Below are 115,343 nucleotides of genomic sequence, written 5' to 3' on the forward strand. Positions count from 1 at the left end.
CCCTCCACGTCGCGGTTGTACGTCAGAATCGCGTGGCTGACTGCCGGAGTCGGCGTGTAGCGATCCTGAGCGTCAACCATCACGGTGATGCCGTTGGCCGTGAGCACCTCGAGGGCGGAAATCATTGCCGGCTCGGACAGGCCGTGGGTATCGCGACCGACGTAGAGCGGACCTTCAATGCCCTGGCCCTTGCGGTAATCCACGATTGCCTGAGTAGTGGCGTGAATGTGGTCTTCGTTGAAAGCGCCGTCGAGGGAGGAACCGCGGTGACCGGAAGTACCGAAGACGACCTTCTGGTCGGGGTTATTCGGGTCCGGGTGCTTTGTGTAGTAAGCAGTGACCAGTTCCGCGACATCGATAAGGTCGGATGGCTGGGCCAATTGCCCGGCGCGCTCATGAGCCATTGTGGGTATCCTCCTGCTGAATCGGCGAACTGCGCAACCACCGATTTCACCGCCGACGAGCCGGCCGGAATGGGGAAACCGGACTTAAATGCGCTTCCTCTTCCCCAGTGTCCCCGTTTTAGGGTCAGCGCGCATGGCAAGAACCACTCGGTAAGGCAAACTCGCCCCTGCAATAGGGTGCAGTAGGTAGATTGTCGCGTGCCGACGGGAACACCTCCTGGTGAAAGATTCCGAATTGTCGGCGCCTACCTCCCCTTTCGCCACTGTGCTAGCGTTTTCACCGTGAATGAGGAATCTGTCGTTGCGAAACTGCCATCAGCAGGACGGGCGCAGGTTCTCATGGCCCTGGTTGTCGCCGGCGGTGCCGCTATTGGCGCGGTAAGTCGCTTTCTGCTCGGCGCGGCAATCGATGCGATTGTGAGCTCGGGAACTAGCGCAGTTTCGACCACTGCCATCAACTTGTTGGGCTGCTTTCTCTTCGGCCTGGTCAGCAGTATCGCGTTTGCTAATCCTCGGCTTTCCGCTTTCTGCGGTACTGGCTTTTGTGGCGGTTTCACCACTTTCTCCGCATTTGTCATTCTCTTGTTGGTGCAAGCGGACACGTCAGTCGTACTGATTGTGAGCGTCGGACTTATTCATCTGCTGTGCTGCCCTCTCGCCTACTGGTTGGGCACCAAGTGCGCACGGGAGGTCGCGGAATGACCGGCGATCTCCTCGGCTCTTTTTCCTCGGCACTCTCTGCCATCCTCGCTATCGCAGTTGGCGCGGCAGTAGGTGGAGCGCTGCGCTATGCGCTGGCCGAACTTGCGGTGAAGTGGGCTGATTCCAAACTACCCGGAACGTGGACCGCGAATATGATTGCCTGCTTCGTCGCCGGTGTCGCTGCTGTGGTGTGGTCGCGGGGAACGTCGATAAGCAATGGCATGACGCCTGCTCTGGCCTATGCGACGGTAATGATTGGCTTCGCCGGCGGCCTGTCGACGTGGTCCACACTCGCCGGAGAGATCGTACGCCTTAAGAACCAACACTTTTGGAGGGCATGTGGGTACCTTGCTCTCACACTGATTGGCGGAATAGTTTTTGCTTTCGTCGGAATGTGTTTACCCCCACTTGTGGCGAATTAGTAGCACAATAATCATTTTCTGAGAAATTAATGATCGAATTTAGGCTTTCTACCAGTAAAGTTCCACAGCATGGAAAGCTTCAGCGATTTTGCCTCAGCGGCGGATAGTTTTATTTGGAGTCCGTATCTCCTGATCCCCGCGCTGATCGGCACCGGAATCATTTTGACCATTCGCCTGGGTGCAATTCACCTGGTCAAACTCGGCCCGGCACTGCGCCTCGGACTCATCGACCGTAACGACGAAGACGCCGAGGGAGATATCACCAACTACCAGGCGCTTGCGACGGCTCTCGCGGCAACAGTCGGTGTCGGCAACATTGTCGGTGTCGCTACCGCGATCGGCCTGGGTGGACCCGGTGCGCTGTTCTGGATGTGGGTGACCGGCCTGCTTGGTATGGCATCGAAGTACTCCGAGGCATTCCTGGGTGTGAAGTACCGTCAGGTCGATGCAGCTGGCGAACAGTCCGGTGGCCCGCAGTACTACCTGCGCAAGGCCATCCCGAATGGTTTTGGTAAGACGCTCGGTATTCTCTTCGCCGTCTTTGCTGCGCTGGCAGCGTTTGGTATCGGCAACCTGACCCAGGGCAATGCCGTGGCCTCGAACCTGGAAAACAGCTTCGACATCGATCCGACGCTCTCCGGCATGATCATGTTCATCCTGGTAGGTGCGGCGCTGATGGGTGGCATTAAGTCGATTGGCCGCATCACCGCCGGCTTTGTGCCGATGATGATTGTGCTCTACATCGGTGCGGCCGTGTGGGTGCTCGTCGCCAATGTCTCGGCGCTGCCCGAGACCTTCAAGCTCATCTTCACCGATGCTTTCACCGGCACCGCGGCCGTTGGTGGGTTCGCAGGCTCCACGCTCATTCTCGCCCTGCAGATGGGTGTTGCCCGCGGCCTGTTCTCCAACGAGTCGGGCCTGGGTTCCGGTGCTATCGCCGCTGCCGCCGCATCGACCACTCACCCGGTTCGTCAGGGTCTGGTCTCCATGACTCAGACCTTCATTGACACCATCATCGTCGTGTCCTTCACCGGCCTGGTTATCATCAGCACCGGTGTTTGGCAGGATGGCAACGTCGACACTGGCGCTCTGACTGCTGAGGCATTCTCCCGCGGTCTACCTGGCCACTGGGGTGGCACAATCGTCACGCTGTCGGTTGTCTTCTTCGCATTCTCCACCATGCTGGGCTGGTCCTACTACGGTGAGCGCGCATTCGAGTCCCTGGTCGGTCGCCGCGGCACCGGTCTCTACCGTGCGGTCTTCACCTGCGTAGTCTTCGTCGGCGCTGTTACTCATCTGGAAACCGTCTGGTCCGTCGCCTCGGCTCTCAACGGCCTGATGGCGCTACCGAACCTCATCGGTCTGATTGTCCTGTCCGGGCTCATTGCGCGCGAGACAAAGGCCTACCTCAAATTTGACCCGCAGTTGCGCGCAACGGCGGCAGAGATTGATAAATGGCAGTCTCAGCAAAACTTCGAGGCCTTCAGCAAGAACTAGCTGAAACTAGCAGCTGCTCGTAGGGACTACGACAAAAACTACGAGCAGGTCTGCGCGGTCTCCGGCTTTTCGATTGCCGCAAGCGCGTCGTCAAGCACAGAGACCTTTACCAACTTCATATCGCCTCGGTCGGCAGTCACAGCCTCTGCGCAATTGCCTTCCGGCACGAAGAACATCTCGGCGCCCTCATCTCGGGCGGCCGAGATTTTGTGTGTAATGCCACCGATTTCGCCCACGTTGCCGGCAGCGTCAATAGTGCCGGTGCCAGCGAGGTGCTGCCCCTCGGTCAAATCGCCTGGACTCAGCTTGTCAATCACTCCGAGCGTCATCATGAGACCCGCAGACGGACCTCCAATGCCGCTGAGCTGGTACTCAACCTTGGTGTCGTCCGCGGATTGCGCCCCCATCCCAACGCCGAGCAGCGCGGCATTCTTCTGATGCGGATTTTCCGCCAGTGTCACAGAAATATCGACGGCTTTCTCGGGGTCAGAGTCCTCGCCCTTAGCAGTCTTCTGCTTGTCGACGGTCGCAGACTTGACCCTCAACGTGACAGTATCGCCCGGGTTGCGTCCGGCAATAATCGCCTTGACTTGCTCAGGCTTGCTTACGGCCACCCCATCCACGGCGAGAATCACATCGTCTTCATGCAGTCGCCCATCGACGGGACTATCCGGCACTGTGTAGGCGACGGTGACTTCCATCGGCAACCCGAGATGTGCCAGCGCAGCGGAGGTGGCGTTGGCCTCTGACTCGGTGAATGCAGCCTTGTTCTCCTCTTCCACCTCGTCCTGACTCTGGCCCGGAGGGAAGACCGCCTCAATAGGGACGATATCGTTGTCACGATCGAACCATAGGCCAATGACCTGCGGCAATGTCAGGTTATGTCTGACTGCGACGGTTGTCATATCCAGCGTGCCCTTAGAGAGTTCGGAGTCCGCAGCACTGCCACTGACCGAGATAATGCTCTTGCCCTCGACATCGCTGAGGACATCGAAGACCGGGCCAGGCCCCTGCGCGGCATAGGGCACTGTCAGCGTTGGCAGCGAAAGCACAGTTGCCAACGCGGCGATGGGCACAGCGCCCGCAACAAGAGTTTGGGTACGACGATTCACAAATAACACCCTACATTCTCGCTATCTGCCTACTGGACACCTGATGAATCTTGTCCGTGTCTGTTCGCTGGGCGCGAAGTTGCCAATAAAGTGGTGCTTTTAAGTACTCACGCGGGTCATTGCCCGGTACGGTGGGAGCATGAGTTCTAACGGATTTGGCTTTGGTCCGAACGACAATGATGACGATCGCGACGACGCTGGCAACAATGACTCCGGTCAGGGCGGTCAGGGCGGCCAGGGCGGTCCTTTCGGTTTCTTCGGGTTTCCCTTCGGTGGCATGGGCGGCGCCGGTGGCTTCGGTTTCGGCGGCCCCGGGCAGCCCGGCAGCGGCGCCTCCGGCAAGGGGGACCAGCCGAACTTGGGCGATATTCTCAACCAGTTCGGCGAGATGTTCTCCGGCATGGGGCAGCGATTCCAGGAGTCTAACTCTGGCCCTGTCAACTACGACGCGGCCGAGCGCGTTGCGCGGACCCGTCTTGGTAACCCGGCTCCGGTGAAGGACTCGGCCCGCGAGGCGCTGACTGATTCCTTGCGCCTGGCAGAACTGTGGCTAGATGATGTCACCTCCCTGCCGGCTGGTGTCAACCGCGTAGAAGCGTGGAATAGCCTGCAGTGGTTGGAGAACACCAAGTCGACATGGACTCGCCTTGTCGATCCCGTCGCCAGCCGCATGAGTGATGCCTCCCTCGAGGGTGTTCCAGAGGAAGCTCGCGAGATGATGGGGCCGATGCTGGGCATCATGCGCCAGATGAACTCGATGAGTTTCGGTACTCAGCTAGGAAATGCGCTGGCGGAGTTGGCACAGACGAGCCTGACTGGTTCTGACCTCGGGCTGCCGCTACACACCACTGGTGCGGCGGTACTGCTGCCAACGCATCTCGTCGCTCTCGCGGAGGAACTCGAGGTTCCAGCGCGCGATCTGTTTATCTACGCCACTGCCCGCGAAGCTGCCCACCAACGTCTCTTCGACCGCGTGCCATGGCTGGCTGAACGCATGATTTCCTCTGTCGAGGAATACGCTGCCGGCATCGTCATCGATTACTCGGCGATTGAAGAGGCCGCCCGCGGTCTGGATATTGAGAACATGCAGGATCCGCAGCGTATGCAGGAGGCTATGAGCGAGCTGCAGAATATGGATCTGAGCCCGAAGATTCGTTCTCGTAACGAGAATGCTCGTACTCGATTCCAGACGCTGCTAGCACTGGTCGAGGGATGGGTGGACATGGTTGTCACCGATGCCCTCGGTGAGCGTCTATCGGGTGCCGCACAGCTGGATGAAGCCTGGCGTCGTCGCCGCGCCACCGAAGGTGCTGAACAGGCGCTGGAGAAGGCCACCGGCATTGACCTCGGATCCCCCAAGGTGCGTGAGGCAACCAACTTGTGGCACCGCCTGACCACCGCTGTGGGCATCGAGCGACGCGACAAGGTCTGGGATCACCCGGACTTCCTGCCCGTGGCAGAGGATTTGGATGAACCCGCGGCCTTTATTGACTCGGTTCTTGGCGGCTCGGAAAACGATGACTTCGACCCGATCGCAGAGCTTGAAGAGCAGCTACGCAAAGAAGCCGAAAAGCGCGCGGCTGACGGCAACGACAGTGACGCCGACGAGGACAATTCTGGCGACGCCGACGACGATAAGTAGCGAGTTAGCTCTGGGTTCCCCAGCGCTGATACGCCTCTAAATAGCCCCGTGCCCGTTCGTGGTACGGGGCTTTTGCCGCCCAATACCAAAACTCTTCGGTATGACCACCGTCGACGAAAGTGTGCACCAGTTCGTGCACAATGACGTCGTCGAGGACGTACCCCGGGACGTCGGCAAGCCTGTGCGAAATGCGAATGCGCCCAGGACTATCGACACCGCCGGTGACGGATGCCCACCTGCGCGACATGTTCTTGACCCATTTGATTGACTCGAACCGCGGGCGATCTTCCAGCACCGTACGAGAGAGCAGCCGTGCGCGGCGCTCCAGCTCGGAATTATCCAGGTTGCTGCCAACTTTCTTCCGCACTCGCGCAACAATTTCATTGACCTGCTGTTTTTCCGCAGCGGCGCTGAGATCGTCCGGAACCATGACAATGATCCGGTTTCCCTCCGCGCGGGCGGACACAGTACGGCGGCGGCGCTTCGAGCGCCGAACCTCAACATCCGGGCCGTACTCAGGTCGCTTGGTGCTCATGCTTTTTAAGCGTATATGCTCTGCGCTGCGATTGCGTAAAAGCTGGCCCCGGGGTAAAAGATATTTTTATGGGGGAATACAGGGATACGTCTCGGGGGCGGGATGGTACGGCTGGCGTAATAGGTTCGCACACACCCGCGGCACAAACACTTGCCGCGCCTGCCACGGACTACGCGCTGCGGCCGGAGGTACCGATTGTCATGCGCCCAGGCGCGCGGATTCAGTTCGGCGTGGAACCGGAGCGCAGCATGATTCTGCCGCTTTCCGACGGCACCCCGCCGGGGCCTGTCTTCTCGGCGCTTCTTGCAGCTCATAGAGGTAGCACCTTAAGCGAGGCCTTTACTGACAGTCACGACAAACTGTCACCGCAGTTCATTACCGCACTTATCTCCGATCTTCACCGAGCCGCACTGGTCCAAAAACCACCGACACGGCGGAGGATTACGCTGATCGGTCGGGACAGCTTGCGCACCGGACTTTTAAAGGAGCTTCGTCGCACGGGTTGTGGTAGTTGGACGACGGCAATGTCGCCCACTCGCAATGCGACGCTGAAAATATCTCAATCCACACCGGAAGAGATCGGGCTCGCGGTGGTCACGGGCATGGAAGTACCGAGCATGCCCTTGGTTCGCGCTCTGTTTCATCGTGGAATTGAGCATCTGCACACGCATTTCCGCGATGGGGCACTGATTCTTGGGCCGCTTGTTCAACCAGGTCAAGGGCCCTGCTCGATGTGTTTCGAAGCTTATCGACGAGACCGCGACCCCGTCCGGGCACTGATTGCGCTACAGCTTCGCACTTTTACGCCCGTGGCCGCACCGGAATGGCTGAACACAGCGGTGCCACTGTTGGTTGGGCAGCTGCGGCGGCCGGATCTCTCAGATCTATGTGCAACGGAGGTGCGCATAGATCTGGAAAGCCTCGATATCACCCGCACTACTGTTGCTCCCCACCCGCAGTGCCCAGTGTGTGGTCATGGAAACTCGCAGATGCAGTTCATGTAATTCGAAGTGCCTTGAGCAGAATCTGACTAGGAATTCACGAAAGAATTGACGATTCCCAAGATGCCTTCGCCGAAATGATTGAGCTTCGCTTCTCCAATTCCGGGAATCTGCAGAAGTTCCTCCGGCGTAGTCGGCTGCTGCTCACCGATGGCCAGAAGGGTCGCATCGGAGAAGATTACGAATGCGGGGACCGTCATTTCCCTCGACATTTCCAAGCGCCATGCACGCAATGCTTCCAGTAGTGCAGGATCCGCACTGACTGGGCACTCTTCACAACGCCCTGAAATCCGCTCGGCATCGGTGTGCAATGGCTTAGTACAGCCCTTGCACTGTTTGGACTGCTGACGCTTACTGCGGGAACTAGAGCTCCTTGAGCTTCGCTGTGCCTCAGCCGAGTAGTCAGAGACATCAATGTCGAGTTCATCGAGGAATCGTGTGCGGCGACGTGACCTGCGGCCGCCTTCTGTCCGCGACAATGACCAAGATAGCTCCAGATGTTCGCGGGCTCGAGTAATGCCGACATAGAACAGACGGCGCTCTTCTTCGATGGCTTCCGCCCCCTGCGCAGGAGAACGGTCGAATTTATTCAGCGCATGTTGGATAGGCAGCGAACCGTCGGTAAGCCCAACGAGGAACACCGCATCCCACTCCAGCCCCTTGGCTGCATGCAGGCTAGCCAGCGTCACGCCATCCAGCGTCGGTGGATGTTTGGCCTGCTGCCGAGTGTGCAATTGGCCGAGGAGCGCCTGGATATTGACCTCGGTGTTGGCATGAACGATGTCCTTACACAGGTCGAATAGGGCGCGCAGTGACTGCCAACGTTCCCTGGCACCAGTGCCTTCCGGCTCTTGGTCAGTCATGCCAAGACCCGCGAAAACCTGCTTGACCAAATCCAACAGATTCGTGCCCTGCAATGTCGGAACAGTCCGTGAGGAACGGGAAACTCGCACAAGTGCTGCGATGGCATCGCGGATCTCGGGACGCTGGTAGAAACCGTCCCCGCCACGAACCTGGTAGGCGACTCCTACCTCGGACAAAGCCTGCTCAAAAACTGCGGACTGTGCGTTAATCCGGTACAAAACGGCAATCTCCGATGCCGGCGTACCCGCGTCGATAAGTCGCTTGATGCTGCGCGCGGTCGCGCGAGCTTCCATTGGCTCATCGTCGTACTGATTGAAAGTCGGCTCCGGGCCGTCTTCACGCTGCCCAATCAGCTTCAGCCGCGAGCCGGCGATACGTCCCTGCGCACGGCCGATGACATTGTTAGCCAGACCGACGACCTGTGGGGTCGATCGGTAGTCCCGCTGCAGGCGGACCACTGTGGCTTCCGGGTAGTCCCGAGAGAAGTTCATCAGGTATTGCGGAGTCGCGCCTGTGAAAGAGTAAATCGTCTGGTTGGCGTCCCCGACAACTGTCAGGTTGTCACGGTCTCCCAGCCAGGCGTTGAGAACTCGCTGCTGTAACGGGGTGACATCCTGGTACTCATCGACGACGAAGCACCGATACTGGTTGCGGAATTCCTCCGCCACTGCACGGGAATTCTCCATCGCACCGGCGGTGTGAATGAGTAGGTCGTCGAAGTCGAGCAATAGCCCGTCCGGGGTGGTTTTTATGTCCTCGTAAGCGCGATAGCAATCGACAATTTTCTCCGCAGACAGAGGCGCCGTGCGCCCATGCTCCCGCAGCGCGGCTTGGTACTGATCCGCACCGGCCAGAGTGGCCTTCGCCCACTCAATCTCGCCCATGACATCTCGGATTGTTTCCTTAGAGGTGTCCAGGCCCACTCGACGTACTGCTTGGGCGACAACACGGAATTTCTTGTCATCCAACAGCTGCCAGGGCATATCACCGGCGACTTGGGGCCAGAAGTAGCGCAGCTGGCGAAGTGATGCCGAGTGGAAAGTGCGCGCCTGGACTCCAGGCGTTCCCATCTTTGCCAGGCGGTCGCGCATCTCCCCTGCGGCACGCGAGGTAAATGTCACCGCTAATACCTTTTGCGGCTGCACAAACCCCTGGTCAATGAGGTACTTGATGCGATGAGTAATTGTTCGGGTCTTACCTGTACCGGCTCCGGCAAGAATGCACACCGGCCCCATCGGAGCCGTGGCTGCCTCACGCTGATCTGGATCCAGCCCAGCTAGATATTCCGGCTCGTTCACATCCGCCTCTGAGTAAGTCAAAAGTTGTTAGACCCCATTTTTAAACTTGTCGAGTGCTATTCGTCATTGCTGTAGACACGGCGGACGTACAGCAGCCGGTCGCCTGGCTCCACCGATTCACACTCCGGTGAATCAATTCGGTACAGCTCACCCGAGCGCACCACACCGAGTGCAATATCCGCGAGGTGCCGTGGGCTGGCACCGATTTCCTCTTCGGTGACGAGCCTCTCTGCAACAGAGAATCCTTCATCCGGGCTCAGGAGGTCTTCCATCATCTCCACCACCGAAGGAGTCACCGTGGCCAGCCCCAGCATTCGGCCGGCGGTTTCAGAAGAAATGACCACTTGGTCTGCACCTGACTGCGTCAACAAGTGGCGGTTTTCTGATTCACGCACTGAAGCCACAATTGAGGCACCCGGTGCCAACTCGCGGACAGACAACGTGACCAGCACCGCTGTGTCATCTTTGTTCGGTGCAACGACTATAGAGCGGGCACGCTGAATACCAGCTAACTTCAGCACATCAGATTTAGTAGCCGACCCATGCACCGTCGCCAAGCCTTGATTCGAAGCGTGGTCGAGTGCTTCCTTGTCCGTATCAATAACAACGATTTCTGCCGGATCTACGCCGTCCGCGAGAAGAGCTGCAATGGCAGAACGACCCTTGGTGCCGTATCCGATAACGACGGTGTGGTTGCGCAACTGTCTCCTCCAGCGCTGAATTTGCAGGGTTTTCCGAGACTCTTGGGTCAAAACGGTCAGAGTAGTACCGACCAAGAGAGCAAGGAAGGCCACACGCAGTGGCGTAATGATCAAAATATTGAGTAATCGAGCCCTCTGTGTGACCGGCGTGATGTCACCGTAGCCCGTCGTCGACAGGCTGACAGCCGAGTAATACACCGCATCGATGAAGGTGAGAGGCTCCGTGTATCCGTTGCGGTCGTAGTAGACCACGACGGATGCAATCAGCAGCAAAAACACGGCGTAGTTCAAACGACGTATGATTAGCCGCCAAGGATTCTTCGGCGCGGACTCAGGCAGACCAATGACTCCCAGCAGTGCATGCCCGGGAAGATCATTGAGCCCGGTTTCGTATCCCGAAGATTTCCGAATTGGATTACGCAACCGCTCCTCGCCTGCCTTTCATGAAAACTCCTCCCGGTGAAAAATAGCGCATACAAACTGCTGCTTTCACCTGGATAACTGGCCACGGCCACGCGGCAGTTACATACGTAGATGATTATCCAATCAGCTCGCGCATTTTCCTGTCTAACTCTATCCTGCTTGGCAGTAGCGCTTCATCTGGTATTAGCGTCCGTCCTGCCGAAACGTAGAAGAACCCGGCTTCAATGTCTTCGGGGGCAGTTTCCATTCCCATCTCGCGCAGCCTATCCGACCACGCCAGGCGGTAAATCGCCAGCTGTAGCGCCGCTACTTCCCTTTCCTTTCCGCGCGGCATCTGGCCTGTCTTCCAGTCAATGACGCTCCACTTCCCGTTGTCGTTAAACACCGCGTCGATTCGGCCGACGACCCGCCTCTGCCCGATGGCAATTTCAAACGGCACCTCTACATGCGTTGGCGTGCGGTCAGCCCACTCAGATGCCTCGAAATTCGCCTTCAATTTCTCCAGTTCGCGTTCGGACGCGACTTGCTCTGTGCCGAGGAAGTCATCCAGTTGATCCCCGAAGAGATCCTCATCGTCCAGCAGACTGTGTGCACCGAAGCGATTCTCCAACCAAGCGTGGAATGCCGTACCTCGGCGCGCGAATCGGTTTGGCTTAAACGGCACCGGGCGTGCTTTCCGACGAGCAAACGCGACCGGATCCGCAATCATGGCTTGGTATTCGCTAGTGGACATGCTTGTCGGCATTGGTAGATGAATCTCCGCGGCCTTAGCTCGAAGGATTTCATCCACGAGAATGGTCGTTTCCGTTTCCCATACCTCAGACAGGTCACCTGAAATGGGGCGCTCATCCTGGTCTTCGCCCATGTAGCGCATGACGCTTTCGGCTGCTCGCTGCACACTATCTCGGCGGTTGCCCAAGGTATCGACGGGCCAGACCACCCCATCAACCGCAGTGTCGCAGTCCAAATCGACTTCAGTGTCCTCTACCTCAGGGTCCTCCCCATCTGTCCACGACACCACATAGTCACTGAATTGCGTGGCGATGGCTGCGAAGTCTGCCGACACGTCAGTGGGATTCTTCAAGCTCGGATTAGGCCGCCTGCTTGCAGTAACAATGAGCTTTTTTGCAGAGCGAGTCATGGCAACGTAGAAAAGGCGCTGCTTCTCTTCCCTTTCCACTTCTCGCAGCTCTTCCTTGTAGGCTTTAATCACCTTGTTGAGGTCGGTCTGGTTATCTGCGCCTGATATGTCCAGTTCAGGGGCATTGCTATCGACAGAATCAGCGACAGGAGCCCAATCGCCTGCTGCAAGCTGTGTTGCATCCTCTGTTGTTTCTGCACTAGCCGTTAGCGGATCCACTTGGGTAATTGCACCAGGAGGAAGTTGAACTGAATTGGTGAGCCACGATGACAAATCAACTTTGTCGAACTTGCTGGTGGTGATGCCCGGAACAGCAACCGTTTCCCACTCCAAGCCCTTTGACTTGTGCATAGTCATGATTTGGACACAGTTTTCCGGCATGTTCATAGGTGCCCGTTCCAAACCATCATCGTGTTCGACAGCGAATTCCAGATAGTTCAAAAACCCTGTCACATCGTCCGAGATATTTTGAGAATACGTCGCAGCGATATCGACAAACCTATCCAGATGTGCGGTCGTCGGCCTGGTTATCGCGGTAGCGGAACCGTACTGTCCAGCCGCTGCTTCTACGCGAATTCCAAACTCAGTAGCGATGTCCTCGACCAGTTCCGGCAGAGGCTTATTCAGCGAGAACCGACGTAGTTTTCGTAGGCTTGCACCCAACTGTGCGATGCGCACCATTGCTTCATCTGTGTAGTTCAGTGACTCGCTGCAGACCAACCGCCCATTTTTTTCCACACTGCCGCGCGCCAGCGGGGTGCCGTCGTAAAAACGAATATCTGGGTCGGCGATGGCGTGCCCCAGCCCCACCGCGGACGATGCTGCTTCGGCATCTTCCACGAGCTTGTCATACTGGCGAGCGAGCTGCGAAAGCGGTGAGGAGTCTGAAGTCTCTTCGACGTTGCCCTTCTTCCGGGCCAACTCGTCCTTTCCTGCCATTGCCAGCTGATCTACACGAGTGCGAAGTGCCTCCACGTCTGCGGCACCCAAATTGAACTGTGGGCTGAGCAGCAGACGCAGAGCATCCTGGTCTGAACTGGGCTCGACCAATATCTTCATCACCGAGGTGATATCCATGACCTCGGGCAAGTGCAGCAATCCAGCGAGTCCCACAATGATTGCAGGCACACCCCGCTCAGACAGTGCATCTAAATAGACAGCCGATTCAGCATTTGTCCGAACCAGGATGGCGGCATCGAGCTTGTTGCCAGCTGCTTCACATTCGCGTAATTGCGCCTCCATGCAATCTGCGATGTATGCAACTTCTTCCTCACCGGTTGCAGTGAAAGCAAGCTGCACCTCGCCCTGGCCTGCTTTTGGCCCCGCATCCAGTGCCTCTACCGTACGAGCCTGCCCCGCAAAAGCACGGTCGGAGACTGCGTTAGCAAGCTGCAGCACTGACTGCGGGTTTCGCCAAGAAATGGTCAGTTGCTTTTTCTCCGCTGGCTGCCCATCCGACCGCGGAAAATCATTGACAAACTGCACAAGGTTTTCGGCCGTTGCTCCTCGCCAGCCATAAATTGCCTGCATCGGATCGCCGACAGCGGTGACACAACCACCGGAGAACAGCGCACGCAGGAACAGCCGCTGTGTGTGCGACGTGTCCTGGTACTCGTCGAGCATGATGATCTTAAAGCGACGCCGCTCCTCCTCCCCGACTTCCGCGAAGTCGGTGGCTAGCCGGGCCGCACGAGCCATCTGCATACCAAAGGTGGCGACATTTTCTTCATTGCACCGAGCTCGAACCTGCTCTACCAGCGGCAAAATCTCTAATCTCTCCCGCTGCTTATCGACGATGCCCTGTAGATCGCCAATTAGCCCCTCGCGTTTACCCTTCTGCGGGGTCTGCTCAATATTGCTGATGAACGCTTCGGTTTCCTCGCGAATCGCCTGCGGGGTAGACAAGTTTGAGTCGATGTTCGACCCCAGCTCAATAATGCGACTGGCCAGCGTTGATGGCGCAATATCGACATCAATTTCGGTCACATTGCGAGCTGTTTCCCAGGCCAACTGCCACTGCGTCGCGCCATCCATAATGGTGACCCCCGGCTCCGTCGGCAGCAAAAGACCATAATTGCTCACGACTTCAGAGGCATAGGCATCGTAAGTAAGCGTGGTTGGGGCAATGACCTCGAGGCTTGCTAGCACCTCTGGTGAAGCTTGTGCACGAAATGCAGCGGAAGAAGCAAGCGCATTCAGCTGTTGGCGGATACGGACGCCGAGCTCGCGCGCTGCCTTCCTGGTGAAGGTCAAACCTAGAACTTCTTCTGGGCGGATAAAGCCGTTGGCGACCAACCACACAACACGGGCAGCCATTGTCGCTGTTTTACCAGCACCGGCACCGGCGACAACAAGCATTGGTTCCATCGGTGCACCGATTACCGCCGCTTGTTGCGGGGTGGGCGGAAAGTCCTGCCCCATCATCTCCGACAGGGTGACGGGATCAATGATGGTTCGTTCCTCCGACATGACTACCGATTCCCTTCTGCTGCCGGGCACGCCTTCGAAAGCGTGCAGAACTTGCAATGATCACCAGCGAGCGCCAAGGCACGCGGGCCAGACGTCGCACGTGCTACCTGCTCTACGCGACGCTCCCAGTCAGCCAACTTGTCTTCCGTGAGCTTTGACTGTTCGCGGCTAGTGATAATGGTCTTATTGTGTGACTTTCGCGGAAATACCAGGTATGCCCCAGATTGTTCAATGCCTTCGCCGTTGTCCACAGCGAGCCCATCTCCGCTTTCAACGAGCTTCCCCTTCGACAGCGCCAGTTGATATGTAGCTAGCTGTGCGTGTCCTTCTACTTCTTTACCGGAGGGCGCTGTCTTACCGGTTTTAATATCGACGATTTGAACTGCACCATCAGCGTCTTCAATCAACCGGTCGATTCGTCCGACAATCACGATGTCATCGTTGATGTTGACATTTACTGGGACCTCGGTTCCGATATCTTTCTTAGTCTCAATCCACCGCTGCCAATCCTCCAGCCCGGTCAACCAGGTCTCTTCCTCAGTACGCTTACGCCACTCCGGATCATCGGACAGGTCCCCAAAAACACGCCGGATCTCAGACTGAGCCTCAGGCACAGTCACTCCCTTGGCGACTGCTTCTACCGCCTGATGCAGTAGAGAGCCCAGATACATGGCCGATGTCGGTGCTGATTTATCCAACATGGCCTTCAACGGACAACTCAGGGTTGCTTCCACCTTGGAGGGATTGATCCTCATCGGCTTCTTGTCATTTACCGGCTTCGAAGTCGACGGTGCACGGAGCCCCCACCAGGTGTCTGGATGTGCGCCAGCAACCTCAACCTGCGCCAATCGCGCGAGTTGACGTGCAGCTTGTCGACGCCGCGTCTCAGTCTCCGCATCGTCCACAACGGCTGCACGCAGTTCTGCCAGCAGTGACTCCACAGAGAGCACCCGTGGCAGGCCTTCACCGGCCCATGCGACATCTTCTGCCTCTGCAACATCCGGATTGCCGGCGTTTGCTTCATTAGCCGTAGCCCCGACTCCGTTCGCAGACGACGATGCTTCCGACTGTTTCACCAGCTCCGTCACCGAATTACCGAGCTTTTCAACGAGCTCGATAATAAACGGACTGGGAACTCCAACATCGTCAGGAGAATCGACTGCGGTCAGCAGTACCCTGTCGCTCGCCCGTGATACCGCGACGTGCAGCAAACGACGTTCCTCCGCCAGCGCATCCGCCATGGAATTGATGTACTCCCGCGGCTCAATTCCGTGATCAACGAGACCGATGAACTCGTTCTGCTTCATCACCGAGCCAGTCACACCGAGGCTGGGCCACTGGCCTTCCTGGACTCCGACAACTGCTACTGCTTTCCACTGCCTGCCCAGAGCCGCATGGGCTGAGAGAATGCGCACGGCATCGCGCTCTACCCCGCTACGGTCACGTGCGCCGATGGGCAGCTCCTGCTCTTCCACAGAAGCGATAAAACCGTCAACCGTCAGTTTTGGATTCAGCTCCACACGGTCACCAGCAAAGTCGAACAGTGCCATCACAGCATCCAAATCGCGGTCAGCCGATGCGCCAGCTGTACCGCCGCGCAACGATGCCGCCACCAGATGGTCTGCCAAACCAGTGGACTGCCAAATTGCCCACAAAGTTGCTTCCACACCATCGCGCAACGCTTCACGAGCTGCGCTCAACAGATCCAGCGGCACCTGCAGCGCCTGACGTTCACGCTGCGACAGAGACTCAATAAGCTCCAGATGTTCAGCTGTGAGTCCCTCTGCCTTCAAGATTCCGATGAGCTGAGTCATCGCGGCCCCGCCGAACAGGTCGGCCTTTCGGATTCCGCGCAGCAGACGCTCTTTGACAATCGGATCCATGTTGACCAATGGGCCGGAGAGGAACTCGTCCCACTCCACGTCATCGAGCTGGTTCATAGTTGCCCGCAACGCCACCATCAGCGCTCGCACCAATCGCTGATGACTTAGCACGATGTCCGTTGGGTCAATCTGCACAGGCACACCCGCACGCGACAACGCACGGAACAGAGAGGACTCCCCTGCACCGGACCGGACGATGACCGCCATATCCTTCCATGCCACTCCCTCGTCAATATGAAGGCGCCGGAAGTAGTCCGCGACTGTGGCTCGCTGTGCACGTTCAGAAGGATGAATAGCTATTTTTACTGCACTTTTAGCTGCGTACGAGTTTTCCGCTGCGACGGTATCGCTGTTGTTTCCAACTTCGGATTCACTAGCTTCTTGTGGCCCAGCTGAACCGACAATGCCACGGTATGCAGGAGTCTTAGGCAAGCGCTGAGAAACTGCGTTGACTAAATCCGCGATATCAGCGTTACAGCGGTAAGACTGCTGCAAGTGTATTGCCTTGCACTCGGCCTCACCAGTCCCCCGAAGATAGTCATTATTAGCACCGCGGAAGTGGAATACCGATTGATCTTCATCACCAGTAATGACGGCTACCGCCGCCTGCGACACAAACCGATCCACAAGACGCGCAGCTTCCGGGGATAAGTGTTCAGCATCATCGACCAGCACCACCGACTTTCCCCACCGAGCCAGTGCTTGCGCGTCTGCATCCAGCTCCATCAATGCCGCAGAGACAATCTCTGCAGCGTTCAGGCTGGGCTCCCACGCCAACCGCATAGTCTGCTGATACTCCGCCATAAACTTGCCAGCCGCACACCACGACTCAATGCCATAGTCCACGCCGAGCTGCTGAAGCCTCGGGGCATCAATCCCCCGCTCAGCTGCACGCAGCAGAAAGTCACGAACTGCACGGGAAAAACCGACTAATGGGAGAGCCGGGCGCAACCGCTCTGGCCAATACGCACCACCATCTTCCGCATGTCCGGCCAAAAGTTGCCGCACGACAGCATCTTGGCGTGCACCAGTGGTCAACGATGGTTCAGGCTCTCCCCGACTGACGGCGGCATCACGTACTACTGCATAGGCAAGTGAATGCACGGCACGCACCATGCCACCTTGGCCTGCCCCGACCGAACCGCCTTCCCCCAGTTCAGAGGCAAAACGCCTGTCAATATCCCGCCTCAATTCCGCAGCGGCCTCTTTTGACTGTGACACCACCAAAATGCTGTCCGCCGGAATGCCCGCCTGCATGTAGTCCACCGCGAGATCTGCCAGCAGCGAACTCTTACCAGTCCCCGGGCCGCCTAAAACGCGCACAACAGGCTGGTTTACAAGCTTGTTCTCTACCACGAGCGCCTGATTATGGGAAGGGAAAAGCGCCTCTACCGCAGTACCCAACCACTGCCGACGACGAGGAGGTTCCTCCTGGACGAACCGAACCTTCGGCATTCCATCTACGTTCATGTGCACCATTGTGGCACAACCTCCGGACCGATACTCGAACACCCATTCGAAATAAGGAGAAAAATACCCCCGCCCCAAAAACTCCCGTAAATACTGCCCGGCGTTACTTAGACACAAACGCGCGAACTAGCGAAGCCGCGCGGAACAGACCGCGATACGCACCCGGCTGCGATTCTGGACTAACAGCGTGGACAAAAAGTCGATAACACATCGCACGAACGAGCAACTGACCGAAATCCGGCAGGTGATCGAAGCGCCGCAGTAGCTCCTCATCAGCCCCCATCATGGACAGACAATCCACTGCCGCCAAGGCAGCTGTCCAACCACGGACATGCCACGCTGGCACGATATCGGTGAGAACCGGGGCGGCCGTGCCGTCGTAAAGCAGCGTGCCGACGAGGTCTGCGTGACAGACCTGCAGAAGCTCCGTTGGCACAACCATCTCTGCCCGCAGCTGGAGAAGATCACCGGAGATCGTGAGAGCCTCGGCACAATCGGCGCGGGGGACGCTATCCGCGTCGAGAAGCTGCTCGAGGATGCCGATTGGGTCAGAGTCCCAAGCTGCGCGATTACACATGACGAAGTAATCGGGCTCCTTATCAAGGAGGAACTGTGGCCGTTCAATAGTGGCAAGCGACTCTTCCACGCGACCAGCGGCCACAATGGTTTCATCGGCACGTGGCGCGAATCCCCCCGGGATGAAATGACGAGCCTGCCACCCAGCAATAACCAAGCGGCCGTCACTGGTACGCACAGATTTCGCCACTCGGACGCCATCGACATCTAGCGCACTGCGAACCTTTGCAGACCACAGCGCCTGCGCCGAATTATGTACCGGCGAAAGGACAATGGAATCGTCGTAGACCCAGCCATTGTCCCAAGCTCGCCCGGCACGATGCGGCTCGCCCTCGGCACCAAAGGCCTCTAAAACACGGTCGGGAGGAGTGGCGATCATAATCTGCTACTACCTTGCTTTCTGAGTCGGTGCGGCCGTATCGTCGTCCGCCCCAAATGGGTACGGCCAGCCGTTGACAGAACACGTCTTACCATCGACCTGATAGACCTCGCTGCTGTCGATTTTGTGCAGTTCATCGTTCGACACGCTCAGGGTCTGCTGCATCATGATTGGCGCGATACCGCCGTCCCTCGGACAGGGCTCGTGAACCGCGTACCCAAGTCCGTGACCAACCTCGTGATTAATAAGGTATTGGCGATACAATCCCAGGTCCCCCTCAAAAGGCAGGGCACCTCGAACCCACCGGGCGATACTGACGACCACGCGCCCAGGCTCACCTTCCCGCTGCCCAGACAGGTAACAGGAGGTCTCCATTCCCAAGGTGTTGCCGCACAGCTGATGTGCGGTTCCAGTCGCGGAAAGCTGCACGACAATCGTCGGATCCTGGTCGCGAGGCACTGCCTCGAAAGAAAAATCTGGATTAGCTGTCCAGCCACGTGGATCGGCCAGAATCGAGTTCACCGTCTCTGCAAAGGCGCGCTCGCCACCAATCGAAGGAACATCAATGTTGTCTTCAATTTCCACGGAATACCTGACCGCATTGTCGCGCCCCTCCCCGACACGGGGATGCGCCACAGTGACATCTTTAAAATTTCCCGAGGGTTCCGTGGCAAAGGCCGGACCGGGTGGCAACTGCCCTCCCTCGTAACCATCACCGTATCCCTCACCAGGCACCGGACCAGGGCGACCATTGCCACTCTGCGAGGCGACAGTGCCAGTGCCGGAACCTGAAGAATCATCTTCAGCAGTGAAGATGTCGAAGAGAATGATGACTGTGAGCACCACAAGTACGGGGATGGCATAGGCTCGCCATCCCCAGCTCCTTGCAATGCGTACGAGAAAGGGTTCTTGCGTCATTAGGCGAAGAAGCCAACCTTACGGTCTGCGTTGTTACCGGTACGGACGTAGGCGACTTTGTCAGCATTAATCAGGTACTCCTGACCAGCGCCGTCGCTGAGCTCAATCACACCTTCGCCAGCAGCCAGCTTCTGGGAGATCGCAGCCTTGACCTCCTCGCCACCAGCGACGTTTTCAATGTTCAGCTCACGCGTATTGTCTGCAAATCCAATAGTGATGTCCATAGGTGACATCATAACCATTCCCAAAGCGGCTAGGATTAGAGAGACCGATTAAGCCGTCGTGTCACGTGAGGTTACAAACAGCAAAGGAGTCGCCGTGGCAGAGTCCCAGTCCCCGACATTCGTCGAATTGGGGGTCGCCGCGGAAATCTGCGACGCACTCGCCGACGAAGGAATCACCCGCACATTTGCCATCCAGGAACTGACGCTGCCCTTGGCGCTCGACGGCACGGACATCATCGGCCAAGCCCGTACTGGAATGGGAAAAACTCTTGGTTTTGGTGTCCCCCTTATTGACCGCGTCTTTGATGACGCCCGCATTCCAGAACCGGATGGCACTGCCCGCGCAATCATCATCGTCCCCACCCGTGAGCTATGTGTGCAGGTCGGCGAGGATTTGGCCCGCGCTGCACACTCAACCAATCTGCGTGTGTGCACTATTTACGGTGGCCGCCCCTATGAGGAACAGATTGAACAGCTAGACCGCGGCGTGGACATCATCGTCGGTACTCCCGGCCGTCTCATCGATCTTTACCAGCGCAATAATCTAGAGCTGTCAGGCGTAAAGATTTTGGTTCTCGACGAGGCCGACGAGATGCTCGACTTGGGCTTCCTGCCGGACATCGAGAAGATTCTGGCTGCGGTGCCAGATGAACGTCAGACCATGCTCTTCTCGGCAACAATGCCGGGCCCAATTCTGACTCTCGCACGTACCTTTATGAATCGCCCGGTGCACATCCGCGCCGAATCAGGCGAGGAAGAGGCCACAGTCCACGAGACCACTAAACAGATCGTTTTCCAATCGCACCAGATGGATAAGGTCTCGGTCATTGCCCGCATCCTGCAAGCCAACGGTCGTGGTCGCACCATCATTTTTGCTCGCACGAAGCGCGGCGCCGCCTCGGTTGCTGAGCAGCTCGGCGAGCGCGGCTTCCTGGTCACCGCCGTCCACGGCGATATGGGCCAGCCTGCACGTGAGCGCTCGCTGACGGCGTTCCGCAATGGCGACGTCGACGTCCTGGTCGCAACCGATGTCGCGGCTCGCGGTATCGATATCGACGATGTCACCCACGTCATCAACCACCAGGTGCCCGATGACGAAATGACCTATGTCCACCGCATCGGCCGCACCGGCCGCGCGGGACACAGCGGTGTCGCCGTTACGCTCGTCGGCTGGGATGAAACCACAAAGTGGAAGGCTATTTCAGATGCTCTCGACCTGGACATGGCCGAGATTCCGACGTGGTTTTCCACCTCCCCCGAGCTCGCTGAAGCTCTAGACATCCCCGAGGGGATCGATGAGAAGGTCGGGCCAGCCCGCCCGGTGTTGGGTTCCAGACCACCTCGCGGGCGCGGCGGAAGAGGCCCCCGCAACAACCGCTCACAGGCTCATCATCGCAATCGCGGCCAAGGACGAAGCTCAAAGCGGGCCGGCCACTCCAATTCTCATCGTCGCAGCTAGGCCGCTGCGCGTGCCAACTCCCCGCCTCACCTCTCGCCACGACCACTCGTCGACAGGACATTCCAACCGTGCTGCAGTCACCACAAGCCAACGCTGAGCCCACCACTGCAGAGACCCGACTGCGCCGCAATCGAATCGCATCAGTAGTTCTCATCATCGCCGTAGTGCTAGTCGTCGGTTGGATATGGGTCGCTTCTCCGGCTCGTAAGGTCGATCGCACTGAATCCACGGCACCGACGAGCAGCACAGCGCAAGCCCCGGCCGCGAACGATCCGGAGGCAATGCCACATACTCTCCGGCCGGTGTGGTCCACTGAATCGTCGGCAAGCACAAGCACGCACACCATCTCCCCGGCGCCACTGGTGATGGACAACTCCCTCATCGTTGCTGAGAACAAGGGCGTGCGTGCTATCTCGCTTAACGACGGCACGGAGCGCTGGCACTATCGACGAGATATTCCGCTTTGTGCGCTCTCGGGCAGTGATGGCCAAGTTTTCGCGACTTTTCGTGGGGCAGCTGGCTGCGGTGAGACCGTTGCACTCAAGCCCGACTCGGGGCAGTATGTCGCGACCCGTAAATCGATTGCGGCTGACAGCCCTGCCGCCGTGCGCTCGAACTCATACGCGGGTGTCTACGACTCTGGATTCCTGGAGCTGTGGCGCTCTGACCTGGTCCGAGTAGTCGAGTACGGCAAGATTCCAGCGTCTCCGGAACCGAAGATGCAGCCGCATCCGGAGTGTTCGATTATCAGTGCGCTCACGCGCGTGGAGCTGCTGGCCGTCGTAAACAACTGCGATGGTCACGGGCGCCTGGTCATGCAGGCGGCAAATCCGGAGGAGTCTCGGAAACCGGAGGTCAAGAGCGATATTGACCTTGGTCCGGTAACTGCAGATATGTCACTGGTATCGATTGGCCAGGACACGGCGGCGGTACTGTCAGACAATCGCATCCGAGTTTTTCGTATGGACGGCACGATGCTGACTGAATTGGCGCTGGATGAGACTACCCTGCGCCCAGCACCGGCGGAAGCTAACTCCAACGGCGATGCCCCGCGTGCGCCTTTTACAACGGATCTTCCCCATCACATGACGTGGTGGTCGCCGCGTGGTTTACTGGGCTTCCGCCCGAGCACCCTGGCGCCGGATTTCGAGTTTCCTGAGGCCACAGGAACCCCAGCTCCATGGGGTGAGCATGTTTTCATGCCAGTCGCTGACGGAGTCGCGGTATTGAATGCCAAGACTCTCGAGATTATCGGCACACTCCCGTTGCCTGCAGCTGCGAAGTCCACTCATGCAAATAATGCGGACAAGCCGGAAGTGCCCGTGCGCCTTGCGGTTGTCGGTGACACGCTACTAGTTCAGCGCGGTGAGTCAGTCGACGCGTTCGCCATCGAAGCTTAGAAAGAGCGGGCAGCCCAATCAATCGCCTTCGGACTAAACATACAGGCCAGCGCAGCAATTGAAGCTGCCGCCGTCGGTAGAGCAAGCAGAAAAGCGCTCGAGCGGAACATGTAATAGGCCACGCCCAGCAAGCAGAGGTTGAGCATAATAATCGGCCCGCGCCCCCATCGGGCGCCACGCAGCAACATAATCGCACCAGCGAGAACAGCGCCGAAAATGAGAAGGAACCACAGCGCGGTACCCCAACCGGAAATGACCGCGGCCTCGTCGCGGTACCCCATCAAATCACGAATGAGAAGGAAGATCCCGTAGCCCAGACCGAGGGCACATTCGGCGGCACCAATCCACGCACCGACCATAACAACCTGAGGTGCGGCGATCGGCCCGTCGGCTGCCGCAAGCTGGTCGGTAGTACGCGATTTGGGCGCATTGCTGCTGTTTTTCTGGTTACTCACGCCCTACATGTTAGCCCGGTGCGAACCGATGAATACACCCTGGAGGCATACCGGCTAATGCGCCCATCACAAGTCTGCTCATGCACTATTCTTGGTGCCTGTGCGTGCGTTGCTAATCTCCAATCCGAATTCGACCAGTAACACTGCTCGACGTATGCCCCGCGTTGTGCGGGCGCTTCGCTCGGTCGAGGGGATTCGCTTAACATCCATGTTTACCGCCTACCCTGGCCATGCTGCAGAAATGGTGGCGGGTAAAACGGTTCGCGATTACGACGTCATTATTTCTCTCGGCGGCGACGGAACCATTAACGAGATTGTCAATGGGCTCATGAACTCCAACCCATTCTCCGCACTGCCTGCCACTGACCTGCCTGCCATCGCGACAATTCCCACCGGCAGCGCCAACGTTTTGGCAGGTGCGTTGGGTATTCCCCGCGACCCCGTAGATGCCGCGTGGTACATCGCAAGTCTGCTGCGCTCCCGAACCCGCAGCACTATCAGCGTTGGACATGCAGCGGAGCGATGCTTCGTGGTCAATGCCGGTATCGGCATCGATGCGGAAGTCATTTCCACCATGGAACAGCTCCGACAAAACGGTACCCGCGCCAAAGCCGTGCGCTATTTGCCGGCAATTTTCACCGCATGGAATCAGTTGCGCAAAAGCCCGCCACAAATCACCGCAACTACCGACGGCACGGAGTTTGGCCGTGATCTCGCAATGGCCGTGGTGTCCAACTCCAATCCCTGGACATTCCTCGGCGACCTCCCCATCGTCACCAACCCCACTGTGTCCCTACGCAGGGGCCTGGGCTTTTATGGCTTCACTTCCCTGAGGGGAGTGACGGGACTTGTCGCCGCAGCCAATTTAGCCGGTTTCTTCACCCGACTGCGTTCCCCCTTCCACGTCGAAGCCCGCGAACGACGCGTCGACAACGTCCAGCACATCGAGCTCACCGCTACTGCCCCACTTCGTCTCCAGTTGGACGGCGAGTACATCAATCAGTGTGAGTCCCTCAACATCCGTGTTAAGCAAGGCGCTATCAATTTTGTGGCGCGTGCCGACGATTACACCGAGGACCAGTTCACCAAGAAAGTCGCTACCCGCCCCGTGGACGAGCGCTTGCTCGTTGTGGTGACCAAAAAGGTCATGGATCGCACACGCCGACTGTTCAGTACTAGCCAAAAGACCGAGACAAACCCGACTTAAGCTGCAACTGTTTACTGACAAGCCAACAAAAATGCGCCATACACCCTCACTACTGCAATTACCAAAACTAAAATCACCCCCACAAGGGGCTAGTTTTGACCTGGCGTTTTAACCAAAACTTCACTTTTCTGTGAGGTTTTGCACTTTTATTCATTTTGCTCTTTACGAACCGCCCCAGTCGTGAAAACATGTAAATCGTCAGCGAGACAGGCACGCAGTTCACTGGTTGTGTAACCATGCAAGTCTCGCCTTTTTAGGCGCAAACTCTTTGGTGAGTCCCCACTACCTTTCACGTCGTATATGCGATGGAACAGGTGGCCCCTCCCAAGATGCCTAATACCCCTGGGCAACCGGGAATGAACCCCAACCTTCGTTGAGATACGGCGATTTGTCGTGTCTGACGAAATCCATTTCCGGAGCTGCCTTCCCGCAAGGAAATTTAACCCTGCCCTCACCCGGGGCTCGTAATGTTTTAGGAGTTTGTCATGGATTGGCGTCACAAGGCCGTTTGTCGTGAAGAGGATCCGGAGCTGTTCTTCCCGGTCGGTAACTCCGGCCCGGCTCTCGCCCAGATTGCTAAGGCCAAGGTCGTTTGCAACCGTTGCCCCGTTACTGCTCAGTGCCTGGCCTGGGCACTTGAGACCGGCCAGGATGCAGGTGTCTGGGGCGGCATGAGCGAGGATGAGCGTCGCGCACTGAAGCGCCGTCGCAACCGCGGCCGCACCCGTCGCACTCGCACCAGCACCACGGTCTAATTAAAGGACTTACCCTCGTACCGTGTAATCTATACCGGTTGATACCTGTTTAACCCGATAGAAAGAGAGCCCAGCTATGAGCAAGCGTGGCCGTAAGCGCAAGGACCGCCGTAAGAACAAGGCTAACCACGGCAAGCGTCCGAACAGCTAAGTTGCCCTTAGTTGCAGCAGTCTTAGCCATCACCGGCTAAGACATCTCACTCCACTCCAGCACAACTCGGTATTGCACCGAGGGACGGGGTGGAGTTTTTTATGCCTCCAGCGGATACCTCAACGGGTAGCAGGTCTGAAAGTGACTAGGTTTATGACACATGAATTGAATTCACCCGCGATTTTTTGTCATAAACCTAGTCACTTTCAACACCTTTTCGATGCCTCGTCGATACCGCATCCTCGCTTTCCGGATTAACCATCCGCCAGAACCTTACCAGCGAGTTTGGAGCCCAAACCCCACCGGAGTAACGTCTGAAAACAGAGCTTTTACAGCAGCTCCAGCTAGGTTGCTCGAAAGCAATGGGGCTATAGCTCAGTTGGTAGAGCGTCGCGTTCGCAATGCGAAGGTCAGGGGTTCGATTCCCCTTAGCTCCACAAATAGCTCCACAAAAATATCCCAGGCCACATCACCGTGACCTGGGATTTTCCCATTACGCATTACCGCATTACCGTATTACGCAACATCGCATTAAGCATCAAAGGAATACGCGCCAAAAGATGACGCACCAAAACCTAGCCGCCAGCAGCTACCTGCGGTACTCCACCCGCGTATAGGACACGCGAATCCGAGTGGTAATGCGCTGACGGAGGTCCTCAGGGGCAGGTTGCTGGCAGCACCGGCGTAGCAGCCGTCGTATAGCTTGCTCGGAACCGAACTCTTCTAAGCACTGAGGGCATTTGTGAATGTGTTCCTCGAGAAAGCGGCGTTCCTCCGAATCACACTCTCCATCCAAAAATGCGTGTAGGCGCGAGTGGACATCCTGACAGAAAGCATCTTCACAGGCGTGCCCGCGCTCTGGCGTCTGCTCCATATCTTGGCTCGACTCTCGGCTCATCGCGGAGAATCTCCCTTCTCTTCTTTCAAGAATCCACGTTCCGCGGCCACGTTGTGCAACGCGTCTCGGAGCTGTTTTCTTCCACGGTGGAGCCGACTCATCACAGTTCCGATGGGCGTGCCCATGATTTCGGCGATTTCCTTGTAGGGCAATCCCTCGACATCGGCGTAGTAGACCACCATCCGGTAATCCTCTTTGAGACTCATCAAAGCGTCACGAATTTCCTCATCAGGAAGCTTTTCCAGCGCTTCAACCTCAGCAGAGCGCAGCCCTATCGAAGTGTGCGACGCGGTTTCCGCGATCTGTGAATCCGTGATGTCATCGGTGGCGTACTCGGCAGGACGACGCTGCGCCTTGCGGTAGTTGTTGATGTACGCATTCGTCAGAATGCGGTAGAGCCACGCTTTCAGATTCGTGCCCGGCTTGTAGGAGCGGAAGCCCTGAAAAGCCTTTATATAGGTCTCCTGCACCAGGTCTTCGGCATCGGCGGGGTTGCGTGTCATCCGCAGCGCCGCTCCATAGAGCTGATCCAAAAGCGGCATGGCATCACGCTCAAAGCGCTGCGCAAGCTCCTCATCCGACTCATCAGTCCGGATGGCCGATGTTCCTGTCTGATCACCTGACATGCTACCTATCCTAAAACATCCTCACCCACGAGTCGGCCAGACCCCGTCACCAGGCATTTCGTAGCGTAGCTGCACTGGTGTGCAACGATGGGAAATTATGTCGAAGAAGTCCGCCAAAAAATCCGCTGCCGCCACCCCGGCCATCGCCTTCTGTCAGAACGCCGGAATCGACTTCCACGTTCACCAATTCCCCCACGGCAGCGACAACTTCGGCGAAGAGGCCGCCTCTTGGCTGCTCGAACACCTCGGAGTCGAGCCGGGACGCATCTTCAAAACTCTCATTATCGAACTATCCGGCAAACGCACTGGACTGGCCATCGCGGTCGTCCCCGCCACCGGAATGCTCAACCTCAAGGCCGCCGCCGCGGCCCTCAGTGCTTCCAAGGCCACCATGGCCTACCCCCATGACGCGTCACTTGCCACCGGCTACATTCCCGGCGGCATCTCCCCGCTTGGCGGTCGCCGCAAGCTTCCCACCGTCATTGATGAGACAGCTACGCTCTCCGACACTGTGTTTGTCTCCGGTGGTCGCCGCGGGTGGGACATCGAACTGTCACCCGCTGATCTGGTTTCGCTTTGCGACGCCACGGTCGCCGACATCGCCCGCTAACCCTGCGGCTACTCCTGCAACCTCCCCGCTGATACGGCCTTAAAACAGCTCCTCGTTGTGGCCGGGTGCTGCTCCATCGGGCCCATTCAGCAGGTGCGGCCCTTCATTCGCAACATTGCCGACGGCACGGTTGACCGGTCGGATGGTCAGCTTGTCCACCACCTTTGCGCTGGTCATACCGACATCTCCGTCTGCTGCCCAGGCCGAAAAATCCAACCAATCACTGACTTCGTCGTCGGCAAGCACGCGCGGCATACGATGATGCAGATTCGTGAGCTTCCCCACGGCGTCGGTGGTGAGAATTGTGGCGGAAACGATATCGCCCCAGCGCGCCCACAGCCCCGCGACGGTGAAAAGCGGTGCCTCATCGCCGAAGCTGACGAAGTAGGGCTGGCAACCCTTCCACTCATACCAACCATTCATCGGGATTGTGCAGGGCAGACCGTCGCGGAAAGTCGGTTTGGACTGCCAGGTTTCCGCGCGGGCATTGAAGAAAGGTGTCGTTGGCACTTCGCGGGCCCACTGCGGAATTAAACCCCAGCGCACGGTGGCGGCAATGGTTCCTGTGCGGCCGGGGTGCTCGCGGGCAAGCGCAACTATTGGCATGGTCGGTCCGATGTTGTAGCGGGAGGTGGGCAACGGGCCGTCGGCACGCACGGGCGCCAAACCGGGAATCTCAGCCGTGGTGCTGAGCAGTTCTTCGGCGACTGTGAAATTGACGAAACGACCACACATACCAACTGATTGTGCCGTTGACTCCCCCTCTAGTCGAGGTATGGAGTGAAAGTGTTCCATAATTGGTTGTGTGTGTTCCCAAAATCAGAATTGGTCCGCCCCTACTGTAAGTGTCGACGGTGCCGAGGCCGGTCGACAGCCTTTTAGCGCCACGGTGCAGATTGCCGGCTCGAAGTCGATTACGAACCGTGCCCTTGTCATCGCGGCGATATCTTCGACACCATCGGTTATCCATGGTGCTCTGCGCTCTCGCGATACCGATCTTATGATTCGCGCACTGCAGGCCCTGGGAACTGACATCAGTGCCGACTCGACATATTCGGGTGCCCCGAACCACACGCTCCGCGTCACTCCACGCATGCTTCGCGGTGGTGTCGTGGAATGTGGTCTCGCAGGTACGGTTATGCGCTTCGTGCCACCTATCGCAGCTCTTGCGCAGGGGTCGGTGTTCTTCGAAGGCGACGTAGAAGCCAAGGCTCGCCCGATGTCGGCCGTGCTGGATGCCCTGCGCAGCCTCGGTGTGAACATCGCGGGCAATGGGCTTCCCTTCACGGTCAATCCGCAGGGTCCGAATCAGGGCAACCGCCTCGGTGACTCGGTCCAGGAGCAGGATCTGCCGGACATCGGCGGCGAAGTGGAAATTGACGCTTCGGCTTCGAGCCAGTTCGTCTCTGGCCTGTTGCTGTCAGCACCGCGCTACGGCCGTGGCCTGGTACTTCGCCCGACCGGTGAGATTCCTTCCCGCCCACACATTGACATGACCCTGGACATGCTTCGCGAGGCCGGTGTGCAGGTCGAGGAGACCACGGCCGACACACCTGAGGGACCACGCACAACGTTCACCATTCACCCGACCGAAATGATGGGTCGTACTTGGCAGGTCGAGCCTGATCTGTCCAACGCCGCCGCCTTCCTGGCCGCTGCGGCTGTCACTGGTGGCAGCGTCACCGTGCCCGACTGGCCAGAGCACACCACGCAGCCGGGCGACCGCATCCGCGAGATCCTCACCGCTATGGGCGCTACCGTGACGTTCAACCGTCACGAGAGTGGCCGCACCAGCCTCACCGTCGTGGGCCCAAAGCCGTCCGAGCTGCGCGGAATCACGCTGGACATGTCCGAGATTGGCGAGCTGACCCCCACCGTCGCGGCCATCGCCGCCTTGGCCACTACCCGCACCGAGCTGACGGGTATCGCACACCTGCGCGGTCACGAGACCAACCGTCTCGCCGCGCTCACCACGGAAATCAACCGTCTCGGCGGTCGCGCCACCGAGCTTGACGACGGCATTGCGATCGACCCCGTTCCGCTCCACGGTGGCCTCTGGCACAGCTACGCCGACCATCGAATGGCCACCGCTGGTGCCATTGTTGGCCTGCGCACGGAGGGCGTGGAAGTCGAAAATATCGGTACCACTGCTAAGACCATGCCTGGATTCGACCTGCGCTGGCTGGAGATGCTCGGACTGGCCTCCCCCAGCCCTAGTTCGTTGGAAAAGTCAGTCGAAGCTCGACTTGATGGTGTGGACAACGGAACCGAGGCAGGGAAATAACAGTGGCGGCACGCAGGCGTGGACGGCAATGGGACGAGTCCGATGTACGCATCCGCCCCGGTAAAGGGTCGCGACCACGGACGAAGGATCGCCCCCGCCACGCCGATGCCCACTGGGGCATGGTGGTGACCAAGGATCGTGGTCGTTGGGGTGTAGTCCTCGATAACAACCCTGATGTTGCAGTGACATGCATGCGTGCCCGCGAGCTCGGCCGCACCAATATCGTTGTCGGTGACCGTGTCGGTGTCGTAGGCGATGTCAGCGGCCGTGCGGGCACACTGGCCCGCATCGTCAAGCTGGCAGAGCGCAGCACGGTTTTGCGTCGCACCGCCGATGACAATGACCCGTATGAGCGCATCGTCGTGGCCAATGCCAGCCTGCTGCTCATTGTGTGCGCAGTCGCCGATCCTGAACCTCGCACCGGTTTTGTCGAACGCGCGCTGGTCGCGGCCTACGCCGGCGGTGTCCGCCCCGTGCTCTGTCTGACTAAATCCGATCTGGCCGACCCAGAGGAATTTGCCGGGGAGTTCTCGGCACTCGGAGTGGATGTCGTTGTCTGCGGTATTAATGATGACTTGGCTCCTCTGTCAGAACTCATCGATGCCCCAGGACGAGTGACAGCTTTGGTTGGGCATTCCGGCGTGGGGAAATCGACCCTCGTCAACCGGATTGTTCCCGAAGCCAACCGTGAGACCGGCGAAGTCAGTGGTGTGGGTAAGGGCCGCCATACCTCCACGCAGTCGGTGGCGCTGATGTTGCCGTCGGAAAGCGATGACGATGCGGCGTCGTGGATTATTGATACCCCGGGCATTCGTTCCTTTGGTCTGGCTCATGTGACACCGGAGACGCTGCTGGCGGCGTTTCCAGATATCCAGGCAGCGACAGATGAATGCCCACGTGGTTGCACCCATTTGGGGCCGCCCGCGGATCCAGAGTGCGCCCTCGACAAGCTGGAGGGAGTTCAGCACCGTCGAGCGATGGCCGTGCGTCGCCTGTTGAGCGCCATCAGCGACAACGAGGATTGGGAGCTGGACATTGAAAGAGACTAGCCACACCGATTCTGTGGAGACGCCCGCTGAAGCCTCGGCTGGAGCTGAGGCGGACAACGCGGGCTCCGGTCTCTACCCCGCTCCCGGCAGTTGGATTCGGCTGTGTATCTACACGCTTATCGTGGGTCTTGCGACGGGGCTCGGAGCTGCCGGGCTCGCGCTGATCATGCACGGCATCGAGTACGCGGTCTACGGGCAGCACGAGGGTGACGTAGCGGTCGTAACCGATGGCACCACTGGTTTACAGCGCTTTGTCGGAATTGTGTTGGCGGGGCTGATTGCAGGACCAATCTGGGCAGCTCTTCGCACAAAGGCGAAGCCTGTTGAAAGCGTTGAAGCGGGCATGCACGGCCGCCCCATGCCTGTGTGGTCAACTCTTGTCAATGTGTTTTTGCAGATGGCGACTGTCGCTGCAGGTGCATCCATGGGACGCGAGAATGCCCCGCGTGAGCTCGGTGCAATGGTGGCCTCGCAGATGTCGCATCGACTGCGCATCGATCCACTACACCGCCGTATTTTGGTCGCAGCAGCGGCCGGTGCCGGCCTGGGGGCGATTTATCACATCCCGTTGGCTGGAGCGGTTTTCTCGTTGGAGATTCTGCTGGGCTCGCTGAGTATTACCGCGGTGATGGTGGTGCTGGCGTGTTCAGCCATTGCCACGGTGACGTCGGGCATTGTGGTCGGCAGTAGCCCGCTCTACAGCCCAATTAATCTCTCGGACGGCTGGGGCAACCTCGGTGCGGCACTGCTCCTCGGCGTTATCTGCGGCGCCATTGGCTACGCATTTCGCATTCTCAGCTCGCGGATGTCGGACAAAGCACCGACTGGCTGGCATTCTGCCTGGGCCATCCCCCTCGCATTCACACTGGTTGGTGTGATTTCACTGTGGGTTCCAGAAGTGTTGGGCAATGGCCGTATCGCTGCGACCACAGTTCTCATGGATCGCCCGCTGCTGGGTTTTGCAGTCATCCTGCTGATTGCGAAAGCTGTCGCGGTTCTCGTTACTTTCCGTTCGGGGGCCGTCGGTGGGCTCTTGACTCCCGGCTTTGCCCTTGGCGCGCTCAGCGGTTTCATCGTCGGCTGCTTCGTACAGCCATTGATGCCCTCAGTTCCGCTGAGCGACTTTGCGATTCTCGGCGCGGCGGCCTTCCTGTCGGCGTCCATGGCAGCTCCACTTTTCGCACTGATCGTGACAGTGGAGTTTACCGGCCAGAATTCCTCGGCTTACTTAGCGCTCTTCCTCGCTGGTGCAACTGCGACGCTGACCGTGACCATGATTCGCGCCTGGCTGCGGCTGCCCCACAAGCAATCAATGCCATGGAACCGCGAACCGGCAGTCGCGGCTGCGGTCCGCAAGCGGATCGAGGACTAACCGCGCGCAGCAGTGTGCGTCGAGCGACCTGTGTAGGCCCGGACAATTTCCCGGACACCTGGGCGAAGACGGCGGAGCATTCGCAGGCCCGTCGCTAAGCCCTTGCGTTGCGGGGAACTGGACTGGAGCTCCGCTTCAACCTGCGGATATTTCTTGAACGCCGCCTCCGAACGTACCTCTGGGGCGTTGTCCGGGTCAGCGACTAAGAAGCGATCCGGCAGCGACAACTTCAGCAGCGTGCGCTGGACCTGGAAGAACTGCTTCGGGAACGACCCCGTGTTGTATGGCAGGTCGTATTCCCGGCAGATCTGCTGAACCTGCTTCGAAATCTGCGCGAGCCTGTTGGATGGCATGTCCGGGAACAGGTGGTGCTCAATCTGGTAATTCAGATTTCCCGAGAGCACCGACAGCGCCAGCCCACCGTGGAAGTTCGCCGAGCCCAGCATTTGGCGCAAATACCACTCGCTCTTGTCCTCGGTGTTGTACTGCTCCTTGGTGAAAGTCTCGGCATCATCCGGGAAGTGTCCGCAGAAGATGACGGCGTAGGCCCACAGATTACGGGCTAGGTTGGCCATCATGTTCGCAAACGCCACTTCGCGGTAACGCGAACCCGCCATCGCGGGGAAGAGAACGTAGTCTTTGAGCACCTGGCGCCCCGACTTGTTGAGCACCTCCATGAGCTGCGGTCGGGCCTCATCCCAGGATTTCTTACCTGCGAACACGCGCCCGAGCTCGACGTCGTAGAAGGCCACTGCCCATTGGAAAAGGCTGGCCAACACCACGTTTGTCACCGGCTGCAGCAGCGTCGATGGCTTCCAACGGCGGTCACGAGTCACCCGGAGAATGCCGTATCCCACATCGTTGTCCATACCGAGCACGTTGGTGTACTTGTGGTGGACAAAGTTGTGGGAGTGCTTCCACCCGCTGGATGGGCAGGAATTGTCCCACTCCCAGGTGGCCGAGTGAATCTCGGGGTCATTCATCCAGTCCCACTGACCGTGCATGGTGTTGTGTCCGATTTCGAGGTTTTCCAAAATCTTTGCCAGCCCCAGCGCTGAGGCACCCGCCCATTTGAAACCCCAGTGCGCGGTGTTCTTCCACGACTTCGGCAGCATCCCTAATTTGTTTAAGGCCATGCCTGCCGTCGGCACCATCAGCAGACCTCGACCAGTCACCTCAAGGGTGCGCTGAATGCGGATGAGCGTGCGGATGTAGCGAGCATCCTTCTGTCCCAGCGAATCGCGGTGTTGCTTTTCGATTTCCTCAAACCGACGCCCAATCTCTGCGACGTCTTCTTCGCTCAAGTGCGCATACGATGCGATATCGGAAATTGCCATGGGAAGGGTCCCAACTCCTTTAGGTAGTTTCTCCTGGTTAATGCAGGTTGAGATAGATGTGGGGCGAACTTACAGTTCGATACGCGCGTGCCCCGCCGGCGCACAGACGCACGTTCGGACCCGCTCCCCCGCCACAAACGTCGCACCGGTGCGGATGTCCCGTGCTGCGCCGTCGGAGAGCTGCTGCACACACGTCGCACAAATTCCCATCCGACAGCCGTACGGCAGGTCAACCCCGACGCTCTCTGCCGCCTCCAGGATGGTGGTTGCACCGTCTACGCCGATATCGCCTCGGCTGCCGAAACTCACCGTGCCGCCGATCTCCCCCGCCGCCGAGCGGTCAACGGTGAAACGTTCCGTCCGCAGCCCGGGAAACTCCGGCTCAAGGTTTTTCAGCAGTTCAACCGGACCACAGGCATAGGCGCTTGCCGACGATGCCAGCGCTCCAAAGTCAGCAATGATGTCGGTAACCGCCGCAGCGTCAATCCGCGGCTGCGTCTCCGTATTCCGGGCATGCAGGCGATACTTCAACGCGCTAGTAGCACTGCGCTGTTCCAGCTCGCGAAGCTCATTGACAAACACAGCTTCTGCCTCGCCGCGGTAGGAGTGAATGTGCTCGACTTCCACTGAGGCATTGCGAGCTGAAAGATCACGCAGCATGGAAATCACCGGAGTTACGCCGGAGCCTGCGGTAACAAACGCAATGCGGGCTGGGAGCGGCTCCGGAAGATGGAAATCCCCAGCCGGGGCAGCCAGGCGGACGACAGTACCCGGCTTGACATTGGCGACGAGGTGTTGGGACACGTAGCCGTCGTTGAGCGCACGGATGTTGATAGTCAGCAGCCCGTCATGAGGCCGCGGCGCATTTGTCAGCGAGTAGGAACGCCACAGGTATTTCCCCTTGACCTCTACGCCAAGTCCGATGAACTGGCCTGGCTTGAAGTCTGTTGGCATCCCCCAACCCGGACGGATTATCAACTCTGCTGAAGTAGGAGATGTGGGATTGATGGCCTCAATCTGACCGCGCAGCTCGCGACTTGACCACAGCGGATTTAGCAAATGCGTGTAATCATCGGGCAAAAGTGGCGTGGATAAATGCTTGAATACCCGGGAAACTTTGGTCTTAAGCCCCATTTTTGGCCCTCCTGACTGTCACGGGCGAACAAGTAATAACGCTGTTCATCAGTAGGCATGCCCCACCCGATTCATTATTACGTGTCCGTAGGTTACTTAGACGTAGACTACGGAGCGGTAAGTTATTGGTCAAGAGAAACAAATGATTTTGACACAAATAGCGAAATTGTCATTACCCCCACTCCCGTGCGAAACACCCCCTTTGACATGGAGCTTATCCACACAAAACAATCCCGTCTTTTATACCCCCACTGAAAACACTTGTGCCATACAAAAAAGGGGCTGGGTTCCTAAACCCAGTCCCCTTCTTTAACGCCGAGCACGCGCTACTACAGGAAGTCGACCACCATGCCGAGCTCAGCTACGTCGTACCACGCCAGCGGGATCTCCAGCGCATCGCCGACAGTGAGCTCCGCATCCTCGTCACCGAGATCTGCCTTATCGACGGCATCAATCGCAGCCTCAACCTTGCTTTCCGCCTCTTCCACATCAATGTGGAGAGCTGCAACGTCGGCAAGCGAAATTGGGCCGCCGACCTTAACCACAGCATCTCCCATATCCGACTGCGGCTCCGCCTCCACATCAACGGAAATGACCACTCGACGGTGCGGGAACTTCTCTTCTGCGGCATCGAGCAGACGGAGCGACGCACGCGCAGCCTCATCAAAGGCTACGTCTGCCAGTTCCTCATCATCGCCCTCAGTAAAGAAATCGCGCAGCGCTTCAGTGACAGCAAAGCCCCAACCACCGCGGGCGTGGAAGAGCTCATCCTCCTTAAGCGCCTCAAGCATGGAGAAAGTCGCTGGGATATAGACGCGCATTAGAACTCGCCCTCGAGACCCAGCAGACCGGCAATCTCGACCACTGCGCGGTCGAACTGCTGATAGAAGACTCCCACCATGCCGTTAGAGACGGCCGCATGGATGTTCTCAATCGAATCATCTACCAACACGCAGTCCCGTGCCGGCAGTTCAATAGCCGCAGCGGCTGCATTAAAAGCCTCTGCCGAAGGCTTCTCATGGCCAATTTCACCAGAGAGCACAACTGCGTCTACCAGGCCCTCATCTTCGAGCTTGCGAATCGGATCCGCCGATGGGCCACCTGGGTCATTCGACAGGACTGCCAGGCCAACACCATTTGCACGCGCCTCTACCAGCAAATTACGCCAACGTGCCTGGTCTTCATCCGTGCCGTCAAGGACACCACAGTAATCGATAATCATTCCGCGCATGGCCTGTAGTTTATCGCATGACCTGCACGTTTGCCTTTTTCCAGTTCAGCGTGTTAATTGGCTGTTCGTTACGCCCATTTGTAGACGACCAGAACGGCCTTGACGGAAACCGATAGGACCATTAACAGCGAAACACTCAGCCCATTTCGCGACTGCGCCTTCTCCACAATCCCCCCACGCCGGCCGTGAATTCCCCTTCACAAGCTGCACACTTAAAGCACTTGTAGGACAATGGTCTTCAGCAAGGGGGAACTTGCCAATGGAGAGTTTTTAGGGGGATTAATCCATGGCACCAACGTCTCACGTACCAAAATCTCAGACACCGATGCCTTACGCGCTGTCGCACGCCGCTGAGCACCGCTCCAGTGGCAGGGAATCCATTGAACCGGCAACGGGCTTTTCGCTTCTCCACACAATTCAACTCGGCCAGTCAGCTAATGCCGCCGCCTCTCAAACCGCAAAAGTGGCACCGACCTACAGCGGATGCTCGGCTGCCACCGGAGCCGCTGTCATGACGGCATTACCGCCCGTCGCGGCCGCTCCTGCTGCAAAAAAGACGCCGCAAACACCGCACGTCGTCCAGCACTGTGAACAGAATCTGAGACAGGAGCTTGGCACGATTACTCGCCGCGTCTTCGACATCATCGCGGGTCGCAGGCGAGTCAACGATCTACGTCGCATCAATATCGACCCGATTATTCACGCTGCGATACTCACGCTGTCGAAAAACACCAGCCTCAAGGGTGTCGCGTTGCAATCCTTTCACGCCAGCGCTTCCGCGGACGGCAAGAAGGTCGAGTTCCTGGGTAGTTGCCGTGTCGGTCCGCGCGTTCGCGCGTTCACGGGCACTTTCCGCCGCGGAACAGCAAAAACGCGGCCATGGACCATGACCGCGTTTCGGGTGCTTTAGTGCTTAGCGACGGCGCTTGCGAGCCGCCTTCCGACGCTGCGCTCGGTTGCCCTCAGACTCTTGATCCACGCGCTGCTGCTCTGCACTGCCGTCCTCGCTGGGACCGGAGTAGGTCATCTGCTGATTTTGCTCAGCAGCTTCCGTCGGCAGAGCTGGAGCCTGATTCTCCTGTCCCTCAGTGTTTTCCACTGCGGGCATAACCTGCTTACGGATTAGGAACAGCTGACGAACCGATTCTTCCTTGATGCCGTCCATCATCGCGGTGAACATGTCGTAGCCCTCACGCTGGTACTCCACCAGCGGGTCAGCCTGGGCCATGGCGCGCAAGCCAATGCCCTCCTTGAGGTAGTCCATCTCGTAGAGGTGCTCGCGCCACTTCTGGTCCATGACGTTCAGGATGGTGAAGCGCTCGATGTTGCGCATCTGGTCGTCGCCGCCAATTGCGGAGACCGCATCCTCAAGCTGGTCGTAGCTGGCCGAGATGTCCGCGTGCAGAGCCTTGGACAGCTCATCGGCCGAGAGGTCACCCGGGGTACCGAAGTCAGAGCCATCAATGAGCTCTTGCGCGGTAAACGTCGGGCTATAGAGCTGCTCAAGGGCATTCCACAGCTCGTCGAGGTCCCAATCCTCCACGTAACCGTCAGCGGTGGCACCGTTGACATACGCATCGACTACGTCGTCCTGCATGTCACGGACCTGAGTCTTCAAATCCTCACCTTCGAGGATGCGACGGCGCTCAGCGTAGATGACCTTACGCTGCTGGTTCATAACCTCGTCATACTTCAGAACATTCTTACGGATTTCGAAGTTCTGGCTTTCCACCTGAGCCTGGACGCTCTTAATGGAGTTGGAGACAACCTTGGAGTCGATAGGAACGTCATCCGGGACATTCAGAGTGTTCATCAGCGCTTCCATGCGCTGGCCGTTGAAGCGAACCATGAGATCATCGCGCATGGACAGGTAGAAGCGGGTAACGCCCGGGTCACCCTGACGACCGGTACGACCACGCAACTGGTTGTCAATGCGGCGTGACTCATGACGCTCAGTACCCAGGACGTAGAGGCCACCGGCCTCACGTACCTTGTCAGCTTCTTCCTTCGACTGCTGACGAACACGCTCAATCTCAGCGTCCCACGCCTCTTCGTAGTCTTCCGGAGTTTCCACCGGGTCCAGACCACGAGAGCGCAGATTCAGGTCAGCGATGATGTCCGGGTTACCGCCCAGCACAATGTCAGTACCACGACCGGCCATGTTAGTTGCCACGGTAACGCCTCCGAGGCGACCCGCCACTGCGACAATCTCAGCTTCCTTCTCGTGGTGCTTAGCGTTCAGCACAGAGTGAGGAATACCTTCGCGCTGCAGGAGCTTGGAAAGGTACTCGGACTTCTCAACTGACGTCGTACCAACGAGAACTGGCTGGCCCTTTTCGTGGCATTCGCGGATGTCCTCGACAACAGCGGCAAACTTTGCCTCCTGCGTCTTGTAAATCAGGTCGGGCAGATCCTCACGCTGCTTCGGGCGATTCGGCGGAATCGACATGACATTCAGCTTGTAAATCTGGTGCAGCTCAGCCGCTTCGGTCTCAGCCGTACCGGTCATACCGGACAGCTTGTCGTAGAGGCGGAAGTAGTTCTGGAGCGTAACGGTTGCCAGCGTCTGGTTCTCGTTTTTAATCTCCACCCCTTCCTTGGCCTCAATTGCCTGGTGCATGCCCTCGTTATAGCGACGGCCTGCCAGCACACGACCGGTGAACTCATCGACAATGAGGATCTCACCATTACGAATAATGTAATCCTTGTCGCGGGTGAACAGCTCCTTGGCCTTCAGGGCATTGTTCAGGTAACTGACCAGCGAAGAGTTTTCCGGAGCATACAGGTTGGCAATGCCCAGCTGATCCTCAACGAATTCAACACCCTCTTCACGAATACCGATGGTGCGCTTTCGCTCATCGACTTCGTAGTGAATATCGCGCTTCATACGCGGCACGATCTTGGAAAACGCCAGGTACCAGTGTGGATCGCCATCTGCCGGACCGGAAATAATTAACGGGGTACGGGCCTCGTCAATCAGAATCGAGTCAACCTCATCGACGATGGCAAAGTGGTGCCCACGCTGCACCAAATCGTCGAGCGAATGCGCCATGTTATCGCGCAGGTAGTCAAAGCCGAACTCGTTGTTCGTGCCGTAGGTGATGTCGGCAGCATAGGCCTTGCGGCGCTGGTCCGGGCTGAGCTCAGAGAGAATCACGGAAGTCTCAAGCCCCAGGAAGCGGTGGACTCGACCCATCCACTCCGCGTCACGCTTAGCCAGGTAGTCATTAACCGTAACGACATGAACACCCTTGCCTGCCAACGCATTGAGGTATGCGGGCAGCACACAGGTCAGGGTCTTACCTTCACCAGTACCCATCTCGGCAACGTTGCCGAAGTGCAGTGCCGCACCGCCCATAACCTGGACGCGGTAGTGCTTCTGCCCCAGCACGCGCCAGGATGCCTCGCGCGCCGTGGCGAAAGCATCCAGCAGCAAATCGTCTACATCGGCACCGTCAGCCAGCTGCTTCTTAAACTCCTCGGTCTTGGCACGGAGTTCATCGTCTGAAAGAGCTGCGTACTCGTCTTCCTTGGCGATGACCTGATCTGCAATATTGCCAAGCCTCTTGACAGCGCGGCCTTCACCAATGCGGAGCAACTTGCTGAGCGAAAACACTAAATTGGGACCTTTCCGGCCGATTCACGTCGAACTTTAATGTGCAACGGTTGATTATACGACGAACCCGCCTTCCCTTCTAAGAGAAGACGGGCTCATGTGAGCAATTACTTACCAATACACAGCTCTGCGCGGTATTGCGTGCTCTTTTCGGTGAAGACTTACTTCTCGTCTTCGTCTGCCAGCTCAATCAGACCGTAGTCGTATGCGTGACGACGGTAGACCACGGACGGACGAGAGGTTGCCTCGTTAACGAAGAGGTAGAAGTCGTGACCGACGAGCTCCATCTCAGACAGAGCATCTTCCACCGTCATCGGAGTTGCGGAGTGCTGCTTGGTACGCACAACCTGGCCCGGGGTCACGTCCTCAACCAGATCCTCGTACGGATCAGCCTTTTCCGGAGCCGCTGCCTCAGCCTCTGCAACCAGCGAAGCAGTTGCCTCGCCGACGGACATCGGTGCACGGTGGCCAGAACGGCTAATCTTGCGGCGAGCCTTCACCTTACGCAGGGAGCGCTCCATCTTGCCCAGAGCAGACTCCAGTGCCGCGTAGAAGCTATCTTCCTTCGCTTCCGCACGAGCCAGGTGCCCCTTGCCAGTAGCGGTGATCTGAATACGGTCAGAGCGGTCTGCACGGCGCGGATTCGGCTCGTGCTGGAGCTCCACGTGGAAGAAGGTCAAAGTCGGGTCAAGGCGCTCAATCTTCGCCAGCTTCGCCTTAACACGATCTGCGAAGTGCTCTGGAACCTCAACATTGCGCCCGGTGATGGTCACCTGAGCGTTCGGGCTGAGTACCTCGTTGTTGTCAGCAGGTGTGGACACTTGCTACCTACCTCCCGGTATGGCCACCGCCCTTCCGTAAGCGGGATTACTCACGGCGTCTACGGTGACGAGTCTTTCTGCACCCCCAGGATACAGTTCCGGGGGTAACCAATGCCACGTTCCCCTCGTTTATTTTTCGCTTGCCGACGACACCCCTGCGTCTACGCCCGGGCGAGCACCAACACCATATCGATGCGAATCCCCAATGACGCTGCCACCAACTCGGTTTCCGCTGCAGTGGCACCAGTGGTGGCCACATCATCAACCAGAATTACTGTCGCCTGCGCACAGCGTTGTCGCAGCTTGTCGCTAATTCCGTGCTTGAATTGCGCCAGCGGCACAATGTGGCCAGAAAGATTTCGTCTGCGTTGAGAAGCCCCCAGCTCCGCGGAATCCCGCGTGCGCCCACCAATGCGTACCAGGGGCAATACCGAGCTGGAGGGGAGCTGACTGCAAGCAAAGTCGCAGGCAATTGTTACCGGGTCCCCACCCCGTTGTCGACGGGATGACGATCTTGTCGGCGCGGGAATCAAAATGACGGGGGTAATTTCTGGGGGCATTATATGGCCGTCAGAAGCCAGCCTTCGTACCGCAGCGGCGAACACGGCCCCCATGATTCGTCTGGCTTCACCACTGCCCCGTTCTTTGGCCGACAAAATGAGATGTCTCCTCGCACCCGAGTACGGACCGCAGGTCCACGCTGCTGCGCGTAACGCAGCCCGCGGTGAAAACCGCACTGGAGGTTGCTGAAGATCGTCCTTGCAATCGCGACACAGCGTCCCGGAGCAGCCGCACACCGGACAGGTTTCCGGTATCACGAGGCCGATTGCGTCGCGAGTGACGTCGTAAAGCGCGCGCAGTAATTCCTGCGATGTCCTCCCCTGCGCCATTGATCCCCTCCCCGATTTGCGCTTATTCCACAGACACCGGAGCCATTCGACCACGCGCACCCGGAACCTGGCGCCAGAACTGCTGCTGCCCCTCGCTGGAGATCAGCTCCATAACACCGGTGGCATCTAATGCGTAACGCTTCGACGAGGTCGCGGTAACCACAGGAATTGGCGGTGTCAGGTTGAGCTTCGGCAGAACGGAGCTGGTCGCACCGTCCGGGAAGGCACTCCACATCGGGGTGTCTCCGCTGTAACCGCCCACCGTGACCGTTTGATTCGGCGACCATGTCAGCGACACCGGGGAAACGTTTTCGGGGAGCGGCAGAGCACGCGGGTGCGTCAACTTCCACGGTTTATCGTCATGCCTTTCGATGGTGGCGATATAGACCTCACCAGCGATAATCATCGCTACCTGCGTGCCTGAAGAATCGACGCGGAATTCAGAAATGCCGGCGCTCGGGCGCCCCGTTCCTTCGCCGCCGTCAAGAAGGTGGCTGAGCTCAGAGGTATCAACCTCCTCCTGTTGAATCCGGGATGACGTCGACTGCCGAACCAGACGTACGACGGTTGTACCGTCCTTCACCGTCCAGACCGCCTCGGCATCTGGAGACCATGTCGGACGGGTGAGGCTCTCGCCAGTCAGCACAGGAACCGGCTGATCTTGTATTCCGCCCAGCATCAATGTGGACTCCCCGAGGTCGTACGAACCGGCACGACCATCCACGGCCGAACGGAACACGGCGGCAATAAGCTCGCTGCCATTGGGGTTGGTGCCCACTGCCGCGGAAAACACCGCAGTGCTGCCGCTGGCGGTCCAGCCGCGTCCCACAGGTGTAGCGTGGCCGTCAGCAATCTCGTAGATACCGCTGCGGTCGACCGTCCGCAACGGTGCGTTATCAGCCGGTAGATGATTCGGGTCGTAGAGCTGGATTGCGTCAGTGTCCTTCGTCCACGGCTCGTCGTGGCTGGCAACCAGTGGTTCGCCGTCGGCCATGAGGATCCACGGACCACGGAAATCTGCCGAGTCGAGAGTCCAGATAATCTGCGCCGCGAGCATGACACGCAGTTCCTCGGAAACATCACCCAACCCGGTGATTTCGACCCTGCGACCGTCCGCGTTGGACACAGGTCCTGCTTCCACCGCAATCGAGGCATTGGGCTTGAGCACGGTGGTGACGCCCGGTCGCAGTGGTGCTGATGGGCCGTTCTTCAGCTTCGTCAACAGATTGGTCGCGCCATCGGTGACGCCACGATAGAGCCAACGGCGATCTGTGACCAAATGATTACCCGCCGGGTCGAGGAAATAGACATTGCGAGGCACATTGTTTTCCAGGAATGCCTGACGCTCCATGACAACACCGTCGGGCAGCGAGGAAATGCGCCACTGCCCATCCGAACCAAGCTTCATCTCCACGGTTTCCTCATAGTCACCGGACTGGGGCTCATACGCACCATCAGTACCGAATTGACCAACGCTGCGACCTCGGGCAACGAAGGACTGTCGCGATCCTCCTTCATCCCTCTGGGCGATGAGGTTGACACCGTCGAGAATGCGGGCACTATCCTGCGGTTTCCAACTGGCCGCAAGTTCCGGGGTCATGAAGGCACGCATAGCTTGAAAATCATCAACCGGATGCGCGGCCGCGGCGAAAAAGTCGCGCAGGACAATGTCTGCATTGACATTCGGTCGTGGCTGAGGAACTTCAATACGAACTTGGGGCGGCTCAAACGGACGCAGCACCTGGGGGCTGGTGTTTCTCGGAATGGTGGTACATCCTGCGGCCGTGCCCAAAATGATCACTGAGCTAAGCGCCACTGTCTTACGCAGGACGCGACGAGCCTTTGACTGTTGCTGCGCCGTCATTTAAATATCCTCCTCTCGTGCCTGTCGGGATTCGCTATCGCTAGTCGGCTGCCCCTTACCCTGATCCTGGCTCTTGACTTGCGGTGCAATCGAATCCGATTCCAACTCCCGTGCACCAATTTCCTGCTGATGCGGAATCTGATCGGGCAGCGGCGGAACTTCCAGGCCGAGCGGATGCTCACCGAAGCTCGCATCAGGCTCCAGTGGCACAGTCAGGCGGAAACAGCTACCGACCGTCGGCACGCCAAATGCCTCCAGTTCCCCACCATGCAATTGTGCGTCCTCACGCGCGATCGCCAAGCCAAGTCCGGTCCCGCCGGTGCGTCGGACACGCGAGGGGTCAGCGCGCCAGAACCGGTTAAACACCAGCTCTTGCTGTTCCGGCTTTAGCCCCACACCGTGGTCAACGACCGTAAACGAGACCGCGGAATTGCTCGCCCGCACTGTGACATCCACCGGATTGCCCTCACTGTGGTCAACAGCGTTGGCCATAAGGTTGCGTAGCACGCGCTCGATACGACGCGAGTCGACTGTTGCCATTACCGGTTCATCGGGCAGGTGGAAGCGGATGGGTGTACCGGTCTCCTTAGCCACGACCGTTACCTGCTGATAGGCAGCATCCACGCAGCGACGGACATCGACCTTTTCTGCGGACAGATCAGCAACGCCGGCATCGTGGCGTGAGATCTCAAGCAGGTCATTGAGAAGCATCTCAAAACGCTCAAGCTCCTCATTCATCAGCTCAGCTGCGCGGCGAGTCGCCGGATCGAGGTCCTCAGCGCCGTCAGCAATAAGGTCGGCGGCCATACGCACCGTGGTCAGAGGCGTCCTCAACTCATGCGAGACATCGGAGGTGAACTGTCGCTGCAGACTGCCGTATTCCTCCAGCTGTCTAATCTGCGTCGACAGCGATTCGGCCATCTTGTTAAAGCTCATGGCCAGTCGCGCCATGTCATCTTCACCCTGCACGACCATGCGTTCGCGCAAGTGGCCGTCGGCAAAGCGCTGGGCAATCTGGGCGGCGGAACGCACTGGTGTCGTCACCTGATTGGAGAAGAACCAAGTAATACCGCCGAGAAGCGCCATGATGACTACTGTCGCACCGGCGAGGAGACCACGAACCAACTTAATAGTCGATTCCTCTGCAGCCATAGAGGTGACCAGATAGAGCTCGAGCCCATCAACCGAGGTAGAAGTAGGGCTACCGATAATTAACGCCGAGTACGTATCGCCGCGGTTATCAGTGACTTGGCGTACCTGATACGCAATTTGCCCTTGTCGGACTACTTCATGCAATCGTTCTGGAACATCGGCCTTAATCGGCGATGAAGCCAACACCGTGCCTCGTGGCACCGGCGCCACGAGCAGCGGTTCATAACTTGTCAGTGGCGCAGCACCGGAACCGGCTGCACGGTTCACAAGGGCATCGCGCCCCACGTTGAGAAGAGCTTGCAGCTCGTTGGACGAAGAGTTCTCAATCGCCTGCTCCACCACCGCGCGAGCACGGTCAATTTCCTCGTCGGCAGCGGTAACCTTTGCGTCGATAAGCCGCTGGGTAACAATAGTCGCCAGCGCGAAACCGAGTACCGCAATCACCATCGCGCTCAGTACCACCACAGAGGTCAGAATGCGCGCTTGGATAGACGTGCGCCAGAGCGTAACCGCCCAGGTCACTCCCCTGTTGGTGAAGTCTCGAAGCTTCGTTATTAATCGACGCAAGAATCGGCTCCCACTAAAGCTGACTGACCTTGATTAGTCACCCGTCTTGTACCCGACACCGCGGACGGTCAGCACAATCTGGGGGTTTTCCGGATCCAATTCAATCTTCGAGCGCAGACGCTGAACGTGAACGTTGACGAGTCGAGTATCCGAGGTGTGCTGATATCCCCAGACCTTTTCCAACAACTCATCACGGGAAAAGACCTGCTTCGGACGGGATGCAAGAGTGTGCAATAGGTCAAACTCCAACGGGGTCAGAGAAATCTCCTTGCCATCGCGAAACACTGCGTGACCGGGCACGTCGATGGTCAAGTCGCCGACCTCGAGGGTCTCGCTCGGGCTGTCCTCCTGACGACGCAGCCGAGCGCGCACACGCGCCACGAGTTCCTTCGGCTTAAAGGGCTTCGTGACATAGTCATCCGCACCGGATTCCAGGCCGAGGACCACATCGACCGTGTCGGTCTTCGCAGTCAACATGATGATCGGCACCGCCGATGTCTCTCGCACAGTGCGACAGACATCGACACCACTCATGCCCGGCAACATGAGATCCAGCAGAATCAAATCTGGGTTCTCCCGCTCTGCTGCCTTGACAGCTTCGAGGCCATCGTCGACTACTACTGTGTCGAAGCCCTCGCGCTCCATCACCATCGTGAGCATTTCGGCGATGGCCGGATCATCATCAACAACCAGGATTTTTGAGCTCATGCGTCATATTCTAAACGTAAAGCTATCTAGTTCTGTAGTTTCCCGTTGAGGTGGCTAGCGCAGGCGTGCACTAATCCATTCCACAAGGCGGTCCGCCCCATCGTCCCCCGTAAGCATCAGCCATGGTGACTGCCACGAGCCTTCCGCGAACTTCTGGTACGCCGCTAGTGTGCGCTCCTGCAAACCCGAGTCCTTTTCGTAGGCATCCCTCGTTCGCTGCACATCAGAGGCTTCCCGCTTGCGTGCGCGGTCGGCTGCCACTCCCACCGACGTGGCCAGACAGACCTGAACGTCGGGAAGCGGAAGTTGGAAATCTCCGAATTCGGTCTTCTCAATCCACCCGACGATCGCCGGATCCTGTGTGCGCGCCAGGGAGTATGCCGCGTTGGACGCGACGTAGCGATCGATAATCAGAACATCGTTCTCGCGCGCTGCATCAACAATCGCTTCACGACGTTCTTTGCGGTCCAGAGCGAACAGGAGTGCCATTGCCCAAGCGGAGTCCGCGGTGTCGCCGAGCTGACCGTGCAAGGCTTGATCGGCGAAATCAGCGAAGATTGTCTGCCGGTACGCCGGAAAGGTCATCGAAGAAACGGAGTGTCCTTGACTTCGGAGTTGATTGGTAACAGCTGTGACAAGCGTGTTCTTGCCAGCACCGTCGATTCCTTCGACTGCGATAATCAAATTCTTCTCCTCGCACACATGGCTGCGGCCTAGCCTTGGCTAGAACTAGTAGCGGTAGTGCTCTGGCTTATACGGGCCCTCGACGTCAACGCCGATGTATTCGGCCTGTTCCTTGGACAGTCGGGTGAGCTCACCGCCGAGTGCCTCGACGTGAATGCGAGCGACCTTCTCATCCAGAATCTTCGGCAGACGGTGGACAGTGTTGTCGTACTTATCACCGTTGCAGTAGAGCTCAATCTGCGCGATTGTCTGGTCGGCGAAGGAGGTCGACATTACGAAGGACGGGTGTCCGGTGGCATTACCCAGGTTGAGCAGGCGCCCCTCGGAAAGCACAATCAGAGAGCGTTCCTCGCCGTCAGCATGCGGGAAGATGTACTCGGTGACCTGCGGCTTGATCTCCACACGACGGACATCATCGCGGTGGTGCAGGCTATGCATGTCGATCTCGTTGTCGAAGTGGCCGATGTTGCCCAGCAGCGCGTGGTTCTTCATCTGCTGCATGTGCTCGAAAGTGATGACGTCCTTGTTGCCTGTGGCGGTGATGACAATGTCGACATCTGCGATGACGCTCTCAGTAGCGACGACGTCGAAACCGTCCATCAATGCCTGCAATGCGTTAATCGGGTCGGCCTCGGTGACCTGAACGCGAGCGCCCTGCCCCGCCAGCGCCTCCGCGCAGCCCTTACCCACATCGCCGTAACCGCAAACCAGCACATTCTTGCCGCCAACCAGCATGTCGGTACCGCGGTTAATGCCGTCCAGAAGGCTGTGGCGGGTGCCGTACTTGTTATCGAACTTGGACTTGGTGACGGCATCGTTGACGTTCATGGCCGGGAATGGCAGCACGCCCTGCTCTGCGAAGTGGTAGAGGCGGTGGACACCAGTGGTGGTCTCCTCTGTGACACCCTTGACCGACTTTGCAATTCGGTGCCAACGGCCGGCATCCTTCTCCAAGCTGGCGCGAAGCATGTCCTTGAAGGCAATAAACTCGTCCGAATCCGACTCTTCTGCAGGCGGCACCAGGCCAGCATCCTCGAATTCCATACCCTTAATGACAGCCATGGTGGCGTCGCCGCCGTCGTCCAGAATCATGTTGGCATCTTCATCGCCCCAGTCAAAGATGCGGTCGAGGCACCACCAGTACTCCTCCAGCGTCTCGCCCTTCCAAGCGAAAACCGGAACACCCTGCGGATCCTCCGGAGTGCCGTTTCGCCCAACGACGACAGCCGCAGCGGCCTCATCCTGAGTGGAGAAGATGTTGCACGAGGCCCAGCGGACCTCTGCGCCCAGCGCCGTCAAGGTCTCGATGAGCACTGCGGTTTGAACCGTCATGTGAATGGAGCCGGAAATACGGGCACCGGCCAGTGGCTGCTGCTCTGCGTACTCTTCGCGCAGCGCCATTAGGCCTGGCATCTCGTGCTCAGCCAGACGAATCTGGTGACGACCGGCCTCAGCCAGGGAGAGGTCTGCAACCTTGAAATCAATGTTCTTCGAGGACATGTAACGCTTTCTCTAGATTCTTTGACGTGAGATTCTTCTTAAAGAATCAGTACTGGGGACGCGAGAATTACTCTACCGCTTCGACGCAGTTTTCCAGCGCCGCCTGGTCAGACTCACTGAGTTCCCCCAGAAGACTATCGAACACCTCGGAGGCGATAGCCAACGCATCCTCCTCGCTGCCGTGTGCCTCCGAGATTCCCTTCCGAATGAAGCTGTAGTCCTCCACAATGTCACCGCCGCTAAATGGCGCACCATTCCAAATTGCAATAATCACAGCCGCCGCGAGTGCGCATGCTTTCTCATCGCTACTTTCGGAATCCACCCCAATGCGGCCAGCATCAATCAATGCACCAACGCGATCCTGCGAGTCGAGATCCTGAACCTCATCGAACAGTTCAATGACCGAATCGCTACCAAAAACCTCAGTCTCCCAGATGGACATGATAGGTGGCCACGCTCCTTTCGCGCTTCGAACCAATTGCCAGTTTTCGTCTTCGACGAGCGCTTTCCAAAGAGCGCTTTTCGACGAGCCCACGGTAATCTGGCCGCCGACCAAATAGCTGTCGCCTGCACGTACCGCTAGCCGGAAAACCGCATGTGGCCTTACCGAAGTTCTACCCGACTTTTCGCCACTTTTACAGTGCGAGAGACTTATTTAATCCCCTCAACACAATTTTCACCCTAGAGAGAAGATAACGGGCATGTTAAGTTAGTTCCCAGACCTCGTAATGTAACTGTTATCTTTTTCGTTACAGGGCGATTTCACGCATGACACGAAAGGAGTACCTACCATGGTGAAGAAGGCCTTTGGAGCTCTTCTGCTCGCAGCCCTTCCCCTGAGCGTTTCGCTCGTTGGCTGCTCCGATAGCAGTGCTGCCGAGGGGGCGAATCCGGAAAACGCCGGCTCTCAGTCGAAAATGGAGACCTCTGCTCCACTACCTCCAGTTCCTAGTGATGCCGAGCTGCAGCAGAGCACTGAATCGAATTCAGATTCCTCGCTGACTGAGACGACTGGCAGTCTGGTACCTCGTCCGACCACGCCATCGAGCACCGAGATTGTAGAGGATCCGTACCTGCCACCGCAGGCGTACATCCCGCCGACTTCCACAAACTCAAGTACGACAACTCCGACGTCGACCACATCAACACCTCCGACGACCACGGAGACCACAGAGCCCACGTCTGACGACGTTTCTTCGCCGACGCCCAGCAAGCCGGTGCCACTGCTACCGGAAGATAACTCGGAAAAGCCGAACGACAGTCTTCCGGAAGGCGACGGTGACGCAGCAGCTGAGCCGAAGCCGCCTTCATCGCAGGCGCAGTCTCAGTCGGGTACGCAAACCACAACTCCGTCCGAGACTCCTCAGAAAACTCCTTCGAACGAGCCGACGTCCCCGAAGGGGCCGACACCTCCGAACAACCAGGCCCCTTCGAAGGAGAAGGACACCGCTGGCGGCAATGGGGCTAGCAATAGCAAGATTTCCCCAATCCCGGAAAAGCCAAAGGACTCCGGATTCCTGGGAAATCTCTTCGATAACGACGAGGACTAACCCACCCGCGGGACGGTCGCGACAAAGACGGTTGCCCCGTCTTGGCGCGCAGTCAGCTCAATATCGGCTGCGTCGACAGCCGGAACCCAGGCCGCATGGCCGCTGGGAACCTCAACCACGGAGTCGTCGTGACGCAACGTAACCGTGCCCGCTGTAGACAGCACAACCGTGGCGGAATCTTCGTCGAGCAGAACATGTTCGCCCGGCTCCAGGTCCCGCGAACGAAGGCGGAACTCGCGCACCGGCGCGTCATAGTCATTCCAGCCATCATCGGTCAGCCGCGACTGCAGCACCGGATCTGGCAGCGGGCGGAAAGAGAGCACGCGCAGTAGCTCTACGACATCGACATGCTTAGAGGTCAGGCCTCCGCGCAGCACGTTGTCGGAGTTGGCCATGATTTCCACGCCCATGCCATTGAGGTAAGCATGCAGCTGTCCCGCACCAAGGTAGATGGCTTCGCCCGGCTGTAAGCGAAGGCGATTAAGCAGCATCGAGCCCAGGACTCCCGGGTCCCCCGGATACTTTCGAGCCAGTTCGCAGGTGGTCTCGGCTACTCGCGAGAACTCCTCGTCCTCGCCACTGTAATCCGCGCACTTGGCAGCCACGGCTTCGACCAGCTCATCGAGGACATCCTGGGGCAACGTCAAGCACGTTGTAAACAATGCCCGCAGAGCGCTCTCGTCATCGGCGGCATCGAGCAGTCCCATGTAGTGGTCGAACTCCGGTACCGCCAGCGCCGCGAGCAACTCCTTCGTGCGCTCCACCGGGCGGAATCCGGCCAACGCGTCGAAGGTAGTCAGGGCGACAATGAGTTCTGGCTTGTGGTTATTGTCCCGGTAATTGCGGAAATGTGCAGTGGCCGGAATGCCCTCCGCATTTTCGCGTGCAAATCCCTCCTGAGCTTCTGCCAAGGTGGGGTGTGCCTGCAGCGACAGCGGCTCATCGGCTGCGAGCAGTTTCAACAGGAACGGCAGCCTGCCGTTGTCGGTGTCAATTGCGCATCCGAGCGCAGCCGCCGGATCCTGCGCAATGAGCTCATCCAGCGGCGTGCCGGCTACGGTGGCCGATGCCAGTGCATGCGCACCAAACCACAGTTCCGCCCAGGGCTTCGATGTGGGAGCGTCCGCACCGGTGATTCTCGCCAAATGTGTACGAGACCCCCAGGGGTACGACTGCAGCACGGGGTCCAACAGCTCCATGCCCGTATCACTCCTCTAATAGTCACTACTGGCGCAAGCACGCCAATCTCACCGAAGCCCCAAAAGCCTTCGGTGACACCCGGCGATTACGCAGAAAACGCCGCAATCGCACCAACTCTGGCTGCAGTAACACATACTTCAACCAGTGGATGATGAGTCTCCGCATCGAGCGCAGGGCACTCCACACGAGCCCATCCAGCTTCGCCGTAGTGGTCCCGGTAGTGGCTCACATTGTTCGGCGCAGCTAAAACAATCGCCCCCAACGGTAGCACTGTCGCCCCTTCATCCCCACCATCAATGAACGGGTCATAGAAAATATCCCGGCTTGCCTGGGGTTCTGCAGCGAGCAATGCGCCCACGCTAAGAGACAATTCGCTTATCGACGACGCTGCCGAGACCACGCCTGCCTCGAGCATCTGTAACGATGCCAGCTCCGCTACCGGCGCCAGCGCCGAGGTCGTCGACACTGCAAGCATTCTGCGGCCTGCCACCCACTGCGCTACCTGCCGCGCGGGGTTAACTGTTTCATCTCGCTGCGGAGCACAAGCGGCAATATCGGCGTCCACCGCATCGGCGACTTCCTCGACTATCCCAGCCGGAGCCAGAGCGGTGGCGCCACATTCGGTGAGCGCGCTGGCGATGGCACCGACATAGGCGGTAAAGGACGCCGACTCCGCCATCGCCGGGCGCGGAACCACAACCGTATCGGGGCTACCTGCGGCACGCAATGGCCCTTCACCGGGATCCACCACGACCGTGGCTGCTCCTCGCCTATGAGCTTCAGCCAGAGCTGCACCGAGTGGGCTGCCGGGGTTGTCGTCACAGACGATGACCAAATCGAGGGCGCCGACATAACTGGGCAACTGACGCGCAATTACGACCGGGCAGCGGATGTCGTCGGCAAGCGCGCGCACGGATTCGGCGGCGAGCTGCGCCCGACGATTTCCCACGAGGATGACCGCGCTGCGCGGCAGTGGAAGTTGAGCAAACGCTCCCCCGCGAGTCGCGGAGGCAGCAGCTCTGAGACCTGCGCCGGCAGTGGCCATACGGTAGAACAGGGCCTCTTGGCGCGGGTTATGGGAGGAGTCGAATGACGAGGTCATACTCCCAAGCATGCCTGAAAACGGGCGTGTGGGGTTGATTAACCGCGGATGATGCCGAGAACTTCGTCGACAAGCGCATCGACCTCAGCACGCGTCGGCGCCTCGACGTTCAGACGCAGCAGCGGCTCCGTATTGGAGGCCCGGACGTTGAACCACGCCTTGGAGTCCGCCAGCTCAATGGTCAGGCCATCCATCCAGTCCGAGGACTCGGTGCGATCGGCAAAGGCAGTCTCGATTTCCTTCTGCTTTGCCTGCTGCTCCTCTGCGCTGCCCAGGCGGGAATTAATCTCGCCGGAGGCCTCGTAGCGGTTGTACTCGGCCATGAATTCGCTCAGTGGCTTGTCCTGCTCTGCCAGTGCGGCCAGGACATGCATGGCGGCGAGCATGCCGGAGTCAGCGTTGAAGAATTCCTTGAAGTAGTAGTGCGCCGAATGCTCGCCACCAAAAACAGCACTGTGCTCGGCCATTTGCGCCTTAATAAAGGAGTGCCCAACACGGGTACGAACCGGGGTTCCGCCGTTTTCCACAATCATCTCCGGCACGACGTGTGAGGTAATCAGGTTATGGATGATAGCCGCGCCCGGGTTCTGCTCCAGGTAGCGGGTGGCCACCAACGCACAGATGGCCGATGGGCTGACCGGGTTGCCCTTCTCGTCGACGACGAAGCAGCGGTCAGCGTCGCCATCGAAGGCAATACCGATGTCTGCGCCCTGCTCCACCGTGAACTTCTGCAGGTCAACGAGGTTGGCGGGTTCCAATGGGTTGGCCTCGTGATTCGGGAAGTTGCCGTCGAGCTCAAAGTAGAGGTCAGCAACATCCATGTCTTCTCCGAGCACTGCCGGGACTGTCAGTCCTCCCATACCGTTACCGGCATCGACTGCGACCTTCAGACGACGGCCGGAGCGGATGTCGACCAGCCCATGGAGGAACGCCGCGTAATCCTGCAGAACATCCTCGTGATCAATTTCACCCGGAGTGCCGGTGTACTCCGGGATTCCGTCGACAAGCAGATCCTTAATCTGAGCAAGCCCTGTCTCCTGCCCAATCGGACGTGCCAGCGAACGGCACATCTTGATGCCGTTGTATTCAGCCGGGTTGTGGCTGGCAGTGAACATCGCGCCCGGGCATTCCTTTACTCCGGAGGCGAAATACAGCTCGTCCGTAGAGGTCAGGCCGAGCAAGGTAACATTGAGCCCCTGTGCAGCCGCGCCACCGGCGAAACTAGCCGCCAACTCCGGTGAGGACTCACGCATATCGTGGCCAACTACGGCACGTGTTGCGCCCTCTGAACGCATGATGTGTCCGAAGGCGGCGCCGATGGCTCCGACAAGGTCCGCGTCGATGCCCTCACCGACAACACCGCGCACGTCATAGGCCTTGATGACGGCATCCAAATCGGAACGATTGTAAGTGCCCACGAAAAACCTCTCTGGGTAAGTATCAGTTTTGTGAAAAATGATACTAGCCCCAGAGAGGCTCTCACAAAGAAATGCCGCGGCAAGATGGCATGAGCTGGGGCACGGCGCCCGACCCGTTAGTCGTCCGAATCCTCCGGATCGCGAACTACATGCAGGTGACCGCGCGCGGATTTCCGCGTCGACGGGTGACGGCTGGAATCAATCTTGTAGGTCTGAGGACGGTTGTCGACCTCATCCCGCAGCACCAGGCCAGTCGCGTTGCGGCCAGCTTCACGGACGGCTTCCGCCAATGCGGTCAAATCATCATCGTCCTGGGCGGGCGTCGGCACGTCGTAACGCACGAGCTCCCAACCCAGCGGTGCGGTGATGGAACGCGCGTGCTTCTCACAGAGATCCCAGCTATGCGGTTCGGACGCGGCGGCGAGCGGCCCCACCACAGCCGTCGACTCCGCGTAGGCATACGTCAACGTAGCTACGGCAGGTTTGCCACAGCCGGGCCGGCAACAACGTCTAAAAACACTCACGGCATCAAAGTCTAGACCCTAACTTTAAGTTTCGATAGTTTTTCTCCCACTCCGGGCGTTTTTCGCTTTCCGACGCTCCCCGGGGCACCCCAGCCTTACCCAGCAAACCCGCGACATGGCCGAAAGTTGACCTCACCCACGTTGACAGGCCGACCGATTATGCTCAACAAATATGAATTCATCGGCTTATACTCCGCGCTCTTTGCGACGCTCACTGCGACGCGGTCGCGGACCTCGGGGACCTCTGCTGCCGCCGGAAGTACCTCGTTGGAAGAGCCGTTCAGAAGCTTTTGACCAGGCGGTTATTGACGCCTATGCCCCATTGGATCAGCGCTGGTCCCGACAACTGTCGCACCTGGACATCGCCATCGACACGATTCCTCGCATGCAGTTGCGCCCGGACATGTACTTCCCGGAAGAGATTGTCGCTGATGGACCTGTTCCGCTGGGACGACTTATCCCTGCTGGCATTGACCGCGTAGGCAACCCCACCCGCCCCTGCGTAGTAGTGTTCCGCCGCCCCATTGAGCGCCGTGTCTCGGGCCGAGTGGAACTGGACCAGATGCTGCAATATGTACTGATCCGCCTGGTGGCGGTATATCTGGGCATTGATCCGGTTGAGGTGGACCCTAGTTTCGACGAGAACTTCCTGTAGAAAGCTTTCTTCTAAGGAGCTCCCTAGAGACCGGGTTAATAGACAAACAGTGTGTGATTCTCAAGATAGTAACTGGTCAGGCCCCATAAATTACCGGCTGCACGCGTGAATACGGGCTGCAAATGTGAAACTGTGCAAGTTTATGACACTTTCAGGCCATTTTTCGGGCGATTTTTGTCATAAACGCAGTCAGTAACTCGCATTAAGAACTAAGCGACAAAAGGGCCCACCCAGCGACATGCTGAGCGGACATATTTTCGTCTATTAACCCTAGAGAGCAGGAAAAACTCGTTCACCGAAAAATCCCCCAGGGTATTACCCAAGGGGAAACTGCGAGGTCGAGCGAAGGATAAAATACAGACCCGGCTGCCCTAGCCAATCTGCCGCTTCAAACGGCGGCGCTCACGCTCAGAGAGGCCACCCCAAATACCGAAGCGCTCATCATGCTCGAGAGCAAACTCCAGGCATTCATCTCGCACACCACAAGCACGACAAATACGCTTTGCTTCGCGAGTGGATCCACCCTTCTCAGGGAAGAAAGCTTCTGGATCGGTCTGGGCACACAGAGCTTGCTCCTGCCAGTCCTGATCGACGGCTTCAAACAACCCCGAAAGGTCATCTGCCCACTCTGTCAACGGCCGAGGCTGGTTTTCAGAGGAGCTATCATTCACAGCGATGTCACCCGCATTCGTCTCACTATCCACAGCAGAGCCGCCATCAAACATGCTGGACTTTTCCATGCCGAGGGCCTCCTGATGGTTGTTGCTGCGGGTCTTTAAATTGGGCTTAGTGTGCGAAACACACATTTGTGATTACACACGTGTAACCCACCATCGGTCAAGCCGAATAGAGAATTTGCCCCAATACTTTTCATTGCCCCTGAAGCCCCTCCCCCCGCGTTGGGGATTAAGTTCAGGTTGAAGGATGGCCCCCGAACTCTAAACCTGCCACCTGAACTCAATCACATTCGCCACATGCCTCTCACCAGCACCTTTGGCGACACTTCGGCAACTCTAATCAGATATTGCCGGCAAAAGTCTGACACGCCGAAGGCTGCAGACTAGACATCCGTCGAAAAACGTACTCCGTGATCGGGGATCTGGACACCCGGCCACACACGGATACCGTTGATCAATTCACAGCGCGCACCAACGACGGCACCCTCGCCGATAATGGCATCACTGATGACCGTTCGCGGGCCAATATCGGCACCATCGGCAATCACAGAGCGCTCGATCACAGCACCGGCACCGATGCGTGCGCCGTCGAAGATCACCGATTGATCAATCCGAGCTCCCGCACCAATCTCCGCCCCACGGCCGACAACAGAGCCACCGTAGAGAAGAGCGCCGCCACCGACCGACGCAGATTCGTCGACAAGCGCTTCGCCGTGCTTACCCTCTAGAAGTGGTGACGGCGCGATACCGCGGACCAAATCGGAGGAGCCGCGGACGAAGTCACCCGGAGTCCCCATGTCACGCCAGTAGGCGTAATCAACGTGACCGTAGACGTTCATACCGCGGTCAAGCAGCGCTGGGAAGATTTCACGCTCAACGCTAATGGGGCGACCAGCCGGAATCGACTCGATAATCTCGCGGCGGAACACGTAGATACCGGCATTAATCTGATCGGTCGGCGGATCCTGGGTCTTCTCCAGGAACTCCAGGACGCGCCCATCCTCATCGGTCGGAACACAGCCAAACGCGCGTGGATCCGGCACACGGACGAGGTGCATCGTAACGTCCGCATCCTTCTCCGCATGAGTACCCAATACCGCGCGCAAGTCGGTACCGCCGAGGACATCGCCGTTGAAAATCATCGCGGTGTCATAGCGCAGCTTGTCTAGGACGTTTCGGATACCGCCACCGGTTCCCAGCGGCTCAGCCTCAAAGACGTATTCAATTTCGAGACCCAAATCCGAACCGTCGCCGAAGTGTTCTTCAAATACTTCAGCTCGGTAGGAGGTGCCCAATACCACGTGCTTCATACCTGCTGCACGAATGCGGCCAAGCAGATGCTCCAGGAATGGATGCCCTGCCGTGGGCAGCATCGGCTTCGGCGTATTCACGGTAAGGGGACGCAAACGCGTACCTTGCCCGCCAACCAGAATGACAGCGTCAGTCTGTTCAGCCAACGTGGCTCCCGCCTGCTGTGCAGCATCCGCTCCCGGCTGGAAGGCGGAGCCATGCCCAGCACTCGGACGAACTTCGGTAGTCATGAAATCGGTAACTTTCTTCGATGGATCATTCCAACAGTTAATTAATTCCTACGCTTTTTGACCGCGATTATGACTTTGCCACGCAGGAACAGCCCCAAACGCAATGCCAGTCGCACAGGTGCCAGCGCCGGCCCCGGCAGGCGATCTGACATAAAACGGTATGCCGACTCGTGATGGGCCTTTACGGTAATTTCCGGGTGCTTACTGGCAGAATGTCCCTGCGCGTGACGTATCTCTGCACGGGGACAGAAAACATTGCTCCAACCGGCCTTGCCCAGTCGGTCACCCAAATCCACGTCCTCCATGTACATGAAGTAGCGGGTATCAAAGCCATCAATCTGGTCGAACGCATCCCACCGCAGCAGCAGGCATGCGCCCGACAACCATCCCGCCGATCGCTCACGATCCATATCCGTGTCATCCCGGTAGTGACGTGAGAAAGGGTTAGTAGGCCAGATATCGGCAAGCAGCGCGTGTCCGATACCGCTGACAAGTTTAGGAACCGCGCGTGCCGACGGGTACACGCTGCCATCCGCCTCGCGAATCAGCGGACCAATCGCTCCAGCTTTGGGATTGCGCTGCGCGCATTCCAACAGAACATCGATTGCGCCAGGGGCAAACACCACGTCAGGGTTGACCAGCATGACGTAATCAGGATTGATTTCACCAGCACGGCGAGCCCGCCCCAGCTCCGCAATGCCACGGTTGGCGGCCGCGCCATAGCCAATGTTGCCGCCGGTGCGCAGAAGCTGAACATCCGCTCCGGTCTCCTTGGCCCGAGCTTCTTCCTTCTCCACGGAACCATCCGTCGAGCCGTTGTCGGCCATAATCAGACGCGTGAAGGCACTGGCGGCGGGGCCCAGCGAATCCACCAGCTTGCTCAGGTGCTCACCGGGCGAAAAGGTCACGGTGACCACACCGAGCGGAAGCTGCGAGGGTTGCGGGGAATTCGAGGTTTCAATCACAAACCTAGACCCTAGGTCAGGACTGCTCGCAAAGTGTCCTGCCACTCCGGAAGTGCATGTAGACCTACCTCACTCCATGCCGAACCATCCAACACGGACCAGGCCGGACGTGGGGCCGGACGTGGGAACTCACTGCTGGTACAAGCCACCACACGCTGCGGATCGTGACCGGTGAGCCGAAACACTTCGCGAGCCACCTCGAACCATGTCGCCTCACCGCTGCCCGTGACATGGAAGGTGCCGGTCGGTGCGCTGCTCGGTTCAGACAACACACGTTCGGACAACTCCCAGATAGCCCCGGCGAGATCACCAACAAAGGTGGGGTTACCGTGCTGATCGTCAACGACCTTAATAATTGCCGGGTTGCCCTGGTCGTCAGTCGCCGTCTCTGCCAGACGAATCATCGTGGAAACGAAGTCCTTGGCCTCCGGCTGTGTGGGCCCCGACCAGACCCACGCCGTGCGCAAAATAGCGAAACGCGCACCCGAATCATGCACATTACTCTCCCCCACTAACTTGGTACGTCCGTACATAGTCCGAGGCGCGGTGAAATCATCAACTCGCAGCGCTCGACGCTGCCCCGTCATCTCATCGATTGCTACATCACCAAAGACATAGTCGGTGGAGATGTGAATGAGATACGCGTCTTCCTTTTTCGCCCGAGCCGCCAAGTACTTCGGTCCAAGTGCATTGATAAGGTGCGCCGAACCGGGATCGGATTCTGCGCCATCGACATCGGTCGCCGCTGCCGCGTTAATGATGATGTCGACGTCGTCAAGCAGAGGCGTTGCCTCCACAGCAGCCGAATCAGTGATATCCAACTGTGCCCGAGTGAGAGCGCGCACCTCAACATCGGCGGCAAAAGGATCACACTGAAGCGCAGTACCCAGCTGTCCCGCCGCACCAGTTATGGCGACAATGGGACGCCGCGAGTTGCTGTGGGTTGGTCCAGGAGTGGCGAAATGCGAGACTGAAATTTCGGACATATTCTTCTTTATCACTATCGTAGATACGATTGACACTGTGTTGAGGTGTAACCGCACACGGTTGGACGGTTAAGGTTTATGTAGTTTCCGCAGCTGCTTACTGCGCTCCACGATGTGTGGAATGCCCACGCAGACATGCAGCACAAATTATATTTTCGAAAAACGGTTTAAGAGGAGCCCCGGTTTGAGCAGCCACACGCCACGCGCGCGTCACGCACGCGATATTCAAGCGCCACCGTCCTCTGCAGAGAGTACAGCCCAAGCTTGGCCGCCGATGCTACGCAATGCGCTTGTGCTGCTCTCAGCCATTATCCTGGTTATTTCCGCAGTTGGCTGGTGGACACTTGGTAGGACCACCGACAACTTGGGTTCGGGTGGCGACTTCGGTCTGGGCAGTGAGAAGGACGGTGCAACCGATATTCTGCTCGTCGGCTCCGACTCTCGCACCGATGCCCAGGGCAACCCGCTGACTCCGGAAGAAGTTGAGCTTCTGCGTGCTGGCGACGAAGAAGCCACGAATACAGACACGATTATTGTGATTCGTGTTCCTGCCGATGGTTCTTCAGCGACGGCAATTTCCATTCCGCGCGATACCTATGTCCACACCAATCGCCTAGGCAACACAAAGATTAATGGTGTCTACGGCAACACAAAGCAAATGGTGGAAGAGGAACTCGCAGGAAGCGGGGCCTCGCCGGAAGACATTGAGCGTCGCTCGACCGAGGCCGGACGTAGAGCTCTGATTGAAACCACTAGCGACCTCAGCGGTATCACCGTTGACCACTACGCAGAAGTTGGCCTGCTCGGCTTCGTCCTGCTCACCGATGCCATCGGCGGTGTCGATGTATGTCTGAATGAGGCTGTCTACGACGAGTTCTCGGGTGCAGATTTCCCAGCGGGCTCACAGACATTGAAGGGCGCCGACGCGCTCTCATTCGTCCGCCAGCGCCATGGTCTGCCCCGCGGTGACCTCGACCGAATTACTCGCCAGCAGGTCTTCATGGCCTCGTTCACCAATAAGCTGCTCGGCGCTGGCACGCTGTCTAATCCCGCGAAGCTGTCTGAACTGGGCAACGCCGTCCAGCGTTCGGTGGTGCTCGACGACAACTGGGATGTCACCGGATTTGCCACCCAGATGCAGGGCCTCAGTGGTGGCAACGTGAAGTTTGAAACTATCCCGGTGACCTCGATTGACGGTGTCGGTGACTATGGCGAGTCGGTGGTCACAATCGATAAGGGCCAGGTTCACCAGTACTTCGAGACCCTGCTGGGCACCAAGGAAGAAAAAGCTCCGGCGAAGGAAGAAGACGAAAAGAAGGCTGACCCCAACGCGGCTGAAACTACAGTCAGCGTTTACGACGCCACAGGCATCGAAGGTTTGGCCAGCGGCGTCTCAGGCTTCTTAACGGAAAAGGGCTACACCCAGGGAGAGGTCGGCAACGCTGAGTTCGCCGGCGTTGCCTCCAGCCAGATCAATGCGGCTGACCCAGAGGATCCGGCAGCGCAGGCCATCTCTGAGGCACTCGGTGGCGTACCGATTGTCCACGATCCATACCTCGATCCGCACCACATCTCAGTGACAATTGCCGGTGACTACGAAGGCCCGGGATTGACATCAGAGGGAATGGCCGCTGATTCGGGCGACGGTGCCGAACCCGCGCCTGAAGTCGAAGATGGTTCCAATGGCGATGTCATCGGCCAGGAAGGCGGGGCAATTCCGCAGGAAGATCGCCCCGCTATCGACGCCGCCGGCGTGACCTGCGTGAACTAGGCCCGTCCCTTCGGGGAGACCTCAGCGACATGTTCGATGAGGTTATATTCCTCAATTGCGGCCAAGGCCTCCTTGGCCTCCTGTTCGTCCAGCACGTTCATGATGAACCCGTTCTGGACGAACACCCAATCACCTGCCACCAGCTCAGGCACGTACATTGCCGAGCATTGCCGCTTCTGCCCCGCCATATCCACCGTCGCCATCGGCAATGGACCATCGGCGATTGCCAAAACCCGGGCAGGAATTCCAAGACACATCGTGTTACTTCGTCCTCTCCACTACAGTCGGGGCGTCCGCCGAACCAGGGCTATCCGTTGTTATATTGTCCGCAGGTGCACCGGCATGTTCCTGCATCGTGAATGTCATCACTCCCGCAGGTGCCGAACTACACGGTAGGCACGGATCAGCGGCCCAAATCGACTTCTCGACCCCCGCAGTCTCCCCGCCACCGCACAGCTGCTCGGTAAGCATACGCGTCAGCCAGGGTTCATTCTGCGCAGTCGGTGTCATAATCTGACAATCCGTAATGATGCCGTCAGCTCCTGCCGTATAACGATGCACTAACAGCCCACGTGGCCCGTCAATCATCCCGACACCGCTGCGAGGTTCTTCAAAGTCAGCATTCTCAATCGCCGTCGCAGCATTCGGATTGCACACATGGTCGCCGAGCAGCTCCCCGTCGGCAAGCACCCGCTTCGCCCAGGCCACGGTGTCGGCGAGAAGCTGGCGTTGGGCGTCGCGTGGGCTGATTCCACGCTTATCGACGACAACCTGCCTGGAGACCGGCCCCACCCGGTAAAAATCTGCCCGCTGACCTTCACAACCATCCTTGCCCAGCTCCTTCGAGGCATCAAACACCGGCCTGGGAGCGGCATCGCCCGGACGGGATTCCCGAACACGTGTAGGCCAATCAGCAGCCGGGAAAATCTGCGCTGCGGTATCGGTGTCGTGCCGCGCGACTGCCAGGTAATTTCCCAGCGGAGCAAGTTCACCGTCAGCGTCGACGACTGCGACGTCGAGACCGTCAAAAGTATCCGTCCAAGCACCAGAAGCATCGGGGGCGGCAAGAAGCTCCACTTCCTTGATTACCGCCGTCTCAGCCAGCGCCTCCAGAGCACTTTCGGCCTCAGAAACAAGCGTCTTATCCACTGCCGCGCGCACACCGCCGGGGACGGCGACATCCGGGAAGTGCGACGGTGCCCCCGCTGCACGCATCAGAGCTTTTCCCGCACGCTTCATTGCCCGCGCCCCCTCGCGGTCGGCGGCCACAAACTTGGTCGCTAGATTATCCAAGGTCGACCCGGCCGCCAGCAGCTCTCGAATCAACTGTGCGGTGCGGGGAATATCGGAAATCCCGTAGAGGTCCTCCACCGCCCGTACACCTGCAAGATGATGCACAACCGGGCACAGGCCACACAGCCGCTTGGTGATATCTGGCACATCTAATGCCTGCTTGCCCACGAGCATCCCGTCGATACGCGGCAGCCCTGAAAGGTCGAAGGACACCTGTGTGATGGCGCCGTTGTCATCGCGATAGACATCCAGTCGTGCCTCGAATGGGTCAACAAGCTCATCGAGCTGGATGTGCTGGGTAACCGGAACGGATTTGGATGACATGGTCCGCCTGCGCCTCCTTCGCGCTGAGTGCTTCGCCATAATGGTATCTGTGCATGAGCTTGGATTGTTGACCAGCGTGGTGGAAAAGATTGCCGAGGTCTGCCCGGGACGTACCGTGACAAAGGTGTCAATGCGTGTGGGCGACCGCTCCGGGGTCGTCTACGATTCCCTCATCGCCGCATGGCCTGTGGCCAGTGCCGCGACGCAGTGTGAGGGCGCCGAGTTAGATGCCGAGCTCATTGTCTCGACGGTCTACTGCCCCACCTGCGAGGCTGAGCATGAAATTGATGAATTCTATGCTCTAACCTGCCCTGTCTGCGGCACCCCAACTGCGGATTTGCGGCACGGCCGCGAGTTTGAAATCTCCAGTATTGAGGTCAGCGCTGAGGGCGAGGGTTAGACGTCACTGTCGCGCTCGTCGGCAAGCCAGCTGTCGATGAGCTCGCGCGCAACCTCAGTCGCCTCCTCAATGCCGCCAAGTGCCGTGTTGCTGAGCCCCACCACCATGTCGGCAGACTCGTAGACCACTCCCACCACACCGACGCGCTCAGGCTCCTGCCCCAGCAGTCGCGCCGCGGTGAGCAAATCCAGCAAGCCGACCTGATGCGCGGACAGCTTTGCCGCCAATAGTCTAGGGATCTGGTCACCGACGAGCTTGACGACGGTACCGGGATCCCCCGGACCAGCGAGAGCGTCGAGCAACAATAGGTTCTTGGCCTCCTGCACGATGGGCAGCAACTCCATACCGCAGGTGCCACCATCGATGTAGGCAACCGCACCCGTCCATTCGTCCCCTCGCCCGGCGAGGTTCGCAGGATCATCGAGGTTGGAGGGCGACCAGACCAGATGCGCAGAATCCCCGGCCTGCGTTGTCTGCCCCATGCCTGCAGATTCCAGTTCTGGGGCAAGGCGCCTCAGCAGCTCGAGACCAATGCCGTCGTCGCCCATGACGGGGTTGCCGATGCCAAGAACCGTCACCAACGGAGTGCCAGCATCAGCACCGGTGACTGCGTCGGACACCTTATCGTTACCCAATGATCTCCTATCCAATGCGTGGAGAGTCAACCGGTTGCGTGCCGCGCGGTAGCCAGACAGAGCCACCAATCATCGAGGACAGACCACCGTGGTTGTGTACCGCATCAGAGCGGATAACCAGGTAGACGTGAATGATGGCGAAGAGCCAAATCAGGTACATGATGATTGTGTGAATCAGGCGGAAGTAGCCGATGCCAATCCAGTGCGTGGGCATAGCCAACAGCTGGAAGAACCAGTTGGACTGGTCCATCATCGCGTATAGCGACAAACCTGTGAGCATCTGGATGAAACACATCGCGTAAATGCCGGTGTACGCCAGCTGCTGCAGCGGATTGTGTGCGAAGTAGAACGGCCCTTCCTTGCGCAGGAAGAGGTAGTACTGCATCGTGTGCCAGAGGTCTTTAACATCCTGCTTGTTATAAATCGGCCATAGCGCACGCCATCGTGTTTGTCGGTCGTGGGTAACAAACAGCAGAATGACACGCCATAGCCCCACCGCGATCCATAGGAATCCGGCTAAGAAGTGCGCGAAACGGACATATCCCATCGCGAATCCCGCGGCCGAGCCGTCATAGGTGCGCTCAGTCAAATAGGGCTGCATGATGTACCAGCCAGTAAAGGTCATCACCAACATCAGCGCCAGGTTCAACCAATGTTGAACGCGCAGCGCCCATCCCCACAGGTGAACCTCGACCCACGAACCGGAGCCCTTCTTGTTCTCCGCAATGGCCTCGTCGAGTTTCCGCAGCCCCATTGCCACGAATCCTTCGAAGATGAACTCTCCGATGATATTTCCGTCTTTGTCAATGGGCGCAAGCGCGACGCCCATGCTGCGGTGCCCGCGACCATGATGCATGTTCGCGTTACGACGAAGTAGAACGCCTTCCTCACGGGACATCGTGGATGCCTCAACGACCGCATTCAATTCACCGCGCATGATGGCGACATCGACCGTTTGATCCGCAATGTTGAGGCCGTGCACCTTGGCAATGGAGTAACGGCGGTCAGGCGTCGCCGGGTCGTAGGAATCCGGGGTCAGTTTCATCAGTGGCGTGCCGTCGAGGTGGAAAAGATCGTCACGACGACGACGCAAGCTGACCTTTAGCGCAAGGTCGACAGGATCGCGGGAGTCGTCCGGGACAATTGCTGCGGCCTGAATGACCTCGGATGGCGACAACCAGTGGCTGGTGTGTGCGTCAATAACCGCAATAACCAGGGGGTTGCCCTTGGAATCTTTTAGTCGCAGTTCCGGATTTTCACTCACTGGGGGTGTCATGCCGTCGTCACCTTAAACATTTCCTGACCAGCCGGATCCAAAATGTGGACTGCGCAGGCCATACATGGATCGAAGGAATGAATCGTGCGAAGTGGTTCAAGCGGCTGCTCGGGATCAACCAGCGGATGTGTGCCATCGCCAGCCAGCGCGTGCTCGTATGGGCCAAGCTGCCCCTTCGAGTCACGGCCACCGGCCAGCCACGTGGTGGGAACCACGGCTTGGTAGTTGGTCACCTTGCCATTTTCAATTTTGACCCAGTGGCTGAGCATGCCACGAGCGACCTCGAGGAAGCCCACGCCCTGGCACTTTTCCGGCCACGTGGTCGGCTCCCAACGGCTGTTGTCGAAGACATCGATGTCGCCGTTCTTCAGGGCCTCAACGAACTCCGGGAAAATGTGATCTGCCAAGTAATTGGCGGTGGTCACAGACTCCACAGCACGTGCGTAGGTGCGTCCCGCAGTGGAGTTCATCTGCTCAATGCGCAGGTCGAGCTTATCCATGACCTCGTCGACCAGGCGCATTGTCTCCGGCTCCTTCTGCAGGTATGCCAACAGCACACGAGCAACCGGGCCAACTTGAACAGCGCGACCGTCGTAACGCGGCGCCTTCGACCAGGTGTACTTTTCATTGTCCGACAACCACTCGTACGGCGGCTTCGGGCCGGTGTAGTTCACAGTTGTTTCGCCGTCATACGGCTTGAGGCCGACATCATCGCCGGCTTCCTGCGTATACCAGGCGGAGTTGATGAATTCCTCGATCTTTTCCGGCTGGAATGGGTGGAGCTTGGTGTAGTCACCGTCGAGAATGACACCGGGCTTGATGTCTGGATGCACGGTCTGGACACGGGACTTAGCCGGGTCGCCGGAGTAAGTGGCGCCGGCCATGCCTACCGCCAGGAAGCTGTCGGAGGAGCGACCGATGTCGAAGTAGTCCTTGTAAACGCTCATGATGGCGACTGCATCTGGGTAGAAGCAGTCATTGACGAACTCCACAATCTCGTCGATCCAGGACTTGATCTGATCAATGCCGACTTGGTTGACCGTCTCAGAGCGTTCCGGGTCGATGGAGCACGCCATGCCTCCGACCAGGAAGTTCGGGTGTGGATTCTTACCGCCGAAGACGGTGTTAATGCGGATGATAGAGCGCTGGAAAGCCAAGGCGTCGAGGTAGTGCGACACTGCCATCAGGTTGGCCTCAGGCGGCAAGCGGTAGTCCTCATGTCCCCAGTAGCCGCCGGTGAAGATGGACAGCTGGCCGGAGTCCACAATGCCCTGCACGGTCTCCTTGACCCGGGCGAAGGTTTCTTCGTTGTTGCCCTTCCACGTCGAGCCGATCGACTGCGCGAACTCAACGGTCTTCTTCGGATCTGCCTCGAGAGCCTTCGTGACATCAATCCAGTCCAGACCGTGAAGATGGTAGAAGTGCACGACGTGGTCGTGAATCTCCTGCGAGCCAATCACCAGGTCGCGAATACGACGTGCCTGCGGGGGCGGTGTCGAGCCAATGGCATCTTCGACAGCGGCAATGGACGCCACCGAGTGAGTACCCGTGCACACACCACAGATACGACCAACGAATGCCCAGACATCGCGAGGATCGCGGTTTTTCACAATGGTTTCGATACCGCGGAACTGAGTAGTCTCACTCCACGCGGTTTTGATCTGGTCTCCCTCGCGTTCCAGCTCAATGCGAAGGTGTCCCTCGATTCGGGTAATCGGGTCGATTACAACTTTTTCCGTAGCCATGTCCTATGCCCCCTTAGTTGTCCTTCGAATCGGATGCTGTCTCGCTCTGCGTGCCTGGTGCGTTTGAAGGAAGGTCGACCATCGGTGGCTTCCGGCCTTCCACACCACCAAACGCAGCCAACACCTTTTCTTCGCCGTTGGAGCGCCTTATCTTCAGTTCCTTCACCAGTGTGAGTCCGCCATGGACCGCGGCACCTGCGGCAGTGGCAGCCAGCAGTCCAACGCCGACCGTGTTCACGCTGGACTCCACTCCAATACCCGGGATTCCCGGCAGCTTGTCGTAGAACGGAGTGAACTGGTCGAAGAAGTCCTTCTCAGTACAGCCAATACATGGGTGACCAGCACCAATTGGCCAACCGGACTTAAGGTTCCACTGCACGATTGGGCATGGGCTAAACGTGGATGGCCCCTTACAGCCGACCTCGTAAAGGCACCAGCCGTTTCGTGCGCCTTCGTCGTCGAAGGTTTTCACGAACTGACCGGCATCGTAATGCGCGCGACGCGGGCAGGAGTCGTGAATACGCTGGTCATAGGCAAACTTTGGCCGCCCCTCAGCGTCGACCTCCGGTGTCTTGCCATAAGTGAGTACGTACGTCAGGGTGGCCGTAATCACCTCACCAATCGGCGGACAACCAGAGACGTTAATCACCGGCTTGTCCTTGATAATCTCATCGACACCCTTGGCACCGGTCGGATTCGGCTTAGCAGCCTGGACAGAACCCCAGACTGCGCAGGCACCAACGGCCAGGATTGCCGTGGCCTTCTCAGCAGCCTCGAGCAGCACCTGTTCTGCCGACTTACCGCCAATGGTGCAGTACGCACCGTTCTCGCCGGTCGGAATCGAGCCATTGACCACCAGAATGTGATCCTCGGCATTCATGTCGTCCAAAGCCTTTTCAGCCGCATGCCCGGACGGTGCCATGAGCAGCTCGTTGTAGTCCATCGAAACCAGGTTCAGCACCACATCTTCAGCAGTGGTGCCTCCGGAACGCAATACGGATTCCATACATCCGGTACATTCCTGCAACTGCAGCCAAGCCACCTTCGGCTTCTTTACAGCCGAGAGCTTATCTGCGATTTCCTCCGCCGAGGGAGTCAGTGACTGCGCCGCAGCCTCACCGACATTCGGAGTTCCGGCGGCAAAAATTGCCGCCATAGTGCCACAAAACTTCATGAAACTGCGCCGTGAGACACCAGCTCTAGCGAGGTTTTCGCCGAGGGTCCCTTCCTGCCAATTCGCGCCACTAATCATTTTTTCGCTGCGCCTTCTGCTTAGTTATTAGGAATATTGGTTTCGAGGTTTTACAACTACCAAGGCCCATTGCCTATACATGGCCAAGTATAGCGACCTAAGAACAACCTGAATAATGGTGCTGCGCTGCGGTTATAACAAAATAATATGCAAGATAAATGTTGCGTAAATATAGCTCCAGGTACAGGTAGTGAACGTGAAAAACCGCCGCAGATTACAGCGGGATATCACCTATCCCCCACTAAGGTGGAGCGAAGCGAGGGGGGGGTAACGGGGCCGTCGTCAAGCATGCTGTGACGCCCCCATTGCTTCACGACGGCCCCCGGCGCGCGCTTAATCAACCAGCGCAGGGTTGACCCAACGGAGCCATTCGTCGATGCCCTCCCCGGTCTTAGCGGAGACCTCAATCACCTTCACGCCTGGATTGACCTTTTCCAGGTTGGCGCGGAAGAGCTCCATGTCGAAGTCAAGGTACGGGGCAAGGTCCATCTTGTTGATAACCACCACCTGTACAGAGCGGAACATCACCGGGTACTTGACCGGCTTATCCTCCCCCTCGGTGATGGAGTAGACCATTGCCTTGCGAGTCTCACCGACCTCAAACTCAGCCGGACAGACAAGGTTTCCCACATTTTCAATCATGACCAGGTCAAGCGTGGACAGATCCAGCCCCTCGAGCGCGCGGGAGACCATCGGGGCGTCCAAGTGGCATTCACCACCGAATCCGTTGCCCGTGTTCAGCAGCGAAATCTGTGCCCCATAACCCTCCAGGCGGTCGGCATCGAGAGCCGTCTCAATATCACCCTCGATAATGCCGACGCGCAGCTTTCCCTGCGCAGCCGCCAGTGTCTTCTCCAACAGCGCAGTCTTGCCTGAACCCGGGGAGCTCATCAGGTTGATGGCTTCCACGCCATGCTCAGCAAGCAGCTCGCGATTATGCTCCGCGCGATGGTCGTTTTCGCTGAAGATGTCCTCGAGGATGGTCACGCGTTCCACGCCGGTTTCATAACCCGAATGGTCGCCGTGGCTAGTGTCATCGGGATCGGCGAGATGAACGTGGTCATGGCCGTGATGGTGGTCATGGTCGTGGTCATGATGATGGTGGTGATGGTGGTGTGCGTCATCGCCGTCATGCCGGTGGAAACGTCCCATGATAAAACCGTCTTTCCTACTTGTGCGTGTCGACGTCGATGTCGACGATTGTGAACTCTTCCCCCGAGATTACGCGTCCGGGCTCTCCGCACGTGGGGCACAGCAGACCGTCGAGTGGCCCGACCTGTTCGCGATGGCCGTGCGCGCATTCGACAACGGCAGGCACCCAGTCGATCTCCAACTCCGCGTGCCCCAAACCGGTATCGCGACTGACGAAATCCCACGCGTATGAAAGGGTTTCTGGAACAACCTGACGCAGAGCGCCTATCCGCAGGTGCACAGTGCGTACAGTTCGACCTTCGGCTGCTCTCGTGACAACCTTCGCCAACTGCATGCTCAACGCTACTTCGTGCACAATCTCCAAAGTAGCAGTGCGAACGGACCCGAGTCGCTTACGTAAAGTTGAACGCATGGAAAAGGCAGGCACGACCGGGGCGGGGATGGGCACGGGCATTCAACGCATTCGCTGGCGTATCGAAGGAATCGTCCAGGGGGTCGGATTCCGCCCTTTTGTGGCCACCATCGCCCGGCGCGCGGGTCTCGTCGGCTTCTGCGGCAATGATGAGCAAGGCGTATTCATCGAGGTAGAAGGCGCGTCGGACGCCCTCGCTGCCTTCCGCAGCCAGCTTTTCACCGAACTGCCGGCGCTTGCCCGCATCATCAATCACTCCGCCGAGCACATCGCTGCGCTGGGCCATGAGCGCGAGTTCACCATCGTGTCCTCTCGCCACAGCTACCCCGGCCGCGCGCTGCTTCCGCCCGACACCGCACTGTGCCCGGACTGCCGCCGTGAGTTTTTCGACCCTACCAACCCGCGCTACCTCTACCCTTTCATTTCTTGCACCAACTGCGGGCCGCGTCTGTCCATCATCACTGAACTGCCCTACGACCGCCCGCGCACCACTATGGCGGCCTTTCCGATGTGCACCCCGTGTGAGCGCGAATACACCGACCCGACCGATCGCCGCTATCACGCCCAGCCAATCAGCTGTTTCGACTGCGGACCGCATCTGAGCTGGCACGATGCAGGCGGCACCATCACCGCTACCTCCCGCGAGGAGGTTCTCGCACTCTTTCGTCGCGCACACGCGCTGCTTGACGACGGCGCCCTGCTCGCCGTCAAAGGTATTGGTGGTTTTCACCTGGTCTGCGATGCCGCCAACGACGCTGCCTGCGAGAAACTACGGATGCGCAAGCGTCGACCCGACAAACCGCTGGCGGTAATGGCTCCCACTGTTGACACCGCTGCCCAACTGGTTGAGTTAACTGAGCAGGAGAAGCGTTTCCTCGACTCCTCTGAGGCACCGATTGTGATTGCACCGAAGCAGCGGTCGGGGCCGCTTTCCGATCTCATCGCCCCTGGCCTCGACAGCTTCGGCATTATGCTTCCATACTCAGGCATTCACCTGTTGCTTTGCGATCGCCCGCTCGTGGTCACCAGCGGCAACCTCAGTGGCGAGCCCGTGTGCACCGACAATGCCGACGCGCTGAAGAAGCTCGGTCACATCGCCGACGCTTTCATCCTCCACGACCGCGAAATCCACGTCCCCGTTGAAGATTCGGTTTTCATCGGCACCGCCCCATCGCGCCGGTCCCGTGGCTTCGCTCCCATCCCCGTTTCAATCACGGCCACCGATTCTCGTAGCCACACGGGCACTAGCACCGGCACCAGCGCCCGTAGTACGTCGCAACCCACCATTTTCGCGACTGGCGGGGAGCTGAAGAACACTTTCGCGATCGCGCATGGGGACCTCGTTCACGTCTCCGCACACATTGGTGACATGGGTTCGTGGGCCAGTCAGAAGGCCTACCAGAGAGCAGTTGATCAGCTCCTTTCCATGCGTGACGCGACCCCGGATTTTGTCGTCTGCGACCTTCACCCGGGCTACGCCACTACCGCCTTCGCCGAATGCTTCGCTGCCGAGCACGACATCGAGCTGCTCTCGGTTCAACACCACTTCGCCCACGCGCTCTCCCTACTCGCCGAACACCGCCTCCTTTCCCCCAGTGCCGGTCACGCAGTCGTCGCTACCCTCGACGGCACCGGCTATGGCACTGATGGTTCCATCTGGGGCGGCGAGATCCTCACGCTCAGTCGAGATTCCGCAGGCTGGGAACGCACCTGGCACTGCCCCTCTTTCCCATTGGTAGGCGGCGATCGTGCCGTCACGCATCCGTGGCGGCTAGCCCTCGGTCTCGCGCACGAGTGGGAGCTTGACGACGACCGTCTCCTACGCAACCTCTCCAACGAACACGAAGTAGCCCTGGTCAAAAGCCAGCTGGCGACGGGAATTGGCACCGTGCAAACTTCGTCTCTAGGCCGCATATTCGATGCCGCCGCAGCTCTGCTGCTGCCTCGCTGGCGCGGTGGCGCGGCCATCAGCTACGAGGCGCAAGCGGCCATGGAGTTGGAGGCAGTGGCGACTCGCTACGTGAGGTCACATGCGGAAGCGCTCGGAGCGATCAGTTCAGAGACGAAGCCGGTGCCCCTCCAGGACGTCATTCGAGAGGCGGCAGCATCGCCTGACGCTGAGCAGGCCGCATTCTTGTTTCACAGTGGGGTTGCGGGCGTCGTCGGCAAGCGATTGGTGCAGGCGGCGGAGGAAGCTGGAACCGATGTTGTCGGTGTCAGCGGGGGTTGCGCGAACAATGCGCTGTTGATGGAGTTGCTGCAGCGCGAAGTTACAGCTGAGGGCTTTACTCTGTTGCAGCATCAAATCGTGCCGCCGGGCGATGGCGGCTTGAGTCTTGGCCAGGCGGTGGCCGGTCGCCTGCTGGCGGCAACCGGCATGGATGTCTAGCAGATGCGCGGCAGCGGGTCGCCGACCAACATGTCCACCATGCGGGTGCCACCGAATCCGGTGACCAGCACCACGGAAGCGGCGGGCTCGTCCTCGATGGAGCCGATATCACGAGCCTCGGAAGCCCCGGCTGCGTGGAGCGCACTGAGCGCTGCCTCGGATTGCTCAGCCGGGACAACGGCGACGAAGGTGCCTTCATTGGCGACGTAGAGCGGATCGATGCCGAGCATGTCACAGGCGCCACGGGTCATTTCACGAACCGCAATGGATTCGTCGTCAAGCACGACACCAAAACCGGTGCCACGGGCGAGCTCGTTGGCGACCGTGCCGAGGCCGCCACGAGTGGCATCGCGCATCCAGCGAGTGCCGGGGGCAGCTTCAAGTAGTGCCTCGACCAGGCCGTTGACGGCACGGGTATCGGACTCGATAGGCGCGGCCAGAGCCAAGTCGCCGCGGGCGAGCATGACGGCCATGCCGTGATCGGCGATTGGACCGGAGACGAGGATGCGGTCTCCGGCCTCGATGTTTGCGTAGACAGATCCTTTCGTAGCGGCACCGGCGTAGTCGCCGCGGACCACGCCCACCCCGGCCGTGGTGATGTAGACCTGGTCACCTGCGCCCTTCGGCACAACCTTGGTGTCGCCGGCGACGATGCTCACCCCTGCGGCATCGGCAGCGGTGCGCATACTCGCCACGATGCGACGGAGAGTCGCGATCTCCAGCCCCTCTTCCAGGATGAACGATGCGGTCAGCGCCAGCGGCCTGGCTCCGGCTACCGCCAGATCGTTGATCGTGCCGTTGACGGCCAAATCGCCGATGTTGCCGCCCGGGAACTCGATGGGATTGACCACGTAGGAGTCAGTGGACATTGCCAAACGCGCCCCGCCATGTGCAGAAGCTGTCGCAGCCTTGACGACGGCATCGGCAGCGAAGAGCCCGGAGTCGCCACCCTGCCCTAAAATTTCATTGCCATAGGCATCGAAAAAGACCTGTTCAACCAGAGCTGCGGATGCCTTTCCGCCGGAGCCGTGTTGCAGGGTGACGTAGTCGTCGAGAAGCCTGAACGGACGTGCCCGAACGCGACCAATATTGGTGTTTACCTTGGCTTCGTTGGTGTTCAGACGATTCTTCGGCTGCATGCTCACTATCCCTAACTTCACAGCTGCTGGCGGACAAAACTGCTTGCGTCACTCGTCCTTCGAAAACGAGGCTCGCTGCTCCTGATGGTAGTCTCGATAAGTATTGCAAACGAGGAGAAGCGTATGTGTCTTGGTGTCCCCGCCGTCATCACGGAAGTCCACGATGCTGCCCGTGCAACAGTGGAAATTGGTGGCGTCGCACGCATGATTTCCACCGATTTACTTATTGACGAGAGCCTCACCGCCGGTGATTGGGTTCTCGTACATGTCGGTTTCGCCATGAGCAAGATCGACGAGGAAGAGGCCAGGCTCTCGCTCCAGCAAATCAAACAGCTAGGTGGCGACGCTTACGAGGATGAGCTGGAATCCTTCTCATCGTCACAGATCAACTAAGGGGGCTGGACGGCACCATGAAATACGTTGACGAATTCCGCGATCCCGCCGCTGCGAAGAAGCTGCTCGCACGCATCGAACGCGAGGCCACCAAGCTGGAAAAGCCCATCGCACTGATGGAAGTCTGTGGCGGGCACACGCACACCATTTACCGCTACGGCTTGGAAAACCTCCTACCGGAGAACATCGAGCTGATTCACGGACCCGGCTGCCCCGTCTGTGTCATCCCCATGGGGCGCGTCGACGATGCCATCTGGCTGGCACAGCAGGAAGACGTCATTTTCACGACCTTCGGCGACATGATGCGCGTGCCGGGGTCCGAAACGTCGCTGATGCAGGCACGTGCGCGCGGCGCCGATGTACGCTTTGTCTACTCGCCTCTCGACGCGCTGAAAATTGCCACCGACAACCCCGATAAGCAGGTCGTTTTCTTCGCCGTCGGGTTCGAGACCACCGCCCCGTCGACTGCCGTGACCGTTGAGGCCGCACGCCGGCAGGGCGTGGAAAACTTCTCCGTGTTTTCCAACCACGTACTTATCGAGCCGCCGCTGCGCGCCATCGTCAACGGCGGCGAAACCAAGGTTGATGGGTTTATCGGCCCAGGCCACGTGGCCACCACCACCGGCACGGACGCTTTCGAGTTCCTGCCGCGCGAGTTCAATCTGCCAGTGGCGGTCACCGGTTTTGAGCCATTGGATGTGCTCCAGGCCGTCGTCATGCTGCTAGATCAATTCGTCAGCGGCGACGTTGCTGCCGGTAAGTCGCGGGTGGACAACCAGTACGCGCGCGTCGTTCGCTCCTCCGGCAACACCACCGCGCAGAAACTTATGGACCGCGTCTTTTCCCTCCGCGACACCTTCGAGTGGCGTGGCCTCGGCTGGATTGAAAACTCCGGCCTCGGCATCTCTGAGGAATACGCGGTATTCGACGCCGAGCGCCGTTTCCAGGTGCCGGGGCGCCGTATCCCAGATCCCGTGACCTGCGAATGCGGCTCTGTGCTCACCGGCCACATCAAGCCCTGGCAGTGCGCGGTCTTCGGCACCGCCTGCACCCCGGCGACCCCCATCGGCACCTGCATGGTCTCCCCCGAAGGCGCGTGTGCGGCGTACTACAACTTCGGCCGCATCGATCGGAAGGTCACCGAGAACCTGGCGAAATCCCGCCGCTAGTTACTCCGTCATTCCCGCACGCGCGAGCGCTGCCACCGCCTGCTTTACGACGGGCGCGTCAATCATCTCGCCATCGAGCTGAAAGGCGCCAGTGTGCGTACCTGCGTGATCGATAATCTTCCGGGCGCGGGCGAGCGTTGCTTCCGACGGCTTATATGCCTTGCGCACCGGCGGCACCATCGCCGGGTGGATGCAGGCCGTAGCCAGGAAACCACAGCCCACGGCATCGAGAGCCTCTAGGTACTGGCCGCGCTCATCGCGAAAGTCAGTATGAACGGCATCAATGGCGGCAATACCCGCTGCAGCTGCATGCACCTGAACGAGTGCACGAGCCAATCGCTGCGGATCGCGGTAGTGGCGGCGAGGGTTTTCATCCACACTCTGACGCGAGGACGCCCCACCGAGTTCGGCGGTCAGGTCTTCGGCACCCCAGAACAGACCCACAACGTCCGGGTGCGTGGCAATCTGCTGGATATTAATCATGGCCTGCGGGGTTTCAATCATCGCGATGATCTTCAACCCTTCGAGCTCTGCGGGAATGGAGTCTCGAATCTTGGGCACCATGACGATGTCGTAGTCACATGTACGGGCAAAGGCGACATCCTCCGCGAAGGTCGGAGTCCCAGGACCGGTAATCCGAAGAATAGTCACCTCCGGGTCGAGCGGATTGTTGATGATGTTCGCACGTGCCTGCTCGTGATTGTCAACGGCAGCGCCATCCTCCAGGTCAATAATGACCATGTCCGATCGTTCAGCAGCTTTCTGGAAACGTTCCGGACGGTCAGCCGGGGCGAAGAGTAGCGCCGGGCCAGAGGGAAGCCAAGGGAAGGTCTGTTCACCATCGAGGGAGCTAAAGCCTGTCATAGCTCCTAACCTAATTGAAAACTCGAATCACCTTCGCGCAGGCTCCCCCAGGAGACAACAAAACCCGCGTTGTGGGGTCCATAGAGTGGAAACCACCACGCGGGTTTGCTGAGTTTTTAACCTATGCGATTAGTCGCGGTACAGCAGCAGCGCGTCGCCCTGGCCGCCGCCACCACACAGGGACACACCAGCGCGACCCGAACCGCGACGGTTCAGCTCCATTGCAGCGGTCAGAGTCAGGCGGGCACCGGAGCAGCCAATCGGGTGGCCGAGGGCAATCGCGCCACCGTGGATGTTGGTCTTTTCCAGCGGGTAGTCCAGCTCACGCAGGGACTTGACGGCCACCGCACCAAATGCCTCGTTGATCTCGATGAAGTCAAGCTCCTGCGCGTCCCACTCAGCGCGACGCAGAGCCTCCTTCAAAGAGTCCGCCGGCTGAGCGTGCAGGGAGTTATCCGGACCTGCGGTCTGGCCGGCCTTGCCCACAACTGCGAGGTAGTCTAGGCCGTGCTTCTCTGCGTAGGCACGCGATGCCAGCACAACTGCTGCGGCACCGTCGGAAATCGGCGAGGAGTTACCGGCAGTGATGGTGCCGTTTTCCTTCAGGAAGACCGGACGCAGCTTAGCCAGGGTCTCCACAGTGGTCTCCGGGCGAATGCCCTGGTCGGTGTCAACAACTACCGGGTCACCCTTGCGCTGCGGAATCTCGATTGGAGCGATTTCCTGCGCGAAAATGCCGTCTTCCTGCGCCTTGGCTGCACGCTGGTGAGAAGCGGCCGCAACTTCGTCCTGCTGCTCGCGGCTAATGCCGAGGTCGCTGTTCGGACCGTCGGTAAGCGTACCCATGGACACACCATCGAAGGAGTCGACCAGACCGTCGCGCTCCAAGGTGTCCTCCAGCTTCAGCGCACCGAAGGACTTGCCCTGACGAACACCGCGTGCAACGTGCGGAGCGTGCGTCATGGACTCCTGACCACCTGCAACAACGACGTCTGCGTCACCGAGACGAATCAGGCGAGCAGCGTGAATGACCGCGTTTAGGCCCGAGAGGCAGACTTTGTTAACGATCTCAGCGGTCGTATTCCATGGCAGACCTGCCTTAATGGCGACCTGTCGGGCCGGGTTCTGGCCAGCGCCTGCGAGAATCACCTGGCCCAGAACGACGTGCTGAACCTCTTCCGGGGCAACGCCGGAACGCTGGACAGCGTGCTTGACAGCATGTGCGCCGAGTTCGACGGAAGTAAGCGGTGCCAGCTGGCCGAGCAGCTTGCCCTGCGGGGTGCGGGCACCGGCGAGGATAACGACATCATTCGGGCTGGGAGCTGGAAGGTTACTCATGGATGGATTCTCCTAAGTCAAATCTGATGAGTGTGGACTGACCATGATTGCTGCGTATTTAATTCTCGAGGTCAACCACGTATGCGGCTTCGGTGTTGGCCTCGATATCGGCTAGCGTCACTCCAGGTGCCAGCCTGCGTAGCACCAGGTGATCATCAGCGACATCGAAGCTTCCCAGGTTGCTAATAATCCTTTTCACTACTTTTGCACCTGTGAGGGGCAGTTCGCAGGCTTTTACCAATTTTGGTTTGCCATCTTTGGAAACGTGATCGGTCAAAACCACCACTCGAGGGGTACCAGCGACTAAGTCCATCGCGCCGCCCATGCCCTTTACCATCTTTCCCGGAATCATCCAGTTGGCCAGGTCACCGCACTGGCTAACCTCCATTGCGCCCAACACGGCCATTTTCACAGCACCGCCGCGAATCATGCCGAAGCTGGTGGCGGAGTCGAAGATTGCCGCGCCCGGCACCAATGTCACGGTCTGCTTACCCGCATTGATAAGGTCGGCGTCCTCTTCACCTTCATATGGGAAGGCGCCCATTCCCAAAATTCCGTTTTCACTCTGCAGCAGAACACGCACACCTTCGGGAATATGGTTTGCCACCAGTGTCGGAATGCCGATACCCAGATTCACATAGTCGCCATCGCGCAGCTCTTCGGCGGCCTGCTGTGCCATCTCGTCACGGCTCCAGCCCTTGTCCATAATTGTCTTCGCAGGTGCCATTTAAATCTCCTCCCCTGCTGCCGCGTCACCGGCATCGTGGCTGGAATCGGTATTGCGTTGCCGAGTTGTGCGCTTTTCAATGAGCTTCTCGCGGCCGTCACCGCGGACGATGTGCTGGATATGCACACCCGGAGTCATCACCAGATCCGGGTCGATCTCACCGCGGCCAAGCAAGTGCTCCACCTCCGCAACGGTCACCCTGCCGGATGCTGCACACAGTGGGTTGAAGTTCTGCGCGGTCCGGCGATAGACAAGGTTGCCGTCGATATCGCCGTGGTAGGCGTGCACCAGGCCAATGTCGGCAACGATGCCACGCTCCTGCACGTAGGTCTGCCCGTCGAAGTCGGCGTGGGGCTTGCCCTCTGCAACGAGCGTGCCGACGCCGGTTGCGGTGTAGAACGCCGGAATACCTGCGCCCCCTGCGCGAAGCCGCTCAGCCAGAGTTCCCTGAGGGGTGAACTCCACCTCGATTTCTCCTTCGAGGTACTGGCGGGCAAACTCCTTGTTCTCGCCGACGTAGGAGGCCACTACCTTTGCCACCTGTTTGTTCTCCAACAGAATGCCGAGCCCAGTACCGTCAATGCCCATGTTGTTGGACACGATGGTGAGGTCTTTTGCCCCGGAGTCGCGCACGCCTTCGATGAGGGTATATGGCACACCACACAGGCCAAAGCCGCCAACTGCCAGGGTCATTCCATCAGTGACAAGGCCTGCGACAAGCTCACGGCCGGTCTGATCAGTTGTTTTTGACATTCTTCTACACCCAGCCCAGGATTCGCGGAGCCATCTCACGCATCTCGACCTTGCGGACCTTGCCCGACGCGGTCATCGGGAACTCCTCGACGACGTGGACGTAGCGCGGAATCTTGTGACGCGACAGCTTGCCGTGGGCAAAGGCCGCCACATCGTCAGCGGTGAAGTCTTCCACATCGTCGTGCAGAATTACCCATGCCATAATCTCTTCGCCGTACTTGTCATCCGGCACACCGATGACCTGCGCATCGACGACAGCCGGGTGGGTGAACAGGAACTCTTCAATTTCGCGCGGGTAGATGTTCTCACCGCCACGGATGAGCATGTCCTTAATACGTCCGGTGATGGACAGGTAGCCCTCGTCGTCAAGCACACCCAAGTCGCCGGTGTGCATCCAACCGTCGGCGTCGATGGCCTCGGCGGTCTTTTCCGGGTGCTCCCAGTACTCCTTCATAACGGAGTAACCGCGAACGACAACCTCGCCCTGTTCGCCTCGCGGCAGCGTCTCACCCGTTTCTTCACAAATGATGCGGGCTTCCAAGTGCGGCATAATCTGGCCGACGGTGTTGACGCGCTTTTCCAGAGGAGAATCTGCGCGGGTCTGGAAGGACACCGGCGAGGTCTCCGTCATGCCGTAACAGATGGCAATCTCGCGCATATTGAGTTTATCCATCACATCACGCATGGTCTTCGACGGGCACGAGGTACCTGCCATCACTCCTGTGCGCAGGAGCGACAGGTCGTAGGGGGATCCGTATTCCTCCTGATCATGAGCTTCTTCAAGCTCATTGATGAACATCGTCGGCACGCCGTAGAGGCTGGTGGCCTTGGCCGAGTGCACAGCCTTGAGTGTTTCACGCGCCTTAAACGACGGGGCCGGGATGACAATAGCGGCACCGTGGGTGAAGGCGGCGAAGGTGCCAATCACCATGCCGAAGGTGTGGAAGAACGGCACCGGCACACAGATGCGGTCGGTCTCGGTGTAGCCCAACAGCTCACCGATGAAGTATCCATTGTTCAGCAGGTTGCGGTGCGTTAGCGTAGCGCCCTTGGGAAAGCCTGTCGTGCCCGAGGTGAACTGGATGTTGATTGGATCATCCGGCTTCAGCTGGGAGGTGTACTCGCTCAGGTCGTCGATTTCGCTGTGCATGTGCTCGTACCATTCGGACGAACCGAAGTAAATGACCTTGTCCAAGCGCACACCGCGCTGCTTGGAGGCCTCAATCAGCATGGTTCGGTAATCGGAGTCCTTGTAGCGGCGAGCGGCAAACACCATACGCACACCTGCCTTTTCCAGCACGTAGTTCAGTTCGTGCTGGCGGTAAGCCGGGTTGATGTTGACCAGCACCAGGCCGATGTGGTGGCAGGCGTACTGCACCACGGTCCACTCCCAGCGGTTGGTGGACCAAATGCCGATGCGGTCTCCTGGACGGTAGCCCTCCCGGATGAAAGCGCTGGCCAGGCGCAGAACCCGGTTATAGAAACGCTCAAAGGTAAAGGAGACATCCGCGTAGACGTCAACGACGGCGTCGCGGGAAGGAAATTTCTCCACAATCGCACGCAGGTTCTCACCGAGGGTCTCATCGCGAAGTGGAGCGGCGCCTTGCTCGACACCGGCGCCGAACACGTGGCTCATCTTGTTGCCATCGGCATCGACAACATCCTTGCCGTATGGTGCCGGCACAGTGGTGAAGCCCTCCGGCAGCTTCGAAGGATCAGCAGTGCGCTGTTCTGCGTGGTTCTTCAATGTCGCGGTCATGGGGAGATCTCCTTGGTTTAAGTGACTCCGCAGAGTGCGGAGTGTGTGAGAGGAAAATGTGTTCTTTAGGGGGATAAATCAGTGGTCGTTACCGGCCGTGGGACTAACCGGTTACAGCAGCTCGCCGAGCAATGGCTTCTGCTTGACGGAAGAGCGGCGCATCCACCATCTGGCCGTCAAAGCTGAAGGCACCGGTGTTCTTTTCCGCTTCCGCCAAGAGCCGACGCGCCCAATCAATCTCCTCGTCGCTGGGGCGGTAAGCCTTGCGGATTGTCGGGACCTGACCGGGGTGGATACAGACGGTGGCGGCAAATCCCAACGCAGCGGCATCTGCGGCCTCCGCAGCTAGCCCATTTGCGTCGGAGATATTGACGTAGATGGAATCCAGACTGGCCTTACCGTGCGCCGCTGCAGCCAGGTGAACGTGGCTGCGGGTATGTACCGCCACACTGCGGTAGCTACCCGCATGGATACGGCCCGGCGCGAGTGCAGCCTCTGCTTCGCTAAAGCGTGATGACGTTCCCGCCAATCCCGCCACCAGGTCCTCTGCGCCCCAGAACAGTGCAACGACACCATCGGCCTGCGCCAGCTCTTCGGCGCGCATGACCCCAAGCGGAGTTTCAATAAGGGCAATGACCTGGGTCTTCTCCCCCAGTGCCGCTACCAACTCATCCACTTGCTGAGCCGAGGAAGCCTTGGGCAGCATCACCTGGCGGAAAGCGGTGCCACGCAGCATGTCAATATCCGCTGCGTAGTCCTCAACCTCCGGTGGATTGACACGCACAATCGTGCGGGCCGGGTCGAGGTCACAGGAGGCGATATCCTCGCGGGCAGCCTCACGGTTTTCTGCGCGACAGCCGTCCTCCAGGTCCAGAATCACCATGTCGGCACGGTCAGCAGCTTTAGCGAATCGTTCCGGCCTGTCTGCCGGCGCAAACAGAATTGCAGGGCCCAGCGGCTGCCAGGATTTATGCGTAGACATGAGCCACTCACTTCCCCGCTGAAGCTGCGTTCTCGGAGCCGTCGTCAAGCGAAGTCGGTGCGCATTGGACGAGCGTGGACCGGACGGCGCGGCAGACGATCGTGCCGTCCTGATTGCGACCGATGTGCTCGAGCTCGACAATGCCCTGGTTGGGGCGAGACTTGGACCGACGCTTGTTACGGCAGACGGTCTCTGCATACAGGGTGTCGCCGTGGAACATCGGTGCGGGAAACGCCACTTCGGTGAAGCCGAGGTTGGCGACGATGGTGCCGAGCGTCAGCTGCCCGACGGACAGCCCGACAACCGTCGACAGCGTCCACATGGAGTTGACCAGACGCTCGCCGCCGAATCCCGGCTGCTGGCTCGACCAGTGCGCATCCAGATGCAGTGGCTGGGTGTTCATGGTCAGCGTCGTGAAGAGGACGTCATCGGTTTCAGTGACGGTTCGCCCCGGACGGTGCAGGTAGCGCGCGCCGACCTCGTACTCTTCGAACCACAGTCCGCGCTGGACGACGTCGTGGGTGACTTCGGTTGCGTTGTTGTCAGCCATTTTTACAGCCCCAATCCGCGCGCGATCAGCATGAGCTGCACTTCTGTGGTGCCCTCGCCGATCTCCAGGATCTTGGAGTCGCGGTAGTGGCGTGCCACGCGGTACTCGTTCATGAACCCGTAGCCGCCGAAAATCTGCGTCGCGTCGCGCGCGTTGTCCATCGCAGCCTCCGAGGCAATCATCTTGGCGATGTACGCTTCACGACGGAACTCTGCGCCCGCGGCCATCTTTGCGGCTGCGTCGTACCACGCCATACGTGCGGCATGCGCACGCGCTTCCATTCGTGCGATCTTGAAGGAAACGGCCTGGTACTCACCAATCGCACGGCCCATGGAGTGGCGCTCCTTGGCGTGGCGGACCGACTCATCAACACAACCCTGCGCAGCACCGGTGGCAAGCGCTGCGATTGCGACACGCCCCTCGGCCAAGATGGACAGGAAGTTAGCGAAGCCGCGACCACGGGTGCCCAGCAGGTTCTCCTGCGGGACGCGAACATCGGTGAAGGTCAGTGGGTGGGTGTCGGAGGCATTCCAACCGACCTTGTCGTAAGCCGGTTCCGCGACAAAGCCCTCCGTGCCACTCGGCACGATGATGGTAGAAATCTCCTTCTTGCCATCTTCCTTCTGGCCGGTGACTGCGGTGACAGTAACCAGCGAAGTAATATCCGTGCCGGAGTTGGTGATGAACTGCTTGGCGCCGTTGATGACGAAATCATCGCCGTCTTCACGGGCTGTGGTGCGGGTGGCGCCGGCGTCGGAGCCTGCATCCGGCTCGGTGAGACCAAAGCCAGCGAGCTTCTTACCAGCAGTCAGCTCGGGCAGGTAGGTCTCCTTCTGCTTGTCATTGCCGAAATGGAAGATTGGCATGGCTCCCAAACCAACGCCAGCTTCCAGGGTGATAGCGACCGACTGATCGACTTTAGCTAGCTCCTCCAGGGCGATACCGAAGGACAGGTAGTCACCGCCCATGCCACCGACTTCCTCAGGGAATGGCAGACCGAACAGGCCCATTTCTCCCATCTGCGAGACAATCTCGTACGGGAAGGTGTGGTTGCGGTCATGCTCGGCGGAAACCGGATCGACAACTTCGTTGGCAAATTCGCGAACTACTTTCTGCAGTTCCACGTATTCGTCGTCGAGGATGGCGGTTGCAATCTTGGTGCTTTCGGACATGATGAGTGCTCCTTAAAGATTTTGTAAGTGTGGGACCTGATTGGTGTGGGACCTGATTGGTGCGTTTTGTGTGGGTTTTTATTCCTCGGCTTCGGCCACGGTGATGACGGCCAGCTGCTGGTCACCGGCGACCTGATCGCCCGGCGCGACGGTGAAGCTAACCTCACCTGCAATTTCGGCAGTGAGAGTGTGCTCCATCTTCATGGCCTCCATGACCAACAGAGCCTCACCAGCTTCCACGCGGGCTCCCTCCTCCACCGCCAGCGCGATAATCGCGCCGGGCATCGGAGCTTGGATAACCCCTGAACCACCGGCATCGGCTTCGGCGCCGGTGGTGACTACCTCGGTGCGGGGCAATACCCAGGTGCCGTGGGCACCGGCGACGACGTACTCTTCGTGGTTCGCCGACCCCGCATTGTCGATGGTCTCGACCAGGAAGTGCTGTGCGACTCCGTCGCGGACGATGCGCAGATGTTCCCCGTCGCGAAAGACCGAAACTTTGTAATTTCGCGGTTCTGGAACGTCGATATCTTCGTTCTCCGCTTCGGCCGACAGACCTGCGACTACGTCACCGACAACGACGTCAGCACTCGCCGGGGTGCCCACAATCGAGATCAGACGCGAGTCCTCCCCTGCCCCAAAGCGAATGCGCTGCGCGGCAGGCGCACTGGCACGCCAGCCATCCGGGGTCAGCCACGGTGAGTCGGTGGCTTGTTCAAAGCGGGAAGTCAGCCAGTCCATCGCAGCGGCGAGGTAGACATCGTCCGGTGTTTCGGAGGTGGCGAAGCCTTCCGCCACGCGGTCGAGCAGACCGGTATCAAGATCGCCGGCGCGAACCTCGGGGACGTTCAGCAGGTAGCGACAAAAGTCGATATTGACTCCGACACCTGCGACAACGGTGTCTCCGAGCGCTCGGTCCAACCGCTCGAGCGCCTGCTCACGGTTTTCCCCATGGGAGATGATCTTCATCAACATCGGGTCATAGAGAGATGAGACCTCGGAACCGTCGACAATGCCGGAATCCACCCGGATTCCCGCCCCGCTCGGCTCGACGACACGTGTGACCGTGCCACCGGTGGGCAGGAATCCCGCCGCCGGGTCTTCGGCATACACGCGAGCTTCAATCGAGTGACCGGTGAGAGTTACATCTTCCTGAGCAACCGGCAGTGGGCGTCCCGAGGCAATGTCAACCTGCAGCGCCACCAGATCCAGGCCGGTGACCTGCTCAGTCACGGGGTGCTCAACCTGCAGGCGCGTATTCATCTCCATGAAGAAGAACGACGACGGGTCCTTCGCCGGCACAATGAACTCCACCGTGCCCGCGCCGACGTAGCCGACCGAGCGGGCCGCGTCACAGGCCGCTTCACCAATTGCGCTGCGCGTTTCCTCATCCAGCAGAGGGCTCGGTGCTTCCTCGATGACCTTCTGATGGCGTCGCTGCAGCGAGCACTCACGCTCGCCCAAGTGGATTACATTGCCGTGTTTATCTGCGAGAATCTGCACCTCGATATGCCGCGGGGTGTCGACGAAGTGCTCGATGAACAGGGAGTCATCGCCGAAGGCACCCGCCGCTTCACGACGGGCCGTCGCGAGCGCAGCCGGCAGGTCAGCAGCGTTTTCCACGCGGTGCATCCCCTTGCCGCCACCGCCTGCCGACGGCTTAATCAGTACCGGAAAGCCAATCGATGGGGCTGCCTCAATGAGGTCCTCGTCGCTAAGCCCGGGGCGAGACAGACCCGGCACGGTGGGAACATCGCGGGCTTCGACGGCAGCGCGGGCGGAGATTTTGTCACCCATGGTGTTGATGGCACTGGCCGGTGGGCCAATGAATTCAATACCTGCTTCCTCACAGGCGGTCGCGAAGTCTGCGTTTTCAGACAGAAAGCCGTAACCGGGGTGGATTCCGTCTGCGTCGCAGCGGCGAGCGGCATCGATAATCTTGTCGATAACCAGGTAGGACTCACGTGCCGGAGATGGGCCAATGTGGATGGCCATATCCGCCATGCGGACGTGAGGGGCGTCGGCATCGGCATCCGAGTAGACCGCGACGGAGCGAATTCCGTTGTCACGAAGGGTTCGAATAATGCGGCAGGCAATCTCCCCGCGGTTTGCGACCAATACGGTACTCAGGCTGCCGCCAGCTGCGTGGGGCTGCGTGTTGTGCGCTGTCATGTGCCCTGTGTTTCCTTTCCAGAAAATGCGGTGTCGAGAGTTTTTAGCTGGTTACTACATGCGGAAGACGCCGAAGCCCTGTTCATCCAGGGGCGCGCCACTTGCCACATCGAGGGCCATGCCAAGAATTCGGCGGGTATCTGCGGGATCGATGACACCGTCATCCCACAGGCGAGCCGATGAGTAATAGCAGTGCGACTGGCGCTCAAACTGCTCGCGGATCGGAGCTTCAAACTCCTCCTGCTCTTCCTGCGACCAGCTCTCACCTGAGCGTTCAATCTGGTTGCGACGAACCGTCGACAGCGTCATCGCCGCCTGTGGACCGCCCATGACGGAAATGCGAGCATTCGGCCACATCCAGAGGAAGCGCGGCGAATATGCGCGACCGCACATGGAGTAGTTGCCGGCGCCGAAGGCACCACCGATGACTACGGTGAACTTGGGCACGCGGGTGGTAGCCACGGCGTTGACCATCTTGGCGCCGTGCTTTGCGATACCGCCGGCCTCGTATTCGCGACCAACCATGAAGCCCGTGGTGTTCTGCAGGAATACCAGTGGGATGCCGCGCTGATCACACAGCTCGATGAAGTGCGCGCCCTTCTGCGCAGATTCCGCGAAGAGAATGCCGTTGTTGGCGATAATGCCGACGCGGTGGCCGTGGATGCGGGCGAAAGCAGTGACCAGGGTCGTACCAAATTCGGCCTTAAACTCCTGGTATTGACCTCCATCCACAATAATTTCAATAACCTCGTGAACGTCGTAAGGCACTTTGGCATCGACGGGGACGACATCGTAAAGATCGGTCTGGTTGCGAGTCGGCGAGACGGTGGATTCTGTGTCCCACGGAACTTCCGGGTCCTTGGGGAGCGTTGCGACGATATCGCGGACACGACGCAGTGCGTCGGCATCGTTAACCGCGAGGTGGTCAGTAACGCCGGAGGTCTTGGAGTGCAGTTCGCCGCCACCGAGTTCCTCTGGTGTGACATCTTCACCAGTTGCAGCCTTAACCAGTGGCGGGCCTGCCAGGAAGATGGTGCCCTGGTTTTTCACAATGACCGCTTCATCGCTCATCGCCGGCACATAGGCGCCACCGGCGGTACAGGATCCCATCACGGCGGCAATCTGCGGAATCCCGCGAGCGGAAAGGTTGGCCTGGTTGTAGAAAATGCGACCGAAATGATCGCGATCAGGGAAAACTTCATCCTGGTTGAGAAGCATGGCCCCGCCGGAGTCGACCAGGTAAATGCACGGCAAGTGGTTAAGGCTGGCAATCTCCTGTGCGCGCAGGTGCTTCTTGACAGTCAACGGGTAGTACGTTCCGCCGGAAACGGTTGCGTCATTGGCTACAACCAGGCAGCGACGACCTTCGATGATGCCAATGCCGGCGATGACGCCAGCAGCCGGAACCTTGCCGCCATACATTTCGTGGGCCGCTAGCGGTGCGACCTCAAGGAAAGGGCTGCCGGGGTCAAGCAGTTGGTTGATGCGCTGACGTGGCAGCAGCTTACCGCGGGAAATATGGCGAGCACGGGCACGTTCGGAACCACCGCGTGCTGTTGTGCTAAGCAGCTCTTTGAGCTCTGCGACGAGCTCTTCGTGGCGCTGTCGGTTGGTCAATGCTGGAGCGTGAGTCATGGGCGAAATACTTTCCGTTAATGACTATTAACTTTCTTGACAAAAAGATTAATGTGACCCCAGTCACCTCACAACAAATTTTGTTTCTTAGACCACACTTTCACCCCCGGAAGTCTTTTATGCAGCTTGAAATACACACCTCTCCCCGAGGTCACAACATGTTTCCAATAGAGATTTATGCTTCCCCTAGAAATCTGTTTCGGGGGTGAATTCAACTGAATGTGAGCGCCCTGCACCGCACAACAAAGCCGCCTGACCTCACACTGCTGAGCACAGTGAGGCCAGACGGCAGAAGAATGAATACGGATTATTGGTTGTTAATGCCCAGCGCAGCGAGGGCCATCTCAAAGGCATTTTCCCTTGTCGCCTCGGGGCCCGCCCATTTGAGCACATGCCTGGAAGAGTTAATCAACCCAGCGGTGAGCTGGACTTTAAGCTGCGCCTCGTCGGAGGTGAGTTCGGGCTGTAGTTCACGCAGAGCGTCCACCCATAAGACCATGTAAAGACGCTGCAAGGAACGCACTTTTGCGCTCTGCTCTGGCGCCAGATTTCCCCCTTCGCGCTCTTGGACACGAATGCGATCGGGCTCCGTGACTGCAAAATGCACGTGATGCGCAAGGAGGCCCCGAAGAGTCTCCTCTGGCTCCCAATCATTGCTCTTTGCTCGATCGAGAACTGCTCGCGCACCATCGACAAGTCGGATAGAAATATCGATGAGGATCTGCGCCAACAGCTCTTCCTTGCCGCTGAAGTAACGGTAAAGAGCTGGGCCAGAAATGCCGACAGCGGAGCCAACATCCTCCAACCGAGTCTGATGAAACCCTCGGTCGGCCAGGATCGCAGCAGCAGCGGAGAGAATCTCTGCTTCTCGACGCCGTCGCGCTTCGGTTCTACGTGACATAAGCCCTTATGTTAAACGCATTGGAGCCATTTCGTCTGCATAATTATCACCAGCGCCTGCCCTCAGCGTGTGTTCACATAGACCACGGCTCGACAACAGACACACATCCTCGCCCACAGGTCCCCACACGTCCGGGTAGAGAAAAACCGCCGAGGTGACAGTTAGCACCGCGGCGGTTAGCCCCTAATCCAGTAAGGAATTAGTGGAAGAAGTGACGAGTACCTGTCATGTACATGGTGACGCCAGCTTCCTTGGCAGCAGCTATGACCTCTTCGTCACGGATGGAACCACCTGGCTGGACAACTGCCTTCACACCGGCATCAATCAGGACCTGCAGACCGTCAGCGAACGGGAAGAAGGCATCGGACGCAGCGTAGGCCCCCTGAGTACGGTTTTCTCCGTCGGCAAGCGTATTTGCGCGCTCAACGGCGAGCTTTGCGGAGTCCACGCGGTTGACCTGGCCCATGCCGACGCCGACGGTGGCGTTGTTCTTGGACAGCAGGATGGCGTTGGACTTCACAGCGCGGACGGAGCGCCATGCAAACTCGAGCTCAGCCAGCTCTTCAGCATTCAATGCCTCGCCGGTGGCCAGCTCCCAGTTCTCCGGCTTATCACCCTCTGCCTGGTAAGTATCCGGATCCTGGGTGAGCAGACCACCCGAGATAAACTTGTTCTCGGTGGTCGGTGCTTCGTACTCGGCGACGAGAATACGCAGATTCTTCTTGGCCTTCAGCACCTCAACGGCACCGTCTTCGTAGGACGGAGCGACGATGACCTCGGTGAAGATGTCCTTGACCTGTTCGGCCATCTCAACGGAGACCTCGCGGTTGACGGCAATGACACCGCCGAATGCGGACATCGGGTCACATGCGTGAGCTGCGCGGTGAGCTGCGGCGATGGACTCATCCGAGACTGCGATGCCGCACGGGTTAGCGTGCTTGATGATTGCCACACACGGGCGCTCGTGATCCCAGGCGGCACGCCATGCGGCGTCGGCATCCTGGTAGTTGTTGTACGACATCTCCTTGCCGTTCAGCTGCTTGGCGTTTGCCAGCCCCTTGGTACCAATGCGGGTCAGAGTTGCCGACTGGTGAGAGTTCTCGCCGTAGCGCAGCGGAGTCGGAGTGGATCCCTCAGCGCCACCGAGCTGCTCAACAAACCAGTTGGACACAGCTGCGTCGTAATCAGCGGTGTGCAGGAATGCGTCGCGAGCGAACTCACGGCGCTGCTCGAGGGTGAAGCCGCCTTCCTTCACGGCGGTAGCGACATCGCCGTAACGAGCCGGGTCGACGACGATGGCAACCGACGGGTGGTTCTTCGCCGCAGCGCGAACCATCGACGGGCCTCCAATGTCGATCTGCTCCACGCATTCGTCGTAGGAAGCGCCCGAGGCAACGGTCTCCCGGAACGGGTACAGGTTAACGACAACGAGCTGGAAAGCCTCCACACCGAGCTCCTTCAGCTGAGCCAGGTGGTCTTCCTTGCGGGTATCAGCCAGAATGCCGGCGTGAACACGCGGGTGCAGCGTCTTCACGCGGCCCTCGAGGCACTCCGGGAAACCAGTGAGATCCTCAACCGGGGTCACAGGCACGCCAGCTGCAGCAATCTTGCCAGCCGTGGAACCGGTGGAAACGATTTCCACGCCAGCCTCGTGCAGGTCGCGAGCCAGCTCCTCGAGCCCAGTCTTGTCGTAGACGCTAATCAGAGCGCGCTTGATCGGTTTACGCTGCGTGTTGTCGTTGGTCATTTCAGATAAGCCTTTCGTCCGTCACGCTCAATTCCGTGATCGGCAATCGAGTGCAATACATCAACCAGGAGTCGGCGTTCGACAACCTTGATTCGTTCGTGCAGGGTCTCCACCGTGTCGTCGTCCTCGACGGCCACTGGCTGTTGCGCCAGAATCGGCCCGGTGTCCACTCCATTATCAACGATATGCACGGTCGTGCCGGTGACCTTCACCCCGTAGTCAAGTGCATCCGGTACCGCACGCGCCCCTGGGAAGGACGGCAGCAGCGCTGGGTGCGTATTAATGATGCGATTGCTGTAGGCCTCCACAAATGATGGCCCCAGAATGCGCATGAAACCCGCCGAGACAACGATATCCGGCGAAAAACTGTTCACGGCCTCTAAAACACGAATATCCCAACCTTCTCGGTCCTTCTTTGCCTCAGCATCGAAAGGCACCCGAAAAGTTGGGATATTGAGGTTTTGAGCCCTCTCCAGCGCCGGACAATCCTTGTCCGAACCAACCGCGACAATCTGAACCTTTTCAGCGTCCAGCAGTTCCAGCATCGACTGCAAAAGGGAGCCCAGGCCAGAGGCCAGGACTACGATGCGGAGCTGCTTGCTGGAGGAATTATTGTGCGAAATTTCTGCGACGGGCTGTGCTTCAGTCACGGCGTTTAGCTTACCCAGCCCGGCAGAGACCCCAAATTCCGCTCCCCCTAAGTTGGCTTAGCTCTTTTGGCTTGACGACGGTTCCCCGTCGCCGCCTTCCTCCGAGTCTTCGGTGTCCTCATCGGATTCGTCCTCGTCGGTCGCATCTACTTCGCCCGATGCTTCTCCGCCTGCGGCGCTTTCTGAATCCTCTTCAGAGTCGTCCGATTCCTCAGCGTCTTCTGAAGTGTCTTCAGACTCAGCACCGGACTCTGATTCCTCCTCTGTGTCGGACTCGGCTTCGTCTTCGGAGGTCGCTACGACTTCCCCGTCGACAATCTCCTCCGACTCCTCCGAACCGCTCCCGTCATTGTCGGACTTATCGGCGTCGCCGGCATCCTCAGCCTCAGCATGACCGTTTCCATCTCCCGCAGGCTTCGGCGGGAACTTCTCGGCGGCCACTTCCGAGACTCCCTTGTCCCTACCAAGTGACGGCACACCGGTCATCGCAACAACCACGATGGCCCCCGGAACAACCAGCCACATCGAGCCGAGCAGTCCAGTCAGCCACCAGGAGGCACCGGCCCACCCAAAGATGCCAACCTCACCGCCGAGCAGCCAAGCCAGCCCCATGAGGAAGATGATCGACCACACGGCAGCGAGAACGACGACCAGGTAGGGCTGCTTCGGTGCAGATTTCTTCAGGAATGCCACGACGCGCCAAGCCGCAACGGCTGGCGGTAGCACAATCAGCACTCCGAAAGCCCAGTGCACCAGCGACTGAGGCATGGCAGCCAAAATCGGCAGCGGTGGCAGCTGAGCCGGGTGCACTGCGAACAGCCCAGCCTCCGCTGGCCCAAACGTCGATTTTCCGCCCACCAGCACACCGACAGCACCGAAGGCCACATTTGGCAGGTACAGCAGCGAGAGGCCGCTGACCGCAACACTTTCACCGACGGTATCCGTGATTGCAAATGTCTCTGCCAGCAACTCTCGATGCCAAATCAGCGAAACGAGTGTCACCACAACACCGGCCAGCCACAGCCATGCCACGTAGCTGCCCGCCAGACGGGCCGACCCGAGCAACCACTCCGGCAGCTTCCGGCGCAGCAGTAGTGCACGCAGCAACCGCTGCCCCATTCCCAGCACCAAGGCCACGAGATTTACAAGCAGCGCGGCTGCAATCGCAAGGCCGAAACTAGGGGTCTGAACGCGGGGAAACACCTTCGACGCGTCGTAAAGCATGAGCCACGCGATGATGGTGAGAACAATGGGCGTGCCCAGATACGCGCCGACCAACGCGCGGACATCCTTGATGCTGATGCGGTCAGCGACTTCGCGGCGTACACGCCAGGCGATGAACAACACCATCAGCACCGCGGGCAGTGCTGGTGTGAGCCCCAGCGTCGTGCCGTTAAAACGGAACGGCGCGAGGTTAAAGATCATCCACATCGACGCGATACTCGCTGGAAGCGGAGACATTCCAGCGCCACTGACGATGACGCCAATCAGAGCTACCGAGATGATGAACAGCAATACGACGCCGTAAGAACCGGCAACAGACAGCCCAAACCGGCGTGTACGAGGCGAGTTAATGAAACGACGGAACCCCGAGGGACGCCCCTTGCGTGACGACGTTCCGGAGCCCCCCGCTTTCATCTTCGTCGTGGCGGCTCGATTGCTGTCGGCACCGACGCTGCGCGCACCGCCAGTCTGACCGGCCTGCGTATTCTGCCATGCGCGGGCAGTGCGCTCGCTGCGGACGCTACGGGAACCCCCGCCGCTGCCACCGGCACCGGTGCGGCTTCGCCGATTTCGATCGCTACCGGAGGAACCTCTCCGCGAATCCGCGCCTTTCACAGTGACATCGTCCTTCCCGCGTCTAATCATTGACAGCTGATTGCCCACCTATATAGATAGGGTGCCACGCAAGGGTGCGTCACAGCCATGGCCATATAGTGCCATACATACAACGCCTCTTTGTTTAGGCATTGCAGAGTCTAATTTGAAGGTACGGATCCCAGGACGGACGGTATCCGTTGAGTCCGATCTCCTTTTGCCCCCTCCCCCCCCAAAGTGGCTTCACCTTTGGTTTCCATTTGTCAACGCCGATGGGTTACTTTTTGCCACCCCCGCGACCACACCCTTAGTTCACCCGGAAACTACTTGCCGATCCCCCTACCCAGCCCCTCGATTAAGGGGCATCCGCCATAAATCCCCTGGCAACACACCGGTTGCGCTTCACCGGATCCGTGATACAAGACAACAGCCCCACGGCCACAGCACGGCCCTATTGAACTGAAACTGACGAATCAGCGAACAAGTTCTCTAAAAACAAGTTGCTTGCCCTATATCGAACCGTTATTATCGCAGAAGTTAGATAACAGTTGGGTTACAAAGAGTTTCGTTGGCAGGGAGATTGAAGTGACGTTTTTCAATGCTCGTCGCGGAGGCGGAAAGCACCGCAAGGTAGAGGTTTCCGCAACTTCTCGCGCAGCACTGGTCGCACTGTCCGCATCGACGATCGCTTCCTCCAACGCGGTCGCCCACGCAGCTGAGACCGAGAATAAGGCTCCGGAGAACTCAGCTTCGACTCAGACCCGCGCTGCTCAGCCGAAGAACAACGCTCCGATGGTGCTGGCCTCCAGCTCCTTCAATCCGAGCACTAACCTCAGCGACCACCTCGCTACGGCGTTGCAGTACAACCAGGAGCGCGTTGCTCGCGACCAGGCTGCCCGCGCTCCGAAACTCTCCATCCCGACCGTGGGGCTGCTGACCTCACCGTTCGGCTCACGCTGGGGAACCTTCCACTACGGTGTCGACCTGGCTAACGTCACCAACACCCCAATCATGTCCGTCATGGACGGCACTGTTATCGATGCAGGCCCGGCTCAGGGCTACGGCCAGTGGATTCGCGTTCGCCATGACGACGGCTCTGTTTCCGTCTACGGCCACATCGAGTCCATCTACGTTGCTGTCGGAGAAGCTGTCCGAGCTGGTCAGGTCATCGCCGGTATGGGCAACCGCGGCTTCTCCACCGGTACGCACCTCCACTTCGAGATCCACCCGGATGGCACCACTCCGGTCGACCCGGTGACCTGGTTCATCCAGCGTGGTCTGAACCTGAACTAATCAGGTATCGGCACAGGTACGAGCAAGCCTGGCCGCTCTGCGAAGGCCCTACCTGTGCACCGGCCCCTGTTTGACCGCGGCTGCAAGCCTCCCCTGATTAAATTTTTCAGAAACCGGCATCGCCGCCGGTACTGGGGCTTTACTCTTGGCACATGGCAGAGACTCAAACATTCCGCATGTGGAAGAAGTTGGCTGCGACTCCAGTCGTCGGCAAGCGTCTATTTTCCTTAACCGCCGCATTGACGGCGCCATATTTCCGCACAATCTGTCCCAAGCTAGAGACGATGCAGCCTGGACTGGCGGTAGCGCGCATGCCCGCTTGGTGGGGCGTGCGTAATCACATTAAGTCCGTGCATGCGATTGCTGCGTGTAACCTCGCTGAATTCGCGATGGGCATGCTCTGTGAGGCCAGCGTACCGACAACGCATCGCTGGGTTCCAAAGGGCATGACGACGAACTACAAGCGCATCTCCGTTGGTGGCCTGACGGCTGTGGCCAAGGCTGAGTTGCCGGACTTCTCCACCATCACACCGGAGACTGGTGGGGTAGATTTTCCCGTCCACATCGTGCTGACCGATGCCAACGGCACCGAAGTACAAGATGCCACCATCAACTGCTGGGTGACAGCGAAGAAGCCTAAGTAGCCTCCACGCGATAGTGGCACGTGCACGGCCGCGGGTAGGGACGGCCAGTCGGGCGGTGGTTGTTCTTTTACAACTTCTCCATGGGCACGCCGCCGATAAGCATCATGCGGACCTTACCTGCGGATCCAAAGTCAATCATCGCAGTTGCCCGGGGCGCGGCCCCTTGGACCTCAAGCACAGTGCCTAAGCCGTACTTGTCGTGAACAACCTTGTCACCGGGCTCTAGGTGCAAGACCTGATTCTTCTTTCGGGATGACGCACCAGAGTTAGAGGATCCACCAGAGCCGAAGCCCGAGCTGGAACCGAAGCCCGACGAGGCACCATGGCCACGACCAAACGCGCTGCCCGCGCCGTAGCCACCAGAACCAAAACCACCAGAACCGGCGCCCCAGCTGCGAGCCGGAGCCTCGCGCAGCCAATCGATCAGGTCGCTTGGGACTTCCCCCAGGAAACGTGAAGGCGGATTATTCTGCGGCGAACCCCACGAGGACCGAGTCACAGCGCGCGTGAGATACAGCTGCTTGCGAGCTCGGGTAATACCCACATAGGCCAGACGTCGCTCTTCAGCCAGCTCCTTCGGATCGCCCAGGGCGCGCAGGTGCGGGAACAGTCCGTCTTCCCAGCCAATGAGAAATACCACCGGAAACTCCAGGCCCTTAGCCGTATGTAGCGTCATCAACGTCACTACACCGGTGTCATCATCCGGAATCTGATCCGCATCGGCCACCAGAGAAACTCGCTCGAGGAATGCCTGCAGACTTCCCGGTTCCGCTTCCCCATCGTTGTCGAAGTCGGCCGCGAAATCACGCGCGAGGTCATTCGCGATTCCAGATTCCACCTCGGACTCGCCACTAGTATCAGCACCGCTTTCAGCATCAGCTGCAGCGCCAGAGCCTTCATTTACATCAGCGCTAATATCCACCGACGACATCATCCGCGCCTCTGCAGAGAACTCCCGCGCAACGCTGACGAGCTCATTGAGGTTGTCCAGGCGCGTGGCATCTTGCGGATCATTGGAGCGCTCGAGCTCCGACTTGTACCCACTGCGATCAATAATCGCGTTGACCAAATCACCGATATCGGCCAGTTCACCGGATGCCATATCCGCCGCCAAGCCATCAATCATCTCGACGAACGCCGCCATCGCGTTTCGACTCCGCGCCGCCACCGCCGGAACCTTACCCTCCGCTACGGCACGTAGCGCCGTGCCGAACGAGCACCTCTCGTCCTCGGCATAGAGCGACACATGAGCCACCGCACGGTCACCGATTCCGCGGCGCGGCGTATTGATAATGCGACGCAGCGAAACATCATCGTCGAAGTTCTCAATAACGCGCAGGTAGGCGACAATATCGCGTACTTCCTTACGCTCATAGAACCTGGTGCCACCAACCACCGTGTACGGAACGCCCATACGAATGAAGACATCCTCTAGCGCACGGGAGGAATTATTGGTGCGGTAGAAAATCGCCACATCTGAATACGAGTACGGCCCGTAGTCGACCAATTGCTCAATCTCGTTAGCGATAAACCGAGCCTCATCGTGCTCATTGTCCGCCACGTAGCCCTTGATCTTGCCGCCCTCACCGAGATCGGTCCACAGCTTCTTCTCCCGGCGGTTCTCATTGCGCGCAATCAACGCATTGGCCGCCGACAGAATCGTCTGCGTCGAGCGATAGTTTTGCTCCAGCAGAATCGACGTGGCCTCCGGATAGTCCTTCTCAAACTCCTCAATATTGCGAATAGTCGCACCACGGAAGGCATAAATGGACTGGTCCGAATCGCCCACCACACACAGCTCACTCGGAGGCACATCTCCACCGGGCTTGCCGACGAGCGTCGAGACCAAAACATACTGCGCATGGTTGGTGTCCTGGTATTCGTCCACCAACACATGCCGGAAACGGCGACGGTAATACTCTGCAACCTGCGGGTGATTGGTGAAAATCCGAACGACCTCACCGATTAGATCGTCAAAGTCCACGGCATTAGCCGCCCGTAGCCTGGTCTGGTACTCCAGGTAAACCCGTGCAACGACGTCATCAAAAGGATTGCGCGTCGTCGACGCGTCCGCGAGGGCCTTCTCCGGGTCAATCAACTCATTCTTGAGATTGGAGATACGCGACGAGAGCACGCGGCCGGTGAACTTCTTGGCATCCAGGTCCATGTCCTTAGCGATAATGGACAGCAAACGCCGGGAGTCGTCCGAATCATAAATAGAGAAATTGGAATTAAGCCCCGGTACTAGCGCATGCTGCATGCGCAGTATGCGCACACACATGGAGTGGAACGTGGACACCCACATACGCCGCGCCTGGTCACCGACCAGTCCCGCCACACGCTCGCGCATCTCGGCTGCGGCCTTATTGGTAAAGGTAATAGCCAAAATTTGGCTTGGCAGGACCCCACGCGCACCGATCAGGTATGCAATCCTGCGCGTCAGCACAGATGTCTTTCCTGAACCCGCTCCAGCCACAATCAACAGTGGTGAACCAATGTGCTCCACTGCTTGGCGCTGCTGCGGATTAAGCCCCTCTAGCAGCGACTCTGAATCAAAACTGGGCTCGAAGCCACCGCCAAAACCGCCGCCAAAGCTGGCAGCGTCACTCGGTGCGCTATTGCTACCAGCGCTGGCGAAGTGGCCGAACCCACCACGGCCAGGCGTAGCACCGCCCGCCTCACCGTGGTTCGAACCAGCATGGCTATCGCCACTACGTCCATCGTCAGCATTGAAGGACCCGAACAGCATTCCAGTTTCATTTCCCATGATGGCTACTACAGTAGCCGAGCCCCCGGATTGGACTGTTCGAATCCTTTGGCACAATAAGAACTATGAGCGAAAACCCTGCGGACACTCGCGCCGCACACACCGACAACACCGACGGCGCCGAGCACAGCCAGCAGGCGGCGGCAGTATCCCCTTTTGAAGTCCGCACCCCCACCGGTACCGATGACCCGTTGAGCTCCGCGGAGATCGAACAGTACCGCAAGGAAATCAACCGCCTTGACGGGCTGATTATCGATGCCATTCAACGCCGCACCGCAATCAGTAAGGCCGTCGGCAAAACCCGCCTGGGATCTGGCGGCACGCGTCTCGTGCACGGCCGAGAGGTGCAGATCATCAACGAGTTCCGCGACGCACTTGGCCCAGAGGGCCCGGCAATCGCGTCGGCGCTGCTGCGCATGGGACGCGGTCGCCTGGGCTAACCCTCGCCAGCTACCTGTCCTGCTAGCCTTCCAGGGAAATCAGCTTTTCCTCTAGGAACTCATTGATACCGGTGAAGCCGCCCTCACGGCCAAGACCGGACTGCTTGACACCACCGAACGGCGCCGACGGGTCCGACAGCGAGCCCTTATTGACCGCAACCATGCCGGACTCCAATGCCTCTGCCGCACCAAGTGCCTTGGTCAGGTTCTCACTGAACACATACGCCGCCAGACCAAAGATCGTGTCATTTGCCTGCTCAATCGCGTGCTCATCGTCCGTGAAGGTTGTCACTGCAACCACCGGACCGAAAATCTCTTCGCGGACAATATCCGCATCCTCGGGCACATCGGTCAGAACTGTGGGCTCGAAGAAGTAGCCGTCGGAAAGCGCGCCGCCGAGATCTGGGATCTTGCCGCCGCACTCTACTTTCGCACCGCGCTTGACCGCATCGTCAACCAGATCACGAACCTTTTCCTGTTGATCACGCAGCGCGAGTGGCCCAAGGTCCGTCGCCGGATCGGTACCCTCGCCCAACTTCAGCTCCGCAAAACGCTTGACGACGCCTTCGACGAACGCATCCTTCTTGGATTCATGAACAATAAAGCGATTCGGGGCGATACACACCTGGCCGCCATTGCGGAGCTTGGCGTCACTGACTGCCTGCACAGCCTTATCAACATCACCATCAGAGAGAATGACAAACGGAGCATTCCCGCCGAGCTCAAGGGAAACTTTCATCGAAGTTTCCGCGGCCTTCGCAGCGAGCATCTGGCCAACTTCGGTGGAACCGGTGAAGGTGAACTTGCGCAGGCGGTCATCGGAAAGCAGGGCCGAAACGTTGGCTGAGTGTCCTGTTGGCAGCACGGAGATTACGCCTGCGGGGACACCGGCTTCGATAAGCAGTTTGCCCAGGTAGAGCATGGTCAGCGGAGTTTTGGACGCCGGCTTAATAATGACCGGGCAGCCGGCGGCGAGTGCCGGGGCGATCTTGCGGGTACCCATAGCCAGCGGGAAATTCCACGGCGTAATAGCCAAAGCCGGGCCGACCGGCTGCTTAATCACCGCGACGCGCGAGGTTCCGCTCGGAGAAATTCGGTAATCGCCGGAGATACGCACGGCCTCCTCAGCGAACCAACGAAAAAACTCGCCACCGTAGCCGACCTCAGCCTTGGAATCCGGCAACGCACGGCCCATCTCCAGGGACTGCAGCTGGGCCAACTTGTCTGCATCCCGACGGATGAGTTCAAAAGCGCGGTAAAGAATCTCGCTGCGCTTGCGGGGCGGGGTTACCTTCCACTCCTTCTGGGCTGCGACGGCGTCGTCAAGCGCCTGCCTGGCGTCCTCCTCTGTGGCGGAGGCGACCTGGACCAGCGGCTTATCTGTCGCGGGGTTAACGACATCGAAGGTCTCACCATTCGACGCGGGACGGAACTCGCCGCCGAGGAGAAGGCCTGTGGGGACATCTTTGAGGATGTTGTCGTAATCAGGGGTGAAATCAGTCATATTTTCCAGGGTAGGTGCCTTTGCTGAAGCGGGCTAGGGACTCGTAGGTGGCGGATAGTCGACGGATGGTCGGCGCATAGGCGGAGCATAGGCACCGCGGAATCGAGCTGCCAGCAGATTGTGGTCACGCCTGATCGAATACTGTCGCCCGGCGAGAGCGCCAAAACGCAACTAGTCTGGGGAGGTATAAAGTGCATTTCGTCAAAACTCACCTGGGAGCAGGAATGACTGTAGATATCACCGCAACCGAACAGTGGGCTCAGCTGGCTAAGCGCGTGGACAATGTTCGCGCCACCTCGCTGCGTGAGCTTTTCGCCAATGAAGATGGCCGCACTGAGAAGCTGACTTTCGATGCGGGCACTCTCCACGTTGACCTTTCCAAGAACTTGATGTGCCTCGACGGTTTTGCCGAGCTGGTTGAGCTCGCTCGCGCCGCTGGCATCGAAGAAGCACGCGAGAAGATGTTCCGCGGTGACAAGATCAACACCACTGAAAACCGCTCCGTGCTGCACACAGCGCTGCGCCTGCCAGCAGAGGAAAATCTGACCGTCGGCGACCAGGATGTTGCTGCCGACGTGCATGAGGTGCTCGGCCGCATGCGCGACTTTGCTCGCAGCCTCCGCAGTGGAGACTGGCTGGGATACACGGGTCACACTATTAAGACTGTGGTCAACATCGGCATCGGTGGCTCCGACTTGGGCCCGGCAATGGTGACCAAGGCGCTGCGCACCTACGCCACTGCCGGCATTGATGCCCGCTTTGTCTCTAATGTTGACCCATCTGACCTGCAGGCGGTTCTGGATGAGGTCGATCCGGAGTCCACGCTGTTTATTGTCGCTTCCAAGACCTTCACCACGCAGGAGACGCTCTCCAACGCTCACGCAGCTCGCCGCTGGCTTATCCAGCAACTGGGTAGCGAAGAAGCCGTCGCCAAGCACTTCGTTGCCGTTTCCACGAATGCCGAAAAGGTCGCTGAATTCGGCATCGACACTGAGAACATGTTTGGCTTCTGGGACTGGGTCGGCGGCCGCTACTCCGTCGACTCCGCCATCGGCCTGTCCATCATGGCCGTCGTCGGCCCGATGGACTTCATGCGCTTCCTGCAGGGCTTCCGAGCAATGGATGAGCACTTCCTCAACGCTCCGCTGGAGCAGAACATGCCGGTACTGATGGGCATGCTGAATGTCTGGTACTCAAACTTCCTCGACGCCCAGTCGCATGCCGTACTGCCCTACTCCGAGGATCTCTCTCGCTTCCCGGCGTACCTTCAGCAGCTCACCATGGAATCGAACGGTAAGTCCGTGCGTACCGACGGCAAGAGGGTGGACTACAACACCGGAGAAATCTTCTGGGGTGAGCCGGGAACGAACGGCCAGCACGCTTTCTTCCAGCTTCTTCACCAGGGAACTCGCCTGGTTCCGGCTGACTTCATCGGCTTTGCCCGCCCACGCCAGGATCTGCCGACGGCATCTGGCGAAGGTTCCATGCACGACCTGCTGATGAGTAACTTCTTCGCACAGACCAAGGTGCTGGCCTTCGGTAAGACCGCAGAAGAAATTCGCGCAGAGGGCATTGCTGAGGAGCTCGTGGAGCACAAAGTCATGCCGGGTAACCGTCCGACTACGACCATCATGGCTGAGGAACTGACCCCGGACGCTGTCGGTGCGCTGATTGCACTTTACGAGCACATTACTTTTGTCGAGGGCATTGTCTGGGGCCTGAACTCCTTCGACCAGTGGGGCGTCGAGCTGGGCAAGCAGCAGGCTGGTGACCTGTTGCCTGCAGTTACCGGTGAAGTGGCGCCTAATTCTGGCGACGCTTCTACCGATGCGCTGCTGACGTGGTACCGCGACAAGCGCTAACGTCTTCTGGCCAATTGGCCTAGATAGCTAAGAGTCCGCCTTCGGCTTGAACTGATTCTCGCTGCGGGCGGGCTGTTGTTATTTGTATGGCCACTCGGTTGCGGTGAGGATGGGGCGCGGCATCCCGTCGTAAAGCGGGGTCGGGAAAAAGCGAATAGTATCTAAGTCATGTCTGCCTACATTGAAGATGATGTTCTTGCCTATCGACTTGCCGTGGGCGCCAGTGAAATTCTCAAGGGTGTCCGCAACGTAGGCCTGCTGCGTGGCCGCATTCTGGGAGATGCCGGCGACGCACTGGCACAGGAGTGGATTGCCCGCGTACTAGAGCAGCACCGTCCGGACGACGGACTACTGTCGGAGGAAGCCGCGGATAACCGTGAGCGCCTGGACTCAAAGCGGGTGTGGATTATTGACCCACTCGATGGCACGCGTGAGTTCGCTTCGGGGCGCCAGGACTGGGCAGTTCATGTCGCTCTAGTAGAGGACGGTCAGCCGACCCACGCTGCTGTTGGTCTGCCGGATCACGGCCAGGTTTTCCACACGGGTGAGGCCAAGGCTGTGCAGGGGCCGCGTGCGGGCAAGATTGTCGTATCGCGTACTCGCCCACCGGCTGTGGCGAAGTACGTCGCTGACAAGCTAGGCATGGAGCTGGTGGAGATGGGCTCCGCTGGTGCGAAGGCAATGCACGTGCTGCTCGGTGACTACGACGCCTACATCCACGACGGTGGTCAGTACGAGTGGGACTCGGCAGCGCCGGTTGGTGTCGCTAAATCCGCAGGACTTTTTGTCAGCCGCCTAGACGGCTCCGCGCCGACCTACAATAATGTCGATACTTTCCTGCCGGATATGCTGTTCTGCCGACCGGACCTGTCGGAGGAGATTCTGGCACTGGTAAAGGAATTCAAGGATCAAGAGCAGAAGTAGGTAAGCTAGGGCGGCTATGACCGACTCCACTGACATCACGACACAGGCTCATCAGGGCATTAAGACTCCGTACGAGGATTTGCTGCGCGAAATTCTCGCTGACGGAGCAGCTAAATCAGACCGCACTGGCACGGGCACTCGCTCAGTGTTCGGCCGCCAGCTGCGCTTTGATCTGAGCGAGGGCTTCCCACTGATCACCACTAAGAAGGTGCACCTGAAGTCCATCGTGTACGAGCTGCTGTGGTTCCTCCGCGGCGATTCAAACGTCCGGTGGCTCCAGGATCATGGGGTGACTATTTGGGATGAGTGGGCAGACGACAACGGCGACCTCGGCCCAGTCTATGGCGTACAGTGGCGCTCCTGGCCCACTCCAGATGGGCACCACATCGACCAGATTGCACAGGCGCTGGAGACTTTGAAGTCCAACCCGGATAGCCGCCGCAACATCGTCAGCGCCTGGAATGTCTCCGAGATTTCCAATATGGCGCTGCCGCCGTGCCATCTGCTGTTCCAGTTCTACGTCGCGGATGGCAAGCTCAGCTGCCAGCTCTACCAGCGCAGCGCGGACATGTTCCTGGGCGTGCCGTTTAACATTGCTTCCTATGCACTGTTGACGCACATGATGGCGCAGCAGGCGGGCTTGGATGTTGGTGAGTTCATCTGGACCGGTGGTGATTGCCACATCTACGACAACCACATTGAACAGTGCGAACTGCAGGTCTCCCGTGAGCCGCGCCCCTACCCCACGCTGAAGCTTCGGAAGGCCGACAGCATTTTCGACTACGCTTACGAGGACATTGAGGTCATCGGCTACGACCCGCATCCTCTGATTCGCGGTCAGGTGGCTGTCTAAGTCAGCGAAAGGTGAGTGTCGACATGAACGAGTCCACCGCTTCCACCAGCGCAAGACCCCCGTTTGTAGGGATGATCTGGGCGCAGTCTCGAGCCGGCATTATCGGCGACGGTGCGACTATGCCCTGGCATCTGCCTGAAGATCTTCAGCATTTCAAAACAACGACGATGGGCGCACCGGTCATCATGGGGCGTCGCACGTGGGACTCGCTGAATCCCAAGTTCCGACCACTCCCCGGTCGTCGAAACATCGTCCTTTCACGCTCCGTGTCCGATTTCCCCGGCGCCGAGTCCGCAACCAGCCTCGAAGCCGCGCTCGCAGCCGTCGCCGACGAACCTGCAGCGTGGGTAATCGGAGGCGGGCGCGTCTATCGTGACGCACTTTCGCTTGCCGACGAATGCGTGGTCACCGACATTGATACTGATGTCAGCGTCCCGGTACCGGTCATGGCTCCCGACCTCTACGACTGGGTTCGCGTCGAGGATGGTCCGTGGCAGACGTCAACGACCGGCCTACGCTACCGCTTCTGCACGTGGCGGCGGCTAGAGGATTAGCTTGGAAGCCTGTCCAGCAAAGCTCTGAGGCGGGACTACTGCCCGGCGAAAGTATTGCTCAATGGAATATCGGCCTTGGTCCGCGCGTTGACCTAAGTATGACTGATGTGAAGACTCCACAGACCACCGAACACGTGACCATTTACGCTGCGTCCTGGTGCCCTTTCTGCCAGAACCTTATTGCTGGCCTGAAGGAAAACGGCACTGCGTTTGAGGCTTGGGATGTCGAAAAGCACGACGACATTTCGAAGTGGGTTGAGTCCGTCAATGATGGCAACCGCGTTGTTCCGACTGTGCTGTACTCCGATGGCGTGCACGCCACGAATCCGTCGGTTGAGGAAGTCACCGCTAAGTACGCTGAGCTTTCCGGCAAGTAATTAACAAGCTAAGTATTTAAAAAGCCGAGCCCCACTTTCGGGGCTCGGCTTTTTAAGTATGAATACGACCGGTCATGCTGCCAGTCGCGATACCAGTATTAGTCCAGATCGTCGTGTGCCATCAGCTGACGAGCAGCCTCAGTAATCGAGCCAGACAGCGACGGGTAGACAGAGAAGGAACTTGCCAGGTCATCGACGGTGAGCTGGTTGGAAACACACACCGCAATTGGCAGAATCAGCTCCGAGGCGGTCGGAGCGACCACCACACCACCGATAATCATGCCGGAGTTCTTACGGCAGAACAGCTTGACGAAACCGTGGCGCAGCGAGCGCATCTTCGCACGCGGGTTACCTGCCAGTGGGAAAACCTCAACGCGAGCGGAGACCTCACCGGACTCAATCTGAGCCTGGGAGACACCGACAGTCGCAATCTCTGGGCGGGTGAACACTGCCGACGAAACGGTGCGCAGGCGAATCGGAGATACGCCTTCACCGAGGGCGTGGTACATCGCAATACGGCCCTGCATAGCTGCAACGGAAGCCAGCGGGAACAAGTCGGTGCAGTCACCGGCAGCGTAGATACCCGGCACGTTGGTACGGGAAACACGGTCGACGTGAATATGGCCAGAAGGAGTCAGTTTTACGCCACTTGCTTCCAGGCCCATATCCGCGGTGTTCGGAATCGAACCGACGGTCATCAACGCGTGGGAACCGAAGACCTCACGGCCGTCGGAAGTGACGACGCGAACGCCGCCGTCCTCCGTGCGTTCGACAAGATCACAGCGGGCGTTCTTAACAACGTCCACACCGCGCTCCAGTAGGACTTCCTCTAGGGCATCTGCAGCGTCGGCATCCTCGTGCGGCAGGATGCGATCACGCGAGGCGACCATGGTGACCTTCACACCCAGCTCGGTGAACGAGGATACGAACTCAGCACCAGTCACACCGGAACCGACCACAATGAGGTGCTCCGGCAGCTCCTCCAGTTCGTAGACCTGACGCCAGGTCAGAATACGGTCACCATCAGGAATCGCACCCGGCAGAATGCGCGGGGACGCACCGGTGCTGACCAGCACCAGGTCGGCTTCAAGAGTGACCTCGCCGCCCTCGAGCAAGTCGACGGTGACGTAGTGAGTTACACGGCCCGGGTCGTGGTCATCGAGGCGACCGCGGCCCTGCAGCATCTTGATGCCCTCACGCTCCATCTGCGCGCGAACATCGTCGGACTGCTGCTGAGCCAGGCGCTTAACGCGCTCGTTGACCGCAGTGAAGTCGATTTTGCGCTGGGAAAAGTCCGGACGCAGACCCATCTCGTCCGCACGACGCATATCGGTACGAACGCCCGTCGCCGCGATGAAGGCCTTAGAGGGAACGCAATCCCACAGGACGGAAGAACCGCCCATCCCGGCATCCTCAACCACAGTGACTTCAGCACCGTACTTGGCGCCAACCAGCGCTGCTTCGTAGCCGGCTGGGCCGCCGCCAATGATTACGATCCTCTGTGCCACAAATCCTCCAAAGTTGCCGTGGATATCACAATGTAACTACCGCGGGAGGCATTTTCCCCGCTTTGCCCCCATAGTCTAACGGACAGTCATGGTTGACTGCGCGCCGTCCTCATAGCGAGCAACAATGCCAGCGAAGAGTTTCACACCAACGCCCAGGCAACGCTCGTCCACGATTAGGTCATCTCGGTGCAAATCGTGCTTGTCGCCGCGGCCGGACCAGCAGCCCAAGCGGGCCATCGCGCCCGGGACGTGCTCGAGATACCAACCGAAGTCCTCGCCACCGGACGACTGTGGGGCCTGAATGACAGCATTCTCGTCCACTCGTCGCACTGCTTCCGCAATCAGGGCGGTGCAGTATTCGTCGTTAAGCACAGGCGGCACGCCACGCTCGTAATTGATGGTGCACTCTGCGCCGGTCGGGGCGAGGACTTGTTCAATGAGTTCGCGAACCAGTGGATCGATGTCGCGCCAGGTCTTGATGTCCGCGGTGCGCAGGGTGCCGCTGACGCTGCCTTCCGACGGAATCGCGTTGTGTGCATACCCGGAGTGAACGGAGCCGAACGTGAGCACGGTGCCAGTGCGTGGGTCGACGCGTCGTGACAGCAAGCCGGGCAAATCGACAATCAATTTGCCCAGCGCATAGACAACATCGGCTGTCATCTGCGGACGGGAAGTATGCCCGCCCGGGCCATGCACCTGAATCTCCAACGTGTCGGCCGCAGAGGTGATGGCACCTGTTCGAACGCCGACGTGACCGACGCGCAGCTTCGGCTCACAGTGGACGGCAAAAATACGCTCAACGCCATTGAGCGCACCGGCAGCGATAACCTCGGGTGCACCGCCAACCATGACCTCCTCGGCGGGTTGGAAAATGAAACGCAGCGGCGTCGGCAACGTGTGCTTCTCGTGGTACTCAGCCATAGCCAGAGCCGTCGCGAGCGTAATCGTGGTGTGAAAATCATGCCCGCAGGCGTGCATGACGCCATCGTTGGTGCTGGCAAACTCCAGCCCCGTGGTCTCTGTAATTGGAAGCGCGTCTATATCGCCGCGGAAAGCGAGACGCCCCGGCAATTCACCTCCGGCTTCGCTACCGGCGAGTTCATCTTCACCAATGTCGACCATCAAGCCGGTGTTGGGAAACAGCACTGGTTTCAGCCCTGCAGCACGCAGCTTCTCCTCCACAAAAGCCGTGGTGGCGTGCTCCATGTGAGATAGCTCTGGGTGCGCATGAAGATGCCGCCGCCACTCGAGAATCTCGTTCGCGTGCTCGGCCCACCAGTGCTTAATAAACTCCTCAATCACAATTCTCCAGTGTAAGCGCTCCACCGACAGGCCGTAACAAGAGGCCTACCGACGACTGCGCCAGCGACAGCAGTGGCCGGCAAGCGTTTGAATATCAGCGCCAGACGTACACATGACCAGGGGCCACTTCTTTCACTTTGACCCCTTCAATTATCAGATGTTTCACATTTTGAGGAAGTCTGCGATGATATTAGGCATGTCCGGCAATGGCACACCTAAGTCTCTCAGCATCCCCATCATCATCGTGGCCACCGCACTCGTGGTCGTCATCGGCATCGCCATCGGCCTGTCGCTGAACAATAGTGATGAGCCCCAGCGTCCGGAGGTCCCCTCCTCCTCGCAGCCGACGTCGCCCAGTTCGACACCGCCGTCCTCGACGAGTTCGACTTCTACGAGCAAGACGACCACCACGACGACAACTACGTCGAAGTCCTCCGAGACGTCGTCAAGCACGCCGAGCACTTCGACATCGTCCTCGTCGTCAAGCACGCCGAGCACCACGTCTTCGCCATCCACGACGACGAGCTCTGAGCCGACAACAGCTCCGGAGGGACAGGACTTCGGCACTGGCCGCTCCGACTTGGACGGCCTGGGCTTCGTGGGCAGCTCCGCACGCTGCGACAACGGTGACCGCGCCTTTGCTGTTATCGCCGCTGAACAGGGAATTAAGGCTGCTGCTTGTGAGACGCGCTCCGGCGAGAAGTACTACCGCTCGGATACACCACAGGGTTCCGGATCGATGGACATCATCGTCGATGAGGGCGACCGCGTTGTTGCACAAAACGGCTCGTACAAGTACCAGATGTCCCCCGACGGAGTTCTTGTGACCAAGGACAACGAGGTCGTCAAGAAGTACGCGGCAGAAGCCTGGGGAACTGCCTAAGAGATTAATTTAAAGATCAATGTTGCGGGGACCGTAGAGACGGTCGCCCGCATCTCCCAACCCCGGCACAATGTAGGCATCCTCGTTAAGATCCGGGTCCACCACAGTGGTGACAAGACGCACCGGGAAACCGGATTCCTTCAAGGCGTCGACACCCTGCTGTGCAGAAATGATGCACACGGCCGTGATGTTGTCCGCTCCGCGATCCGCCAACAGCTTCAGGGCATGCAGCAGTGAACCGCCGGTTGCCAGCATCGGGTCGACCAGGAAGACAGTGCGCCCGGACAGATCCTCCGGCAGCGCCTCGAGGTACGGCACCGGCTCATGAGTTTCCTCATTACGAGCCAAGCCAATAAAGCCCACCTGCGCATCCGGAATCATCGACAGCGACGGATCGATCATGCCAAGCCCCGCACGAATGACGGGAACAATAATCGGCGGATCCTGCAGACGGTAACCCGGCGCGGTAGTGATTGGGGTCTGAACATCGAAGTTATCGACGGGCAGCTCCCGGCTTGCCTCGTAAATCAGCATTGCGCCCAGATCGGCGAGTGCCGCACGGAAGCCCGCGTTATCAGTGCGCGCGTCGCGCAGAATGGTCAAACGTGACTGTGCCAAGGGATGGTTGACAACGGTAATCTCCATGCCTTCCAAAATACATTGCTTTGCTTTTGCCGCTCTGGTGCCGGCATCGCAAGTTTCTGAAAACGCGTTCCCAAAAAAGATGGAACCGAATCGGCCTTTTTCGCGCCTAACAATACGAGGGCTTTTTACTGCGCCCCATTTGCGTAAGCCCGCTTACTACCAAACCACTTGCCGCTCAGCCGCCGTCCGAACCCCGCTAGCCGTTCAGCCACAGCACTGAGTGTTGAACCACACGCGAATTTCCTAGAGAGGCCGTCAACATTGTCCCGTCCATCACCACACAGTTCCCACAGCCAATCGTTTCTCTCTCCGACCACTAGCGGGAATGACTCAGTCTTTACGCTGGCGCCAGAGCTTATTTCTGCCGATGCCACGCGCCTTGACGCGTTGTCGCAGCAGGTCAGCGGCGCTGACTTGGGCATCAGCGCACTGCTCTCGCTTGGCGACGTCCCGTTTGCTGGGCCCTTCTGTCACGCTGCAGCCACTGCTCTACAGCGCCAGCATGAGCATGTAGCTGAGCTGAATGAGTACGGCACCAGCGCTGCTCGTGCACTGAACGCTCTTGTCTCTGCGGTGTCCACTGCTGAAGATGCCGGCGCATATGCGCTGCAGTCCATCTCACCGAAAATGGGAGCCGTTGCAACTCGCGGAATGGGCGGTGCGTGATGCTTCCCACCAATCTACTTACGGAGGTCCCCACCGCGATTGCACAACAGCTAAGTCCTGCCATCGCACCCGCACTGGCAGGACTTGCCGGGGCCGCAATACCCGCCGCGAGTACCGCCTGGCGCTCAGTGGCAGATTCCGTTGACCGCAACTGGGGCGATGGTGCTGGTTCCGGAGCAGGGGCCGCGGGAACAAGTCTCAAACGGGCTGCAAATGCGGCAGCCGACTTGGAAACTCGCGCCGGAACCATTGACAGTGACATTGCCAAGGGGCTGGCCTCAGTAATGTCAGCGGCCACTGATTTGGCCCGGATCGCCATGGATTTTGTCACTTCCGCCATGGGCTCGTTGACTGCGACGGCTGCGGGGCCCGCTGGTCTCGCCGCGACCGGCGCCAGCCTAGCCTCAGCGGCCAGTTCCGCGATCTCCCAGGCCATTGCGCGGCTCATGAAACTAGAGCAAGAACTGCGACCTCTGGTGCAGTCGCTGATACAGCAAGCGAGTACCGCGGTGGACACCCCTACCCCACCTCACTCGGCACAGTTGGAGGCCCCAGGTACCACTCAAGCCGCCCTCGCTTCTACGTCTACGAACACCCCAGGATCGGCTAGCGCTACCGACGCTGCAGATGGTTCGGAGGCGTCGTCCGATTCGGGCAGCGCGCCGGTACCTGCGGATGCTGGAGCTGGCGCGCCCACACCAGAGGCCCAAGCTGCGGTGAAGGCTGCACTGAGTGCCGTCGGAACGCCCTATGGTTGGGGCGGAAATACGCCGGGGCAGGCGCTCGATTGTTCAGGCTTAACGCACTGGGCCTACGGGCAAGCTGGTGTTGATATTCCCCGCACGGCAGAAGCACAGGCCGTCGGCAGACAGGTGAGCCAGGATGAACTGCTACCTGGCGATCTTGCAGTGTGGGACGGCCATGTCGCCATGGTCATCGGTGACGGAAAGATGGTCGAAGCGGGCGATCCGGTGCAGGTAAACCCCGTGCGTACGACCAACATCGGCATGCCGTTTAAGGGGTTCTACCGTCCGACCGGATAGTGCGGTGGGTATCTGCGTCGTAAAACTTCTAAGATAGGAATACGCAAACTTGCCACCCGTGGGGGCGCTGCAGGTATGACAATTTTTGAGTTTTAATAATCACCGACAAGCAGAAGGGCTGCGACGAAAACTATGGCCAGGAAAGGCATCGTTCCTATCGAACTCGAGCTGACCTCGGGCACCTTTTACACGTTGTGGGCTCCAAGCTGGCGTGAGGGTGGCTCCGAGTGGCAGGCTCTGCTCGGCCGCGGTGATGACATCTATTTGTTCTCATCGGCGGCAAAGCTCCTGGCTTTCCTACAGTCGGATGCTCCTCACGACTTCACGCAGCACCCCAGCTGGCGCAACTTCAACCAGCAGCTACCGGGAGCTGCCATCGCGGCGCCACGCCACCGCTATGACCTGATTGGGCTGCCAGAGATTCTGGCCGGCCGGGCCGACTACGACCATGTTTCGCGCGCAGATCGCATTCTTGCCATCACTCGCGCGATTGGTGCAATCGCGGATCTCACTCCGATCAACCAGATGTTCGCCTCTCACTCTGTCCTGGCTGCCACACAAAATGGTGCTGATCATTTCCAGGGCAGTGGCGCCGCTCAGTGGTCGGCTATCGGCAATGTCATCTTGACCAACTGGGACAATTGCATTGACGCTATCGACGCCATCGGCGCAAATACTCCGAGCATCGATGAAGAGTCTGAAACCGCTGCTGCAGCCGCATTAAAGGAAGCGGAGGCCGCGGAGCGTGAGCGTCGTGAAGCAGCGGAGAAGAAGCGCGAAGAGGAAAAGAAGTCCGCAGAGGAGACCGCCGGCGATCCGTACGACCAGACGGTGTGGGCCAACGCTGGCATCGACCCGATCAAGATCTCCATCGCTGGCCGCACGCTCTACACCTTGCGTTGTTACATGGGGCGTCGCCCGCTATTCCTGGGCAGCGCCGGTGAGATTCACACGTTCTCACAGCCCCGCACGATGGTGCGTTGGCTGCTGGAGCACAAGCATCACGACATGTCGGCGCTGACGACGTGGGATGAAATCATCACCGCGGCCAACGCAGGTGAACTGGAGGCCGTAGTGCACGAGGACAATGAGTATTCGTTTACCGGTCTGGCCGAGGACATTGAAAAGGGCCCGAACGCCGTGGACACCGCCCAGCTCGCCCGCGCGTACGAGCTACTCGCAGACGCCGCTGACTGGGCTGGAGATGATGCCGTGAACGAGGTACTGGCGGGCAACCAGCAGCTGCAGTGGCTGCTGAACTTCCTGCTGGACACCGGAGAAATGTCCGAGCCAGTTCCGCCTTACGACGATGAGGCCGAGGGCTGGAGGCAGCTGGAGAAGGACTTGGCCGCTCGGTTCACGACCAAGATCTAGCTCCTCCCAGCAAAGCTGGCCGGCGCTGGCTAGTCCAGCGTCAGGTTCAGCTCATCTTCGGCACCGAAACCCGCACCGTTGACATCAGTTTCGATGTCCTCGTCGCTGTTGTCGATAAGCTGCAGGTAAGCGGGGTAAATAATGGTGTCCATGATGTGCTCGCGGGTCGGCAGATCCACGAATGCATTGTTTAGCGCATTCGAGGTCAGTTCGAACAGCTCGCTGTAGCCGTAACCGAAGTTCTCCACCAACTCCATGCACTCCCGGGTCATGGAAGTCGCACCAATCAGACGGTTATCCGTGTTGACCGTGCAGGCGAAACTCATATCGTCGAGAAGCGAGAACGGGTGATCCGCAACGCTGTCACAGACACCAGTCTGAACGTTGGAGGTCGGGCAGATTTCCAGCGGAATCTGGCGGTCACGAATAGCGGAGGCAACCTCCTGGCATTCGATGCCCTCGAGGGAAGCACCGAAGTCCTCGTAGATGCGCACGCCGTGACCCAGGCGGCGAGCACCTTGCACGACAGCGTCCTGCAACGAATCCACACCGGCGTCTTCACCTGCGTGAATGGTGACCGGAATGAGGTTTTCCCGCAGCATGGTGAATGCTTCGGCATGGTTAGCCGGTGGGAAGCCGTTTTCCGGTCCAGCGATGTCAAAACCGACAACGTACCCGTCGGAGTTCTTCCCGTAGTTGTCGATGACCAGCTGTGCGACTTCCTTGGAATTGTCATTCTGGCGCATCGCACAGACCAGCAGACGTGCGGTGATGTGCTTTCCCTCAGCGGCGGCATGGGCTTCACCCTGCGCCAGGCCTTCGACCAGTGCGTCGATGACAGCCTGCATATCCAGGCCCTTTTCCAAATGGTTTTCCGGAGCCAGGCGCAGCTCAGCGTAGACGACGTTGTCGGCGGCCAGATCCTCGACGGCCTCACGCGCAACGCGCGTCAGCGACTCAGCGGTCTGCATGACGGCGCAGGTGTGCGCGAAGGCGGTCAGGTAGCTCGGCAACGAGCCAGAGTTGCCGGTGTCAATGAACCACTTCTCCAGTTCATCCACGTCGGTGGTGGGCAACTGATCGGTGTAACCGCAGTCCGCGGCCAGGTCGATAACGGTCTGCGGGCGCAGGCCGCCATCGAGGTGATCGTGAAGCAGTACCTTGGGCAGGCTGGCGACAACCTTGCGCATCTCATCGAGATTCGATGCCGAAGACTGTGTGTCCAGAGACTGAGCATCACTGTGCAAAGAATTAGTCATAATGGCCAGACTATCGGTACTGTGCCCTCCGCTTCTACTTCACTGCCGGTGAATCGTAATTCTGCTTTGTACAAAGGCTTCCGCTCCCCCGTTTTCCCCCCATCCACACACGACGAATACGTCATTTCGGGTGACGTTTTACTACCCTTATTTCATCATGTTTCCCTCTCGCCGCTTCTCATCTGCCGTTACGCTGCTAGCTACCAGCGCTCTGCTTCTGCCGAGCACCGCCCCCGCAGCCATGGCGCAGAGCACCTCGCTTACCGACGACGCCCCGATTGTCGGTCCCGCACCTGATATCCGTGACACGGAGGGCTGCCCCTACAAGACCCTTCCACCAGCACCAGTGGATTCCTCTGAGGTTCCGGCTCCCGGCGAAACATCTCCCGCTCCACTTCCGGTTCCTCAAAAGCCGGCTGGAGGTAGCAAGATGTCCGCCTGCGGCATTGTCAGCGGTGAGGGGTTTGACGTTCCGAAGGACCTCTCCGCCTCTGCATGGACGGTGTTCGATTTGAAATCCGGCGATGTCCTTGCGGCGAAGGACCCGCACGGCCGCTACCGTCCGGCATCGATTATTAAGGTGCTGCTGGCGATGGAGGCAATCGAGAATTTGAAGCTCGACACTCCAGTCAAGGCGACCTTCGAGGACGCGAACATGGAGGGCTCTCGTGTCGGCATCGTCGAGGACGTGAACTACTCGGTAGAAACGCTCCTGACTGGTCTGCTGCTTAACTCCGGCAACGACACCGGCCACGCCTTGGCTCGCGAACTTGGTGGCATGGATAAGACCACAGAGAAGGTCAATGCCCTGGCAAAGAAGTTGGGGGCGACGGATACGCGAGTGGTCAACCCGACTGGTCTCGATGCTCCGGGACAGATGACGTCGGCATACGACATGTCACTGTTCTTCCAGCACGCATTCAACAATGAGATTTATCGCAAGCTCTCGGCCACCCGCCTGGCCACCATCCCCGGAGACAAGGCTCTCGAGGTCGATGACTTCGAAATCGCCAACGACAATCAGCTGATTGCCCAGGACTACCCCGGCGCCCTTGGAGGCAAGACCGGTTTTACCGACGATGCCCGTCATACCTTCGCTGGGGTGGCTGAGCGCGATGGCCGTCGTCTCGGCGTCATCGTTCTCGACGTCACTGTGGAGGATTCACCGCGCCCCTGGGAGCAGGCGGCATCGCTTCTCGACGCCGGCTTCGCGGCACCGCAGGACAGCTCTGTCGGTGTCCTCGAAGCGGAAGCGACTGAGGATAAGTTGGTAGAAAAATTGCCCGATATCCTGGACAACGAGTCAACAGGAACCGGGCTAAAAATTACTGTCAGCGCTGCCATCGTAGGTGTCATCGCATTGATTGCGATGGTCACCTACCGCTTCGGCAGACGCGATCGAGGCTAATTATTTCGAACCGAGCAGGCGGTTCAATCCGGACGGGTTGGCCGCTTCCGCACGGACGTTAATGACAGCAGGAGCAGGTGCATCCAGCTCCTCGTCGGCAAGCGCTTCTTCGGTCGTCGCGGTCCAGGCGGTGGCGTACATAGTGATGCGCCAGATGAGGTAGAAAACGACCATCAAACCGATGACCGGACCGAAAACTGCACCGGCCGGGTTCGACAGGGCGTTGGAGAAGAAAACGCTACCGAGCTGCTTGACAACCTCAAGGCCAATCGCACCGATAATCGCACCCTTTGCCGCAGAGCGGAACGGGGCGCCCCCGCGTGGCAGAAAAGCGAGCATCCAGAAGAACAGCAGCCAGTTGGCGACGAGACCAATGGCGATGGCAATCAATCCCGCAATGATAGTGATTCCCGGAACATGGGCCAGACCAATCTTGTCCAGCAGGGACTGGGTCAGTCCGGAAGAGCCGGCTGCAGTGACAGCGAAGGTCAGCAGGATCATAACCAGCATGCCCAGCAGACGCAGCAGGTCGCGAACCTTTCCGATCACGAAGTTGCTAGCGCCTAGCGGGCGCTTCCACAGCTGTGTCACTGCGTTGGAGAGGTTGCCCATCCAACCAAGCCCCGACCACAGGGTGGCAATGAAACCGACGGTGAAGACGCCACCTGCCTGATCGATCGCGCCTTCGATAATTGCGTTGATGGTGTCGCCCATCGACCCATCGATGGAGTCGGTGATAGCGGACTGGATTTGCTCAAGCAGCTGCTCATTGCCACGCAACACAAGCGCGAGGATGGCAAATGCCGTCATGATTAGGGGGAAAATCGACAGCACGGAGAAGTACGTGACAGCGGCGGCAAAAAAGTTACCGCCCTGCTCGGAGTAGCGCTCCTGCATCCGCATAACGTGATCGAACCACGCCCACTTTTCGCGGAGGCGGTCGATTGCGCTCGGTTCATCGGCGTGTACACGCTCGATGCCATAGCGGTCCGTTCTCTTCGGATCTTTTTGAGTAGAGGTTGCCATGTCCCCTACCTTAACGTGCCAGCTTTCGGTACGGAGACTGAAGCGCAGAGTCTACAGCTGAATTACCGGTTGGCGGCCTTCAGGAACCCGACGCGCTCGTACACATCTGCAAGTGTCTTGGCGGCAACTTCACGGGCGCGGTCTGCGCCTTCGGCTAGGATCCGTTCCAGCTCACCGCGATCAGCCATGAGCTCCTCATAGCGTGCACGCAGTGGCGTGGTGAATGCCTCCAGCGCATCTGCGGTATCGGCCTTCAGCTGGCCGTAGCCAGCGCCTTCGTAGCCGGCAACGAGCTCGTCGACAGGCTTGTCGGTCAACGCCGACTGAATGACCAGCAGGTTGGAAACGCCCGGCTTGTTCTCACGGTCGAAGCGGATCTCTCCGTCATTGTCGGTAACGGCCGAGCGAATGCGCTTGGCGGAGACCTTCGGGTCGTCCAAGAGGTTAATAATGCCCTTCGGATTTGCACCCGACTTGCTCATCTTCGAGGTCGGATCCTGCAAGTCGTAAATCTTCGCGGAGCCTTCCATGATGTGTGGATCCGGCACCACGAAGGTCTTCTTGTAGCGGGAGTTGAAACGCTGCGCCAGGTTACGCGTCAGTTCGAGGTGCTGGCGCTGATCCTCCCCCACCGGCACCAGCTGTGGGCGGTAAAGCAAGATGTCGGCAGCCATCAGCATCGGGTACGCGAACAAACCAGCGGAGGTATGTTCCGCGCCCTGACGAGAGGACTTGTCCTTGAACTGCGTCATACGGCTGGCTTCACCAAAGCCAGTCAAGCAAGTCAACACCCATCCGAGCTCCGCGTGCTCGGGCACATGCGACTGCACGAAGAGAACCGACTTCTCCGGATCAATACCGAGTGCAATCAGCTGTGCGGCACCTGCGATAGTGCGCTGACGCAGCTCCTTCGGATTCTGCTCGACAGTGATGGCGTGCAGGTCTGGAATGAAGTAGTAAGCATCGAAGTCATCCTGCAGATTAATCCAGTTCTTCAATGCACCCAGGTAGTTGCCCAGGTGGTAGGAATCTGCGGTCGGCTGAATGCCGGACAGAACGCGCTGCTTACGAGCACTCGGTGCAGGATTAGTTGCTTCAGGACCCTTGCTTTCACTCATAGCCAATAAGTCTAGCGCGAGGCCCGCAGTGGAGAGTCGACGGCGTACCCGTTTCGACAACACGACGGGCTTTTGCGGGAAACCGACTACCAAACGCTAGCCCCGACGACCCTCGTCCCCTTGCTCCACAAGCATTCGATCGGATAGCAATTTGACGGTGCGCGCCGCAGCGGCTGGCGATTCCTCGGGGTACAGTGCGCGCACCAACGAGACAGCTGGGCGGATGCCGTGTTCGGAGAGAACACGGCGAACACGCTCACGCTCCCCCTGGGTCAACTCGAGCGGAGCTACGGGTGGCCTGCGGGTGTAGGACACGACCATCACGACTCCCAGCAGAACAATGAGTCCGAGGGAAATCCACAGTGGCCACGCGTAGGCAAAAGACAGCACGATAAACGCAACAATGACACCGGAAGTCACGACCACTGGGACATTGACAGCAGTGCCAGGGTCGTTCTGCAGACTCCGTGCGATGGCTTCCAAATCGGCCATCTGGTGCCGCTTGTTATCGCTCTCGCCGTTTTTCACTGGGGATGTCCTCTCCTTTCCTGGTCCGCACCGAGCTCGCTTCAAGTCCCGCGCAGATTCGCGCTTGGGTTTTACAGCGGCTGAAGTCCCATCAGTCCTTCTTCAAATCTTAGGCGCTCGCGTCCCAAGTGCCGAACTAACCCACAGGTATTATTGGACTAATTCAATTCTCTTATCCGTCAGGAGTCCCATGCTCGCTGCCATTGCGGTTGCCGTCTTCATCCTGCTGGTCCCAGGCGCAGTTCTCGGTTGGGCCAGTGGGCTACGTCCCACGCTCGCGTTGGCATCTGCCGGCCCATTAATGCTGGGTGTGACCGGTTTTTCCGCATGGTTGTCTCACGTGCTCGGGCTGGATTACACCTGGCTCTTCGTGGCCGGCATGTGGGCATGGTTCTGTGCTATTGGCTATCTGGTGCGCAGATTCGTCCCCCGAGCAACGCCCGAAGACGGCTTCGATTCCGGCGTTGTCACCGCGATGATTGTCGTCGGAGTTACGGTAGTCGGCTCGATGCGCGCCATGCTCGTGCTTAACGACGTCCCTGGCGGCCCCGGCGCTATCCGCGAAGCCTGGGACATGCTCTGGCATACCAACTTCCTCCGGTTCATTGACGAGCATGCAATAGCCTCGCCCACCGCGGCCGGTGACCTGATGAATCAGGAGACCGGGGCCGAAATGTTCTACCCCACCGGCTGGCATGCCATGGCGGGGCTGCTGCCCGGCTCGGTCTTCCTCGATTCCAACGTGTTTGCGTTCTTGGCCCCGGCGCTGCTTGTTCCCGCAGCAACTGCGGTGCTAGCCCGCACCGCAGTTGGTCCTAAGTGGGCGGCCTATGCCGGTCCCGCAGCTGCCGTCGCGACGCTGATGCTTCCGGAGATTTGGGTGGCCCTTTGGCGCACC

103 protein-coding genes and 1 tRNA gene (2 of these 104 cut by a window edge) are annotated in these 115,343 nt (G+C 58.9%); 37 read left to right on the plus strand and 67 right to left on the minus strand.

What is annotated here, in order from left to right; all coding sequences use genetic code 11:
* Positions 1 to 404, minus strand: the start of a protein-coding gene (pgm, locus tag QP977_RS05110) for a phosphoglucomutase (alpha-D-glucose-1,6-bisphosphate-dependent) (RefSeq protein ID WP_048733320.1). 1,252 nt of this gene lie to the left of the window's left edge; only the first 404 of its 1,656 coding nucleotides appear in the window; its start codon is at positions 402 to 404; its stop codon lies off the left edge, out of view.
* 282 nt (positions 405 to 686) lie between these two features.
* Here pgm and QP977_RS05115 point away from each other — a divergent pair, with 282 nt between their 5' ends.
* The 3 genes from QP977_RS05115 to QP977_RS05125 all read left to right on the plus strand — a co-directional run bounded on the left by QP977_RS05115 (position 687) and on the right by QP977_RS05125 (position 3,025).
* Positions 687 to 1,106 carry a fluoride efflux transporter FluC gene (locus QP977_RS05115; RefSeq protein ID WP_224784093.1) on the plus strand — a complete coding sequence of 140 codons (420 nt, stop codon included), beginning with the start codon at positions 687 to 689 and terminating at the stop codon, positions 1,104 to 1,106.
* Positions 1,103 to 1,528: a fluoride efflux transporter FluC gene (locus QP977_RS05120; RefSeq protein ID WP_049172850.1), complete on the plus strand. Its 426-nt coding sequence runs from the start codon at positions 1,103 to 1,105 to the stop codon at positions 1,526 to 1,528. The genes QP977_RS05115 and QP977_RS05120 overlap by 4 nt, the downstream gene beginning before the upstream one ends.
* A 69-nt stretch (positions 1,529 to 1,597) precedes the next feature.
* Entirely contained in the window at positions 1,598 to 3,025 is a 1,428-nt protein-coding gene (locus QP977_RS05125) for an alanine/glycine:cation symporter family protein (RefSeq protein WP_048733326.1), read from the plus strand.
* A 38-nt stretch (positions 3,026 to 3,063) separates the two neighbouring features.
* On the opposite strand, the gene QP977_RS05130 is transcribed toward QP977_RS05125, so the two are convergent.
* Entirely contained in the window at positions 3,064 to 4,137 is a 1,074-nt protein-coding gene (locus tag QP977_RS05130; protein ID WP_048733327.1) for a YlbL family protein, read from the minus strand.
* 139 nt (positions 4,138 to 4,276) lie between these two features.
* Between QP977_RS05130 and QP977_RS05135 the strand changes: the two genes are divergently transcribed.
* The gene (locus QP977_RS05135; RefSeq protein WP_016422237.1) at positions 4,277 to 5,779 is read left to right on the plus strand and encodes a zinc-dependent metalloprotease; all 1,503 of its coding nucleotides are present in this window, start codon (positions 4,277 to 4,279) and stop codon (positions 5,777 to 5,779) included.
* A 4-nt stretch (positions 5,780 to 5,783) separates the two neighbouring features.
* On the opposite strand, the gene QP977_RS05140 is transcribed toward QP977_RS05135, so the two are convergent.
* Positions 5,784 to 6,314, minus strand: coding sequence for a YgjP-like metallopeptidase domain-containing protein (locus QP977_RS05140; RefSeq protein ID WP_016422236.1), 531 nt, complete (start codon positions 6,312 to 6,314; stop codon positions 5,784 to 5,786).
* Positions 6,315 to 6,514: 200 nt separating this feature from the next.
* On the opposite strand from QP977_RS05140, the gene QP977_RS05145 reads away from it, so the two are divergent.
* The gene (locus tag QP977_RS05145; protein WP_016422235.1) at positions 6,515 to 7,318 is read left to right on the plus strand and encodes a TOMM precursor leader peptide-binding protein; all 804 of its coding nucleotides are present in this window, start codon (positions 6,515 to 6,517) and stop codon (positions 7,316 to 7,318) included.
* A 26-nt stretch (positions 7,319 to 7,344) separates the two neighbouring features.
* On the opposite strand, the gene QP977_RS05150 is transcribed toward QP977_RS05145, so the two are convergent.
* The 7 genes from QP977_RS05150 to QP977_RS05180 form a co-directional block, all read right to left on the minus strand.
* Positions 7,345 to 9,414, minus strand: a complete 2,070-nt coding sequence (locus QP977_RS05150) for an ATP-dependent DNA helicase UvrD2 (protein WP_070429882.1) — start codon at positions 9,412 to 9,414, stop codon at positions 7,345 to 7,347.
* Between the two features lie 119 nt (positions 9,415 to 9,533).
* Entirely contained in the window at positions 9,534 to 10,601 is a 1,068-nt protein-coding gene (locus QP977_RS05155) for a potassium channel family protein (protein ID WP_016422233.1), read from the minus strand.
* A gap of 115 nt (positions 10,602 to 10,716) precedes the next feature.
* Positions 10,717 to 14,211 (minus strand): ATP-dependent helicase, encoded by a 3,495-nt coding sequence (locus QP977_RS05160; protein WP_016422232.1) that lies wholly within the window; start codon positions 14,209 to 14,211, stop codon positions 10,717 to 10,719.
* A 2-nt stretch (positions 14,212 to 14,213) separates the two neighbouring features.
* Positions 14,214 to 17,564, minus strand: a complete 3,351-nt coding sequence (locus QP977_RS05165) for an ATP-dependent helicase (protein ID WP_284847192.1) — start codon at positions 17,562 to 17,564, stop codon at positions 14,214 to 14,216.
* A 103-nt stretch (positions 17,565 to 17,667) separates the two neighbouring features.
* Positions 17,668 to 18,519 carry a TIGR02569 family protein gene (locus QP977_RS05170; RefSeq protein WP_070603431.1) on the minus strand — a complete coding sequence of 284 codons (852 nt, stop codon included), beginning with the start codon at positions 18,517 to 18,519 and terminating at the stop codon, positions 17,668 to 17,670.
* A 9-nt stretch (positions 18,520 to 18,528) separates the two neighbouring features.
* Entirely contained in the window at positions 18,529 to 19,437 is a 909-nt protein-coding gene (locus QP977_RS05175) for a DUF3152 domain-containing protein (RefSeq protein ID WP_049172838.1), read from the minus strand.
* Positions 19,437 to 19,661 carry a DUF3107 domain-containing protein gene (locus QP977_RS05180; RefSeq protein WP_042388469.1) on the minus strand — a complete coding sequence of 75 codons (225 nt, stop codon included), beginning with the start codon at positions 19,659 to 19,661 and terminating at the stop codon, positions 19,437 to 19,439. The genes QP977_RS05175 and QP977_RS05180 overlap by 1 nt, the downstream gene beginning before the upstream one ends.
* Before the next feature lie 94 nt (positions 19,662 to 19,755).
* Here QP977_RS05180 and QP977_RS05185 point away from each other — a divergent pair, with 94 nt between their 5' ends.
* Both QP977_RS05185 and QP977_RS05190 read left to right on the plus strand, forming a co-directional pair.
* Positions 19,756 to 21,120, plus strand: coding sequence for a DEAD/DEAH box helicase (locus QP977_RS05185; protein WP_049191109.1), 1,365 nt, complete (start codon positions 19,756 to 19,758; stop codon positions 21,118 to 21,120).
* A gap of 68 nt (positions 21,121 to 21,188) precedes the next feature.
* The gene (locus QP977_RS05190) at positions 21,189 to 22,520 is read left to right on the plus strand and encodes an Rv3212 family protein (RefSeq protein WP_070603433.1); all 1,332 of its coding nucleotides are present in this window, start codon (positions 21,189 to 21,191) and stop codon (positions 22,518 to 22,520) included.
* On the opposite strand, the gene QP977_RS05195 is transcribed toward QP977_RS05190, so the two are convergent.
* The gene (locus tag QP977_RS05195; protein WP_255456332.1) at positions 22,517 to 22,975 is read right to left on the minus strand and encodes a hypothetical protein; all 459 of its coding nucleotides are present in this window, start codon (positions 22,973 to 22,975) and stop codon (positions 22,517 to 22,519) included. The two genes, QP977_RS05190 and QP977_RS05195, sit on opposite strands and share 4 nt — an antisense overlap.
* Positions 22,976 to 23,075: 100 nt before the next feature.
* On the opposite strand from QP977_RS05195, the gene QP977_RS05200 reads away from it, so the two are divergent.
* From QP977_RS05200 to QP977_RS05210, 4 genes are all read left to right on the plus strand, one after another.
* Positions 23,076 to 24,182: a diacylglycerol/lipid kinase family protein gene (locus tag QP977_RS05200; RefSeq protein ID WP_284847193.1), complete on the plus strand. Its 1,107-nt coding sequence runs from the start codon at positions 23,076 to 23,078 to the stop codon at positions 24,180 to 24,182.
* A 485-nt stretch (positions 24,183 to 24,667) separates the two neighbouring features.
* On the plus strand, positions 24,668 to 24,937 hold the full coding sequence (locus tag QP977_RS05205; protein WP_016422223.1) for a WhiB family transcriptional regulator: 270 nt from the start codon (positions 24,668 to 24,670) through the stop codon (positions 24,935 to 24,937).
* Between the two features lie 76 nt (positions 24,938 to 25,013).
* Entirely contained in the window at positions 25,014 to 25,088 is a 75-nt protein-coding gene (locus QP977_RS11020) for a 50S ribosomal protein bL37 (RefSeq protein WP_014300525.1), read from the plus strand.
* Between the two features lie 364 nt (positions 25,089 to 25,452).
* Positions 25,453 to 25,525: transfer RNA gene (locus QP977_RS05210), tRNA-Ala, on the plus strand.
* 152 nt (positions 25,526 to 25,677) lie between these two features.
* Here the strand turns inward: QP977_RS05210 and rsrA are convergent.
* Positions 25,678 to 25,986, minus strand: coding sequence for a mycothiol system anti-sigma-R factor (gene rsrA / locus QP977_RS10990; protein WP_016422222.1), 309 nt, complete (start codon positions 25,984 to 25,986; stop codon positions 25,678 to 25,680).
* Positions 25,983 to 26,612, minus strand: a complete 630-nt coding sequence (locus QP977_RS05215; protein ID WP_070545775.1) for a sigma-70 family RNA polymerase sigma factor — start codon at positions 26,610 to 26,612, stop codon at positions 25,983 to 25,985. Before QP977_RS05215 ends, rsrA begins: the two co-directional genes overlap by 4 nt.
* Positions 26,613 to 26,709: 97 nt before the next feature.
* On the opposite strand from QP977_RS05215, the gene ybaK reads away from it, so the two are divergent.
* Positions 26,710 to 27,222 (plus strand): Cys-tRNA(Pro) deacylase, encoded by a 513-nt coding sequence (gene ybaK, locus QP977_RS05220; RefSeq protein WP_284847194.1) that lies wholly within the window; start codon positions 26,710 to 26,712, stop codon positions 27,220 to 27,222.
* Positions 27,223 to 27,261: 39 nt separating this feature from the next.
* Here the strand turns inward: ybaK and QP977_RS05225 are convergent, their stop codons facing one another.
* Positions 27,262 to 27,957, minus strand: a complete 696-nt coding sequence (locus QP977_RS05225) for an SOS response-associated peptidase (protein ID WP_070429787.1) — start codon at positions 27,955 to 27,957, stop codon at positions 27,262 to 27,264.
* Positions 27,958 to 28,027: 70 nt separating this feature from the next.
* Here QP977_RS05225 and aroA point away from each other — a divergent pair, with 70 nt between their 5' ends.
* The 3 genes from aroA to QP977_RS05240 are packed head-to-tail and all read left to right on the plus strand — an operon-like array spanning position 28,028 to position 31,927.
* Entirely contained in the window at positions 28,028 to 29,506 is a 1,479-nt protein-coding gene (aroA, locus tag QP977_RS05230) for a 3-phosphoshikimate 1-carboxyvinyltransferase (RefSeq protein WP_065428883.1), read from the plus strand.
* Between the two features lie 2 nt (positions 29,507 to 29,508).
* Entirely contained in the window at positions 29,509 to 30,555 is a 1,047-nt protein-coding gene (rsgA, locus tag QP977_RS05235) for a ribosome small subunit-dependent GTPase A (protein ID WP_049172822.1), read from the plus strand.
* Positions 30,542 to 31,927, plus strand: a complete 1,386-nt coding sequence (locus QP977_RS05240; protein WP_284847195.1) for a chloride channel protein — start codon at positions 30,542 to 30,544, stop codon at positions 31,925 to 31,927. The genes rsgA and QP977_RS05240 overlap by 14 nt, the downstream gene beginning before the upstream one ends.
* On the opposite strand, the gene QP977_RS05245 is transcribed toward QP977_RS05240, so the two are convergent.
* The 4 genes from QP977_RS05245 to QP977_RS05260 form a co-directional block, all read right to left on the minus strand.
* The gene (locus QP977_RS05245; protein ID WP_070595965.1) at positions 31,924 to 33,264 is read right to left on the minus strand and encodes a fatty acid desaturase family protein; all 1,341 of its coding nucleotides are present in this window, start codon (positions 33,262 to 33,264) and stop codon (positions 31,924 to 31,926) included. The two genes, QP977_RS05240 and QP977_RS05245, sit on opposite strands and share 4 nt — an antisense overlap.
* 69 nt (positions 33,265 to 33,333) lie before the next feature.
* Positions 33,334 to 34,398 carry a flavin reductase family protein gene (locus tag QP977_RS05250; protein WP_070595964.1) on the minus strand — a complete coding sequence of 355 codons (1,065 nt, stop codon included), beginning with the start codon at positions 34,396 to 34,398 and terminating at the stop codon, positions 33,334 to 33,336.
* A 329-nt stretch (positions 34,399 to 34,727) separates the two neighbouring features.
* A complete protein-coding gene (locus QP977_RS05255) occupies positions 34,728 to 35,219 on the minus strand; it encodes a DUF6912 family protein (protein ID WP_049172814.1) in 492 nt (163 codons plus the stop codon).
* Positions 35,219 to 35,629, minus strand: a complete 411-nt coding sequence (locus QP977_RS05260) for an HAD-IA family hydrolase (RefSeq protein ID WP_038627918.1) — start codon at positions 35,627 to 35,629, stop codon at positions 35,219 to 35,221. Before QP977_RS05260 ends, QP977_RS05255 begins: the two co-directional genes overlap by 1 nt.
* A gap of 286 nt (positions 35,630 to 35,915) precedes the next feature.
* Between QP977_RS05260 and QP977_RS05265 the strand changes: the two genes are divergently transcribed.
* The gene (locus QP977_RS05265) at positions 35,916 to 36,539 is read left to right on the plus strand and encodes a hypothetical protein (protein WP_049172812.1); all 624 of its coding nucleotides are present in this window, start codon (positions 35,916 to 35,918) and stop codon (positions 36,537 to 36,539) included.
* Positions 36,540 to 36,542: 3 nt separating this feature from the next.
* On the opposite strand, the gene secA is transcribed toward QP977_RS05265, so the two are convergent.
* From secA to QP977_RS05310, 9 genes are all read right to left on the minus strand, one after another.
* Positions 36,543 to 39,245: a preprotein translocase subunit SecA gene (gene secA, locus QP977_RS05270; protein WP_187400008.1), complete on the minus strand. Its 2,703-nt coding sequence runs from the start codon at positions 39,243 to 39,245 to the stop codon at positions 36,543 to 36,545.
* A 161-nt stretch (positions 39,246 to 39,406) separates the two neighbouring features.
* Positions 39,407 to 40,066 (minus strand): ribosome hibernation-promoting factor, HPF/YfiA family, encoded by a 660-nt coding sequence (gene hpf, locus QP977_RS05275; protein WP_016422210.1) that lies wholly within the window; start codon positions 40,064 to 40,066, stop codon positions 39,407 to 39,409.
* Between the two features lie 161 nt (positions 40,067 to 40,227).
* Entirely contained in the window at positions 40,228 to 40,494 is a 267-nt protein-coding gene (locus QP977_RS05280) for a hypothetical protein (protein ID WP_141698029.1), read from the minus strand.
* A gap of 484 nt (positions 40,495 to 40,978) precedes the next feature.
* Positions 40,979 to 42,820: an LpqB family beta-propeller domain-containing protein gene (locus QP977_RS05285; protein ID WP_049172806.1), complete on the minus strand. Its 1,842-nt coding sequence runs from the start codon at positions 42,818 to 42,820 to the stop codon at positions 40,979 to 40,981.
* Positions 42,821 to 44,494 carry an MtrAB system histidine kinase MtrB gene (gene mtrB, locus QP977_RS05290; protein WP_070429795.1) on the minus strand — a complete coding sequence of 558 codons (1,674 nt, stop codon included), beginning with the start codon at positions 44,492 to 44,494 and terminating at the stop codon, positions 42,821 to 42,823.
* 78 nt (positions 44,495 to 44,572) lie between these two features.
* Positions 44,573 to 45,247 (minus strand): MtrAB system response regulator MtrA, encoded by a 675-nt coding sequence (gene mtrA, locus QP977_RS05295; protein ID WP_016422206.1) that lies wholly within the window; start codon positions 45,245 to 45,247, stop codon positions 44,573 to 44,575.
* 54 nt (positions 45,248 to 45,301) lie between these two features.
* Positions 45,302 to 45,931, minus strand: a complete 630-nt coding sequence (locus QP977_RS05300; RefSeq protein WP_284847196.1) for a dTMP kinase — start codon at positions 45,929 to 45,931, stop codon at positions 45,302 to 45,304.
* A gap of 45 nt (positions 45,932 to 45,976) precedes the next feature.
* Positions 45,977 to 47,431 carry an adenosylhomocysteinase gene (ahcY, locus tag QP977_RS05305; RefSeq protein WP_049172800.1) on the minus strand — a complete coding sequence of 485 codons (1,455 nt, stop codon included), beginning with the start codon at positions 47,429 to 47,431 and terminating at the stop codon, positions 45,977 to 45,979.
* A gap of 67 nt (positions 47,432 to 47,498) precedes the next feature.
* On the minus strand, positions 47,499 to 47,873 hold the full coding sequence (locus QP977_RS05310; protein WP_048731664.1) for a DUF4259 domain-containing protein: 375 nt from the start codon (positions 47,871 to 47,873) through the stop codon (positions 47,499 to 47,501).
* 349 nt (positions 47,874 to 48,222) lie between these two features.
* Between QP977_RS05310 and QP977_RS05315 the strand changes: the two genes are divergently transcribed.
* The gene (locus QP977_RS05315) at positions 48,223 to 48,981 is read left to right on the plus strand and encodes a hypothetical protein (RefSeq protein WP_048731662.1); all 759 of its coding nucleotides are present in this window, start codon (positions 48,223 to 48,225) and stop codon (positions 48,979 to 48,981) included.
* Here the strand turns inward: QP977_RS05315 and manA are convergent.
* The 4 genes from manA to QP977_RS05335 form a co-directional block, all read right to left on the minus strand.
* Positions 48,978 to 50,180, minus strand: coding sequence for a mannose-6-phosphate isomerase, class I (gene manA, locus QP977_RS05320; RefSeq protein WP_284847197.1), 1,203 nt, complete (start codon positions 50,178 to 50,180; stop codon positions 48,978 to 48,980). The genes QP977_RS05315 and manA overlap by 4 nt on opposite strands.
* 86 nt (positions 50,181 to 50,266) lie before the next feature.
* Positions 50,267 to 51,283 carry a hypothetical protein gene (locus QP977_RS05325; protein WP_049193299.1) on the minus strand — a complete coding sequence of 339 codons (1,017 nt, stop codon included), beginning with the start codon at positions 51,281 to 51,283 and terminating at the stop codon, positions 50,267 to 50,269.
* Between the two features lie 38 nt (positions 51,284 to 51,321).
* A complete protein-coding gene (locus QP977_RS05330; RefSeq protein ID WP_081636711.1) occupies positions 51,322 to 52,701 on the minus strand; it encodes a phosphomannomutase/phosphoglucomutase in 1,380 nt (459 codons plus the stop codon).
* 116 nt (positions 52,702 to 52,817) lie between these two features.
* On the minus strand, positions 52,818 to 53,225 hold the full coding sequence (locus QP977_RS05335; protein WP_005509890.1) for a DUF3499 domain-containing protein: 408 nt from the start codon (positions 53,223 to 53,225) through the stop codon (positions 52,818 to 52,820).
* 172 nt (positions 53,226 to 53,397) lie between these two features.
* Here QP977_RS05335 and QP977_RS05340 point away from each other — a divergent pair, with 172 nt between their 5' ends.
* Positions 53,398 to 53,880, plus strand: a complete 483-nt coding sequence (locus QP977_RS05340) for a metallopeptidase family protein (RefSeq protein ID WP_070439494.1) — start codon at positions 53,398 to 53,400, stop codon at positions 53,878 to 53,880.
* A 371-nt stretch (positions 53,881 to 54,251) separates the two neighbouring features.
* Here the strand turns inward: QP977_RS05340 and QP977_RS05345 are convergent, their stop codons facing one another.
* From QP977_RS05345 to rfbD, 4 genes are all read right to left on the minus strand, one after another.
* Positions 54,252 to 54,620: a WhiB family transcriptional regulator gene (locus QP977_RS05345; protein ID WP_005510060.1), complete on the minus strand. Its 369-nt coding sequence runs from the start codon at positions 54,618 to 54,620 to the stop codon at positions 54,252 to 54,254.
* Between the two features lie 320 nt (positions 54,621 to 54,940).
* Positions 54,941 to 56,098, minus strand: coding sequence for a mannose-1-phosphate guanylyltransferase (gene manB, locus QP977_RS05350; protein ID WP_048731655.1), 1,158 nt, complete (start codon positions 56,096 to 56,098; stop codon positions 54,941 to 54,943).
* A 41-nt stretch (positions 56,099 to 56,139) separates the two neighbouring features.
* Positions 56,140 to 57,063, minus strand: a complete 924-nt coding sequence (locus QP977_RS05355) for a glycosyltransferase family 2 protein (RefSeq protein WP_016422194.1) — start codon at positions 57,061 to 57,063, stop codon at positions 56,140 to 56,142.
* 11 nt (positions 57,064 to 57,074) lie between these two features.
* A complete protein-coding gene (gene rfbD, locus QP977_RS05360) occupies positions 57,075 to 58,049 on the minus strand; it encodes a dTDP-4-dehydrorhamnose reductase (protein ID WP_016422193.1) in 975 nt (324 codons plus the stop codon).
* A gap of 184 nt (positions 58,050 to 58,233) precedes the next feature.
* On the opposite strand from rfbD, the gene QP977_RS05365 reads away from it, so the two are divergent.
* Positions 58,234 to 59,820: an LCP family protein gene (locus QP977_RS05365; protein ID WP_502870948.1), complete on the plus strand. Its 1,587-nt coding sequence runs from the start codon at positions 58,234 to 58,236 to the stop codon at positions 59,818 to 59,820.
* On the opposite strand, the gene QP977_RS05370 is transcribed toward QP977_RS05365, so the two are convergent.
* A complete protein-coding gene (locus QP977_RS05370) occupies positions 59,817 to 60,077 on the minus strand; it encodes a HypC/HybG/HupF family hydrogenase formation chaperone (protein WP_016422191.1) in 261 nt (86 codons plus the stop codon). The genes QP977_RS05365 and QP977_RS05370 overlap by 4 nt on opposite strands.
* Positions 60,078 to 60,081: 4 nt before the next feature.
* Positions 60,082 to 61,437 (minus strand): nickel-dependent hydrogenase large subunit, encoded by a 1,356-nt coding sequence (locus tag QP977_RS05375; RefSeq protein ID WP_070862615.1) that lies wholly within the window; start codon positions 61,435 to 61,437, stop codon positions 60,082 to 60,084.
* Between the two features lie 40 nt (positions 61,438 to 61,477).
* Between QP977_RS05375 and QP977_RS05380 the strand changes: the two genes are divergently transcribed.
* Positions 61,478 to 61,837, plus strand: coding sequence for a hydrogenase maturation nickel metallochaperone HypA/HybF (locus QP977_RS05380; RefSeq protein WP_172954599.1), 360 nt, complete (start codon positions 61,478 to 61,480; stop codon positions 61,835 to 61,837).
* Here the strand turns inward: QP977_RS05380 and QP977_RS05385 are convergent.
* The 6 genes from QP977_RS05385 to QP977_RS05410 all read right to left on the minus strand — a co-directional run bounded on the left by QP977_RS05385 (position 61,834) and on the right by QP977_RS05410 (position 68,309).
* Complete coding sequence (locus tag QP977_RS05385; RefSeq protein ID WP_049191165.1) at positions 61,834 to 62,418, minus strand: hydrogenase maturation protease; 585 nt, start codon at positions 62,416 to 62,418, stop codon at positions 61,834 to 61,836. The genes QP977_RS05380 and QP977_RS05385 overlap by 4 nt on opposite strands.
* Before the next feature lie 61 nt (positions 62,419 to 62,479).
* The gene (gene cybH / locus QP977_RS05390) at positions 62,480 to 63,748 is read right to left on the minus strand and encodes a Ni/Fe-hydrogenase, b-type cytochrome subunit (RefSeq protein ID WP_016422187.1); all 1,269 of its coding nucleotides are present in this window, start codon (positions 63,746 to 63,748) and stop codon (positions 62,480 to 62,482) included.
* Positions 63,745 to 65,493 (minus strand): nickel-dependent hydrogenase large subunit, encoded by a 1,749-nt coding sequence (locus tag QP977_RS05395; RefSeq protein WP_049193295.1) that lies wholly within the window; start codon positions 65,491 to 65,493, stop codon positions 63,745 to 63,747. Before QP977_RS05395 ends, cybH begins: the two co-directional genes overlap by 4 nt.
* Before the next feature lie 13 nt (positions 65,494 to 65,506).
* A complete protein-coding gene (locus QP977_RS05400) occupies positions 65,507 to 66,745 on the minus strand; it encodes a hydrogenase small subunit (RefSeq protein ID WP_016422185.1) in 1,239 nt (412 codons plus the stop codon).
* A gap of 333 nt (positions 66,746 to 67,078) precedes the next feature.
* Positions 67,079 to 67,897, minus strand: coding sequence for a hydrogenase nickel incorporation protein HypB (hypB, locus tag QP977_RS05405; protein ID WP_049193294.1), 819 nt, complete (start codon positions 67,895 to 67,897; stop codon positions 67,079 to 67,081).
* A 16-nt stretch (positions 67,898 to 67,913) separates the two neighbouring features.
* Entirely contained in the window at positions 67,914 to 68,309 is a 396-nt protein-coding gene (locus tag QP977_RS05410) for a hydrogenase maturation nickel metallochaperone HypA (RefSeq protein ID WP_410397572.1), read from the minus strand.
* Between QP977_RS05410 and hypF the strand changes: the two genes are divergently transcribed.
* On the plus strand, positions 68,308 to 70,698 hold the full coding sequence (hypF, locus tag QP977_RS05415) for a carbamoyltransferase HypF (protein WP_242458709.1): 2,391 nt from the start codon (positions 68,308 to 68,310) through the stop codon (positions 70,696 to 70,698). The two genes, QP977_RS05410 and hypF, sit on opposite strands and share 2 nt — an antisense overlap.
* Here the strand turns inward: hypF and hypE are convergent.
* On the minus strand, positions 70,695 to 71,837 hold the full coding sequence (gene hypE, locus QP977_RS05420) for a hydrogenase expression/formation protein HypE (protein WP_187406708.1): 1,143 nt from the start codon (positions 71,835 to 71,837) through the stop codon (positions 70,695 to 70,697). The genes hypF and hypE overlap by 4 nt on opposite strands.
* Positions 71,838 to 71,960: 123 nt before the next feature.
* Between hypE and QP977_RS05425 the strand changes: the two genes are divergently transcribed.
* Both QP977_RS05425 and hypD read left to right on the plus strand, forming a co-directional pair.
* Positions 71,961 to 72,230: a HypC/HybG/HupF family hydrogenase formation chaperone gene (locus tag QP977_RS05425; protein WP_016422179.1), complete on the plus strand. Its 270-nt coding sequence runs from the start codon at positions 71,961 to 71,963 to the stop codon at positions 72,228 to 72,230.
* Between the two features lie 17 nt (positions 72,231 to 72,247).
* On the plus strand, positions 72,248 to 73,399 hold the full coding sequence (gene hypD, locus QP977_RS05430) for a hydrogenase formation protein HypD (protein WP_070652868.1): 1,152 nt from the start codon (positions 72,248 to 72,250) through the stop codon (positions 73,397 to 73,399).
* Here the strand turns inward: hypD and QP977_RS05435 are convergent, their stop codons facing one another.
* The 14 genes from QP977_RS05435 to QP977_RS05500 all read right to left on the minus strand — a co-directional run bounded on the left by QP977_RS05435 (position 73,400) and on the right by QP977_RS05500 (position 90,518).
* Entirely contained in the window at positions 73,400 to 74,263 is an 864-nt protein-coding gene (locus QP977_RS05435; protein WP_070652869.1) for an HpcH/HpaI aldolase/citrate lyase family protein, read from the minus strand.
* Positions 74,264 to 74,392: 129 nt separating this feature from the next.
* Entirely contained in the window at positions 74,393 to 75,601 is a 1,209-nt protein-coding gene (locus QP977_RS05440; RefSeq protein WP_038627863.1) for an acetyl-CoA C-acetyltransferase, read from the minus strand.
* 58 nt (positions 75,602 to 75,659) lie between these two features.
* Positions 75,660 to 76,328 (minus strand): CoA transferase subunit B, encoded by a 669-nt coding sequence (locus tag QP977_RS05445; protein WP_005509864.1) that lies wholly within the window; start codon positions 76,326 to 76,328, stop codon positions 75,660 to 75,662.
* Entirely contained in the window at positions 76,329 to 77,081 is a 753-nt protein-coding gene (locus tag QP977_RS05450; RefSeq protein WP_049172764.1) for a CoA transferase subunit A, read from the minus strand.
* A 4-nt stretch (positions 77,082 to 77,085) separates the two neighbouring features.
* Positions 77,086 to 78,840 (minus strand): AMP-binding protein, encoded by a 1,755-nt coding sequence (locus tag QP977_RS05455; RefSeq protein ID WP_048731620.1) that lies wholly within the window; start codon positions 78,838 to 78,840, stop codon positions 77,086 to 77,088.
* Between the two features lie 103 nt (positions 78,841 to 78,943).
* Entirely contained in the window at positions 78,944 to 79,822 is an 879-nt protein-coding gene (locus QP977_RS05460) for an HpcH/HpaI aldolase/citrate lyase family protein (protein WP_049172762.1), read from the minus strand.
* A 7-nt stretch (positions 79,823 to 79,829) separates the two neighbouring features.
* Entirely contained in the window at positions 79,830 to 80,372 is a 543-nt protein-coding gene (locus QP977_RS05465) for a MaoC family dehydratase (RefSeq protein WP_049172760.1), read from the minus strand.
* 2 nt (positions 80,373 to 80,374) lie between these two features.
* On the minus strand, positions 80,375 to 81,544 hold the full coding sequence (locus QP977_RS05470) for an acyl-CoA dehydrogenase family protein (protein WP_048731615.1): 1,170 nt from the start codon (positions 81,542 to 81,544) through the stop codon (positions 80,375 to 80,377).
* Positions 81,545 to 81,622: 78 nt separating this feature from the next.
* Positions 81,623 to 83,716, minus strand: a complete 2,094-nt coding sequence (locus tag QP977_RS05475; RefSeq protein WP_049172756.1) for an acetyl-CoA carboxylase biotin carboxylase subunit — start codon at positions 83,714 to 83,716, stop codon at positions 81,623 to 81,625.
* Between the two features lie 54 nt (positions 83,717 to 83,770).
* Positions 83,771 to 85,351, minus strand: coding sequence for a carboxyl transferase domain-containing protein (locus QP977_RS05480; RefSeq protein WP_049172754.1), 1,581 nt, complete (start codon positions 85,349 to 85,351; stop codon positions 83,771 to 83,773).
* Positions 85,352 to 85,658: 307 nt separating this feature from the next.
* Positions 85,659 to 86,252: a TetR/AcrR family transcriptional regulator gene (locus QP977_RS05485; protein ID WP_016422168.1), complete on the minus strand. Its 594-nt coding sequence runs from the start codon at positions 86,250 to 86,252 to the stop codon at positions 85,659 to 85,661.
* Between the two features lie 199 nt (positions 86,253 to 86,451).
* Positions 86,452 to 87,999, minus strand: a complete 1,548-nt coding sequence (purH, locus tag QP977_RS05490; protein ID WP_016422167.1) for a bifunctional phosphoribosylaminoimidazolecarboxamide formyltransferase/IMP cyclohydrolase — start codon at positions 87,997 to 87,999, stop codon at positions 86,452 to 86,454.
* The gene (purN, locus tag QP977_RS05495) at positions 87,996 to 88,649 is read right to left on the minus strand and encodes a phosphoribosylglycinamide formyltransferase (protein ID WP_016422166.1); all 654 of its coding nucleotides are present in this window, start codon (positions 88,647 to 88,649) and stop codon (positions 87,996 to 87,998) included. Before purN ends, purH begins: the two co-directional genes overlap by 4 nt.
* A gap of 57 nt (positions 88,650 to 88,706) precedes the next feature.
* The gene (locus tag QP977_RS05500; protein WP_070652871.1) at positions 88,707 to 90,518 is read right to left on the minus strand and encodes a cell division protein PerM; all 1,812 of its coding nucleotides are present in this window, start codon (positions 90,516 to 90,518) and stop codon (positions 88,707 to 88,709) included.
* Positions 90,519 to 91,052: 534 nt separating this feature from the next.
* Between QP977_RS05500 and QP977_RS05505 the strand changes: the two genes are divergently transcribed.
* Both QP977_RS05505 and QP977_RS05510 read left to right on the plus strand, forming a co-directional pair.
* Positions 91,053 to 91,760: a M23 family metallopeptidase gene (locus tag QP977_RS05505; protein ID WP_016422164.1), complete on the plus strand. Its 708-nt coding sequence runs from the start codon at positions 91,053 to 91,055 to the stop codon at positions 91,758 to 91,760.
* 152 nt (positions 91,761 to 91,912) lie between these two features.
* Entirely contained in the window at positions 91,913 to 92,404 is a 492-nt protein-coding gene (locus QP977_RS05510) for a hotdog fold domain-containing protein (protein WP_038627827.1), read from the plus strand.
* A gap of 67 nt (positions 92,405 to 92,471) precedes the next feature.
* Here QP977_RS05510 and QP977_RS05515 read toward each other — a convergent pair whose 3' ends face one another.
* Positions 92,472 to 95,171, minus strand: a complete 2,700-nt coding sequence (locus tag QP977_RS05515) for a UvrD-helicase domain-containing protein (RefSeq protein ID WP_016422162.1) — start codon at positions 95,169 to 95,171, stop codon at positions 92,472 to 92,474.
* Between the two features lie 65 nt (positions 95,172 to 95,236).
* Between QP977_RS05515 and QP977_RS05520 the strand changes: the two genes are divergently transcribed.
* Positions 95,237 to 95,611 carry a chorismate mutase gene (locus tag QP977_RS05520; RefSeq protein WP_049171980.1) on the plus strand — a complete coding sequence of 125 codons (375 nt, stop codon included), beginning with the start codon at positions 95,237 to 95,239 and terminating at the stop codon, positions 95,609 to 95,611.
* A 22-nt stretch (positions 95,612 to 95,633) separates the two neighbouring features.
* Here the strand turns inward: QP977_RS05520 and QP977_RS05525 are convergent, their stop codons facing one another.
* A complete protein-coding gene (locus tag QP977_RS05525; protein ID WP_070429817.1) occupies positions 95,634 to 97,115 on the minus strand; it encodes an NAD-dependent succinate-semialdehyde dehydrogenase in 1,482 nt (493 codons plus the stop codon).
* A gap of 224 nt (positions 97,116 to 97,339) precedes the next feature.
* Here QP977_RS05525 and pgi point away from each other — a divergent pair, with 224 nt between their 5' ends.
* From pgi to QP977_RS05550, 5 genes are all read left to right on the plus strand, one after another.
* On the plus strand, positions 97,340 to 98,977 hold the full coding sequence (gene pgi / locus QP977_RS05530; RefSeq protein WP_187406706.1) for a glucose-6-phosphate isomerase: 1,638 nt from the start codon (positions 97,340 to 97,342) through the stop codon (positions 98,975 to 98,977).
* Positions 98,978 to 99,145: 168 nt separating this feature from the next.
* Positions 99,146 to 99,901: a 3'(2'),5'-bisphosphate nucleotidase CysQ gene (locus tag QP977_RS05535; protein WP_049190299.1), complete on the plus strand. Its 756-nt coding sequence runs from the start codon at positions 99,146 to 99,148 to the stop codon at positions 99,899 to 99,901.
* A 16-nt stretch (positions 99,902 to 99,917) separates the two neighbouring features.
* On the plus strand, positions 99,918 to 100,754 hold the full coding sequence (locus tag QP977_RS05540; RefSeq protein ID WP_049190301.1) for a thymidylate synthase: 837 nt from the start codon (positions 99,918 to 99,920) through the stop codon (positions 100,752 to 100,754).
* Between the two features lie 23 nt (positions 100,755 to 100,777).
* Positions 100,778 to 101,308 carry a dihydrofolate reductase gene (locus QP977_RS05545; RefSeq protein WP_049190304.1) on the plus strand — a complete coding sequence of 177 codons (531 nt, stop codon included), beginning with the start codon at positions 100,778 to 100,780 and terminating at the stop codon, positions 101,306 to 101,308.
* Between the two features lie 98 nt (positions 101,309 to 101,406).
* Positions 101,407 to 101,685, plus strand: coding sequence for a mycoredoxin (locus tag QP977_RS05550; protein ID WP_284847198.1), 279 nt, complete (start codon positions 101,407 to 101,409; stop codon positions 101,683 to 101,685).
* A 98-nt stretch (positions 101,686 to 101,783) separates the two neighbouring features.
* On the opposite strand, the gene QP977_RS05555 is transcribed toward QP977_RS05550, so the two are convergent.
* Positions 101,784 to 103,193, minus strand: a complete 1,410-nt coding sequence (locus tag QP977_RS05555; protein ID WP_016422155.1) for an NAD(P)H-quinone dehydrogenase — start codon at positions 103,191 to 103,193, stop codon at positions 101,784 to 101,786.
* Between the two features lie 75 nt (positions 103,194 to 103,268).
* Positions 103,269 to 104,495, minus strand: coding sequence for a M20 family metallopeptidase (locus QP977_RS05560; protein WP_049171968.1), 1,227 nt, complete (start codon positions 104,493 to 104,495; stop codon positions 103,269 to 103,271).
* Between the two features lie 196 nt (positions 104,496 to 104,691).
* On the opposite strand from QP977_RS05560, the gene QP977_RS05565 reads away from it, so the two are divergent.
* The gene (locus tag QP977_RS05565; RefSeq protein ID WP_141747466.1) at positions 104,692 to 105,378 is read left to right on the plus strand and encodes a hypothetical protein; all 687 of its coding nucleotides are present in this window, start codon (positions 104,692 to 104,694) and stop codon (positions 105,376 to 105,378) included.
* 9 nt (positions 105,379 to 105,387) lie between these two features.
* On the opposite strand, the gene upp is transcribed toward QP977_RS05565, so the two are convergent.
* Positions 105,388 to 106,023 carry a uracil phosphoribosyltransferase gene (gene upp / locus QP977_RS05570; RefSeq protein ID WP_049171962.1) on the minus strand — a complete coding sequence of 212 codons (636 nt, stop codon included), beginning with the start codon at positions 106,021 to 106,023 and terminating at the stop codon, positions 105,388 to 105,390.
* Positions 106,024 to 106,284: 261 nt separating this feature from the next.
* Between upp and QP977_RS05575 the strand changes: the two genes are divergently transcribed.
* The 3 genes from QP977_RS05575 (at position 106,285) to QP977_RS05585 (ending at position 109,106) form a co-directional block, all read left to right on the plus strand.
* Positions 106,285 to 106,689: a hypothetical protein gene (locus QP977_RS05575; protein ID WP_070429820.1), complete on the plus strand. Its 405-nt coding sequence runs from the start codon at positions 106,285 to 106,287 to the stop codon at positions 106,687 to 106,689.
* Positions 106,689 to 107,732, plus strand: a complete 1,044-nt coding sequence (locus tag QP977_RS05580; protein ID WP_049171958.1) for a C40 family peptidase — start codon at positions 106,689 to 106,691, stop codon at positions 107,730 to 107,732. Before QP977_RS05575 ends, QP977_RS05580 begins: the two co-directional genes overlap by 1 nt.
* 132 nt (positions 107,733 to 107,864) lie before the next feature.
* Positions 107,865 to 109,106, plus strand: a complete 1,242-nt coding sequence (locus QP977_RS05585; RefSeq protein WP_070827536.1) for a SatS C-terminal domain-containing protein — start codon at positions 107,865 to 107,867, stop codon at positions 109,104 to 109,106.
* 29 nt (positions 109,107 to 109,135) lie between these two features.
* Here the strand turns inward: QP977_RS05585 and QP977_RS05590 are convergent, their stop codons facing one another.
* Positions 109,136 to 110,365, minus strand: coding sequence for an adenosine deaminase (locus QP977_RS05590; RefSeq protein WP_016422148.1), 1,230 nt, complete (start codon positions 110,363 to 110,365; stop codon positions 109,136 to 109,138).
* Between the two features lie 157 nt (positions 110,366 to 110,522).
* Between QP977_RS05590 and QP977_RS05595 the strand changes: the two genes are divergently transcribed.
* Positions 110,523 to 111,773 carry a D-alanyl-D-alanine carboxypeptidase family protein gene (locus QP977_RS05595; protein WP_187406705.1) on the plus strand — a complete coding sequence of 417 codons (1,251 nt, stop codon included), beginning with the start codon at positions 110,523 to 110,525 and terminating at the stop codon, positions 111,771 to 111,773.
* Here the strand turns inward: QP977_RS05595 and QP977_RS05600 are convergent, their stop codons facing one another.
* The 3 genes from QP977_RS05600 to QP977_RS05610 form a co-directional block, all read right to left on the minus strand.
* On the minus strand, positions 111,774 to 112,799 hold the full coding sequence (locus QP977_RS05600) for a YhjD/YihY/BrkB family envelope integrity protein (RefSeq protein WP_070549728.1): 1,026 nt from the start codon (positions 112,797 to 112,799) through the stop codon (positions 111,774 to 111,776).
* Positions 112,800 to 112,861: 62 nt separating this feature from the next.
* Entirely contained in the window at positions 112,862 to 113,917 is a 1,056-nt protein-coding gene (gene trpS, locus QP977_RS05605; RefSeq protein ID WP_049171954.1) for a tryptophan--tRNA ligase, read from the minus strand.
* A 96-nt stretch (positions 113,918 to 114,013) separates the two neighbouring features.
* The gene (locus QP977_RS05610) at positions 114,014 to 114,445 is read right to left on the minus strand and encodes a hypothetical protein (RefSeq protein WP_049190315.1); all 432 of its coding nucleotides are present in this window, start codon (positions 114,443 to 114,445) and stop codon (positions 114,014 to 114,016) included.
* Between the two features lie 190 nt (positions 114,446 to 114,635).
* On the opposite strand from QP977_RS05610, the gene QP977_RS05615 reads away from it, so the two are divergent.
* Positions 114,636 to 115,343, plus strand: partial view of a DUF6541 family protein gene (locus tag QP977_RS05615; RefSeq protein WP_070827534.1) — the start only. The gene runs 1,980 nt beyond the window's last position; only the first 708 of its 2,688 coding nucleotides appear in the window; its start codon is at positions 114,636 to 114,638; its stop codon lies off the right edge, out of view.

It is taken from the genome of Corynebacterium sp. MSK012 (assembly GCF_030232435.1).
In the GTDB taxonomy this organism is placed as follows: Bacteria; Actinomycetota; Actinomycetes; order Mycobacteriales; family Mycobacteriaceae; genus Corynebacterium; species Corynebacterium jeikeium_D.

Bases quoted from the DNA above. Each gene is read 5' to 3' on its own strand.
- QP977_RS05120 (WP_049172850.1), top strand. From the start codon at position 1,103: ATGACCGGCGATCTCCTCGGCTCTTTTTCCTCGGCACTCTCTGCCATC.
- QP977_RS05125 (WP_048733326.1), top strand. From the start codon at position 1,598: ATGGAAAGCTTCAGCGATTTTGCCTCAGCGGCGGATAGTTTTATTTGG.
- QP977_RS05135 (WP_016422237.1), top strand. From the start codon at position 4,277: ATGAGTTCTAACGGATTTGGCTTTGGTCCGAACGACAATGATGACGAT.
- QP977_RS05140 (WP_016422236.1), bottom strand. From the start codon at position 6,314: ATGAGCACCAAGCGACCTGAGTACGGCCCGGATGTTGAGGTTCGGCGC.
- QP977_RS05145 (WP_016422235.1), top strand. From the start codon at position 6,515: ATGCGCCCAGGCGCGCGGATTCAGTTCGGCGTGGAACCGGAGCGCAGC.
- QP977_RS05150 (WP_070429882.1), bottom strand. From the start codon at position 9,414: ATGGGGCCGGTGTGCATTCTTGCCGGAGCCGGTACAGGTAAGACCCGA.
- QP977_RS05160 (WP_016422232.1), bottom strand. From the start codon at position 14,211: ATGTCGGAGGAACGAACCATCATTGATCCCGTCACCCTGTCGGAGATG.
- QP977_RS05165 (WP_284847192.1), bottom strand. From the start codon at position 17,564: ATGAACGTAGATGGAATGCCGAAGGTTCGGTTCGTCCAGGAGGAACCT.
- QP977_RS05170 (WP_070603431.1), bottom strand. From the start codon at position 18,519: ATGATCGCCACTCCTCCCGACCGTGTTTTAGAGGCCTTTGGTGCCGAG.
- QP977_RS05175 (WP_049172838.1), bottom strand. From the start codon at position 19,437: ATGACGCAAGAACCCTTTCTCGTACGCATTGCAAGGAGCTGGGGATGG.
- QP977_RS05180 (WP_042388469.1), bottom strand. From the start codon at position 19,661: ATGGACATCACTATTGGATTTGCAGACAATACGCGTGAGCTGAACATT.
- QP977_RS05205 (WP_016422223.1), top strand. From the start codon at position 24,668: ATGGATTGGCGTCACAAGGCCGTTTGTCGTGAAGAGGATCCGGAGCTG.
- rsrA (WP_016422222.1), bottom strand. From the start codon at position 25,986: ATGAGCCGAGAGTCGAGCCAAGATATGGAGCAGACGCCAGAGCGCGGG.
- QP977_RS05215 (WP_070545775.1), bottom strand. From the start codon at position 26,612: ATGTCAGGTGATCAGACAGGAACATCGGCCATCCGGACTGATGAGTCG.
- ybaK (WP_284847194.1), top strand. From the start codon at position 26,710: ATGTCGAAGAAGTCCGCCAAAAAATCCGCTGCCGCCACCCCGGCCATC.
- QP977_RS05225 (WP_070429787.1), bottom strand. From the start codon at position 27,957: ATGTGTGGTCGTTTCGTCAATTTCACAGTCGCCGAAGAACTGCTCAGC.
- QP977_RS05245 (WP_070595965.1), bottom strand. From the start codon at position 33,264: ATGGCAATTTCCGATATCGCATCGTATGCGCACTTGAGCGAAGAAGAC.
- QP977_RS05250 (WP_070595964.1), bottom strand. From the start codon at position 34,398: ATGGGGCTTAAGACCAAAGTTTCCCGGGTATTCAAGCATTTATCCACG.
- QP977_RS05255 (WP_049172814.1), bottom strand. From the start codon at position 35,219: ATGCGCGTCTATATCCCAGCGACTTTCTCCATGCTTGAGGCGCTTAAG.
- QP977_RS05260 (WP_038627918.1), bottom strand. From the start codon at position 35,629: ATGCGCGGAATGATTATCGATTACTGTGGTGTCCTTGACGGCACGGAT.
- QP977_RS05265 (WP_049172812.1), top strand. From the start codon at position 35,916: ATGGCACCAACGTCTCACGTACCAAAATCTCAGACACCGATGCCTTAC.
- QP977_RS05285 (WP_049172806.1), bottom strand. From the start codon at position 42,820: ATGACGGCGCAGCAACAGTCAAAGGCTCGTCGCGTCCTGCGTAAGACA.
- mtrA (WP_016422206.1), bottom strand. From the start codon at position 45,247: ATGAGCTCAAAAATCCTGGTTGTTGATGATGATCCGGCCATCGCCGAA.
- ahcY (WP_049172800.1), bottom strand. From the start codon at position 47,431: ATGTCCTCGAAGAACATTGATTTCAAGGTTGCAGACCTCTCCCTGGCT.
- QP977_RS05310 (WP_048731664.1), bottom strand. From the start codon at position 47,873: ATGTCCATCTGGGAGACTGAGGTTTTTGGTAGCGATTCGGTCATTGAA.
- QP977_RS05315 (WP_048731662.1), top strand. From the start codon at position 48,223: ATGGTGAAGAAGGCCTTTGGAGCTCTTCTGCTCGCAGCCCTTCCCCTG.
- manA (WP_284847197.1), bottom strand. From the start codon at position 50,180: ATGGAGCTGTTGGACCCCGTGCTGCAGTCGTACCCCTGGGGGTCTCGT.
- QP977_RS05325 (WP_049193299.1), bottom strand. From the start codon at position 51,283: ATGACCTCGTCATTCGACTCCTCCCATAACCCGCGCCAAGAGGCCCTG.
- QP977_RS05340 (WP_070439494.1), top strand. From the start codon at position 53,398: ATGAATTCATCGGCTTATACTCCGCGCTCTTTGCGACGCTCACTGCGA.
- QP977_RS05345 (WP_005510060.1), bottom strand. From the start codon at position 54,620: ATGGAAAAGTCCAGCATGTTTGATGGCGGCTCTGCTGTGGATAGTGAG.
- manB (WP_048731655.1), bottom strand. From the start codon at position 56,098: ATGACTACCGAAGTTCGTCCGAGTGCTGGGCATGGCTCCGCCTTCCAG.
- rfbD (WP_016422193.1), bottom strand. From the start codon at position 58,049: ATGTCCGAAATTTCAGTCTCGCATTTCGCCACTCCTGGACCAACCCAC.
- QP977_RS05370 (WP_016422191.1), bottom strand. From the start codon at position 60,077: ATGTGTCTTGGAATTCCTGCCCGGGTTTTGGCAATCGCCGATGGTCCA.
- QP977_RS05375 (WP_070862615.1), bottom strand. From the start codon at position 61,437: ATGTCATCCAAATCCGTTCCGGTTACCCAGCACATCCAGCTCGATGAG.
- QP977_RS05380 (WP_172954599.1), top strand. From the start codon at position 61,478: ATGGTATCTGTGCATGAGCTTGGATTGTTGACCAGCGTGGTGGAAAAG.
- cybH (WP_016422187.1), bottom strand. From the start codon at position 63,748: ATGACACCCCCAGTGAGTGAAAATCCGGAACTGCGACTAAAAGATTCC.
- QP977_RS05395 (WP_049193295.1), bottom strand. From the start codon at position 65,493: ATGGCTACGGAAAAAGTTGTAATCGACCCGATTACCCGAATCGAGGGA.
- QP977_RS05400 (WP_016422185.1), bottom strand. From the start codon at position 66,745: ATGATTAGTGGCGCGAATTGGCAGGAAGGGACCCTCGGCGAAAACCTC.
- hypB (WP_049193294.1), bottom strand. From the start codon at position 67,897: ATGGGACGTTTCCACCGGCATGACGGCGATGACGCACACCACCATCAC.
- hypF (WP_242458709.1), top strand. From the start codon at position 68,308: ATGGAAAAGGCAGGCACGACCGGGGCGGGGATGGGCACGGGCATTCAA.
- QP977_RS05410 (WP_410397572.1), bottom strand. From the start codon at position 68,309: ATGCGTTCAACTTTACGTAAGCGACTCGGGTCCGTTCGCACTGCTACT.
- hypE (WP_187406708.1), bottom strand. From the start codon at position 71,837: ATGCAGCCGAAGAATCGTCTGAACACCAACGAAGCCAAGGTAAACACC.
- QP977_RS05425 (WP_016422179.1), top strand. From the start codon at position 71,961: ATGTGTCTTGGTGTCCCCGCCGTCATCACGGAAGTCCACGATGCTGCC.
- hypD (WP_070652868.1), top strand. From the start codon at position 72,248: ATGAAATACGTTGACGAATTCCGCGATCCCGCCGCTGCGAAGAAGCTG.
- QP977_RS05435 (WP_070652869.1), bottom strand. From the start codon at position 74,263: ATGACAGGCTTTAGCTCCCTCGATGGTGAACAGACCTTCCCTTGGCTT.
- QP977_RS05440 (WP_038627863.1), bottom strand. From the start codon at position 75,601: ATGAGTAACCTTCCAGCTCCCAGCCCGAATGATGTCGTTATCCTCGCC.
- QP977_RS05445 (WP_005509864.1), bottom strand. From the start codon at position 76,328: ATGGCACCTGCGAAGACAATTATGGACAAGGGCTGGAGCCGTGACGAG.
- QP977_RS05450 (WP_049172764.1), bottom strand. From the start codon at position 77,081: ATGTCAAAAACAACTGATCAGACCGGCCGTGAGCTTGTCGCAGGCCTT.
- QP977_RS05455 (WP_048731620.1), bottom strand. From the start codon at position 78,840: ATGACCGCGACATTGAAGAACCACGCAGAACAGCGCACTGCTGATCCT.
- QP977_RS05460 (WP_049172762.1), bottom strand. From the start codon at position 79,822: ATGTCTACGCATAAATCCTGGCAGCCGCTGGGCCCTGCAATTCTGTTT.
- QP977_RS05465 (WP_049172760.1), bottom strand. From the start codon at position 80,372: ATGGCTGACAACAACGCAACCGAAGTCACCCACGACGTCGTCCAGCGC.
- QP977_RS05470 (WP_048731615.1), bottom strand. From the start codon at position 81,544: ATGTCCGAAAGCACCAAGATTGCAACCGCCATCCTCGACGACGAATAC.
- QP977_RS05475 (WP_049172756.1), bottom strand. From the start codon at position 83,716: ATGACAGCGCACAACACGCAGCCCCACGCAGCTGGCGGCAGCCTGAGT.
- QP977_RS05480 (WP_049172754.1), bottom strand. From the start codon at position 85,351: ATGACTCACGCTCCAGCATTGACCAACCGACAGCGCCACGAAGAGCTC.
- QP977_RS05485 (WP_016422168.1), bottom strand. From the start codon at position 86,252: ATGTCACGTAGAACCGAAGCGCGACGGCGTCGAGAAGCAGAGATTCTC.
- purH (WP_016422167.1), bottom strand. From the start codon at position 87,999: ATGACCAACGACAACACGCAGCGTAAACCGATCAAGCGCGCTCTGATT.
- QP977_RS05500 (WP_070652871.1), bottom strand. From the start codon at position 90,518: ATGATTAGACGCGGGAAGGACGATGTCACTGTGAAAGGCGCGGATTCG.
- QP977_RS05510 (WP_038627827.1), top strand. From the start codon at position 91,913: ATGGCAGAGACTCAAACATTCCGCATGTGGAAGAAGTTGGCTGCGACT.
- QP977_RS05515 (WP_016422162.1), bottom strand. From the start codon at position 95,171: ATGGGAAATGAAACTGGAATGCTGTTCGGGTCCTTCAATGCTGACGAT.
- QP977_RS05520 (WP_049171980.1), top strand. From the start codon at position 95,237: ATGAGCGAAAACCCTGCGGACACTCGCGCCGCACACACCGACAACACC.
- QP977_RS05525 (WP_070429817.1), bottom strand. From the start codon at position 97,115: ATGACTGATTTCACCCCTGATTACGACAACATCCTCAAAGATGTCCCC.
- pgi (WP_187406706.1), top strand. From the start codon at position 97,340: ATGACTGTAGATATCACCGCAACCGAACAGTGGGCTCAGCTGGCTAAG.
- QP977_RS05535 (WP_049190299.1), top strand. From the start codon at position 99,146: ATGTCTGCCTACATTGAAGATGATGTTCTTGCCTATCGACTTGCCGTG.
- QP977_RS05540 (WP_049190301.1), top strand. From the start codon at position 99,918: ATGACCGACTCCACTGACATCACGACACAGGCTCATCAGGGCATTAAG.
- QP977_RS05545 (WP_049190304.1), top strand. From the start codon at position 100,778: ATGAACGAGTCCACCGCTTCCACCAGCGCAAGACCCCCGTTTGTAGGG.
- QP977_RS05550 (WP_284847198.1), top strand. From the start codon at position 101,407: ATGACTGATGTGAAGACTCCACAGACCACCGAACACGTGACCATTTAC.
- QP977_RS05565 (WP_141747466.1), top strand. From the start codon at position 104,692: ATGTCCGGCAATGGCACACCTAAGTCTCTCAGCATCCCCATCATCATC.
- upp (WP_049171962.1), bottom strand. From the start codon at position 106,023: ATGGAGATTACCGTTGTCAACCATCCCTTGGCACAGTCACGTTTGACC.
- QP977_RS05580 (WP_049171958.1), top strand. From the start codon at position 106,689: ATGCTTCCCACCAATCTACTTACGGAGGTCCCCACCGCGATTGCACAA.
- QP977_RS05585 (WP_070827536.1), top strand. From the start codon at position 107,865: ATGGCCAGGAAAGGCATCGTTCCTATCGAACTCGAGCTGACCTCGGGC.
- QP977_RS05590 (WP_016422148.1), bottom strand. From the start codon at position 110,365: ATGACTAATTCTTTGCACAGTGATGCTCAGTCTCTGGACACACAGTCT.
- QP977_RS05595 (WP_187406705.1), top strand. From the start codon at position 110,523: ATGTTTCCCTCTCGCCGCTTCTCATCTGCCGTTACGCTGCTAGCTACC.
- QP977_RS05600 (WP_070549728.1), bottom strand. From the start codon at position 112,799: ATGGCAACCTCTACTCAAAAAGATCCGAAGAGAACGGACCGCTATGGC.
- trpS (WP_049171954.1), bottom strand. From the start codon at position 113,917: ATGAGTGAAAGCAAGGGTCCTGAAGCAACTAATCCTGCACCGAGTGCT.